Origin of the sequence: Lysinibacillus sp. IITD104 (assembly GCF_036698265.2) — a bacterium.
Classification (GTDB): Bacteria; Bacillota; Bacilli; order Bacillales_A; family Planococcaceae; genus Lysinibacillus; species Lysinibacillus boronitolerans.
Map to the genome: position 1 here is coordinate 2594969 of NZ_JBAHYH020000001.1, position 115343 is coordinate 2710311.

Genomic DNA, 115343 nt, shown 5'->3' on the forward strand with positions numbered 1-115343 from the left:
CACAATTAATTAGCTTTTTGCATTTACCCGAAGCTAAAACAGAGCTTCCTATTGTGTTTATTCTTTTAATTGCCCTTTCCAGCTTCATCATTCTTCAAGTGATGACAAAATGGCAAGTAGCGAAAAGCTCTCGACTACTGCCATTACAAATCGCGACAGATAATGAAAATTTAGAGCTGCGTTGGACAAAATGGAAAACAATTATTGTCAGTATTGTAGGTGTGTCAGCTACCTTCTTCTTTTTACAAGCCTATTTAGCTGGGACAGGAAGCGATCAAGGTGCCTTATTTATTTTACTCGGAACACTATTTGTATGTGGAATTTTACTGTTACTAATCCCCTATCTATTTACAGCCATCCTTCATCTGGCTTTAAAGCCGATTCGAAGGGTACTTGGCAAGGAAGCCTATTTAGCATGCCAGCAGCTCATGCCACAAGTACGCAAAAATATGCCCGTGGTGCTCAGCATGATAGGATTAATGGTTATTTTAACCTTTGGAAGTTCATTAATGAAAACCTTACAACACAATGACCTTGCCTACACAGAATCACAATACGAAACAGCCATAAAAATCAATAATGAATTAAATGATCCAACTATCACGCCTGCAATTATAGAGGAAATAGAAGCATTGCCAAGCGTACAGTACGCGTATACACAAAGTAATAATGCGTATATTGCTCTACAACTCGGCGATGAATGGCTACCAGAGAACTATACAACCATTGATATTAAGAAATTTATGCAATTAAAGAAGTTGCCTCAAATTGAGGAAGGAAATTTGCAAAATGGCCTTGTCGTGACAAAGGGCTTTGCCGAGCGTTATCATTTGGCAGTGGGTGATCGTGTAACGATGAGTACCTATGATTTTACTGCCCGGCAGGATATGCCTACTGGTGAGTTACAAATTATAGGAATTACTGATACACCTATTCACCGTGCTGATTTAATCGTTGATTGGTCATCATTCCTCACGGCACAGGATCACCCAATTATCGAAGACATTATGGTAGAAACATCCCACCCAGAGCAGACATTGGCGGAGCTGTCATTCTTGGAAGAGCGCTGGCCAGCCCTGAAGTTGACAGATAAAGCGACCATATTAGCACAATCCAATGAAATGTTCTTCCAACGGTGGAGCTTATTTGTTGGCGTCTTTGTTATTTTAATAGCTGCCACGGGGCTTGGTGTCCTCCAAACATTACTGCATACCATTTATACAAAACGCAGTGACTATGCCATCCAACGATTAATTGGTCTGTCACCAAATGGGCTGATGAAACTCATACTGACACAAGTCCTATCGTTTGTCCTTTATGGTCTCACGGTCGGTACATTTCTGGGGTTCGTTTTAACGAGGATGCTAGGCTTCATTGATGATGGCTCGCCGATGTCCTATGACTTTCTAACATTGGGCCTCACAAGTCTCGCGTTCCTAGGGTCAACCCTCATTGTCTTTACCCTCCAAGGCTACTGGATGAGCAGACAAAAATTAGCGAATGAGATCTTGGAAATATAAGTAAAACAGCCCCTCTATGGATAGAGGTGGCTGTTTTTTTAGAAGCGGGGCTCTCTCTTGAATGAGCGCTTTTACCCCTCTTTGGAGTGGAGCACCCCCACTCCTTTTATAAATGAAATTCTCTCTAAATTTGAAGAAATTCTATCATTTCCTTTATGATAGCCTCTTGATCTCGTCCTAATGTCATGAGATGCTTAGAATTTCCAAAGCCTTTCTTCTGCTTTCTAGATGAATGAACGTGCTGATAGATCGTTTCAGCACTTTGCGTGTATAAGGCATCGTCTTTTTCACCATAGTAGATAGCGATAGGAATGATAATTCTATCAAGCTGCTCCATCGTTGCTTGGATAAATGTTTGGAATACGTTCATTGCATGTAATGGCATGTTCTGAAATGGCTCCATTTCCTGAGCGATTTGAAGTGGTGGCTTGCCCTCTATTGTTTTGTAATTATGGGCATAGTCCATAATCCTTTGTTTTAATTGCTCTGGCTCCTTATCAAACGGCACAGATAAGACAATGATTTGCTCGAGCCTTTCTAATTGAGCAAGCTTCAACGCGAAAATTCCCCCGATGGATAGACCGATGACCGAAATCTTTTGATAGCCTTCATCCAATAAAAATTGATGAGCATTCACTACATCCTGCCACCAGTCGTCTACCTGATAGTGTAATAACTGTTCTGGATGAGTGCCGTGTCCACGATACAGCGGCGCATAGCAAGTATAGCCTTGGTTATGTAGTGCAGTGGCTACTGTCTTCATATCTCTTGTATGACTTGTAAAGGAATGTAAAAGCAATAGGGCTTGCTCATTTCCCTGTAAATAAATCTCTTTTGCTGGTAATATGTTTAGCATTTCATCAAGCCCTTTCTTTCATCTTCCTTTATTTAAGCCCCAACAAACAGCACTGCCTGTCCGATGGCAATAAAAAAGGCTTCCTGCTGAATGGGGCTGCTGTCTTCAATTTGTAGTGTAATGTCAAAATGCGTCTCACAGAAAGTCGCTTGCCAGCGTGCGATAGGCTGCTCATTCACAGTAAAAACAGACCAGTCCTCCATTTCTTTGTTGAGCTTGATCTGCTGTTCGCCATCGGTAATAACTAAATCAGGAATCATAATTTGCCAGCCATCATAGGCAATCATATAGTCTTTACCTGTTACCAAATCCTTGCCACGGAAATGCACGCGCCCGCGACGGGATACTTTTTTACACGTAAAAAGCGGCTGACCATTGCGATCGTGGACATCAAAACGAACGAAATAACGATAGTCCATCGTTTTATCGAATGCTTTTTTTAGTGCATTGGAATACACGCGTTGAACGGTGGACGATACCTCCCCCGCTTCATTTAAAATTTTAACTGCCTCTGTTGACTCGATGGCCGCTGGTTGCTTGTATGTATAGGTCTTCAATCTATTCGCTCCTTTGAAACATTGCTTTCTTAAAACTACCATAAAATAAGCGTCAAATACAAAGGATGTATTTGACGCTCCTATTATGGTTATTGAGGTGCAGGTATTCTTTCAATCAAGTAGCCTACTCCATTTTCTATCGATCTAACTTAAAGGTAATTTCCCCGATGCCCAATTCCGAATTGACCTCTAGCAAGACATCCGCCTTGTCGTAAGCTTCGTTGACATAGACACCATTCCCTTTTGATATAAGGCCCTCCACATTAGACGAGCCAATGCCTTTTTCTGTCGTTAATTTCACGCCAACCTTTGAAGGTAAAATAACTGTTGTTTGACCGACACCTGTTTCAATAGTCGTTGTAAAGCTCTTTTTCCAGTCGCCACCTAGATTAACCGTTAGATCACCGACACCCGCTTCAATATCGAGCTTTTCCAGCTGAAGACCCTGTAAATCAAGATTGGCAAGAGAGGCACCCGTTTCCACATTTAGATTCATGGGGATGCTGTCGTTCAGTTGAATCGCCCATGTGTTTTTAATATTCGAGAGCCCCAGCCTTGTTGAGCCCTTATGCTTGATTTCCACTTCTCCTGTATCGCCATGTAGATCATAGTCTACCTGAGGGGCTAGCTTTTTTACATTATATTCTGCGTTGCCCTCAACCCATTCCTTTGCACCACTCGATACATTCATTTCGCCAACACCTAAATCAATGTCTACCTCTAATGCTTTCGCTTTATCCTTTTCCACCAAAATGGCTTCCTCTCGCATTTTATTTGGAATAAAGGAAAAGCACCCTGATAATACCAATGCTGACGTGCCTATCACGACACCTAAACCCACTAATTTTTTCACTATTATTTCCTCCCACCGTATAATCTACCAATAATTTCATTATATAGAAGGGAGGAAATTAAAATACGACCCTCCGCTCGAAATTCATCTAAGACCTAAGACGTAGAGAGGCTTACTGATAAGGAATGTCATGCCTCCAGCAATGCCTTTAAATTCGCAAGAGAGGCATCATAGCCTGACGAATTAAAGCTCACCGTAGTGCCATTACCCTGTTGGACTAGCGTAATAGCAATCAATGTTTCAGGAACTTCTAGATAGAAGGAAAATTCCTCATTTTTCTTCACTTGCTGAATCGTTAGCTCCATCGGCAGTTTTTCAGAAAGCTGGTTATGCGCATTTGGCATTAAGGTAAATGTCATCTTTTCCCCAGCTGTTAGTATAGGGATGTCCCACGTGGAGCCTGGTGCGTACCATCGGGAGAGGGATTGCTCCTCTGTAATTGCATGCCATACTTTATCTATCTTTGCCTCAATCCAAATCGAACTGGTCATTCGTCGCAACCTCCATTTCCTCTTTTCCATTATTTTACCGAACTTTCAGAAGTTAGACTACCTTGGGATGTTCTGTATAAGTGAAATGCCCCCAGTATAACCATCACAGCGATAACATCCAAAGCGAGCTGATAGCTGGAAAAAACAGTAACCAATAAACCATAAACCGTTGGTGCCAAGACAATAAAGAACTGATTAATCGTTAACGCTGCACTAACAGTTAGTCCTACTGCTTGCGAATCGGATTGCTCCGTGACACAAGTGATATATATGGAATACCAGCCAAGCGCTAAAAACCCAAATAAACTGCAAAATAAAATCATGAGGCCCTTGCTATGTATGACAAAGGGCAAAAAGCCAACCATCAGGAATGTAGCGACCATGACGAGCACTAATAATGGCTCTCGTTTTTGAGCGAAATAATGGTCACTCATCCAAGCAAGTACAATTCTCCCAAACATCCCACCAAATAAAATCAGACTTAAATAGCGCCCCGCCTCGGTTAATGTATACCCACCTTCATGATGTAAATAGCTCATAAAGTGAGCAATGATAATCATTTGGAGGGACATCATGACCATGCCCACAAAAAATAAAGGATAGAGCGCTCGATTGTGCCGAATAGCACGCATCTTCTCTTTAAAAGGAATGAGAGGTGCCGTAGCGGTGTCATGCTGTTTTGGTTCTTTGTACAGCAATAAAAATAATAGTCCCCCACCAATCGCCATCAAGCCCTGTGCTAAATGGACAGAGGATAGATGATGATGTTGATACAAATAGGTCAGCAAAGTGGAAGCCAATGCACCACCAATCGGAATACCTGTTTGGCGTATCCCAATAGCAAGTCCTCGATGCTTGTTAGGAAACCATTTCACAATAGCAGTACTGCCACCTGTTTGCGCACTGCCATACCAGATCCCCACAACTATTAATACGAGAAGCAATGTCGTATAATGATTCACGGGTATTAGCAATAAGGCTGACAGGCCCAGTAGTATCGAGCCCCATCCAATAATCTGCTTTTCTCCCTTTTTATCCATGAGATAACCAAATAGCAGCATGGAGAAAATTGGCCCTATATTGACGGCTGAAACAATTAGCCCTGTCTGGAAGGACGTTAAGTGCCATTCCATTTGATAAAAAGAGGCAACTGGCCCCATTCCGTAGGTCACAAAGGTTGCGGCTGTTTGCGAAAGTGTAGCCACAAGCAAGATGACCCATCGATAATATGTATGCATAAAAACCCTCCATCAGGTTACTGCTTTTGCAGTCTACCTTTTCATTATCTAGAGTGTACGTGGACAGCTAGCGTACGTAAAATGGAGGAAAATGATAGCGGCTATTAAAAAATTCTATAGGTATGTGAGGAACAACATGAACATTGAAGAAATTGCCTTAAAAATGGAGCTTTTAGAGAGGCAAAACTTGAGTAAATCGGCTGAAATCACCAATTATACACAATCTGCCTTAACAGCAAAGGTGAAAAAAATGGAGCGTGAAATTGGGCAGGACATCTTTAAACGAACACCCCAAGGCTTAAAGCTGACAGAGGTAGGTCAACATTATTTACAGTTTTTAAAGAAAGTTGCCGAGCAGTATGAAGACTTTTTACATACCATCGGCCCTACACAAACGAGCATTTTGGTTGGTACATCTCATACAACCATTAAAATATATGGACCATCCATCATGAACGCACTGCAAACTAGTCGAAGTCCGATAGATGTTGATTTCACTGTGGAATCAAGTACAGCCTTAAATCACAAAGTTCATCTGGCGGAAATAGATTGTGCATTGACAAGTAATCCAATCAAGCATTATAGCGATCTACACTATGATGTACTAGCCACAGAGACGTTTGAAGTTATCTCAAGCTCCGCTCATATCATTGACTTTGATCAACGAACACCTGTCACATTGCTTGTTTTAAGTAAGGGCTGCATGTATACCCATGCATTAGCACAATGGCTCACTGACAAGCAGGTACCTTTTACGATGAAGGAAATTAAATCAGTTAGTAGTATTTTAGATTTTCTTGAAATCGAGCATACATTGGCTGTATTAAATACCAAATTACTAGCACTTTATCCTTGTCCCGACCTGCATTTTTATGATTTAGATGGGCTTCACAGTGTGATTGAAACAGTTTATATCTATAAAAAAGATGACAGTAAGCAGCCCTTCATCCTGCAATTAAAACAGGTCATTGAATCCTTGCTTGAGCAGAATTAGCTCCATAAACTTATTTTGTGCTAATATTCTAAAAAACCTATATTATTCATGCGGACTACACTATAATAGGTTTGTCATTATTAATCTTGTAAATGCTTAGGAGTACATCATGTTTTATTACATCTCGTTATTTTTTGCAGTATTTGCATTATCTACCTCAGCAATCTTTGTTAAGCTAGCTGATGCACCACCAGCGATTACAGCCTTTTATCGACTATTTTTTGCGATGCTAGTACTTCTTCCATTTTTATTGGCACAGAAGAGCTTGCGGCAGGAGCTTACAAGTCTCTCGAAAAAACAATGGGGACTCGGCATTTTATCAGGCTTATTTTTGTCCTGCCATTATGTGTTATGGTTTGAATCATTAAACTACACATCTGTGGCTAGTTCAACCGTCATTGTGACACTCCAGCCACTATTCTCTTTAGTAGGCAGCTATTTTTTATTTAAAGAGCGATTTTCAAAAGGAGCGATTGTTGGCTGCTTCGTAGCGATCATCGGCTGCTTCATTATTGGCTGGCAAGATTTCCAGATTAGTGGACAAGCCCTGTATGGCGATATTCTTGCCTTTATTGCGGCAGGTATTATTACAGCCTACTTTTTTATTGGGCAATCAGTGCGCAAGGATTTATCGCTCATTCCCTATTCTATTATCGGCTATGGCAGTAGCTCGATCTTTTTAGCCGTTTATGCCCTCTTTATGAAAGAATCGTTTTTCGAATATTCAGCCTCCACCTGGTGGTCCCTTGTAGGGCTGGCTGTCATTGCAACGATTTTCGGGCAAACCATTTTTAATTGGCTATTGAAATGGTTAAGTACAACGGTGATTTCCATGAGTATTTTAGGCGAAACAATCGGCACATGTATATTAGCTTATTTTATTTTAGATGAGATGATTTCCGTTCAACAGGGGATCGGTATTGTGGTCATTTTACTAGGACTTGCCCTGTTCTTACTACAGCAACGAAAATCAGTGTAAAAGAAAAAACAACGGCAAAGGCTGCCGTTGTTTTTTATTAGTGTGTAAAGTAGAAGGTCGTGCCATTTTTGTTTGATTGTAAGGAAGCTTCGATATTCAATGTTTTAGCAATATCCTGAATGATTTTAAGCCCAAGTCCGCCATGCTCATCTTCAGTCGTAAAGCCAATACCATCATCACACATGACAACTTGCCCGTCCTTAATCGTCACCTCTAGCTTGGATGCTTGGGCATGCTTTAATGTATTTTGAAAGACATTATCGAATAAACGCTGTAGCCACAATTCATTGCTAAGCCAAGTTGCTTGTAAATCATCGTGCTGAAAATGCAGCGTAATATTCTGCATGCGATATAGATACTGCCACTTCTTTATCATCATTTGTAACAATGGGACAAGTTGAACCTCCTCCTGCATGACATAGGACTGTTCACTCGTATCAAAGGACTGTAACTGAAATGCATTAGTTAAATTCGTGATATATTGAATTTGTGCATGTAAGGATTCCACCAATTTGGGCTGCCCCTGTAGCTGATCCTCTAGATAAAACAGCTGCAAACGGATAGCCGTTAACGGCGTATGAATGTCATGTCGCAACTTTTGTAGCAGCTCTTTTTGAAGCTCCTGCTGCTGGGCAAGCTCTAATTCTCGGTATGTTGTACGCTCAATTAAAAGATTGACAGATTGGCTAAGCTGTCCAATTTCATCCTCACTTTTTATCGTTAACGTGTCAGGTATTCGCTCATTACTTGCTAGTTCTCGTATTGTTTTATTAAGTAGTGTAATTTTGGATAGTAACGAATGAATCGATGTGGAAAATAGCCATGCGAGCATTCCTAACGCTAGCACAAACGCAATCAGCATCATAGGATAGGCATAGGACTCATGAAACGGAATGCCGTCATTTTTCATTTTAAAGGCCTTGTCATACAAAATTGACATGGCCACACTAATGCCTAATAGTACAACAGGCACACTCCCAATGGCTACAAATAACAAAGTACGGTATTTTGTTTTTAAGGTCATTTTTTATTATAGGTATTTAAACGATACCCTTCTCCATAAATATTTTGCACAATAGTGCCTGCTGGGTCTTGTAGCTTTGTTCGAATTTTTTTAATATGGACATTCAAAATATTATGATTGCGTTCATCGAGCGGCCAAAGATAATCAAAAAAATGTTCCTTTGTTAATACTCTGTCTCGATTGTCAAATAAATAAAAGAAAATTTTTCGCTCAATCGCTGTTAGGGCGATTTCATCATGGATGCTATGATGAAATACTTGACGGCGCTCTCCATCGATCAATAAATGCTGAATTTGCGTAAGTGTACCATACTGTTGTGCTAGCATTTTTTGCATTCTTAGCAACAGCTCTCGCGGATCAAATGGCTTTGTCAGGTAATCCTCTCCAACCATCAACCCCTCTAGCTTACTTTCAATATCATTACGTGCCGATAGAAAAATGATTGGAATATTTAAGCCTAATCGTTTAATATTTTTGCTCAATTGATAGCCATCCTCTCCTGGCAGCATAATATCCATTATGACTAAATCCACCTGCTGAATTAACGCCATCATATCCTTGCCATCTGTTTTCCAGATTGCCTCATAGCCCTCACGCTGTACTATTTTTTGCAGTAGATCACCAATCATGTGATCGTCTTCTATAATTAAGATTCTAAATCCTTTCATACTTATCGACCTTTCTCATCACCCGTTGTTTTCATAAATTCCATTGCCAGTTGATAGATTTCATCTGGCTGATAGAGATAAATACTATGTGTCCCACTGACCTCTTTCACCTGTGCATTAGTGAATTGCTTTGCAAAGTCAGCATAATCCTGCCGATTTTGCTTCGTATATTTCGAATGTTTATTTTCTTCCGCAATCGCATCAATCAGTAAGATAGGCGTGTCTTGCGGCTTTTTGAGCTGTTCTGATTGTAAACTATTTTCGTAGACCTGCAACAGCTCATTTTGCATATCTTCATTAAAAAATTGCTTAAAGGACAACGCCTGATAGATTTCCTTTTCCTGTGCTGTTAAAAACGACATTTGAAGTACTTGCGGATTATAGACCTGTGTTGGCAAAAGTCGATGTAAGCCGAGTTTAGTAGCGAGGTGCATGCCTCTCACCATCCAACGATCGACCGTCCCCATTTTATGCTTTACATATTGACTAGGTAGGCCAATGTCTAGCGCGATGATGCCCTTTACTTCCTCTGGGTATTTTTGCGCCCAGTAAATGGCCTCTAGCCCTGAAATGGAATGTGGCACAAGGACATAGGGCGGTTCAAGCCCACTTTGCAGAAGTGCCTGTCGTGTTTGCGCTAAAATCGTATCGATTCCTCTATCATCATGGGCTACGTCGCTATAGCCATAGCCAGCTCGATCCACTACTGCAATTTGATGATGCTGTGAAAACTTACGATACAGCCCTTTTAGCTCATAAACGGGTGCTGCGATACCAGAGCCAGCCATAAAAATATATGTATCCTCGCCAGCCCCCTCCTGATAAACATGGAGATTGTGACCATCTACATTGTTTAATGTGCCGTTAGGTTGTAAAATAGCTGACTCCTTCTGTATTAAGCTATAGTGATAAATACAAATTATCACCATTCCAAGCACAATCAATGCCCCCATATAGACAATCATTTTCTTTGCTTTCTTTTTCATACGTATCTCCTCTTTTCGTTGATACTTGCAAGGATACACAGTAAAAATAAATTTCTACTAAACTTTTGGAGAAAATAGATAAATTTCATACAAAAAAGCTACCTAACTAATAGGCAGCTCTCTTGATTAAGCATCTGGATAGGTTTTTCGTAAAAAATCGATCGTTTGTTGTATAAGGGCTTTTAAGATGTCTTCATTCTCATCAGCTAGCTTATTAATATAAACGCAGGCTTTTCCTGTTGTGTGTTTACCAAATTGTTGTAATAGTTGCTCTCGTTCATCCCCTGGAGCAAAATATAAGCTAATTTTCGCTTTGCGAGGGGAATAGGCAGCTAGTGGGGCATCCCCTTCATGACCTGTTTGATATTTGTAATGATATTTACCAAAGCCTATAATACTCGGTCCCCACATTTTGGCTTCATAGCCTGTGACCTCTGTGAAAATGTCCAATAATCGATAGGCGTCTTCTCGCTTTTTTGGATGGTCTACACTTTCAATAAATTCAATGACACTTACATCGGTTTCTTTGGTCTTTAATTCATACATGTCAATCCCTCGCCTTCTGGAAGATGTACCTTCATTATTCCCTATTCTACCTGCTCTAACAATAGTTTTTGTTGAAGATGACGATAGATTCCCTGCTGCTGCATCAGCTCTTGGTGATTGCCCTGCTCGACAATTTCTCCCTGCTGAATTACGAGGATTTGATCGGCATTTTCGATTGTTTTCAGACGATGGGCAATGACAAAGCTTGTGCGTCCCTGCATTAAATGCTGTAAGCCTTTTTGAATATCGACCTCTGTTTGGGTATCCACGCTAGATGTCGCTTCATCCAAAATTAAAATATCTGCATTCTCTAAAATTGCACGGGCGATCGCAATAAGCTGACGCTGCCCCTGACTTAAATTGGCTCCTCCTGCCTGCACGGGTGTTTCGTATTGGGCAGGTAAATATTTTATAAAATGATGGGCATTCGCAATTTTTGCCGCTTCCACAACCTCTTCATCTGTCGCATCTAGCTTACCAAAGCGAATATTTTCACGAATCGTTCCCGAGAACAAATAGGTGTCCTGTAAAACTACACCAACTCTTTGGCGAATCGTCGCCATCTGATAGTGTTCAATATTATGCCCATCAATTAAAATCTCACCTTGATCGACGTCATAAAAACGTGTTAATAAATTGATAATCGTTGTTTTGCCTGAGCCTGTTGGGCCAACAAGAGCAAATGTCTCTCCTGCCTTGGCATGGAAGTCAATGTTTTTTAACACAGGCTTATTTGGCTCATAGCTAAATGATACTTGTTTGAAAACAACATCCCCCTTGAGCGATGCCGTCTTGATAGCATTAGGCTTGTCGGCTACCTCTGAGGGTTCATCTAGTATCTCAAAAACACGCTCTGCCCCAGCAATAGCAGACTGGAAGGTGTTTAATAGATTAGATAGCTGATTAAGCGGACGGAAAAATTGCCGTGTATAGGTCACAAAGGCGGCAATGATCCCCACTGTAACAATACTCTTTACTGCTAAAAAGGCACCTGTTCCGATGACGACAGCAAGGCCTAAATTATTCATAAAGTTATTAATCGGACCTAGTAAGCCAGAGGTAATTTCTGCTCGTTGGGCAGAGTTTCGTAGACTTTCGTTTTGCTGATGGAACGTATCAATCGTTTGCTGCTCCTTGCCAAAAAGCGTTAGTACCTCCGCACCTGTAATCATTTCCTCAATGTAGCCGTTCAGCTTCCCAAGATCTCGTTGTCGTGCTGCATAATTTCTACTGCTGCGTTTAATGATTTGCTTGGTTGTGTAAACGATCAGCGGAATAATAATCAATGTCACGATTGCTAATTGCCAGCTTAATGTAAACATAGCGATACTGACACCAATTACAGTTAAAATGGACGACACGATTTGCGTAACACTTTGCGCAAGTGCGGTATTTAAATTATCAATATCGTTGGTCACACGACTCATTAAATCCCCAAGTGCACGCTGATCAAAGAAGCGTAATGTCAGCGTCTGAAGCTTGTGAAATAGTTCCAGACGCAATGTCCGAATGGTTTTCATTGCGACATGAATCATGACATAGGTTTGCAGCCATGTCAGAATAGAGGCTACTGAAAAAATAACGGCCAACAGGATGCCTAAACGAATCGTTCCGTCGATATCCTTTTTCATAATGTAATCATCAATAATATGCCCAATCATATAGGGCCCTGCAAGGCTTAAAAAGGTCGAGGCAATGACAAAAAAGATAGAGAAAAACAGCCCTATTTTTTGTTGCTTGACATAATGCCACACACGTGACAATGTCTCCCTTTGATTTTTCGCCTTTTCAGCTGGTCCCCCCATACGCGGTCCACGTCCAAAATTCATTTGCTTTGGTTGACCTTGACTCATCCTTGTTCACCAGCCTTTTGCTGTGACGCATAAATTGCTTGATAATGCGCATTTGATTGTAGAAGCTGCTGATGGGTTCCTTGCCCAACAATGTCGCCATCCTCTAGTACCAAAATAACATCTGCCTGCTGAATGGAGGCAATTTTCGACGCTACGATGAAGGTCGTTGTGTCTTGATAATAGGTGGCAATAGCTCGCTGCACTTGTTGTTCTGAAGCACTATCTAACGCTGACGTTGTATCATCCAACACCAAAATAGCAGGCTTTCGAATAAACGCACGACTTAATGCAAGGCGCTGCTTCTGCCCACCCGAAAGATTCGTAGCACCCTGTGATAATTCATGTGCTAAGCCCTTATCAAGTCGCTCTACAAATTCACTGGCGCAGGCCGCCTCTAATGCCTGCTGTATGTCCTCAGCTGTAGCATCATCCTTACCGAGACGAATATTTTTTTCAATCGGTCCAGAGAACAATAATGCTTTCTGTGAGGTAAATCCGATATGCTCACGTAGGGTTGCGAGTGAGTAGGATGTTAGCGGTTTTCCGTCTATGCGGATTTCGCCACCAGAGGGATCAAATAAGCGAGGTAATAGCTTCACCAGCGTCGATTTACCACTACCTGTTTTCCCAATAATGCCGACCGTTTGCCCTGGTTTCACCGAAAATGAAATCTTTTTGAGGACATCCTCAGCTGTTTCATAGTAACGATAGCTCACCTGATCAAAGTCAATGGCCCCTTTTATTGGATCGGTCAGCACATGTTCCGCTTCCTTAACAGCAATCTCTTTGTTTAACACGTCCACAATGCGTTCTCCTGAAGGCAAGGCTCGCGCTATCTGCATCAGCACCATACTAGAGGACATCAGTCCATTTAAAATAATCGTTAAATAATTGATGAATGCAAGAATAACGCCCACTTGCAGCGTACCCGCGTCTACCTTAATGGCTCCAAGCCAAAGCGCAGCTACAATCCCTAGATTGACAACAAACATCGTAAAGGGTACAAGCACGCCGACAATTTGCTCAGCTGTAATAAAACGTTTCGTCAGCGCCTCATTTAATTCTCCAAACTGTGCTACCTGCTGTGTTTCACGGCGAAAGGCTTTAACTACACGAATACCCGCCAAATTTTCCTGTAGCTTCGTATTGACGGCATCAATGGCCTCCTGAACACGACGATACAATACACCCGAATACTTCGTAAAAAAATACATCGCTATAACCAACAATGGTACGATAATGAGCAATATGGAAAAAAGCTCACGTGCTGTGACAAACACAATAATGACTGCGCCGATAAAGAGCAAGGGCCCACGCACAAAAATACGCAGCGTCATCATAAAGGCACGCTGAATACTTTCCACATCACTCGTTAAAATCGTAATCAGCTTCCCCGTTGTAAAAGCATCTCGCTCCTTGGCTGAGTAAGTCATCATCTTCTCGTAAAGAGCCTGTCGAATATCCGAGGCAAAATGAATCGCCGCCTTCGAGCTATAATACGAGCAACCAACCCCACCAATAAGTCCGAGCACTGCACTGCCAAGCATCCACACAAACATATTCAATACGTAACGATTATCCCCATTGGCAATCCCCGTATCAATCATATGCTGCATGATGGTCGGCTGAATTAAATCCATCGTCACCTCCAGCACCATCAATAGCGGTGCAATCAAGGTGAAAAATTTATAAGGCCCCAAATACTGCCCTAATTGTCTAACTGCCTGCATACATTCGTCTCCGTTCTATTTAAATCCCATTCGTTCCTCATTATAACTGAAAATCATTCCCATTTGGCAACTAATTTTTCGGGTCTCGTAATATTATTGGAGTGGTTTGATTGTGGTGTAGTGTCTTCATAAGGAGTAAAAATCTAATTTCTAAGCAGATTTTGGAGGATGGTGACTTTTTAGAGCGAAGTTCCACTTCTTATGAGCGGCTTTCATTCGCTTTGGAGCGAGGTTGCCCTCCTTAAGAGCGAATTCCTTCCACTTTGGAGCGGGTTTGCCCTTCTTGGGAGCCGCTTTCTTCCACTTTGGAGCGGGTTTGCCCTTCTTTGGAGCGAGGTTGCCCTCCTTAAGAGCGAATTCCTTCCACTTTGGAGCGGGTTTGCCCTTCTTTGGAGCGAGGTTGCCCTCCTTAAGAGCGAATTCCTTCCACTTTGGAGCGGCTTTGCCCTCCTTAAGAGCGAATTCCTTCCACTTTGGAGCGGCTTTGCCCTTCTTTGGAGCGGCTTTCTTCCACTTTGGAGCAGGTTTGCCCTTCTTTGGAGCGACTTCCTCACACTACAGAGCGGGCCTTTTCCTTTACAAGCAACAGCCAGCTAATTTAGATTAAGCGTCATCCTGTTAATAAGTAAGAAACTACCCAGAGCAAGAATCATATCGAAGGAAAATAACACTCGCTCTGGATTATCTAGCCCTGTCCCAAGATGCGATCATTTGCTCAAAACAGGCTCTATCAGTTAACAGAAATTCTCAGCTTCTCAAAATTTCGCAGGAAAATTTTCTGTGCCTGCTGCTCATGAACTGGATCAATGCCTAGCAAAATGACCGTACAGGGCCCTGCTGATTTTGCACAATCGAGGGAGCTTTCAATACTTCGCTCTCCAAACAAACGGGCAAATTCTCCTTGTAGCCCTTTTGATCCGACTGGCCATACTTGCTGAATAATTTCTGCCTGCCACGCCTGAAAAATTGGCCGCAACTGCGCCACATCTTCAGGCTGTGCCAACACCTCTTCGCCCACAAGCGGCAGGCCATAGGTGTACCAGCTAAGCTGATCGTGGTCAAATGCCCGACGCTGCTGCTGGATTTCACCAAGCATGGTAATGGCTAAGCCTGACTGTAATGTGGGCATATTGGATTCCGTACTCCCTGAAATGGCTGGGCATGTAAGACCTGCCTCTGTAAACACTTGCTGAATACCTTTTTCATAGCGAGACCATGCAGCATCTCCAGAAAAATTCGCAAGTAGAACTTGGACAGGTAGTGCCTGTGCCGCAAGCTGTTCTAAAAAGGTCACACGTGCTGTCATATAGGCTGTCAGTTGATCGGGTGCTGACACAACATCTTGCGGTTTTTGTCCAATGGCAGCGGCATTATCCATTGTTGCAATGAACGTGCCTACTTTCATCGCATTTCTCACTGTACACGACCTTCCTTACGCACAAAAACCTTTGACAGAATGGGCATAACTACCGCGACAATGATTAAATTGATCACCGTTGCCATCAGAATACTGCCTAAAGCACCCCAGAAGAATGCTGGACTAATAATAAAGTAAAATGGTAGTGGCGCTATAATACCGTTTAATACTAAGGCAACCGGCCATTTCCAAAAGTGCATGCCTTTTTTATGCATCACCCCGAAGACCCATACAACAATTAACATTTCCACCGCGATTATGATATGTAATGGCCCTAATGGGAAGCCAGACGTTAATGCCGTTATAAAATGACCGATCAATCCAGCAGCCCCCGCTAAGATGGGGGATAGAAAGACAACCGCTAAAAAGGCAGGAGCCGAATCCAGTGCAGCCGTTGAAATAAACGTTGGTACCTTAATCATTGCTCCTACTGCACAGATGGCCGCTACCATTGCCGTCAAAATCCATTTCCTTAATTTTTGTCGTTCCATATCATTCCCTCTTTTCTGTTGAATGTCTTCTTTACTTCAATTGCTCAGCTATTCCATACCAAATCCGTACAACCTGCTCCGCTTCCTTGAACAAAGCTTGGTATAAACGGCCACAGGTATCGCGTAGCTGTCGGGCTTGCTTATCCATTGGTACAACACCACGCCCCATATCCGTTACAATAAGTGCAAGTGTACAATGCTGCTCAAGCTCTTGTAATGTTGCTAGCACCGTTTGTACGATTTGTTCATCTTCCTCCAAATCTTGTGTCACAAGCCAGTTTTCTAAGTTCTTCAGGACAAGGACATCACAGGCTGGCGCTACCTCAGGAAGTTCGTCCGCAATCATGACCACCTGTTGCTGTTTATACAAGCGCATCACATAGTCGGTTTTGCCGTTATAGGCACCTCCGATAAAGACATGCATCGTGCTCCCTCCTCCCAAGCCTTTCTTGTAAATGTTAAAACAAATTGTTTATCATGTGGCACCTGATAGGACCAAAAGGGCTGTTCTGTTGGCGCAAACGCAACAAGTAAGGCACGAATGACCCCACCATGAACCACTAAATAATAGCTATCCTCATTTTTTGGTAAATAATGAAATCCATCTACAACACGTTTCATAAAAACATCGAATGCCTCACCCTGTGGAGGAGGTGTACGAATTGGATCATCTATCCATGCCCGATAGTGCGCATCCATTTTTAACTCCTCATAGGTTTTTCCTTCGAATGCACCAAAGTTCGTCTCTCGAAGGGAGGCCTCTGCCTGGTAGCTAGCATTGGGAAAATAATGAGCAGCCGTTTGTCGACAGCGCTGTAGATCACTGCCATATACCTTTTTAACCAATGCATCCACAACAGCAAGCTTGGCTGTATCTGCTAATGGTGCGTCCGTCCACCCAAGATAACGCTTTTCAAGATTCTCTTTTGTAGGCGCATGCCGCATTAAGCACACAGTAACAATGTCACCCATAGCACAACCTCCATCCCTTCAATGGAGGCACCCAGTAAATCGCCAGATACCCCACCAAAATTACGCAACGTAAATTGTCGAAAAATAAAAAGTGCAATGGCTAAAACGACGACTAAGACAACTGGAAGAAGAAAGAGCTGCGTGCTGATAAAAACGACCGTCATCGCCAATACGAGCGACAACAGCATGATCGCTTTCAATCGATTAGCATTCATATGAGACTTAAAAAAATAAGCAAGACCTTTTTCCTTTGAGCAATGGAGTGACATAAAATAAAAGCTCATGCCCACCCTTGTTAGAAATGGAACGAATAGTACCATCCACAAGTCGAACTTCTGCTGCACTAAAAGCTCATGTAGAATAACAAATTTCCCCATTAATAAAAACACCACAGCCAATACTCCGAACGCTCCCACACGGGGGTCATCTAAAATCTCCAATCGTTTTTCTCGATCTCGATAGGAAAAATAGGCATCGCCCATATCAATAAAGCCGTCTAAGTGCAAACCACCTGTCCATAAAGCAAATAGCCCTATCACAGTGAAAGCTAGCATCACTTCACTGCTGGCTGTCCACTGCATAAGACTATAAAGCACAGCTGCCACCGTTGTTCCCATTAAAGCACCTATCCACGGTAAGCAAGCAAACATGCCTGTGATGGTGGACCTTGTTAGCGGAAGCTCTTTATGTACTGGCAATACCGTAAAAAATTGAAATGCCAGTAGGAGGCTATGCCAAAAATTTTTCATCCTCTTGCCTTCCTTCTTGATTATTTCCATCTCTTTACAATGCCATAGTTCATTTCATAGGCCTCCTGTGCCATAGAAACCAACCATTGATGGAACTGTCCGAGCGTTCGTCGGTATAATTCTACTTCATCACTAGCATAAGGAGGTTCATCAAACAGTTCATTGGATACCACAAAAAAAGTCAAATCCTTCTTCAGTAGTGATTGGATCGCCTGCTTGACGGCCTGAAGCTTCTTAGCTAAACAACCAGGCTGATGTAAACAGGGTGTCCCCTTGTCATAGCCTTCGTAAAAAGCATTGGTCAGCCAAGTTGTCACGCAATCCCACAGCACCACATCTCCATCCTGAAGTGTCTCAAATACTTCAGAAATTGCATAGGGAGCCTCCACCGTCAGCCATTGTACAGGCTGTGCCTGGCGATCTGCCTGATGCCGTAAGATTCTTTTTTCCATTTCATGATCTAAGGCAATACCCGAGGCCAAATAGAGCAAGCGTTTCGCTGTACATGCCTGTGCCTCATACTGCTGAAGCGCTGCTTGCTCGGCAAAATGGGATTTACCACTACGTACACCACCTGTAATAAAAATAAGCGCCATGTAGGACACCTCCTATTGTAAATGATGTAAATTACCAATATCCTTCACAAGCCATTGTTGACCTTGCCGTTCAATCACTGTCACACTTGTCCCATGAATGTATGGGGCCGCCCACAGCTCACTAATGCTGCGCTGTAAAATAGCATTGATAATGCATTTAATCGTTACAGCGTGGGAGACGATGAGGATCGTTTCATTGTGATGTTGAGCTGCTATTTTCTTTAATGTAAACATCGCTCTTTCTGTCACGGCTCCAAAGCTTTCTGTATGACTCGCCACAAACTGCGCAGGGTAGTTCGTATATAGCTCATAATCAAGCTTATGTGTCGCCAGTATATCGTCGATTGTCTGCCCCTGCCATTTCCCTAAAAAGATCTCCCGTAAATCATCTTCATAGGCAATAGGCAGCTTGCGATTGGCCATCAAAATAGCCATCGTCTCTCTTGCACGACCACTTGAACTACAATAAGCAGCGGTAAAAGGAATCTGTTGCAGTTGCTTGTGAAGTTTTTCAGCCGCTGCTCTACCGTTTTCCGTTAATGGAGAATCCAGCCACCCCTGTAGTCGATGCTCCTGATTCCATTGTGTTTCCCCATGTCTTACTAGATAAAAAGTTGTCACTTTTCTCTCCCCTTATTTAGGTTAAACCACGTTTGTAGACAATTATGTAAAGATGTCATGGCTGCAATGTCTTTTATGCCAATACGGAACCACTCACCCTGCATACCTTGAAAGTTTTTTGTGTGACGCAGCACAACACCCTGTGCAAGACAATAGGTGAAAAAGGCGTCCGCTTGCTGTGTTTTCGGTAAGGAGAAGCACACATAATTCGTCACACTATTCGTTACTTGGCAGCCATTGTCCTGTAAGTAACGATGCAGCCATTCCCTTTGCGCTGAGGCATAGGTAATTGCCTGCTGACAATAGTGCTGCTCGTCTAAACAGCTTGCCCCAATTACAAGCGCAAAGGCATTTAAATTCCAATGCGGTAGCATTTCTTTTAAGGCGCTCACAATTGTAGCATGCCCAACCAAATACCCAAGTCGTAAACCTGGAATCGCATACATTTTAGTCATCGAACGAACGACAATAACATGTGGGTTTTGTGCACTAAACTGAATCAGCGAATGCGCCTCATCTACCCAATCCATAAATGCCTCATCGATAACAAGCTCACAGTTAACGATTGCTCCGTGAGCGATTAAGGCGAGTAAATCTTCCTTATTTGGCAATACGCCAGTCGGATTATTAGGTGTACAAAGATATACAGCATCTGCCGTCATCATTTCCTGCTGTAGCTGCTCTAATGGCAATGTGTAATTGATAAAATCTGTCACGACAATAGGAACGATCGTAGCACCTGCAGCACGCAATGTTCGCTCATACTCTGAAAAAGTTGGATGCACAATGATGACACGCTTATTGGCATAGCGTCTTGCTAGTACACTAAAAAGCTCTGAAGCCCCATTGCCTAGTAAAATCGTATTCTTTGCTACTTGATGAAAAGCAGCAACCTTCGTTAAAAAAGGCTCCCCATCTGGATCTGGATAGCGCTGAATTAGTGGATAAAAAGTACGCCAACGTGCCTCCACAAAGGCTGGTGGTCCTGCCGCATTGACATTTTCGCTGAAATCATACACCACCTCAGGCATCGTTAAGCCTAATTGCTGATAAACATTTTGCGGATTTGCTCCGTGATTAGGTAACCGCATAAATTAACACCTCCACTGCTAACATAACAAGCGCAAACAGCACTGTGGCAATACGCATATGAATAATGGACGTTGCAATATGCTCTTTCGTTAATGGCACTAATTTTTCCCCCATAATTGCTCGATGAGAGACAACGCCCTGATACGTATTTTTTCCTCCTAGCTGTACACCAAGCTGCACTGCAGTCGCTGCCTCTAAATAGCCACTATTTGGACTAGGATGCTTCTTAGCGTCCTGTACCCAACGCTTTAAGCGCTTACCAAGCGAACGATCTGTTTCATTTTTCGTACCAAGCACGATCAGTAAGCCTGTAATGCGACTTGGAATAAAATTCAGGACATCATCAAGCTTGGCTGAAAACATACCAAAGTCTTTATATTTTTCATTTTTATAGCCCACCATCGAATCCAAGGTATTGACAGCCTTATAGCCCCATAAACCAATTGCCCCAAATAGAAAGGCATAAAAGAGTGGAGCTGTCACACCATCACTTGTATTCTCAGAAACCGTTTCTACCACACCACGCACAATTTCATCCTCACCTAGTTTATCGGTATCACGTCCGACAATCCAAGACAGCTTAACACGTGCTTCGGCAAAATCCCCTTTGACAAGCGGCTCATAGACAGCCATCGCCGCCTCCTTCAAGCTCCGCTGTGCCAGTCCGATACCAATCAGCAGACCCTCTACAAGGATGCCAAAAATGATACTCACCTGATAGCTTAGTAATAGAATTAGCGTCACCACAAACATGGTCGTGCCAACAACAGCAAGTGCCATCACTGTCCCACGTAGCTTGCGCCATTTGCCCTTATTCCATAAAGCTGTTTGCGATTGAATCAAGTGTCCAATCCAGCGTACAGGATGAGGAAGCTTCGGAGGGTCCCCTACTACTAAATCAAAAATAAGCCCTATGATGCAGGCAATCACGATAGCAATCATTTAGACCTCTCCTCTTTATCTTTTTTGTATTTCCTAACCGCCTCACACATCGTTTCATAAACACCATAGCCAATGACCTTACCAAGCATAGTGATGGGACCTGCATATTGATGGAAGTCCCCTTCTTCTGTCGAGGCAATAAGCAAGCTATCAGTAGATGTACCTGTAGCTAGCGTGCCTGTCGTAGGATCTGTAACACCCTCATCTACTAAAGCCTTGACCTTGGCTTCCGTAGTTGAAATCATTGCCTGAAAAAGTGCCTCATCAGACAGCTTGCCATTGATCAGCACCCAAGTATTAATGGTGCCTGCATGGTACTGCTCCTCTCGTTGAAAAGCACGGGTAATATCCACCGCATTGCCAAGCCCTGCGGTAATCATAATGACAAGGTGGATTCCCTCATATGTAAAGTCACGAATAGTCGCAAACTTGGCTTGGACAGCCGTCATCATAGCCACTGTATTGTCAGGCGGGAAATGCTGTGCCTGCAAAAACTGCAGCAATTCCTGATGTGGCTGTCGTTCATCATAGGTAATAGGCACCGTTCGATTCATCAGATGCGTATAATGACCAAAACCTGGGTTATGCATGGCTGAGGATACAACCTTCATGGCTGAAGCTGTTTGAAGGGCAACATAATCGTCAAAAATATGAATGCAATCCTTAGTAAGTATAGGCAATCAATCGCCTCCTCGCGATAAAGTTATGACGGAACATAAAAAAACAAATTCTTACAAAGAAGAATTTGTACGGTCGATTCTTTATTAAAATTTGAACCTTCTGAACATTTGTACAGAATAACAACTTCATAATACTCAAATTATTTATTTTCTTTGAAATTGTATCATAACTTTGGCTATTGTCACAATTCCATTTTCAAAGTGTTATTGCTGCTTTTGTTTGAGATTCTTAAAGCGGATGACAGAGCCGACGATAATAAAGACCCACCCAATGCCTATATAAACAATTTTCATTGTTTTTGTCGATGACGGTAAAATATCCATAATCGTTAAACAGACAAAAAGTATCCCGATGATTGAAAAAAGCATACCGATTGTTAAATTCTTCACGAATAACCCTCCCAACTATGTACGCCCTCGATTTTACCGTATTCTCGGCAAAAAGAAAACACTAATCCAAGCAAGAAACACTTGGATTAGTGACGTTTGTGTCATTATGCTTTTGCATGGGCAAAAAACTCTTCATATAACGCTTGTAAAATGCGGTTTTCATATTCCTGAAGGACACCAAACACGAGGCTCACTTCAGAAGAACCTTGATTGATCATTTCAATATTTGCACCAGTTTTTGAAATCGCTGTGGCAGCACGGGCAGCTAATCCTGTGTTATGACGCATCCCTTCGCCCACAATCACGATCATGGAAAAACCGTGACGCATTTCTACATACTCTGCATGTAGCTCTTCTTTCACACGATTAAGAATACGTGCTTCATTTTCTGGTGTTAGTTGATTCGAACGCATGATGACAGAAATATCGTCTAAACCAGATGGTGTGTGTTCATAAGAAATATTTTCATCTTCTAAAATTTGGAGTAGCTTACGTCCAAAGCCTACCTCACGATTCATCAAATATTTAGAGACATATAAAGTTGAAAAGCCACTGTCTGCCGAAATACCTGTAACTGGACGACCTGTTGCAGGACGGCTTGGTACAATACGTGTACCTGGGGCTGATGGATTATTTGTATTTTTTATGTTAACGGGCACCCCAATCTTGTAGACAGGCATTAACGCTTCATCATGGAACACTGAAAAGCCTGCATATGATAATTCGCGCATTTCGCGATACGTAATTTCTTTAATTTCCACTGGATCGTTGACGACTTTCGGATTCGCGGAGAACACACAATCCACATCCGTAAAGTTTTCATACAGCTCCGCTTCAACGGCTGCTGCTAAAATAGAGCCTGTAATATCAGAGCCACCGCGGTCAAATGTTCGCAATACGCCCGCTTTAGTGTAACCGAAGAACCCTGGGAACACAATAATTTCTTTTGTGTCTTTTAAAGGGGCTAAATTAGCATACGCTTCAGGTAATGCAAAGGTTCTTTCTGGTAAATCATTGACCACTAAACCTTCTTTAGGACTGACATAGCGTGCGGGCATACCAATGGCATTAAAGTAAGCTGCAATAAGCTTGGCGTTATTATCTTCACCTGCTGCTTTAATACTATCGATGAATAATTCCACATTTGTTTTGTCACCTTGTACACGTTCACGTAAATCTTCTGCGATTACGTCACAAATGGCATTATCTAGCCCCAAACCATCAGCAATCGCTCTAAAACGATCCACAACAGTTTGCAATTTTTCCTCTGTATTCTCTTGTAGTAACGCTGCATTTGCTAATTGTATTAATAGGTCAGTTACTTTTATATCGTCACCAGAACGTTTCCCTGGTGCTGAAACGGCAACAATCTTACGCGCCGGATTAGATTTTACAATGTTGGCTACTTTTTGTATTTGTTCTGCACTTGCTACAGATGTTCCACCAAATTTACACACGATCATATCTATCAAATCCTAACTTTTTCAAATTAATTGTATTCCTCCACAAAACAATTGACTGTACACAGTGTACAAATTATCGTTTCCTACGTCAATACAATTTAAAAAATTCACGCAATTTTTCGAGAAATATGGACAATTTTCGTACTGTTTGATTTATTATACGGATTTCACATGAAATAGTTAAGGTTTTTGTGAATTTTTTTTCGTGACGTTGACATAATCGTGAAATTTTCGATTTTGACTTTCTTCTATATAAATGAAGAAAACGCTTACTCCATTTATGATATGCACAAATATCCACTATGTCTGTGCTATTTTTGTATGTATCAAGGATTCCTTCAGCAAGGCTTTTTCTTTTATTTATGAGGTTTTTCGCTCGTTCCTGAGGCCTTTATGGAGTGACTGTGGATATAAAAAACTAGGCTCACGTCGAGTGATGCCTAGTTTTGATTTTGCTATTGGATTAAATGGCTGTCCAGCCGCCATCGATTACGAGCTCTGCGCCTGTCATAAAGCGGGATTCGTCTGATGCTAAGAACACTACGCCATAAGCTACATCTTCAGGTTCACCAAAGTATGGTAATTGCGTGTAAGCTTGATAGTATGGCAATGCACCGCCCTCTTCCATCGTAGGCGCTGTCATTGGTGTTACAATAATGCCTGGATGAACAGAATTCACACGAATTTTATCTTTACCATATTCAATCGCAGCCGATTTAGAAAGCACACGAAGCGCTCCTTTTGCTGCTGTATAAGGGCTTGTACCAGCCATTCCCACGATTCCACCGATCGAAGAAATATTGATAATTGAACCACCGCCAGCTTTTTGCATTTCAGGAATCACATATTTCATGCCAATGATACAACCATTCAGGTTAATATCCATAATTTTATTCCATTCAGCCATTTCCATGTTGGCAATTGTTTTAGGTGATGAAACGCCCGCATTGTTGACGAGGATATCCACTTTGCCATATGCCTTTACAGCCTCGGCAATCACTGCTTTCCACTCATCTTCAGAAGTAACATTATGTTGAAGACCAATAATGTCCCCACCATTTTCTTTAATTTCTTTTACTAAATTATTCAAGGGCTCGATTTGTACATCTGTTGCAATGACCTTTGCGCCTTCTTGTGCAAATAGTTTTGCCTCAGAAGCGCCCATTCCCATTGCTGCTCCTGTAATAATTGCTACTTTCCCATTTAAACGACCCATCATAAAACTCCCTTTCTTCTATATAAATGAACAATTCGTGAACACGTTAACAACTAGTTGTATTATCGACACGGTGTCGTTAATATAATTATAACGCGCAATTGAAAAAGGGCAAACAACACCAAAGCCCATAATGATGCTTTCACAACACTTGCAATCGGACTGTTGTTTAAATAGAAAATTTAATACAAGGAGCTTCAAAATGTCGAAAAAAATGGACCCTCGCGTCATCAGAACGCGCCAATTATTAAGAGATGCACTAGTGGCATTAATTGATGAACAAGGCTATGAAAAGATTACGGTACAAGATATTACACAACGGGCTACATTAAACCGTGCCACTTTTTATTTACATTACCGTGATAAATTAGACCTTCTCTATCAAAGCTCAGAAGAAGCCTTGCATGAGCTTGTAAGTAGTATCCATCCACCCTTCGAAGAGAAGAAGGATTTTGATTTATTACCAAATTATGACCAGCCACATGAGACATTTATGCATTTATTTGAACAAATAGCGCTGAATAGTAAGCTATACAAGGTCTATCTCACAGAAAAAAATATCCCTTATTTCTCCGATGGTCTTAAAGACATTATTATCAATTTTGTCTCGAGCGGCATTCAAATGATGGAGCCTGACGACCAAAAGCTGACCGTGCCGCGCAAAATGGCCGTCCGTTTTTATGCAGCCGCCTTTCTTGAAGTAATCGTCTGGTGGTTAGAAAATGATATGCCCTATACCCCCAAATTTATGGCGACCCAGTTAATGCGTATTACCATTAAAGGCCCTTATATTGACAACCCTTTTGAAAGATAAAGCAGAACACCAAATTTCAATTAACAACAAAAACAAAAGGTAATCACAACGCCGCAAATGTGATTACCTTTCTCTATTTGTCTCGAAAGTTATACGATTTTCATGTTTAATTCTCTAGTAGGGTTATAGAATTGTAACCATTTATCCGCTTCACTGACCATCCACGTTCCAAATTCATTTAAAAACAATAACAAAACGTTCGTATCAATTATGGGTGTTATTGCATATTCAAGTGCCCTTCTCATGTCGCTTTCCCTATCACGGAAATATTCCGAGAACCGTTTATAAGCGGGGTATAAATCTCTTGTATAGGTGTTTTCCTTCGTTATGACAAGTGCAAGCCCTGCTCTTACTATAATTTTCATAATCCACTTACAACAATCTTTAATATCCTCTCTATCCGAATTATCTTGAAGATCATCACAGGCATTTTTTATTTGCCCCTGCAAATGAATAAGGTGGTCATTCGCTAAAGCCTCGTTCGCTTTATATCTTGGTAATCGAGGTATTAAATCCTCTCCAAAGACACATATACTATGGGTTTGGAGGATGAAACTAATGATTGAAAAAGATGTCGTATTTAAAATATCTTCTTTACCGAATACACTTAGCTCAATCCCATCTACACAATGATGGTTTTGAGTTAACGCTTGCTCTACTTCTTTTATCCGCTTTACCTGCTGTTTTTTAGGCTTATGCTTCGTAACCGCTATGGTGTCTAAGTCAGCTACTCCTTCAATACCTATACCCTTTGGAATCGATCCCCTTATATAAATGCTATGTAAGTCATCTTGGAGAAGGGTGCGATAGGTATGAACCACATCGTTGATGACAGCAAGAAAAATAGGGTTGATTTTATTCCAATCTGCTTGATTAATAATGTATCCATCACTATCTGTCAGACATAAGCTGCCAATTTCTTTTATAGTCGTCATTACATCTCTCCTTTTAGGTGACTGATTTACTTAAAAATAGGATAGCATGTCCAATACAAACACACTATCCTACTTTCATGTTGGAAGTCCTTTGAAACTATCAGCATTTACTTTTCTTTAAATTCAAATTCAATTTTTCCTTCTACCAAACGTAGGGCTGCATTAAATTGTTTGCCATTCTTTGATTTAAAGCCCTTCATCATAGCAGTTTTCCCACTCTTACATAAATCATGGATGTTTTTTTCCGTTAGTTTTTTTCCTAATAGCCTTTGTGGGAACGTTTGCTTACAACCATTTTTATAATTCGAACATCCGTAAAAGCTTTTACGCAAGCCTATTTTCCCTTCCTTGCATGCTGGGCACATGGCAATATCTTTGACCACAGCTGGTTTAAACTGCTCTGCTTCAATTGTCAGTGACTCTAACTGTTTAGGCACCTCTGCTATTAGTTGATGAATAAACTTGCCTATGCTCTCAATAAAATGTTTGGCAGAGCCTTCCCCCTTACCAATTTTATGTAAGTAAATTTCCCATTTGGCCGTCATGGAAGGACTTGACAGTAATGTTCCTTCAATTGCCTGACATAAAAGCTGTCCTTTCGGTGTAATGCTCACGATATTTTTTCGTACTTCAATAAATCCATGCTTCTTAATCGTCTCGATAATGCCACTTCGAGTTGCTTCCGTCCCAATCCCTTCAATCGATTTCAGCACCTCGATTTCCTCTTCATCCTCAACCGATTTACCACAGGTTTTCATCATCGTAATGAGTTGACCTTCTGTATAGGGCTTCGGAGGTGTTGTCGTGCCTTCTAAAATAGCAATCTTACTTTGTACCAGCTCATCTTGGAAGACAACAGGTAAAGACTCCTCACGCGCCTGCACCTCTGTCTCATTTGAAAATAATTCTTTCCAGCCTTTGACAAGCTCTGTTTTCCCTACTGTTTTAAACTCTACATTTTTGACATTCGTGATAATCGTTTTTTCATCGTATTCATAATCCTGATGAAACATAGCGAGTGTCGTATTGAGGATTTCAAAATAAATATTTCGTTCATCCGCATTCATGGATTGCAACGCTTTGGCGGTCGGTATTTTTTTCGTTGGAATTATCGCATAGTGCTCCCCAACATTGGCACTGTCGACATAGCGCTTGTTCTTCCCTCTATTGATTGGCTGAAATGCTTTTCCCACGAGCTGCTGATAGTTTCCTAATGATTCATTTAAATAAGCAAACTCATTATGTGTAATGAGCTGTGAATCGGTACGTGGGTAAGAAACGAGCTTTTTCTCATAAAGTGATTGCGTAAGTTTCAACACATGTGATGGACTGTATTTCCAACGTTTATTGGCAGCCGCTTGTAAAGTTGATAGCGCATGTAGTTTAGGTGGTGCCATCCGCTTCGTTTTGTTCGTGACACTTGTAATGAGACCTGTATCATTCGGTTCAATCCCATGCTGTTGCAATAACTGCACTGCCTCAGCCCGCTCTTTTGTCTTTAGCTTCGCCTTCCCTTTATATACACCATGTTGAGCTTTAAATACCCCTTCGATTTCATAAAATTTTTCAGGCTTGAACTGTTCAATTTCCTGCTGTCTTTTATAAATTAAATAGACGGTTGGCGATTGTACTCGTCCGATGGAGATACTGCCCTTGAAGCCCTTTTTCTGCAACAGTAGCGTATAGAGGCGACTACAGTTCATACCCACTAGCCAATCGCTAATTTGACGCGTTTTGGCTTCTTGGTACATAAGCAAATCACGCTCATTACCTTGCATATGATTAAAACCTTTTCGGATTTCCTCCACTTCTAATGAATTGATCCATAATCGTTTAACTGGCTTATTTACTTTTGTCATTTTCAAAAGGGAGTAGAAGATATTTGAACCCTCACGTTCACTATCACAGCAGTTATAAATCATTGTTACTTGGGGATCACTAAAGATTTTTTTGACTGCATTGAATTGTGGATACATTTTAGAGACCACTTTATCTTCAAATTTTTGCGGAATGATCGGTAATGAAGCAAGCGACCACTTCTCCCATTCCTTTTGATATTCTTTCGGCTCCTTTAATTCAACAAGATGACCAACCGCCCAGGTAATAACTGCACCATGAGGAAAAGTAGCACAAGGTTCCAGTTCAATAAAGGTTTTCTCTTTTTGCTTCACTTTAAAGGCGTCTGCATATGCTCTTGCTTGAGATGGTTTCTCTGCTAATATAGCAATTTTCCCCATTTATCATCACATCTTCTTTACAATATTTTAGTAGCTTTTCTATTAAAAACATAAAACTCAACTAATCAGATTAGTTGAGTTGATGGTGAAATACCTTACTACTATTTTACTTTAAACCATATAAAATAGCACTTACTAAAATCTTTGACCTCTTAAGCAAATTATAAAGAAGCAAAAATTTTCTTTACCCATTCAAGATACGCTCGCATATAGTATTCCTGCTTAAAGCCATGATTCTGGTCCTCTGCTACTATCACAGTCACATCCGCGTCTGCGTTTCGTGCAGATTGAATATATTCCTGTGGACCTTTTACCCCGATTGCTAAATCCTTTGTCCCATAAGCTATAAACTGAGGTATATGAGCTGTTCTGAAATGCGTAGATAAATCTGTCTGCTGCAAGAGCTCTTCACGTTTTTCTGGATTTCTGACATCTTCATCATTAAAAGAAGCAAAGAGCATGGGCACATTATAGCGATACGTCAATGCAGGGTAAATCATAGCAGCAGATGCTACTTGATCATCAACAGCATCAATGGCATCAGGCTGATAACTAGCAGGAAACAGATTTTCTCCCTGAATAAGGTTAATAAAGCTACCCGTTTGATAGCCTCCAGCACTAAAACCTATTAAACCAATTCGATCTGGATGGAGACCATAATCATTGGCATGATAACGTAGAAATCGGACGGCACGCTGAACATCTAGCTGTGGAATAGGCCACTCATAGGGATTGGAACGATAGTGGAGAACGAATGCATTAATACCTGCTTTATTTAATGATGCAGCTACTTCCTTTCCTTCCGCTGTTCCTCCATCCATTTCCTTAAAGCCATAACCACCACCTGGCATAATAATGACGGCACTGTCACTGTTCGCTACCGTATAAGGAATCAGATAGGGCTCATCTTCATAGGTTGATTTTTCATAGCCCCCTTCAATTTCATAGACATAGGTAAAGGTATCAATGGCCGCTTCATTGTCTTTATAGTCTTCTCCCACAATGCCAGTGGAAAATTTGAATGTCGCCAAAAGTCTGTTAGGATTGCCCTTAATATTCATATCGTCAAGTTTACTTCCCGAATGATTACCTGCCACTTCTTCTCCCCAAATCTCCACCTTGTCTTCAATATCCGCAACTGGCTTGCCTGGTTTATTTCCTAACGGATTAATCACAAGAATAGCGTATCCAACCCCCATAAACAAAGTCAGTATAACTAGAAGGATTCCTGCTATCTTGGCTATTTTCTTCGCTACCCTCATCATCATAACCCCCATTAAATTTACTTATGTATCGTTTACTATTTATTATCTCGGGTAAAGGATTATTAACCTTTAGCTCATTCTTTAGCAAATAACGATTGAAGATCTTGTATAGCATCAATATAAGGTTGTATTCTTCCATTTTCTAAAGGATTAAAGTGACCCTTTAGAGGAAGCATGACGTATTCCTTACTAAAGAAATGTCTGAAGACCACAAATTTTTTAAAAACTGCATACGTACCTTGTAATGACGTAAACTATAAAAACACAACAATAATTCTTTCGGAATATGAGGTAGGTATTGTAAAAAAGAAGGAGGGATACGATGTTTGATGAAGCTGCATATTTTATTTTTAGAGCACTGTTAATTTTAACTGTTTTGGTTGTTGTGGTTGGAATCCCACTTGGTGAAACACTGATTAGAAAAAAATAAAACTGCATCTAAATGGATGCAGTTTTTGATTTTTATCCTACTTTGTGTCGATAATATTGGAATTGGTGAATTAGTGACCATATAGAACCCCGTTTATACTATCATCCACCTTATGGAACTGTATTACTCATAACCGTCACAAAGCCGTTCAACGAGGCTGTATCAATTAATTGAAGTATTCCCAGTCTTGCGGTATCACTGTAGACATACCAATGATTTGCAGTAGTATCATGCACCAAAACTCCGCCCAAGTCCCCCGTGGAAAAATAAATATCAAACCGTTTGATACTGTTCGAGTCTTGGTCTAAAAAATCAAATTGCGCATTTTTATCATAGTCTCCTACTGGAATGGGATGAGAATCCCAAGGATTATAAGTAGGTGCTTCGATTTTACTTCCATTATTTTTTATAAAAGTATTATAAATAGCTTCGTTATAACCATTCCCATTGATTTGCTGTACGACTCCGCCTAATGTCATATGATATTCGTATTGCAATGCTTTTACTTTTATACCATCAATAAAGAGAGGATGTGTCTCAACCGTTACTGTACCGTTTTTGTAAGTGATATTGCTGCCAAATGTTTCGGCAAGAAAACGCATCGGAACAAAAGTACGATTATTCTTCATATATGGCTCTACATCAAGCAGTTCTGTTTTACCGTTTTTCACCACTTGATTACGATTAAGTTTTAGTGTTACCTGTATATCGTTTTTAGTAAGGGTGATTTGAGCATCCGTCCATATAACTTTTACCCCTAAATTTTCACTAATTACACGTAAAGGAACCATTGTCCGATTACTTTTAACTTCTGGATTTACATCAGATGCAATTGTAACACCGTCAACTTTTATTTGAAAATCTGCTGCATATGCCGGTGACGAAGTCATGATTAGAATCAACCCAAGAAAAATTCCTGAGAACACTTTTTTCAACTTTGAACACTCCTTTTCTTAAAACTCACTATTCTCCCCAAAAATACATTCCACTAAATATTTTACCATAAAAATCCACCTATATCGTTAAACTATCATGCTCTTTATTCAATCTACATGACCCATAAAAGAAGACGCGTTTCGAAATAAACGCGTCCGATTGTTAGATAAAGATACTGGTGAAAATTATCAACTAGAATTGATGTCCTTTCTAAAAAGCTAATAAATTCCCCTGCTAAAGGCTGGCTGCCAAATTCCTTGGGCATTTTTCTCCATATCTAGCTCTGTTGGTCCTTCAAGTGAAATAAATTTTACAGCCCCTGTTGTATCTGTTTGTTGCTCAAACTCCGCATGTTCTAACCCAGCAAAGAGGTTTGCAATAATAAGGCGATTTATTTCCTTTGTAAACAACTCCTGACGTACGATTTTCGTTTTCTCATAATATCTTCGAACACTTTCTGTTTCATCGTTCCTATTTGTTGTAAACAATGCTTCATATGTTTCATAATCTTTTTCAATATCACTCAATAAAAACATTTTAGTAATCGCTTGGGGTGTCATATTTTTTAACTTTTCAATATTATAATCCGCTTTAAAGGCATCAAAAACTTGCTGCTCCTGTTCAGTCAATTCAAATGTTAGCTCAAAATTTTGAAAGCCTACGACCTTACCGACTAATTGCCCCTCACTAATTTTCATAATCGTATGGCCTTCGTCACTGTCATAGACAACCATTTCTTTTTCTTTCGCAGAAATCGATTTGTCATTGAATGGTGCTGGTCTTGTTCCAAAATTATGAAAAAAGTAAGGATTCTTAAATGGGTCATTAATATCCTCTTTTTTTATTTGCTCATTTAATCCATGAACTTTTAATGGGGTATCCTCTACTAAAATTTGCCCTTGCTTCATTGCTACATGATCATTACCTAATCCTACTACAGTTGAAACGACAAGCCCATCCGTTCCATAAAAGGCAATATAATCGCCATACGTAATGGGGGCTTCCTTATCGATAATCATTGGCAAAAAATGCAGCATCCATTGTTCCCCAAGTAGATGGGCATATTTCGGTCTAATGATGTCTAAAGAGGAAACATCATCGACAATCGGTAGTAGCTCATTTTGCTGACTTGCGGTTTGTAGGTTATTCTTTTGAGAAAACTCAACGAATAGCATTAACCCAATAATGAAACAAGCTGCAATAGATACGGTGACAACCTGCCAGTTGAACTTTCTTTTTATGGGTTTCTTTTGCAATATACGTTGCTTGATGTCGTTTGTAAATGGGGCATCTTGTCGCAATTCTTCTTTTAGCTTGTCTTTAAATTCCTTCATAAAATATTGCCTCCAGTTCCGGATTTGTTTTCAACAATTCTCTCGCTCGACGAATCCTTGTACGAACGGTGTTTTGTGAGACGTTTAATAAACTAGCAATTTCAGAAACATCAAATTCTTCATAATAAAACAGTACAATGACTTCCCTATAATGAAGTGGTAATGCAAAGACAATTTGCTTTAAAGTTGCAAAATCTTCAGTTGCTATATACGTTTGCTCCACAGATGGTTCAGTTCTGCCTAGTGGTAAAAATTTTGATATAAATGATTTTCTCTTTTGTTTTCGTAGTTCATCGTGACAGCAATTAATAGCGATACGGGTTAAATACGTTTTCAATGAAGCATCTTTTCTAAAATCGTCTTTATGTAATAAATACTTCATGAGCACGTCTTGTGTAATCTCTTCTGCAAGCTGAAAATCCTTCATATATAAATAGCTAAGATGATATAAATATTCACCATATTGTTCTACGATTTGTTCCAACAACATCTCACCTCGTTTCAATCCTACTACTTAGACGCTCGTTTTCTAAAAAATTGTTCAATCTCCTGGAAATATTTTAGAGTAGCCTATTTATCAAGATTGCAGTAGAATGCAATGCACTTCTAGATGATGCAACAATACCTATGTAGTAGATGGGCTTACTCATCAGGGCTCTTTTCATGAAGAAAGACGCTTTCCTATTATTTCAGAAAAGCGTCCGAGAAGATGTTATTCAACTATAACTATAGTTCGTTCAAGAAGGACTGTTCTTTGTTCGATTTGTTAAATAAATCTATTCTTTCTTTTATACTTTCGTTCCTGCTAATATCCCACCATTCAACGACCACATAAATCTCATTTACATCTTCAAGTGTAACAAAGTCACCGTTTTTATTGATGTATGGCCCTGCAATTGCACCAGTTGTATATTCTGCTATATTCGTCTCACCAGTAACTGAATCAGTATGAACGACTGAATCATCACTCTCTATCACCACATGCGTTTCAAAGTGGAAGAAATCTGTCATATACGCATTGACGTTTTTCATTTTTAAGGTCCCAAATCCTGCTTTAAAGTCTTCTGGTGTTATAGCAATTTCATAACCAGTTAGATTCCAGCTTTTACTTTCACCCATCAATAATAAATAATAAGTATTACCACCTTTTTGAGCATTGCAGCCAGATAGTACAAAGAACGACACTATCATATAAATGCAAGGTACTAAACCTTTTATATATTTCTTCATTCAATCCCCCTTTGAAAAATGAATGCAATTCAATTCTTTAAAAGAAAAAGACACGTTCCTAAATAAACGCGCCCTTTTTTGGAATAAAAAATGAGTTACTCACTATTCATAAACTTTTGTAGGCAACTTGAACGATTTGTTGTTCACCATTCTTCTCAAAAAACTTATAATTTTTCATTCCAATTTTTTCTGCAACTTTTTGGGAAGGAATATTTTTTAAGGTCGTATATGAAAATATTTCGGAATAGCCCAAAACATTAAACGCATATTCCTTACAAGCAGACGCCGCTTCTGTGGCATACCCCTTATTCCAATACGCTTTAATAATGTGAAACCCGATTTCAGGTAACCATACACCGTCAATGTTCTGCATGGTTATCCCACAATCACCGATAAATCGGTCCCCTTCTTTTAAAACAACTGCCCATAGTCCGTGATTATACTGCTTATAATTTTTCTCATTCCAGCTGATCCAATTTTTAACCTCTTCTTGATTAAAAGGATGCGGGTAATATTGCATAGACTCTGGATCGGAAAGCACTTTTGATAATTCATGATGATCGTCCATTTTTAACGCTCTCAGGTATAATCGTTCCGTCTCGATAATCTTCAAACTACCCACCCTTTGCTTTTAATCTATTTTGCTACTATATTTCATTTAGAAATGTGCAGTACCTGTTTTTACCCATTTGAAGCCAAAAAGTTACCCAAAGTAATGATGGACACACCAAACAACAAGAAACAGACTTACTATCCCCCATGCAGTGGTACTCCATATCCACCAAACTACAGATCTTGCTTTTGATGAATTTTCCTCTTCTTCCACATTCAATTTTATAAAAGCGACCTTACTTTCCATACCTTTTTTCATAGAAGAGAGCACAACAAATCCAATGATTATGAAACCAATAGTTACCCAAAGTAGTAGATCCACCTTTACACTCCCTTTATATAATTGAATTTCACCGCAATTTATTATAATAATTAGATTCTACAAAGATAACAATATACCTTGTGTTAATTCAAGTGCGTTTAAGTATATCATGTATTAAAATGCTGAAACTTAAAGTGCCAGAAGCTTTGTTTGGAAACTTTACTTAAATGATAAACACGCAAATGTAAGATGTATTGCTTTACTCAACAATATGACCCTTAGATGAAAAGGAGCAAAATAGATGGCCCTATCCCTCACTTTGTCTGCTCTATCCCTCACTTTTCACGTTGTATCCGCTACTTTTCATGGTTTAACCGCTACTTCAGAGCCTATCTCTCACTTTCCCTGCTCTATCCCTCACTTTTCACGTTGTATCCGCTACTTTTCATGTTTTAACCGCTACTTCAGAGCCTATCCCTCACTTTGTCTGCTCTATCCCTCACTTTTCACGTTTTAACCGCTACTTCAGAACCTATCTCTCACTTTGACTGCTCTATCCATCAGTTTTCACGTTCTATCCGCTACTTTTCATGTTTTAACAGCTACTTCAGAATCTATCCCTCACTTTGGCTGCTCTATCCATCACTTTTCACGTTGTATCCGCTACTTTTTACGTTTTAACCGCTACTTCAGAGCCTATCCCTCACTTTGGCTGCTCTATCCATCAGTTTTCATGTTGTATCCGCCACTTTTCACGTTGTATCCGCTACTTCAGAATCTATCCCTCACTTCGCCTGCTCTATCCATCAGTTTTCACCTTCTATCCGCTACTTTTCATGTTTTATCCGCTACTTCAGAACCCCAATGGATCCGCCAAGTGCAATTAATTGCATGTGACGCGCACTTAATTCCACGCTTTAGTTGTGAATCTTGATGATTATCTTTTCTAATGCTTACTCCTCATACGTTTAGATTTTCAAATACTTGCTCAAAAAAGGAATAAAAAAACGCCTTTTGGATTAATCAAAAGGACGATTCAACTCGTGTTACCACCTTTAATTTATATGCAATTCACATTACTTACCTTAGGAAGTACGGTCATTTGACGATACTCTCGCACATGATTACGGATGCTTACGGGTGTAGCCTACTTAGAATGATCTTTTCGGTACACAGCTCCAAGATGAATTCTCACTCGTTTTACATGCACCTCTCATCAACCGGTAACTTTCTGTTCGTAAAAATAATTGATACTACTTCTTTTCATAGCCTTTGTTCTATACAAATATTTCCTATGATATTATAATATAGCGTAGTCGGTTCTTTTAGCCATCTCACGAGAAAGAGTAGATTTTCGCTAAATAAAAACGCCCGATTGTAAAAGACCCAAAATTACACTCTCTGAAAACCAAAAATATATTTCAATCATACGAACAGGCAACGAATTTCTTACTTTTTGTTCTTTTGATATACAATAAAAGTAAGGCCATTTAATAGCAATGTAAAAATGAGAAGAACTGCTGTGGCGATCACGACTGCACGTGTGGTGTCCAGGAGTGCCGTCCAATCCTCAATTTTTACTAAATGATATTGATAGAACATCTGGAAGCTAATTGAAATAGCGCAGGCACTGATGCTGAGAACGGAAAGGATGCCCCAATTAGCATGTTCATGCTTATTATTTCCCATTAGATAAATAACTGGAAGTATCCAAGCGATTAGTCCTAGTAAGAGACTGCCAATATTAAGCCAACCCATCATAACGAATCCCTCTTTCTATTTGTATTGCTGTTTAACAATACTTAACGGTAAATTGTGGGAAAGGTTTCAAATAACTACATAAATAAACGCGCCCGATTGCCGAAGACATTATTCAATTAAAACTACCCTTATAAACTTTATCTTTTCGCTTCACTTGTATATGTATAAATATTTTCACTATTACTATACCAACTATTCCACCAAGTATATTACATAACAAGTAAATAGCATCTACAGAACCAATGTTCCTAGGAACTAAATTAAACGACCCTAATAGGAGACGTAAAAGCTCTATACCTAAACAACACAATATCACTATTAAAATGGCTTTATAATTAAAATGGAAAAGAACGAATAAAAATATCCCTAAGGGGAGTAATAATAAAAAATTATAAACTATAGATGAATAGCTCCACAAATACATATTGAAGTGGATACTATCAAAAATTCCAAACCAATCATTAGCTGTAATAAAACGTCTACTCTTGTCTTCTGGATTTAGAGGTAAAAGTGTTATTCCCCCTACTTTAATTTGAAGTAAACATAGTAAATAGAAAAGAAAGCTGTATAAAGTAACACGTCTTTGATTACTCTTGATTTCTTTTCTAAAGTAATCAAGAAATACATCTATAAAAATATAGACCAACAACACTAAAAATCCGAAAGGAACAATATTATATAGAACATAGTTTGTATGCAAGTAAACACCTCCCAAATTTTGTAACAACTATCATTTTACTTATTTTAACAATGTTAGTCAAATAGTGTTCTTCCACTACCATTTTTTCATTTAGCTGTTTTTATTGTCATTATAAAAAACACCCCCATAGACCACCATATCTATAGGGGAAAAAACGGTACGATATTAGTATGAAGTTTAGTAGGTTACCTCGGAATCTTTTCGCTTCGGAATAAGTGCAGTAAAAAGTGCAATTAAATTAGGTGGAATACTAAATAATAAAAATAGCCAGTTTGTCGTCAGGATCGAGATGATCGTGAATACAATAATGGACGTAATGAAGACGAATAGGCCCACCTTCACACGCGAGGGCTGTAACGGGGCTGCGCTGGACATATTGATGGTCAAAATAATCCCAATGATTCCCCAACTCGCTACGTGTGTTAATAAAAGGATACCTAAAACCATAGCAGTGCTTAATTCAATTCCAAAATTGAGTAACGTAAAGAAAACATACAGCGCTCCTAATGTCACATACCATGAATAGGATCTCGCCTTTTGCCAAATATGATAGTACAGCTCGTCTAAACCTCTATTTTTTCTAGCTTTCTGTCGCCCGAACCACCATCCAAGAAGTCCACCAATCACTCCCCCATACAATCCAATCATACCCCAGATATTAATCTCCATTATTCATTCTCCCCTCTTCAAATATAAACACTTCTTCAATTGTGCTATTGAACGCTTTGGATATGTTGTAGGCAAGCTCTAAGGATGGATTGAATTTGCCTGATTCAATAGCAATGATCGATTGCCGTGAAACGCCAACTTGTTTCGACAATTCTTCCTGCGTAATCTTGTTCAATTTTCGTAATTCTCGAATTCTGTTTTTCATAATGCCTCCTTTATAAATGTAAAGCAAACTATACATTTAATGTTAAGTAAAGTTTACTTTACATCACTTCGTATGTCAAGCAAACTTTACAATTTGATTTTTAGTTAGATGATATGGCAATGTCGAGTAAAGAACAACAAAATTCTATTACTATGTACTATTTTCGGAAAATTTGATAAATTAATAGTAAGGAATGTTTTGAGCGTTACAAAAAGGAGGTTATTCAAATGAGTAAAAAAGAGCTCTTGCAAAATGGAGTCAATCAGGTTTTTTACGAAGAGGAATGGTACCCACCGTTATCAGAAGCATTAAAGAATCTCACTGCTGCGCAAGCTAGTTGGCAACCAGAAGGAAATGCTGCTAATACGATTTGGGAAAATGTAAACCATTTATTAATCTTTAAAGAGCGCTTACTTTCTCGCTTACATAAAGATGAGACATTTGTTGCTCCACAAAATAATGATGAAACGTTTGTCCAAGGCGGTGCTCATGATGAAGATGCTTGGCAAGAAACAGTGAATCGAACCCTTCACGTACATGATGCCCTACAATCTTCATTAGCATCCTTGCAAGAAGAGGCATTAGATCAACCTAGTCCCGCTCTTCCAGTTTGGCAACAATATCTAAATATCCTTTTGCACGACGCTTACCATACAGGACAAATTGTTCAACTTCGTAAACTACAAGGTTCATGGCCTGCTAAGCGCTCCTACTTATAAACGATGATTCCAATTGGTGACGGAAAAGCAGATGCCCCCTTAAGTTAGAGACAAACTACTAACTATAGGGGGCATATCATTTAATTCGTTTTCATTATCCATCTTAAGCTGTTTATCTACCATAATCAGTAGAACATCACTAATGTCGAGAGTGGTTTTAGTAAGTTTATAAGTCTATCGGCTTACCACCTGTCACTCCATAAATCTGACCCGTGATATAACTTCCTTCATCCGAGGCCAGAAGAACATAAACGGGTGCAAGCTCTACTGGCTGTCCCGCACGGCCGAGGGGCGTATTTTGGCCAAACTCAGGAATCTCTCCTTCTAATTTCCCGTTATCCAGCTGAAGCGGCGTCCAAATCGGGCCAGGTGCAACACCATTGACACGAACACCTTTAGAAGCAAAGTACGAGGATAGGGATACCATAAAGTTGCTTATTGCACCTTTTGTCGCGGCATAATCCATTAAAGATGAGGATGGATCGAAAGATTGAACCGATGTGGTGGTGATAATTGCACTTCCTGGCTCCAAATGTTCCTCAGCAGCTTTTACGGTCTCGAACATGCTGATGATGTTTACTTTGAAAGTGTCTTGCACTTGTTTAATTGTTAAATCACTTAGGGATGGCTGTGCGATCTGTTGCGCAGCATTTAATACAAGAATGTCCAATCCGCCAAAGGCCTCCACTGTTTTTGTAACAATCTCTGTCGCTGTGCCATCTTCTCGTAAGTCATATGGTAGCAGTAATGCTTTTCTGCCTGCTTTTTCAATTAACTCTTTAACGACGTTGGCATCTTCCTCTTCACCAGGGAAGAATTGGATGGCTACATTAGCGCCTTCACGTGCATAGGCAATGGCGGCAGCACGACCAATCCCAGAATCACCTCCAGTAATCAAGGCATTACGCCCTTTCAGACGATTGTAACCTTTATATGATTCTTCTCCACAGTCAGGCTTGGGGATCATTTCACTCTGTAGCGCTGGCGTGTTTTGTTCCTGATTTAGAAATTTTTCGGTATGAAATTTCTTGCGTGGATCGGTTAGATGTGGGTTTCCCATCAACTATCATCTCCTATCTTGATTAATTAGTGACAAACACTTTGCGTGCTTGCACTATTTAAATCCTGTTACATTTTGTTGAATACCCTCTGATCATTTACTTTAAACAGCATCAGATTCTTCCGCCCTTCCACCAATGATGGAGTCATTTACATTTTCCTTACAAAAGAAAAAAACACCCAATATAAGCGAGCAGACTAGTCCAATGTTGAAATGGATAGTTTGAACACTTACATTGAGTGTTTTAAGAACCTCTATAAAGTAGGTTATGAAAGATATTTAATAACGCTTTGTATGTTTAAATTAACGCCTCAATTGCTTGAGCTACTTGCTCTTCTGTTAAATTGTGACGCACGATGTAGCGATTGCGCGCATGCTTTGTACATTCGATTGTACAGCCACCTAAATGCTTTGCTTCATTTTCTTCAGATGCGATGATTTGCTTGTTACATTCAGGGTTTGCACAGTTAATGTAACGCTCACAAGGTTCCCCATCATAGTGATCACGGCCGACAATCACATGCTCTACTTGATTGATTGGCACTGTTAAACGCTCATCAAATACGTACATTTGACCGTCCCATAGTTGACCTTTCGCAACAGGATCTTTTCCGTATGTGGCAACACCACCATGTAATTGACCAACATTGCCAAAGCCCTCACGTTTCATCCAACCCGAAAACTTCTCACAACGAATCCCGCCCGTGCAATAGGTTAAAACATTTTTCCCTTCGAATAGCTCACGGTTTGCACGGACCCATTCTGGTGTATCACGGAAGTTCTTTACCTCTGGTCGAATCGCACCACGAAAATGGCCGACATCATATTCATACGTGTTACGTACATCTAATACTACTGTATTTTCATCTTGCATTTCAGCAAGAAATTGTTCTGGTGACAGGTAGCGACCTGTTAACTCATGTGGGTTTACATCTTCTTCTAAGCCTAAGTTGACTAACTCAGGTCGTGGGCGTACGTGCATTTTTTTGAATGCATGTCCTTCTGCCTCATCAATTTTGAAGACAATGCCTTCAAATAATGGGTCTGCTTGCATGTTTGCCATGTATTGCTCTGTTTGCTCAATCGTACCAGAAACAGTACCGTTAATGCCCTCATTGGCTACTAAAATACGACCTTTTAGACCGATTTCTTTACACATTTCTAAGTGCATTGCTGAAAACGCCGCTGGGTCTTCAATCTTCGTGTAATGGTAATATAATAAAACTTGATAATTCATTGTTTTCCACCTATCATTTCAATATTTGCAGGATATTCCTGATAGTGTCTTTTACGACTTATTAACCATAAAGGAAAATCCGTTAATATGCTATCGGTAATTAGACTGAAATGAGTAGAAATAATTTTTCCATATTCCGCTAGATGAAAAAAGACATATTCATTAGTTAAACAAATTTTATATTTTTCTTCACCGCATTTTCTACTAAAGCATAGAGAAAACCCGCAATTCCAAAAAAGAGCATTGAATTGACAATGCTTACATTATATTCTTCTATAAATCGCGAATCATAGATGATTATGAAGGAAAAAGCCCCTATTGCCCCACCACATAAAGTAAAGGAAGCCACTTTATACAGCCAATTTTTCATAAAACGACTCACAAGCAATGTTAGTGGTAAAAATGAAATCGGATAGAGAATAAAAGCAAAAGAGCCCATTAAGAACATATAACCAACGCCTAAATCACGAAATCCCGTCATATATTCCGATGTCCTGATTTTTCTTCCTTCTAAAACCTCTAAGCCAAATCCAGCTAAGGCAAACAGCACTATAAAAGGTATCCACATGATTAAACAATGATAGAAAGTTTTCATTCTAATCCATCCTCTTATGAATTTTTACTATTGGTACAATTATTCCTCTTAATATATCAAACGATAATTGTGGAAGAAAGTTACAATATTTCTTTGAGTGATCATCAAAAACTCAAAAAAAGCATATTTTAGGAATTGATACGCCTAAAATATGCACCTCTCATTTCTTCTCTTTAAAACACAATGCCAATAATGATGGCTGATAGAACACTTACAAGTGAGGCACCATAGAGCAATTTTAATCCAAAGCGTGCCACCACATTGCCTTGCTTTTCATTTAACCCTTTTACGGCACCTACGATAGTACCAATCGAGCCAAAGTTAGCAAAGGATATGAGGAAAACAGAGACAATGGCTGCTGTACGCTCACTAAAGCTGTCTTGGATTTTAACGAAGTCCAGCATGGCAACGAATTCATTTGCCACAAGCTTTGTCGCCATGATACTACCAGCATTCACAGCTTCATGCCACGGTACACCCATGACGAAGGCAATTGGGGCAAAGACATAGCCTAGGAAGCCTTGGAATGTGATGCCGAAAATGCCATTAAACACACCATTAATGAGGGCAATTAACCCAACAAAGCCTACTAACATAACCCCGACGATGATGGCTACCTTAAAACCGTCCATAATGTATTCGCCTAGCATCTCAAAAAATGTTTGCTTTTCACCTTCTTGCACTTCGATTATATCTTCCTCCGCTTGCACTTCATACGGATTAATGATCGAGGCCACGATAAAACCACCAAACAAGTTTAATATGAGAGCTGCCACTACATACTTTGGCTCTAGCATCGTCATATAGGAGCCCACAATGGACATCGATACCGTTGACATCGCAGAAGCACACAAGGTATAGAGTCGATGCTTTGGTAAAAAGCCAATTTGATTTTTTACTGAAATGAATACTTCATTTTGCCCTACAATTGCCGCAGCAACCGCATTATAGGATTCTAGTTTACCCATCCCATTGATTTTACTTAATACGAAACCTATATATTTAATAATAAACGGTAGAATTTTATAATGTTGCAATATGCCGATGATGGCTGACATAAATACGATTGGCATTAAAACATAGAGGAAAAATGTATGTGCGCCTTCATTCGCCATCCCACCGAATACAAAATTTGTGCCTTCGTTGGCATATTCAAGTAGTTTTGCAAAGCTATCAGCAAATCCTTTAATTAAAAATTCCCCAATACCTGTTTTCAGTAATAGAAACCCTAAAACAAGCTGGATAACAATCATCACAATGATTGGGCGGTATTTAATCTTTTTCTTATTATTACTTGCAAGCCATGCTAAAAATAGCACGAGTAGTAGTCCTACTAGCGAAATGATATAATGCATGTTGTCCCCTCCGTTACGAACAATGTTTTCAAATGCTTTTTCTTCCCATCCAGCATAATCCCCTACTCATCGATGATTGTATGAAGTGCAATGTCCACCATATCAAAAAAGGATTTTTCACTTTCCTCATGCGTTAAGCTTTCATTTGTTAATAATTGACTACCGACCGTCAAAATAGACAATGCCTTTACCCCATATTTTGCGGCTAACGTATAGAGAGCGGTGCTTTCCATTTCTACTCCTAAAACACCGAATTCCATAAACTTATGAAGCCTGTCTAATGTTTCACGATAAAATTCATCTGAATTATAAATGTTGCCAACAAAGACATTCCCCTTTTTTCCCTGTGCTTGTTGAAACGCTTTCATTAATAAGGGAAAATCCGCTATTGGGGCATAATTATTGCCGTAGAAAATTTTCTCCGTCAAATTACTGTCTGAAGAGACTGCTTGGGCTAATATGATATCTCGGATTTGAATATCCTTTTGCATCGCACCACATGTGCCGATACGAATCAATTTCTTCACGCCATAATCGTTAACCAGTTCAGTACCGTATATACTCATCGATGGATTCCCCATGCCCGTCCCCTGCACGGAAATTGGCACGCCTTTGAATGTACCTGTGTAACCATACATTCCTCTTACCTCGTTATAGCAATAAGCATTCTCTAAAAAATGCTCTGCTACAAATCTTGCACGTAATGGGTCTCCAGGTAGCAAGACACGCTCAGCTATTTCTCCCTTTTTTGCTCCTAAATGTCTACTCATTTTCATACCTCCAAAAACATGTCATTTATCTTAAATCCAATTAGGTAACCGTTTTCATTTACCAATAAAAAATACCCATAGCCATTTCCAACACGATCTCTTTTACAAGAAATCTGTTCAGAAACTACTATGAGTATAAGATTTAATGATGATGACAAACTAGACCAGATTGTTACGTAGTGTACGGGAAATAATTGACCAAATTACCGAAGCAATTCCTGACGAATATTATCTAAATCCCTTTTGGAAGGAATCGTGGATATAATAACAACTGGCACTGTCGTTAAGGCAACAGGGAAATTACTTATGACAAAATCAATGTGATGCTGCTGTACCATTTCATCCGTTAACCCCTTCATAATAGAGGTATTAATAATCAGCTGGTCCCCAATTTCATTCTTGATTAAATTGGCGATATAGTGGCGGATTGAAAATTCCTCTCCAATGACCAAGAAGGCTCGTTTACTTTTATAACGTAGCCCTGAACGAACAAGTAAGGTAAGCTTGGTTAAATGAAAGTCATTATATAGGACAGCAGGGTACGCTTTTTGCCACGTCTGCATACAGGTCTGCATATCTTGGTAAATTTGCTGACATTCAATTTGAACATAGTTTGTTAAATTACTTTTTGAAATCATCAGCCATTCAGGGATGGCATTATCGATTAAAAGCTTGTCCAAGAACTCATATACCTCCAAGCTAAACCGCTCATTCATATCCAGATTTGGGTAAGCCTTTGCCAATAGGGAGAACAGCTGCTGCGCCATTTGATCGATTTCTTTATTCTTATATAATTCGATTTCCTTCATTGGCGTCATGTCTGAGCCTTCATAATAATGATATTGGCTTAGACTAAATAGAGATTGCATAAAAAACAATTCACTCCTTGGTAATTCAATCGAGAATTTTTCTTCCAGTGCCTGTGTAAAGTCTTTTACTGGCAAATAGAACATTCCACTTTCCCAAGCGTAATCATCCTCCGTAATTTTGACATAGTTTCCCTTTCTCGCTCTTTCCAATACAATCGCCACTAAAAAGGATAATTTCCTTTTGGAATTAATAAAATAAACAATGCTTTGCTCATGCTCTATATGTGTGATGCATTGATTGATAAAATCAGCGTCACTATTGGTAAATGGCCATCCTGTATACTCATAGGCATCACCATATAACTTCCAGTAAAAGTAGCGAATATTCAATTCGTTTCCCTTTACGGCTGGCGTCGAGTATGTGATGCGTAGCTTATATGGCTTCAAATCATGATTATTTAGTTGCATAATCAGCTTCTTCAACGAGGAGGTGCTCATATACATCGCCTCTGCTAGCTCCTCCATCGAAAAATGTTGCCCATTGATAAACAATAAGTGCATGAAGCGATAGAAGATGGTTTGCCTGAACATGCTCGAAAGCACTTCACTAACGGTTGTACTTCGCCCATCGCGTTGTAGAAAAATTCCCTTTCCTCTAGATACGTCAATCGTCATTGCTACTGGTAATTGCCGATTGATTTCTTCTACGAGCTTACGTATGGTCTTATCCGAAATATGTAAGCTTTTTTCCACCTCCGCTAAAGTAAACCACCTTTGTTCAGAATCTAGCAGCAGTAATAATTGACTAGCTAATTTGAATTCCTTATCCACGTTCTCACCCTATCCATCATTCACAAAAAGGAACATACATCGGTTGCTGTATGTCCCTTTTCGCCTTTATTTCATAAACGTATTCAATACTTTTTCGATGTCTGTATTAAGCTTGTTCACATCGACCGCAGTCACGGGCTGATTGACAAGCTGATATTTTTCTTTTAGCTTTACGATCCTTTGGACACTCTCATTGATGCGTTCCTCTGTTATTTCCCCATTGCTGACGGCTATCTTTACCGCTTCTATCGCTGCTGTAATATTGGCATATTCATGAGCGATTAAAATAATATCACTACCAGCCTTGATCGAATCGACAGCTGCTTGCCCGATCGCATAATGATTCGTGATAGCTTTCATCGTCATATCATCAGTCATAACAACACCATCAAAGCCCAGTTGCTTTCTTAGCATACCCGTGATAATCTCCTTCGACATGGAGGAAGGGTACTGTGGATCGATCTTTGGCAATAAAATATGTGCGACCATGACGACATCTGCACCATTGTTAATGGCCTCTTTAAATGGGACAAGCTCTAGCTGATTCAAATCGTTCAAGCTTTTTGTCACCTTTGGCAATTCTAAATGGGAGTCCACAGATGTATCACCATGCCCTGGGAAATGCTTCACGACAGGAATAACCTGCTCCGACTCCAGACCCTTCATTGTTTGAATGCCCAATTTGCTGACGATAGCTGGATCATTGGAAAATGAACGATCCCCGATAATCGGATTATTCGGATTGCTATTGACATCTAATACGGGTGCAAAGTCCAAATTGAAGCCAAATGCCTTTAATTGCTCCCCTAATAATTGGCCTATTTCAAATGAAAACTTGGATTGGTTAATGTCCCCAATTTTTTTGTTCGTTGGGAAATTTTTTAAAGCGCCTGGTAATCTGACTACTTTGCCACCCTCTTGGTCGGTGCCAAGGAAAAGTGGTAGCCGATTATTCGAATTGGCAGCCATTAAGTCATTCATCAATGTGACCGTTTGCTGGGGTGTTTCAAGATTATTGCCATAAAGAATCAAGCCACCTACTTTTGCCTTTTGAATGAGGCTTGTTGTCTCCTGCTGAAGCGCCGTACCTGACACACCCGCAAACATCATTTGACCGATTTTCTCGTCCAATGTCATTTGTACCACTGTATCTGGTGCTTGTGGCTTCAGTTCTGTATAGACCGAAATATGATGAACCGCAGGATTGGCATCACTGTCAGTCGGTTTCGGTAAGATCCACTTTAATTGATAGCTGGCATTTACTTGGTAGACAAGAATAATTTGATTGGTTGATGGATCCTGGTAGTAACGAACTTCATCAGGTTCACCCAACTTATTTTTAATTGCTGCTAAACGAATGCTTTTGATATTCTCTTTCGATGAACGGATATCGAAGGCCTGTGAACCTCGATAACCAATCGTCACATCCTCGTAATCTTCATATTGTCCATTGGCGGATTCCGTGACCTGCTGTGGTTCTCCCCATTGCTCACGAACCGCTTGTTGTTCTGTATCTCCTGCTGCAAATGGCACTTCAGGTACTTTTCCTTCTCGCGCTAATTGAGCAATAGTCTGTATGAGGGCCTCTACATTCTCTGAACCACCTTCCTGTTCTGACGCATCCTCTTGAATGGGCGTTGTCTCAGGATTTCTAGTCGGCTGTGTGACTGGCCTCATTTTCATGCCGATAAAAAAGGCTAGACCCATTAACATCAGCACAAGAACCAGCAGCAAACCACGTCTTCTTTTATGCATGTAAAAACCTCCTTCACCAAGCAATATGGCGACATCGATAGAAATCTATCAACTAACGTTATCATAACTGCCACCTGAATTCAAAGCTCACGTAATGAACAGAATCGCGGCCTTCTATAGAAAATATTATCGTGAGCTAGCAAAAATACAAAAGAAGATGTTAAAATATTCACATAAAGGGGGATATAACATATGGGGAAATTAAGTAAAAGAAATATATTGTGGATTGTGCCAATCGGTATCTTAGCGGTATTTTGGTACTTCTATGGTCCACAAAAGGATATTACAGACAATGAATACATTACATACGTAAAAAACTATTCCTATGAAAATAGTACAAAAACTTTGGAGAGTGCCTTTGCCTCTGCCTGTGAAAATCCATATTGGGTTTATTTTGAAACACAAAAGGGACAGGATGTTGTAGAGTTTGAGGGTGATTGCACGGTTAACAATGAAGTAGCCAAGGTGAATGTACAGTTTCTTGTAGACAACGACATCACAAGTGTCCAATCAGGTGCAATGCTTGTCGACAGTAAAATGCAGGAAGAAGCAGACCGCGATCAATTTTTGCTGGCACTTACTAAATAATCCCTTATAGTTATGCTATGAGGGTTTTCTCTAGGAAAGCGGATAAAATGTGCAAAGTAGTGGATAGCAATCCTAAAGTGACGGATAGAAAGTTAAAAGTGGCGGATAGATCCTGTAAATTGAAGGATAGCTCTGGGGATGCTGAATCGAATAAAAATGGAGAGGGTTGAGCCTCTCCATAGGATGATCCTTATTTTTTCTTGGCGATCCAAATCGTCCATCGATCCTTTTCAATGATGGAAGCTTCAGTGGTAATTGCATTCCTTATATGCTCAAGAAGGGACGATAATTGGGTGTCATTTAACTCATGTAATAGACTACGCCCCACTCTGCCTTGTAAATCGGCCAATAATTGCTCCTTATTAGCATAGACCTGTCTCGTCTCCCATAGTTTGAGTTCACTAATTTCTTGAAAGCCTACTTCTTGTAAGCTTTCTGTCACCAACTGACTATTGTGTCTGCGCTCTACCTCCTTTTGAATAAGCGAAGGAAAACTTTCAAAGAAATAGCCCCTTATATGATGAGCATCCCCTGGAAGTAAGCAATCCTCTGGGGTGCGATCCTGTACGATAAAATAACCGCCTTGCTGTAAAAGCCGAAATGCCTCTTGAAAGCATGCTTTGACATCTTGTATATGATGAATTAAGGCTCGTTCAAGCACGATATCAAAAGTATCCCCTGCAAGCCCTGTATTGAAAGCATTTCCTTGAACAAATGTGATTTGCGGATATGCTCGACAATTTTCTTTCGCTCCGTCTAGCATGGCTAGTGAAAAGTCTACACCTGTTACAGATGCCACCCCCATATCGACAAGTGCCTTGGCATAAATCCCTCCGCCACAGCCGATATCTACTGCCTTTCCCATACTATGAAAAGGAATATGTTTCGCTAATGCTGCCTTCCATGAGCTATCTGCCTGTCTAGTTGTATAAGACGTACGATGTTGCTGATTATGGAAATCAATCCCCATTCTCTTCACCCTCCCCTTTTATTTTAGTGTACTAGTAGATCACCCATAAGAAAAATCTATAATTATTATAAAAATACATAAGCTTACCTTATCAAACGAAAAACCCATGCTGGGATATGCATGGGTTGAGCTACCATTAACTATTTCTAGTAGGATGGGAGGACTTTAATATGGTCCGTTCAATTATTCTAATTTCGTTATTTAGTTTTGTAATCGCCGCTTCAATTTGTTGATAGCGCTCCATCCGCTTGACCTTCTCTGTTGGAAGGGAATCCTTTAAAGCAGCCTGTCCCGCGTATAAGCTTGACAGTAAATCTAGCTTTTGAAAATAAGCTGTGCTATATTGCTCCATAACACCCAGCCCCTCATCTGTTACTTTTTTACACGAACTTATGAATTGTTGTTCATATAAGAACTATAACCGAAAAAAGCAGCCTCAAAACTCCATCTAAATTATTATTTATTATCCATTTCCAAGTAAATGATTATTCTATAAAAGCGCTAAAGCTACGTTATTCATATTTTTTTAACAAAGAATAGATAAATGTATCATGTGCTTGTCCCTTTTGATACATATAGTCCCTCAATATGCCTTCCTGTTGGAATCCAAGCTGAATTAAAAGCTTGGAAGATGCCTCTTCTCTAAAAAAACAACGGCTCCAATCCGGTTTAAGTTCATATCCCCAAAACCATATGCAATTACTTTCTGCACAGCTTCTTTTGTATAACCCTGCCGCCAGTAATCAGGATGAATTTCATAGCCAATTTCTGCTCGTTGATGTGCCGCCGACCATAGATGGAAGCCAACTGTACCAATCACTTCATTCGAATCTTTTCGTTCAATTCCCCAACGAATCCCACGCTTTTCCTCAAAATTTTTAGCAAATTGCTTAATTAACTGCTCAGCCTGCTGTGTGTCAGTAAAAGGCTCCTGCCCATAATAGCGTGTTAAAGCCTCATTGGAAAAGCAACGAAAAATCGCAGGAACATCCTCCTCTGTGAGTTCTCTTAACCTAAGTCTTGCTGTTTCTAATTCTGGAAACATGCTGTTCCCCTCCTCTACCATCCATATCATTCTCTACTCTTCCTTCAAAATCCTTTTTTGACAATACAAACGTGCAAACCCCAAAGTAGGCTTGCACGTTTGATTATCCGAAAGCTTGTGCTGCTAGAGCATATAATGTTTGATTTCGTTTAGGCATTTTTTTGGCATTACGGATCATGACAGGTGGCGTTGCAGCCAACATAAAACCACTTTGTTGTAAAAATGGACTAAGCTCCTTTTGGATAGCTGGACAGTCAATACGTAATTTCCCCTGATGGCCCTTAGCCAATTCATTTATAATGTGATGTGCTATTTCCATACTTGGCGCAACGATTGGCCCTAAAAGAAGATAAATTGGTCCAGCGATCGTTAAGCCATAGCCAATCATTTGGTTGTCTTGATTTTTTACAACAACACAGCGCTGTGATTGCTGAATTCTTTTACGCAAAAAGATTCTTCTACTATCCCCAAAGGCTGCTGCGTCAAGTTTAACAAGCTGTTCAAAATCCTGTTCTTGAAATTCTTTGATGGTGCCTAAAAAATCGGCTTCGCTGGTCGTCTCAACAAATTTGTCTGCCAAATATTTATGTACATGCTCAACAGTCGTGAAGCCCATTTTTTGATATAAAGGTTCTCCCTCTTTCGTAGCTACGAGCAAAATCGCTGTTTCCTCTGAAACACTATTGATACACGCTTGAGTAACGACTCTACCTAAGCCAAAACCTCTGCATTGCTCATGTACAATCACCATGCCAATGGAGGCTACATTTGTGTCATAGGGAATAATAGCTGCACTGGAAACAATTTTCCCTTCCATATTTTTATGTCCAACTATTCTACCTGCTGCCATAATCGTTTCAATTTCGTAGGCATCGTAATCCCATCCAACGGAAGCTGATAGCTCGATTAATCCCTGAATATCAGTAGAAGTAAATAAAGTTAGCTCAAAATTCAATTAGATACACCCTCTGTCATTTAAATTCAAAAGAACATATGTTCCATTTTATAAAATCCTCCTTCCCTATACAAGCAATATCTCTTAGCTTTAGCAATTATTACTATATAATTATTGTAAAATAGCCTATAATAGTTGCTAGACTATGCACTCCTACTTCAAGCATATAAAGGTGATTTCAACATGACATCCTATGAACGTATTCTTATAATGGTCCCGCCGTTTCCCTAGCTACGCAATCTACTTGTAACGAACAAAGTAGAATTTTGCTTGTAGGAGGGCAATATGTTGAAAAAACAGGCAGTACCATCTTTATTATTAATGATTGTTCTTGTGGCTTTTCCACAAATTAGCGAAACGATATATACCCCATCTCTACCGGATATTGCAACTGCACTTGGTGTAGACTTTAGCTCTGTCCAATTAACCTTAAGCATCTATTTTATTGGCTTTGCACTCGGTGTTTTTTGCTGGGGATGGATTTCTGATTTTATTGGCCGTCGACCTGCCATGCTAGGCGGTTTAATTTTTTATGGCATAGGTAGCCTACTTTGTTTTTATGCAGAGTCAATCCCTTTTCTATTGGCAAGTCGATTGCTCCAAGCGTTCGGCGCTGCCACTGGCTCCATTATTACGCAGACCATATTGCGTGAAAGTATGTCAGGTAGTCAACGCCATGCCATGTTTGCTCAAATTTCAGCCGTCATTGCCTTTACCCCTGCGGTAGGGCCATTAATCGGTGGTTGGGTGGATCAAGCACTAGGCTTTCGGGCCGTGTTTTTTGTCCTTGTCATCATGAGTATCCTGTTGTTTATCTATGCTTATTGCAGACTTCCAGAAACAACTGACCCTGCAACAAGACAAAGAACGGCGATTTGGCCTGTCGTCAAACGCATTTTTGCTTCACCCATTGTGCTTGTCTATGGTTTGCTAATTGGAGGCATCAATGGTGTCCTATTTAGCTACTATGCCGAAGCACCCTTTATTTTCATCGAGTATTTCCAGCTGTCACCTGGCCTGTACGGCTTTCTTGGTATCATTGTTGCCCTTGCTTCCATAATAGGGGCTATGATTTCAAAGCGACTCGTCATCGGCCATCCGCCACAAAAAATCATCCATGTTGGCTGCTTGGTAATGCTCGGTGGCACTTTGCTTTTGACTATCGTTTGTACCCTGCCATTGCACGCGAGCATGATGGCCATTGGTATACTGATTACTATTTTTATCACACTGCTAGGCTCAGGCATTGCACTTCCTAATTGCTTAAGTTTAGCGTTAGTAGATTTTCAGGATGTCATTGGCACAGCAGGCGCTATCTTTAGTCTTGGCTATTATTTACTTGTCAGTGCCATCACTTCTGGTATGAGCTTACTGCATAACGGTTCTTTACTGACAATGCCACTTTATTTCTTAGGTCTATCCTTAATGATGTGGCTTTTTGGGAGAAAGTTTATTCGATAATGGAAGAAAGCGGGCTTCTAATCCTATCGCTTTTAGATAGATGAAAGACTAGAACAAAACCTCTTCTCCGAATAGAAAAAGTGGGTGAAATTTTACTCTTCGTAAAATTTCACCCACTTTGATTATAGGGAGCTTAGCTCTAAATTTTTCCCACTGGCACCTATTGAATTTTCTCACTCAGTAGGCATCGTGCAGTGATCTAACTATCTCCTGATGCATAAAACTGATATAATAGATATACCATTAAAGTGAGGGGTGTTATTTATGAAAGAAAATTCATCCTTAGAACGTAAAAAGCAAGTGCAATTCGCAGTTGGTATGGCTGCCATTGACGGTGGAAAACCGAGCGCATTTACACAGAACCTCTTAAACCAATATGAAAATGGTCAAGTATCATCCAGCGAATTGAAACAAGCGATTGTTGAAAAATATACAAGGGCTTCACAGTAGTTTATGGACCCATATATTTATCCTAATACAAATGTCTTAATCAACAAATTAAATATTCGAGATGAACAACTATTGATTGACGTTGAAGCACAACTGTTAATCGCTGGGATTATAGATATTTCTTCTATCACGGAGGATATTGACTTCCACAAATATAAAAGTCTCCAAACGATTCATCACTTCCTTTTTCATGAGCTATATTCATGGGCAGGAGAATTTCGCACAGTCAATATTTATAAAAGTGAACATGTTTTAAATGGATTATCTGTTGCTTATAGTGATAAAGATCACATTGTATCTGATTTAAAAACTATTTTCAGTTGGTCTAAATCTAAGCAATGGAAGTATTCTAATCCTCGCCTTGTTGAGGACTTTTCTTCATTTATGACAAAACTTTGGCGTGTTCATCCTTTCCGAGAAGGAAATACACGAACGGTATCGATTTTCATGAAGCTTTTTGCTGAAGCAAATAGGCTAGACTTCAATGCTCAATTGCTCTCACAGTATGCAGGATATTTACGAAATGCACTAGTTCTTTCAGCAGTAGAAGAAGCTCCGGAACCACAATATTTATTGAAGATGATGACAGATGCTCTGGATGTAGCTGATTTCAATAAATTTAAGGCTGACGATGAAACGTCTAGTAATTATCAAGTAATTGGGCGTTATGATGTTTCCAAGTATAAAGAAAAGCCCTTTGAAACGGATTAAGGAATGATTTATTTACAGATTAAGTATGTTTTAGTTTTTTAATACGCTAAAAAGGATGGTGATTTGTAATTGAATCATCATCCTTTATATATATATTTGGCAAAAGGGATCAAATTAATTCATTTAAAACCTTTTACTCTTAGAAAAATCACCTCCTAATTGAAATTTAGTTTTTAACCCCATATTCAATCGAAGGTGTATTTTTTTATTTGTCTATACTGCTGAGGTCAGTCCTCAACATCAAGTTTCCACTTTTTATACACCTACTAGTTTTTTCTAGCTGCTTCTCCTATCCTTGAAAATAATAATCCAATACTTCCTGAGGGGTATGGAATACTTTATTGCTTTGTGTTTTATAAAGAAATTTGGGATTTGTACAGGCTTTCTCCAAACTTTTTGCTTGCTTTAGCTTATCTGTCATTTGCTCAATAATATCTGTGTAGCCATCGAGCTGGTTTGAAATTTTCGGTAGCATTGTCGGTGAAATATCTAGTACAATAGAGACTTGATCCTCAGCATAACTATTTAAATTGATAAAAAAGCATTCTTCCAAATGCTTTGAATGCTTATCTACATTAATGACAGCCTCTTGATAATTGGCGATTAACCCTGTTGATGTATTCGTAATGGTAAAGCCTTGCTGTGTCAAATGCTGTTCAACCAGCTTTAAAAACTGCTCGACCTCTTCATCTAGCTTCGGTGTAACAGTTGATTGAATTAAATCATTACACTTCTGATAAATGGTATCAATTTCAGACTGTTTTTCTACAAGTAATTTAAAATTGGACATTGAATACACGCTTCATCTCCCCTTTTTACTAAGGTAGACATTCATGAAGCGTTTTAGTCATGATCACGAAAAATAACAATTAAGGAGAAGTCGATGATTAGAAATTCTATCAAAGCCATCATCATCATGGACGGGAAACTATTACTAACAAAAAATCAAGATGTCGAGGGCTACTTTTATCTTTGCCCTGGTGGTGGACAGGAGCATGGAGAGACCTTTCACAAAACGTTGCAAAGGGAATGCCTTGAGGAAATTGGCTCCTCTGTTCAGATTGGAGAGCTATTATTTATCCGAGAATACATCGGACAAAATCATGAGCATGCCGCCTTTGACGCAGACGTACATCAGGTAGAATATTATTTCCTCTGTCAGGTAAATAAGCAAGCTTGTCAACCAACAAATCCAGATACTCTTCAAATTGGGACACAATGGATACCAATTGAAAAGCTTCATACTTATCGACTTTACCCAAAAGCACTTATCCAACCGCTACAGCAGTTTATACGAGGACAACAAACAACAATCTATTTGGGTGATGTCAATTAAAACAGGCTGTCTATAGAATAGACAGCCAATTCTTAAGCAAGCACTTTCACCATCGTATAGTAGCTACTGCCTGGTGGATAATCTTTAATTTCGCCCACTACTTGATAGCCATGTGCCTCGTAAAAGGTACGCGCCTGAAACTCGTAGGTTGTTAGTAGGGCCTTTGTTGCCCCCATATCCTTCGCTACCCATTCTGCTTGTGCTAAGAGCTTTTTGCCCATACCCTTTCCACGATATTCTTCACTAAACCAAAATTTATGTATTTCCACCCATCCCCAATATATCTCAGCCGTTATGCCACCTATCCATTGCTGTTGTTGATCTGTGACGATCAACTGTAAAGGAAGAACCGCACCTTGCTGTCTACTTTCACGATGATGAAGAGATTGCTCATTATTAAAGGCACGAATTTTTTCGCTTAAAAAATTCGTAAAATCCTCATGCTGTTCCCGTAAAACCTCTACTTGATATTCCATCTTGCTCCTCCTATTCGTAACGTTTTATCAGCTTGTCTTGATGCGCAGCAAAGATCTCTTCTAATGGAATATCGTACTGATTGGCAATCACTATAAGATTTCCTAGGACATCCCCTAGCTCTTCAATAAGCTCCTGTTTATTTTCTTCAAAGGATTGTGTTTTTTCATCTGGTCGATCTCTACCAATCTCGATTGCTCGAATCGCCCTTGCTACCTCACCTGTTTCTTCTGCCAAGAAGCCAATACGTGTAAAAATATTAAGCTCTGACCAGCCACGTGCTTCATAATAATCCTTTACCCAGCGTTGAAATTCATTTAGTTCCAATTTCGTTTCCTCCATTTCCTTCCTCTTCAAAATAAATTATACTATAAAAGAATTTGATCAGATATGGAGGAAATCAGCTATGAAAAGTATTGCCGTATTTTGTGGATCCAGTCTAGGCGCATCTGACGCTTATCGTCAAGGCGCGATTTTACTAGGTAAAGAATTAGCCAAAAGACAAATTACGCTTATTTATGGTGGTGCTTCTGTAGGCATCATGGCAACAGTAGCGAATACAGTGCTAGAAGAAGGCGGCAAGGTCATTGGGGTGATTCCGACATTATTAGAAGAACGTGAAATTGCGCATCAACAGCTGACGGAGCTGATTGTTGTAAAGACGATGCATGAGCGTAAAAGTAAAATGATGGAATTAGCAGATGGCTTTATCGCCCTACCTGGTGGACCTGGAACATTAGAGGAATTTTTCGAAGTATTTACGTGGAATCAAATCGGTCTGCTTCAAAAACCTTGTGCTATTTTCAATATGGAACGCTATTTTGATTTATTAATATCATTCTTTGACCATATGCAAAATGAACAATTTTTAAAAGCACAATACCGTGAGGCACTTATTGTTGATGAGGACGCAGCAGCACTATTAGATAAATGCGAAAGCTTTGTTCCTCCAGCAGTGAAAACTTATGAATTAAGCAAATAATAAAATGGTGAGGCTGGACCTAATTGGACTAACCTCACCTTTTTCATTCCCTACTATTCAAAATGATCCTATAATTGGTTTAAGAACTAGGAGGCGATGACTATGCAAAACAAAAGATTAATCTGGTCGTTCGGATTACTAGTAATCATTTTGCTACTTGTGTTTTATCGTAAACCGCACATTTCCTTTCATGATGCTGTACCTGAATTAAATACAGCTAGTATTCACACCGTTCTGATTTCAGATACGAGAGAAAAATCGTATTATATGGATGCAAAGGAAACAGAGCAACTGATCTTAATACTAGATAATCTAGTGATGAAAAAGAAATTTATACCGAATATACCCGCATTTAATACGGATGCTTATTTGATTTTCACTTCACCCAGTACAAATGAGTCTTTTACAATCAAATTGGATTATGCTAGAAATATCATTGGTATTAACGTGCATCCTAAAAATATGAAGCAATACATTGTCGTGGACAATACTGATTTATTTTTATTTGTTCAAAGCTTCTTAAACTAATCAGGTGGCTATATTATTTATCTATTGATTTCATCATCCCGCCTCTTCACTGCTACCACAGCAATCAATACCATTCCAAGCTTCACCAGGCCAATAATGGCATACAGACTAAATGAAAGAATCATTGGTAATAAGACGAACCACCACGACCATGTTATGACTTCTGTTAGCTTTAATACGATAAAGACAATCGTCAGCACCTCAGCAATGCCCATCTTTTCACCATCTTACACCCTATTCTTGACTATATAGTAACTATATACCTTACGATAAGGAACATCGAAGGAAAAAATTTCATTATTTTTTCTAAATCATACAACAGGAGGAAGTACGATGACGAATATTTTTGTAAAAAGTGAGTTTGCTCCTTTAAAACGAGTCGTCATGGCTCAATCGGAATTTGCTTTTCCAGCTAAAGAGGCTCCGACAGATGATGATTTTTTAACAGAAGAAACATTAGCGCTTTATGAAAGCGTAAATACACTAGGAAAAAATTTTAAGGACGTCTTTCCAGAAAGACAGCAGCAATGGGAATTGGAACGTGCAAATTTAAAAAAAGTATTAGAAAAATACGGTGTAGAAGTACAGGTACCAAGACGTTTAACAGACTATGAAAAAGAGGTAGGAAAAGAAGATGGCTATAGCAATTTCTTCGTTCGCGATCCCTTTTTCACCATCGGCCATCTCTTAATCGAGGGCTCCCTTCGATTCCCACATAGACGCAACGAAATTTTGCCAGTGCGCAATCTTTTAGTACAGGAAGCAAACGAAAATCAATGTTTCTATGTCTCCATTCCAAAGCCTGATACGGCAGATGGTTTAGATTCTGAAGCTGGCCCGTTTTTAGAGGGCGGTGATGTGTTAGTGTTAGATAAAACGATTTTCGTCGGGAATTCAGGACTAGCCTCCAATAAAAATGGTGTACAATGGCTGCGTAATTTAGCACGTAACTTTGATTATACGGTGGTCGAAGTGCCGCTTCATCCAACCATTCTTCATCTCGACTGTGCGCTTAGCCTCGTTAGAGAGGGGCTAATGATTGTCTGCGAGGAAGCACTCCTTGATGGTATTCCCGAACAGCTAAAAGATTGGGATAAAATTCACGTTTCCCTAGAGGATGCCGCCAAACTTGCTACTAACGGGTTACCTATTAATGAAGAAGTCTACATTACAGACAAAGAATTTACATGGATTGGTGAGCAATTAGCGAAGAGAGGTATCACCGTAGAATATGTTGATTTTACAATCTCTCGAAGCTTTGGCGGTTCTTTTAGATGTAGTACACAACCCCTATTACGCACGGATCTCTAGAAATTATCTCTCCCAGCTAAAAATAGGATGAATAATGCGCAACCTGAAATGGCACATTATTTGTAGGAGGTGGACAAGAAATGTCTAGAATTATTGGTGTGGAACAATCATTATCAAATATCGAGGATGCTTTAAAAGCACAGGGCTATGAAGTCATCCAGCTTCGCAATGAAGAGGATGCGAAAAAATGTGATGCTTGTATTATTACAGGTCAAGATCGCGATGTCATGGGAATTAGTGATCCAGTCATTGAAGGCCCTGTGATCGATGCGAATGGACTTTCGGCAAACGAGGTCGTTCAACGCGTCCAAAAATATTTCCACTAAAACCTCAAGTGCTGTCTTCATGTCATTTTTGACAAGAGCAGCACTTTCCTACATACAAATGGTCTCTACTTATAATACCTTGCGTTCTTGTACAAACTAATATACACGAACTTCAAAAAGTAGGGAGACATATGAGCCAAAAACAGATTGCAATTGTTATTTTAATGCTTACGACTACACTACTGCTATCAGGCTGTTGGGATGTAACAGAGCCACAACGCATGTATTACGTACAAGGTGTCGGGGTTGACTATAAGGATAATGAATATACAGCATACCTACAAATTATCAACTTTGCTAACGTAGCGAAAACGGAATCAGCTAATCCAAATGCTGCCCCTACCGAAATTGGCCAAGCGAAGGGAAAGACAATAGAAGAAGCCATTTACAAATTGTATCGTTCAATGGACCAAGAAGTATTTTGGGGACATATGACCTTTCTTCTCTTCTCAGAGAGTGCTATGAAAGATGAACATGCTATTGCGGTTATTGATACTTTTTTACGCTTTCGCGAGACCAGATATCATATTTGGGTTTACTGTACCCAAGATCCTATTGAAGATGTTTTATTAGTTTCTCCATTGTTAGAGAAATCACCAACTGCTGCCAAATTAAGTAATCCCAAAAATACAGCGAAACAGGAGTCATTTGTAGAGCCTGTCAATTTAAGACAACTAGTCATTGGCTTAAATGAGCCCAACCACGAAATGAAAATTCCTTACGTAACCGTCAACGAAAACTGGGAAACAATGGATGGCTCCAAAACTGCAACCGTTTTTGCTGGTGTCGGTATTCTTTCAAAGGATAGTTTTAAAGGCTATATTAAAGGCAAATCGGCACGTGGAATCGAGTGGATGAATGATGAAACAAAGCAAGGAGAAATTACCGTCGAATTAGAAAATAATGAAAAAAGTGATTACTTAACTGTCGATATTAAAAAGCTTGATGTAAAAGTCAAGCCAATTGTCAAAGGTAATGACGTAACATTTGAAATAAATTTAAAATTCGATACGATTTTAAATGGTTTTAAAGGGAAGCTGACACCCAATCAGGTAAGAAAAAAAGTAGAAAAAGCCGTCAAGGAAGAAATCCTAACTACCTTTGAAGAAGGACTAAAAATGGATGCGGATATCTTTCGCCTATCCGAATATCTCTATCGTAGTAATGTAAAGGCTTGGAAGAGATTAGAGAAGGATGGCAAAATTCCTTTAAGCAAAGATTCCATTAGCAAAATCGATATTCATATTAATAAAGTAAGCCCTGGCCGTAAAACATTTGCAGAAACGATTACCGAATAACAGGTAGAGACCATCCAAAATGGCATGGTCTCTTTCTTATGGCCACCTTGTCATGCTATATTAATGGAAAAGATCAGGAAACTTTCTACAGATAGGAGTTTGAGACGATGATAAAAGGTTTTGGCGGAATATTTTGGCGAACTAAAAATCTAGAGGTTGTGAAGAAATGGTACAATGAAGTCTTGATGATTGAAATAAACGATTGGAATGGGACAATCATTAAACCCCATGAAGGCAATGAAACGATCTTTTCTTTTTTCAATGAACAGGACAGTTATTTTCCCACAGAACAACAAGTAATGTTGAATTTCCAAGTACATGATTTAAACGATATGTTAATGCATCTTGAACATCTCGATATTCCCCTTGCAAAACCTCTAGAGAGTAGCGAATTTGGGAAGTTTATTTGGATTAAAGATCCAGAAGGTCGACTGATTGAGCTTTGGGAGAAGTAGTTTGTAGTCTTTCCTAAATACGGTCACAATAAATAAGAGCATGTTTTGACATATAATCAAAACATGCTCTTTAAGTTTTTTATTTAATCCTACACGGCTATACACTTTGCTTTTTCTCTTCAAGCGAGGGGAACCCAGCTCGAGACCACAGCCATAATGGCGTATGAATATCGATTGGGGCGATCCCTGTTCCTTTGAGTGCTTGCTCCCATGCATTCGCTACAACTCTCCGATCATTCGCTCCCCCATCTAACACCTCATCCATACATAATCCCAATTTAACAGTTGCTTTCATTATATGTGTATCTGGAGCTATTGTTATAAGCTCACGAGAACGCCACCTAATAGATGCATAATTTTCCAAAACATATAGCCAGTAATTGAAAATTTTAGGTCCAGATAAATAGGGGAATTCCGCTTTGCGAGTATGTTGCATCAGCTCTTTTAAAATAGCAATATCAAAGTGAGCAGATTCGATCAGCCCCTGTACATCTCCGTTTGCTGAGGAATTTACAATACCTTTCGCTACTCGCTGCCATATCTCAGGGTGTCGATTAGGTTGTAAACCAACACGATGAAGTAATAATGCTTCGCGTAAATCATGAATATCACAATTTGCGGCTATTTTAGGATGAAAAATCCATGCTGTTTTTTCATCCTGATAAGCCTTTACAACAGATTCCCACAACGTATAAGAATTTCGTTGATAATTCAAAGCCATTGCTAGCGTTAACACATGAAGTAAATCTGCATCTTCTACAACACCCTTTAAAACATCTTCAGGCATTACTTCCCCACCAAGTTCTCCTTCTTCATACATCTCCAATAAGGTTCTAACCTTCTTTAATAATTGTACATTTACCATTTAAAGTCCTCCAAAGCTTGCCTTCCCCTATCATACCTTAAATCTAACAATTCGGATTGAATTTTCCAACTATTTGTTAACACGCAAGCGGCTTACAATCCTATCCAAGTGGTGTTGTTCATATAAAAACCCCCTTTAAAGAAGACATGTAATTGACTAAAATTTACATTGTCTATTTAAAGGGGCAATTAATGGAGACTGGTCCTACCTACTGTATTAATGGCTCGTTTTTTTATTAACAATATAATCCCGATAAACTAACAGGGCGACAAGGAGAAAGCTTAGGCTAACAAGTCGGAAAATCATTTCTATACTCATCCACTCAGCTAAAATCCCTAAGATAAATGCGCTCATACCGACCCCAACATCAAAACTGGAAAGAAAAGTGGCATTGGCTGCACCACTTTTGGCTTCACTTACTTTTTGAACAGCCCAAGTTTGTAAGCACGGCATAACGGTGCCATAGCCTGCACCAAATAAAATCGCTGCGAAAATCAAAGTGAAATTATTTGTAGTATAGGATAACACGATTAATGATAGAAAACCGAAAATCGCTGACATAATAATGATCGACCATGGTCCATGCTTATCAAACCATTTCCCTGTAAAAGGACGTATTAACGTGGAAACAATTGCGTTAATAAGAAAGAATAGAAAAATCTGTTGTAATCCCTTTTGTTCACCAAAAAGAACTAAGAATGTAATAATGGCGCCGAAACCAAGCGTCGTCACAACAGTCAATAATGCCTGAAACCTTACTTCTTTTTCAAATATCGCTTCTATAAATCGAAATGGCTGCTTGTCATTTTGAATAGGTGCCGTGGAATGCACAAATGAAAGCATTATGATCGCAAAAAGGCTTAGTAAGGCTGACGACCAAATCAGCGTGTGAAAAGAAAAGGTACTGTAAATAAGAATCCCGAGACTGGGTGCAACAATTGCTCCCACGGTTGTGGATACCGAGAAATAGCCCATTCCCTCTCCTAATCGAGCTTTAGGGATACTATCTACAGCCATTGTACTATTGGCTGTCGTGGATACACCCCACGCTGTTCCATGGAAAAGTCGGAGTAATAGGAAAATCCAAATCGTATTAAGCAATGGATACAGCATTGTAATTAGTAGTAATGCTGTACTTGCCACAATCGCTAGTTTTTTCCGCTTATGATCCATTAAATAGTACCCTATAAAAGGTCTTATCGTAATGGCACCTAGTGTAAATACCGTCGTCACCAAGCCTACTTGCATCGGATTGGCGTTTATGCTTAATAAATAGGCTGGTAAAATAGGCAATAGCATTTCAAATCCTATAAAAATAAAAAAATTACTTAGAAATAGAAAAAGAAATGATGAAGTAAAAATTAGTTGTTTTTTCATAGTAAATTCCTCGCTTCTAATTATTTTTCTAAATTAGAAGCGCTTGGAACACTGCAACATTCCTTAATTGTCTTAGTTTTTTTAGCAATTAGCTCACCCTCTCTCCGTTTTATCACAACAAAAAAGACGCCATAAAACCGGCGTCTACCAATTACTTTGTATGGTTAAAAAGTCATTTTTCACACATGACTAACAAAGGCAAAAAGCTTCCGGTTACTACTTTCACTATGCTGTTTTCTTAAAAAACTACAGACTGATCCCTTTGAGCCTAAATCATCTAATTGTAAAAATGTCTTTACCTCAATCGCCGTTCTTCTGAAAATCGTTTCCATGACTTTTTGCCTCCTCTCTCAAGTTCAATTCATAGCTTACTATAATCTAATACAAGTTTACCACAAAAGCAAATGCAACGTTGAAACTATGTATAAGACGCAAAATATTTTCCCCGCATCGACTATTTATAAAGTTCTTTCCTTGTCACCGTCTATTAATTGCACATGCACATTGGAGGAAACACCTCCCTCTATATGATTAGGAACATTTGTTAAATCGAGTAATTCCTTTAGATGAATAGCTTTTTCACGATTGGCCTCGATGGTCACATGATATGGCCCTGTTATATTCATAAGTGAATTCATCCGTTTATCGCCTTTAAAAAAATTCGTATCGATAAATTGTAAATCAAAGGACACAGCTTCATTGCTTCGATTATGTAAGACAATGGTACATTCCCCATTCATTAAATCTTTTCCTACCATATCAAAACGACATGCTCCATCCCCTTTGTATGAAATGGCCATAATGCCACTAGCAAAGGTTTCTTGATATGCCACAATGAGCAAATGGGGTAATAATGAATAAAGTAATACTACAATGACAAATGTTCGAAAATGATATTTGTTGATGCTCCTAAGTAGTAATATCATAGCAATTATAAATAAAATCGAGCAAAAGATGCCAAGTAACACGTATCCATCTTGTGTTTCGATAGGAATTGACATGAAGGTAGTATGTGCCATCATCGCTTCATTGTAGGGATACGGAAAAAACAGACACATACAAATACCCAACATAACGATTGACCCTATGAACGTCTTTTTATTGTTTATCATATGCTGCCTCCTTTCTAAAATTTGACTAGGTGATATACAAATATGCATACACCAATTTACCATATATATCCTTAAAAAGAAATGAAGCCTATAAAAACAACTATTTTAAAAAGAGTCAATCCGTCTGCAGGCTGAGATGTAGCACCGTCTATAGTGCATTTCCAAATTTAAGGTAAATTGATATGATTAAGCAATAAGAGGAAATTACAAGAAGAAAGAAGGTGTTCATTTTAGGTATGAAAATATTTTGGTGGGCTGTAAATATTGTGTGGTTATTGATTTTTTCTGGCATCGCCGTATTTATTGGGGCAAGGGATGTGGATGGTGCAGGGATTGTGCAAACACCTGAAGTGAAAATGGTTTCATTCGTTATTTTGGGCATCATGTTTCTAATAGTTGTGCTTATACAATTAATTTTTCTTTACTTTATTAAAAAAAGCACAAAAGCTCATTATACGAAAATCTCTTAAAAAGAAGCGAGAGGCTATTTTAGCACTCGCTTCATTTTTCATCTTGATTCACATAGCTCCCTAAAATTACAGCCACGACAATGCCAGTTTTCTTGTGTTTGTTCAAAGTCCTCGATGTCTACGGGCTCGTTGGAAAAAATATCTGCCTGATACTTTTTCATTTCTAAAACACTGCGCTGAAACGTATACAAAATATTTTCCATATCGATGTCTGTAAAACTATATTTCTTGCGCTTGCCTGTTAATAAATATTCATTATAGACCTCGATTTGTGCTAGAGACACTCGGTATTTTTGCTGAACATAGTAAGCGTAGAGGGCTAATTGCTGACGGTCATCATCAGACTCTCCACCAGTCTTCCAGTCAACAATAATCCATTTATCCCTCAGTTCATCATAATAATGAAAGTCCATAACAACGAATATCTGGACATCTTCCACTTTCATCGAGCGGAATTGCTCTGGTTCTCCGATACGGAGCGAGCCTTTTTGTGAGGTGATCTGCTGAAATGTTTCACTCATCAAAAAATGATTAAAGACAAGTCGTAAACGTTCTTTGTAGTCTTGCACAAGCTCAGGAGAAAGTGTGCCATGATAATAGATTTCCTGCATCATATAATACTTATTCGGCTTTTGCCTCCAAAAGTCAAGACGACGAGTGGAGTCAATAAAGGCTGCATTCAGCTGCCCGCGACCTAATTGAATTAGCTCCTCTACAGTCGGAGCTTTTCCTGTTTGTAAATAATCATTAATGGCCTGCTCAATGTATCGATGGACAATTTGCCCAAATAAAATAGGCATCGATTGCAGCTTTTTTAAGCGATACACCTGTTGATGATATGGTTCCACATTGTAACTGAGCCACCCGTTATGTGAAAAGTAATATTCATAGCCATATTTGCGGGCGCAGCTTGTCAATGTTTTATGACGCGATAGCGACCACGAAAAGGTTGGATAGGGTGAAATTTCAAACAGGACAATCACCTCCTAAAGCTGATGGATGAAATCATAAACAAGCTGTATAATCAGCACAATCGTTACAATACGCAGTAAAAGCTTTACCTGATGTGCCTTCACTTTTCTGGCTAGCACAAGCCCAATTTGTGCACCAATCGTCGAGCCAATCATTAAAATAAGCGTTAAGGGCCATTCAATTTTCCCTGTAGCAATATAGGTAATCGCTGCGCCTGAGCACATTGCAAATACCCCTACCCGTGATAGCCCCACGGCTTTAATATAGGAAATCTTCTCATGTGCATATGTATAAAGCGCCAATGTACTACTGCCAGGACCAAACATACCGTCATAAAAGCCAACTCCAAGAAGGATAGGACCGTTTTTTCGATTCATCGTAAAGCGTTCCTTGTCGCCAAAATCAGCTCCCCCCATAAAGGACATGACAAGCGCAAAGCCAAGTAAAATAATAGCAATGAACGTCAATGATTGACTACTCATGAAGGAAGCGAAAAGTCCACCCAATGTGCCTCCGATTAAAGAGACAAGTAACACCGAACGCATTTCGTTCCAGGCTAATTCCTTACGTTGATAAATCGTATAAAAGCTCGAAAAAGCACTCACCATATTGGACACTTTATTTGCGCCAATTGCCGAATGGACGGGTACCCCCATTAGCATCATCGTTGGCAAGGTAATTAAGCCACCACCCCCAACTAACGTACCAATGACATTCCCAATGATGCCAATTAGTAAAAACAACAAGTATTCCATAATATCCTTCTTTCTCTAGCACAAAAAGCAATCATTCTATGATACAGTATAACAGATTGTTATTATCAATGATGATGGAAATGAGGAGCAAGGATGCATATACAACAAAAAACACCTACACCACGCTTTTGTCACCAGCTAACTGTTATTGTGGCGACTATTTTTTTAGCTGGTATTACAGCGACACTTATTCAATATGGCAAGCTCCCAGCCACGATTCCTGTCTTGCAAAGCTTTACGAGTGACCATGCCCAATTCGGACCAAAAATCGCTATTTTTTATTTACCCTTTGTCGCTCTTATGCTCTTTCTACTTTTACACTATTTGGAGATAAAGGCCGCTTATCCAGTGATGCGTAAAAATAAAGCACCACTATCCCATAGACAGCGACAAAATGGCATCCTAACGTTTTGTCTCATCAAAAATAGTATTCTATTGTATTTTACCTACTCCCTTTTCAATGATCTTACGGTGGCTTTAGGACGCGAACGTATTTTACAGCAATGGCATGCTTACTTATTTTTACTGCTGTTATTTGGCATCTTCATGATGGGTATTGTGCGAGGCATTTTGTTGGATAAAAAATCTAATGCAAAAAATTAGAGAGCATGTTTTAACAATGAACATGCTCTTCTTAGACTAATTATTATTCAATGGATGTCATTAATTCATAAAAATATTTTTTCTCCTGCGTCTCATAAAGCTTATACCAAGCATGTAATGTTTCTGGTGTAAAAACATCGAGCAGCCTCAAAACATGGTAGGCAAAATCCAACGGTGCAATGCCAGATGCCGTTACTAAATTCCTTTCAGTTACGGCTGGCTTCTGTTTAAAATGTTCATCCCCAATATAATGTGGACAAAGCATCTTCAAGTATTCGAGATCGTTGCTCGTATGGTGTCTTGTATCAAGCAAATCAAGCTTTGCGAGACCGAACGTTGCACCACAAATTGCAGCTACGAAAACTTCTTCGTTCAACGCTTTTGAGACTTTATTCAATACAGGGTCATGAATAGATTCTAGCCATGTATTGCCTCCTGGAAGAATCAAGACATCCATGCTGTTCAAGTGACATTCAGCAACGGTCATCGTCGGAAGTATGGTGATGCCACCCATCGTCGTAACAGGACTTCTATCAATCCCTACTGTCATCACCTCTAAAGGCTCTAACCCCTTTTTAAAATACCTACCTGTATTTAATTCGGCCATTAAATATCCTATCTCCCAATCTGCCATCGTATCAAATACATAAAGATATACTTTTCTTGTCTGCATAATAAACACTCCTTTTTATGAATGAAACTATGCTTAGTATAAAAAAGCTTTACTGACATTCTCCGTCAGTAAAGTTTTCATTTTCATAAAAATGTATAAGCTCATAGAGAACGTCAATTATCGTTTGCTTTAGACTTATAGGTTCTACTACTTGGATTGATTTTCCATAGGGAAAAAGTAAATAGGGTACATATGTATGTAATGCTTCCTCATCTACTAAAAATATTGCGTTCTTATTGGTGCGTTCTTTGAGGTGATACTTTAAAAACCAATGCTGACTGATCGCATCCACAGCACTTGTCTTTCCACAAATGATGAAGGGCACAAGGTTCTGATTATCTTCGGCTTGGGGAAATAGGCTTTTCATAAAAAAATCACTGGCAGAGAAAGATTGTGGTCGTTGGAAGGGAAGGACTGTTTGATGCAGACTGCTAATTCGGCCTACTTTAAAAGTACGGATTTCATTTCTTACATGACAAAATGCAACGACATACCAGTTTTGATTCCAATAAACCAAACCATATGGATTGACCACCCTCGACTTAGATTGCACTTCGCTATTAGTACGGTATTCCATTTCTATAGATGTTTCCTTTACTATACTCTCTTCTAATTTTTTTAATAGAGGCTCCAATGAGGATTCTACAGGACCGATTATCTCAAAACCTTGTAAATGCTGTTGAATCATTCTTTCTTGCTCTTGATTTGAATACATTGTAAGCTTTGCTGTTGCACTGTTTAATGCCTCATCTAAAAAATAGCCAGCTTCTTTTGCAAAAATAGAAGCATGAAGTAATGCCGCTTTCTCATCAACATCAAAAATAAGAGGACTTTTAATAAAATTATTTAACAGGGTATATCCTCCATGATGACCTGTTTCAGCTATAATCGGCACACCGCTGGCAGAAAGTGAGTTAATATAGCGGTAAACGGATCTGATATTAATCTCTAATTTTTCAGCGATTTCTTTCGCGGTAATTTTCCTACCTGAATTCAACATCCATAAAATCTGCATCATTTGATCCATTTTAGACAAACATTTTCACCTCATTGAATTAATTTATGATTTTTGACACAAAATCAGGCTACCTGATACTGTTATCAAGTAGCCCTTCCATTATGCCTTTACCAATTCATCTTCCATTTGCTTAAAATTATGTATTAAACCGTATTTCTGTATGCCACGTGCTTGTTGGATGCTGGCATCCGCGAATTGGCGGAAATTAGCCTGATCCTTTATTGTACAGGCATAGACCGCTTCAATTGCAGGTTGCATCCACGGCTGTGTTAGTTTATCACTTCTCATATCGGCCGCTCGACCTTCTAGCGCAGCAATATAGCATAGTGCATAGCTAGTTAAAGGCTCCTTATCAATTTGTCTTGCGGCTACTTTAGCAGCACCAAGATTCTCCTCCATAATGGCCTTAATAAAGAGGTAATTGTACTTAATGGCTGGCTGCTTATAATGATGGATGATGACATCGATTGCCTGAATCTGTTCCTCTTTTGTCCCGTAAGCTGATGCATAGAGAGCAGCAAATATAGGCTCTTTTCGGTGATTTTTAACCCATTTATCCACCTGCTCCATATTGTTTGTGCGATATAAAATATGTATATGGCGATAAATCATCCCTACCGCAATTAATGCAAATATCCCAAGAGAGATGGATAGACGAACACCCGCTAAGGACAGCGTCAATGCCAATAAAATAATAGCTAAATAAAAGAATGTTAATTTAACAATTTTCATATTACCTCCTACTGTAATTTCCTACGCATTTTACGAGAAAAGATATAGCCTGCCCCTATAAAAAAGATAAGAGCCATCACTTTCATAATAGGAATAATAAACAGCTTGCTTATAACGACTACAACGAGGATATAATAGACAACCATCGCCAGTAAAAACAATGTCAGCTTATTCACGAAGTTCCCTACTTTCCTTTAGTGCCGCCTCAATCGCTGCTAAAGCTTTTGGACCCATTCCATGAAGATGAGCTAATGTAGAAAGCTCAACTCTTTCTAGCTGCTTCAATTCTGTATAGCCCGCTGCATGTAATGCGCGAATTGCTGGTTTTGCTACTCCCTTAGGCCACTCTGTCATGCTTGCACGTCCCTTCACGAAAAAATCTTCTCTGCCCTATTATGCAAGTGACAGCAAAGAAATGCAAATAAGTCAAAATTTAAACATATACAAGCACGCCGCTATGAAATTAACGATACTATGGATACTCCAGCTAGTGACAATGGAACCTCCAGCAATTCGTTCGTTCACCCAGCCCATCACATAGCCAGCAAGCGCTGTAGTAAGCACAACTAATAAGATTACATGAAGCGGAAGCACCGACCATAGCATGGCCCCATGAACACAGCCAAAAATAATACTTTGCAAGAGATTTGCTACTTGAAAATCAAAAATCTTCATCAATCTCTTTAATAAAAAGCCGCGAAATAATAGCTCCTCTGATAAACCTGTTTGAATAATAGCGTAGAAAAGTGCTGGAATGACGGCAGCAGCTCCAAGTCCCGCGAATTGATTCGCCGCTAGCAAGGAGTGATCAATATAGAAAAAGACTAGCGCAAAGCTTGGTATTAACATCGTGAAAATAGAAAGTACAATGTACATAGCATACCTTCCCTTGTGCACAATAATAGGCTTTTGCAATCCTATCCACGTTAAAAAGGGCTGTTTTTTTCTCGCTGTACAAAGCCACCAAATAAACGGAATCATTGAAAATAACATCACTTGCAAAATGGCACTGATTAAACTATTCATCATCTTATTTCCCCTCCTGTTTACTACAAGCATAGAAGAAAGTGCCATTTTTTTCAATAGTTATTTAATGATAAACATTAAATTATTTATTTTTATTATTAATTATTAAATGTTTTACAATAAAAAACGATGTCAAAGGGCTTCTCCTTTGTCTTTTCTGTTATTTTCATTTATACTCTATTACAGATATTAAGGGTCTGTAATAGAGGTAATAAAACACTGGAGGCTATCACAATGCGTACATTATCTATACATTTATTAGAAAAGGCACGAACATATGAGCAAAGCACGCGGATTTCAGTGCCTGCCTATGACACATTATTTGCCGTGACACAAGCCTATTTCCGCATGCACTTAGGGGAACCAGAAGCATCCCTGCTTGTTGTAGGAGCAGGTGGGGGCAACGAGCTTTCTGCATGGGGACCAACAAACCCTAAATGGATGTTCACTGGGGTTGACCCATCTGAGGAAATGCTCCAAATCGCGCAACATAAAGCCGTGCAACTGGATATTGAAAGTCGCGTTCAGCTACTACAAGGAACAATTGAGCGCTTACCACAATCAACACCGAAATTCGATGCGGCAAGCTGTATCCTCGTTCTTCATTTTATTGAAGATCGACAGGAGAAACTCCATTTACTGCAAAATATTCACAAGCAATTAAAACCTGGAATGCCCTTTGTCCTCGCTTGTGCCTACGGAGAACGAGAAAGTGACGAGCTACAAGATCGCATCAAAATATGGCAAAGCTACTTTTTAGATGCCGGCTATACAAAAGAAAAGGTAGATAGCATGGGCAAGGGCATCATGAATATTTCCTTCCTCTCCGATCAAGAAATCCAACAGCTATTATGTGAAGCAGGCTTTCAAAATATTACCCGCTTTTTCTCATCAGGTCTCTTCGCAGGATGGATGAGCCACGCATAACCACAAAGCCCCCACCATAGTCACAATCAATGGTGGGGATGAAACTTAGATTTATAGTGGTATTGAGCGGGCTCTCCACCAACTCCCATCACATCGAAAAAAATCACCAATAAATACTGTAATAATAAACAGTTTCATCAACCGTCATGCCCATTTTTTCATAGAGCTTCTGTGCTTGGACATTATCTCTGGCGGTTTCAAGCATCATGTAACGAGCACCTTCCTGCTGACAATAGGCATAGCATTGATCCATCAACGACTGTGCTATACCTTGTTTTCTGGCTTGTTCCGCCACAAATAAATCATTTAAGAGAAACGCTCGTTTCATAGCTACAGATGAAAAGACTGGAAACAATTGTGCAAATCCAACTGGCTTCTCCTCCAAATATGCCAGAAAAATAATAGACTCTCCTCCCATCACTCGCTCCTGTATAAACTGCTCAGCTTGCTGTAAATCAGATGATTGTCCATAAAATTCACGATAGGCATTAAATAATGGGACTACGTCTCCCATCGTTTGCTGTGTCACCATACAAATTTTCATATTTTAATCTCCATTTCCTTTTGATTGTCCTTCTAGTATGATGGTAGTAAATAATCTGACATTTCAAAAGAAACAGTTCCAAATATTTTAACATGTCAAGGTGGTGCCTTATGGACGATTTAATCTTTCTATTAACAGAAAAAGAGGCAAAATATAAGCAAGTGTACCAGCAAATTAAAGCACTTATTATGCAAGGTACACTTCAAACAGATGATTCCTTGCCCTCTATACGAAAACTTGCAGAAACTTTACAGGTCAGTCGTAATACTACATTAACCGCTTATGAACAGCTTGTGGCAGAAGGATACATACGTGGGGAGGGACGAAAAGGCTATTTCGTCAATGCGCTAGAGCAGGTTTTTCTACAGGAGCAGGAACCGCCTCTTATGTTACAGCCAAAAAGACAGACTGCATCATACCTCGTAGATTTTCGTGCAGGGGCGGTCGATCAGCAACATTTTCCCATGAAAACATGGCGCCAAATTGCCAATCAAGTATTACAGGAATCAACCTGTTACGAATACGGAGAACTGTTTGGAGAATCAGTGCTAAAGGAGCAGCTTGTGCCGTATTTACTGCAAGCAAGAGGGGTTTATACAACGAGCGACAATATCATCATTGGTAGTAGCACACAGCAAATGCTCTTGTATCTTGGCTTTTTACTAAAGGATTCTTTCCCAAGCATTCTTTTGGAAGACCCTGGCTATAATGGTGCACGTGAGGCCTTCCAGTTACATCACTTCGAATTAGAGCCACTACCTGTAATGGAAACAGGAGCTCAACTTGACATACTCCAAAACTGTCAATCACGCTTAATGTATGTCACCCCGTCACATCATTTCCCATACGGTGTGTCCATGTCTATTCAGCAGCGACAGTTCTTAATACAATGGGCTCAACAAGTCGATGGTTATATTCTAGAGGATGATTATGATGGAGAGTTTCGCTATACACAACAGCCATTTCCTGCCCTTGCTTCCATCGACTCATCAAGGGTAATCTATCTCGGCACCTTCTCCAAATCGTTTTTACCAGGTGTGCGTTTAAGCTATTTGGTGCTACCAAATGCACTTGTTCAGCCCTATAAAGAGCGTTTTGCTCATTTTGAACAAAATGCTTCGTCCCTCCATCAACGCACAATGGCCCAATTTATGGCGCAGGGAGAATGGTCACGCCATATTAAACGAATGCGTTTGACCTATAAACAAAAAATGCAGCACCTTGTACAGGAGCTACAACGACATTTCGGTCAGCAAATAGCCGTGTTAGGCGAGCAATCAGGACTATATGTATTAGTGAAGATAAAGTCTCCGCTTTCCGAGCAGCAGCTGATCCAACGAGCGGCGACTTACGGTGTGAAGGTTTATCCGACAAGCCCCTTTTTTATCCATCAAAAAAATGAGGAACCAATGCTTCAATTAGGCTTTAGTAAATTAGCGTTGGAAGAAATCAAGCTGGGCATCGAGCTGTTAAAAGAGGCGTGGCAGCCATAACCGTCAACGTTATGGCTCTTACCATACCACTTAAAAATAATCAATAAATGTTGGGATACCTACTGGTAAAACCGCCTCGAGCAATGCAATTTCCTCTGTACGTCCCTGTAATCGTTCAATTCTTTCTAAATAGGTTGGACGTTTGTAGCCTAACAGCATAGTAGCCAGTGTTTGCACTGTTAAATGCACAGCATTCATGTCCAACGTCTCACTTACCTTCTGCACAGAAAGGTTTCCATCTTTCATTTTGATGATGTAGGTGCCATTATTCCACGCCACAGTGCGATCACTGACAGCTAGCTGAAGCTCGAAATTCTGACCGACAAATGGATAGCGCAGTAAAAATTCTTTGACATCGACGATTCTTGCCATGAAATATGGCGATACCTTTTGAATGATCTCACTATCCTCTAATAGAAAGGCTACCGCTTCATTACCAGTTGTTTTCCCGTAGACATTGTAGACCATTGAGCTGTGAGCCGAGACGAAATTCCATAAACCTTTACGAGCCTCTTCCTGCAAATAGACGATTTCATCAATGTAATAATTTTCCTCCATAATACGATAGAACATGTAGCCCTGTGCCACATCTTCTTCATCATAGTAGACCGCTGCCTGAAGGTTCACATCACTATCTATAAATTTCTCCTCCCAGAAATCCTCCTGAAATTTCTCGTTCCAGGCAATACTATTGCGCACCATTACCCCATGCGTCTTCTGCGCATAGCGTGCGTAGATATCCACCACATCCTCATGCTTCGGATCAACTCTGCGAATTTTCCCATTTAGCCCAGCATAATGAGGAAGCTGTGTATCCTTCACTTGAAACTCCACAATATCACTCATAATTTCCCATCCCTTTTTGCGGTAATAAGGAATAGAATATGGAAATAAATAGGATATATACTGTCCTTCATTTCGCATACTTTGCAGACTTTCAATGATCAAGCTCTCCATTAAGCCATGTCCTGAATATTCAGGGTATGTCCCAACTGCTGTGATGCCACCCATTTCATAAATCTTGCCATGCACATTCACCTCAAAAGGCAAACTTAAAATTTGCGATACAAGCTGTGAACCATCAAACCACCCGATAGCATGCCCTTCATTAAATTGCCTACTCTTCGCATTCACAAAGCGACGATCCTTGTGAATGGACATTGACATTTGAAAGACATAATTCAGTAAATCAATGGACTGTGCCATTTCATCCAATCGAATTTCTCGCATGATTAAGCCTTTTCGTTGATTCATGATTCCCTCTCCTCATCAAATAACTCTCTTAATATCGACTGTGGTGCATCCAAAAAACGTTTGGTCACGATGTAATGAATGGTATCCTCATAGCGAATGGATTCAATTTCTCCTTGATCAAAACTATAAATCGTTGCATTCGGATAGCCAAGCAAAATGGGTGAGTGTGTAGCAATAATAAATTGTGCCTCATGCTCAAGGTCCTTCATTATTTTCAGCAAGCTCAGCTGCCTCGTTGGTGACAATGCCGCCTCAGGCTCATCCAATAAATAAATGGCTTTACCCTTAAAACGATTCATAAATAACGCAAGAAAGGATTCACCATGAGATTGATGATGTAGTGATTTCCCACCAAAAGCGTTATATCTCCTTGGATCTTCTATCAAATCAATATGACTGGCAAATTGATAAAATGTTTCTGATCGAAGGAAAAACCCATTCGAAATTTTCGGCAGCCACGACAAACGGATATATTCCCCCAATGAAGATTCCGCCTTATGTACTTCATATAAATTTTGACGACCGCCACCAGCCGTATTGAAATCGCAGCGATCAGCAATCGCCTCCAGTAATGTTGATTTCCCCGAACCATTTTCCCCAACAAAGAACGTCACATTCGTCGGGAACTCCAGCTCATGTAAATCCTGCAAGCTTGGAATATTAAAAGGATACGCCTGTTTATTGGGAATCGTATCCTGTAACACCTTACATGACTTTAAATACATTTCATTTCCTCCTTACTCTTATTATAGCGAACATCCCCCTAGCTGAAACGTATTCCACCCACCTGTTTGATTAAAATATCACCTTTTTATGTATCCATTCGAGCCAGCCACCACATAAATAGCCTAAAACAGCTGACGAAGTCCCTACCATTTTCACAATTCGCTATGAGATATTTCCCGAGAAATAAATAAAAAACATGTCGAAAGTTGCAATTTCCAAAGGTAAAATCATGTCATATTTTTGATTTTCTTATAAAATAAGCTGACATTGACCTCCTCTCTAACTGATTAAGTGAATGATTTCCCTGCAACATGCAGTAGTGTTTTCCCTTGCAATTTTATTTCGCAGTGGCTTGCTGATCAATTCTCTTAAATAAGCAAGTTGCCCCTCATTCCATGATTACCTTGGATTTTTTTCTGGAAAGGGTTGCCTCTCTATTATGATCACCTAGGGTTCCTTTCTGAGCGGGTTTTCTCTCTTTATGATCACCTAGACTTCCTTTCTGAGCGGGTTGTCTACCTTTTTGATCACTTAGACTTCCTTTCTGAGCGGATTGTCTACCTTTTTGATCACTTAGACTTCCTTTCTGAGCGGGTTGTCTACCTTTTTGATCACTTAGAAATCCTTCTTGAGCGCGGATTCCCTCACTTGATGTTCACCTTTAACATTTTTCATCACTCTTCAGCGTCTTCCACCATCTCCAAAGTTCTAACTATTATCCTCCGCTCATAAATTGAGTAACAATCAAAAGTCAGAAGGAGAATCGCGATGTTTGTGACTCATTATTATGAAAACAAGACGTCCGTTTTAAGTCAATTGCTCGTCAAGTTACCTACTGTGGAAGAGGATATTCGCATTAAAGGGCGCAAGGCAAAGGTGTTGGAGGTACTTCAAATTGATGACAACAATTTTCATGTGAAGATATTGTTCGAAAAAATCCCTAAAAAGCAGCCACTTAAAGAGCTTGGAAAGAAAAAGAGATAGTCGACTAAAACATGGTTTATTCCATTAAATTTCGGGAATAAAATAGGCAAGGATTGCGAATCATTCTCACCTTAAATTTCTTCAAGCATATCCGTTGACTTTTTAATTGATAACAATTATCATTATCAATAGATTATTTCTTTCTCCAAATTGCTTCATTCAGAATCCCCCTCTTTTTTGAATAAGCATGTATCAAACGGATATTCTTACATCAGACTAAGAGTATCCGTTTTTATCTGTACATGAGGAAAATTTTACATACTAAAGGAGCTGTTTTGACATGGATTATCGTATTGAAAAAGACACTATGGGTGAAATTAAAGTACCTGCTAATAAAATTTGGGGCGCGCAAACACAGCGCAGTAAAGAAAATTTCCAAATTGGTACAGAACAAATGCCAATCGAGCTTGTGCAAGCTATGACAATCCTAAAGAAAAGTGCGGCGATTGCGAATAATAAACTAGGCAAACTTTCTGATATTAAAGCAAATGCCATCGTGCAGGCTGCAGATGAAATTTTAAATGGTCAATGGGACGATCAATTTCCTCTTGTGGTTTGGCAAACTGGTAGTGGTACACAATCCAATATGAATGTGAATGAGGTCATTGCTCACCGTGCGAATCAACTATTAGAGGATGCTGGTGAAGCGGACCGTATTCATCCAAATGATGATGTCAATAAATCACAAAGCTCAAATGATACATTCCCAACAGCATTGCATATTGCGGCTGTTTTAAAAGTGGAAGATTATTTATTACCAAGACTACGTTTACTAAAGGCAACTTTGGAAGATAAAGCAGCTCAATTTAAGGACATTATTAAAATTGGTCGTACGCATTTACAGGACGCGACACCTCTCACATTAGGTCAAGAAATTAGCGGCTGGGGAGCCATGCTCTCAAAATCAGAGCATATGATTATCCAAAATATTGACTATATGAAGGAGCTTGCAATTGGTGGAACAGCGGTCGGTACAGGAATCAATGCTCACCCTGAATTTGGTGATCGTGTGGCTGAGGAAATTAGTGAGCTAACAGGCAAACAATTTACATCAGCTACAAATAAATTCCATGCCCTAACAAGTCATGATGAAGCAGTTGTAGCACACGGTGCATTAAAGGCTTTAGCGGCTGATTTAATGAAAATTGCCAATGACGTTCGCTGGCTAGCAAGTGGCCCTCGTTCAGGTATTGGTGAAATTACGATCCCAGAAAACGAACCAGGCTCTTCCATTATGCCAGGTAAAGTAAACCCTACTCAAAGTGAAGCAATGACAATGGTTGTCACACAAGTAGTTGGAAATGACGCAACGATTGCCTTCGCCGCTTCTCAAGGTAACTTTGAATTAAACGTCTTTAAACCAGTCATCATTTACAACTTCTTGCAATCAACTCGCCTATTAGCGGATACAATGAAATCATTTAACGACCATTGTGCAGTAGGCATTGAGCCAAACAAAGAAGTACTCGATCATAATTTACAAAATTCATTAATGCTTGTAACAGCGTTAAACCCATATATTGGCTATGAAAACGCAGCAAAAATCGCAAAACAGGCCCACAAAGAAGGCACGACCTTAAAGGCAGCAGCCATCGCAAGTGGCTTACTTACAGAAGAACAGTTCGATGAATATGTAGACCCAGCAACAATGATTTATCCCAACGTAAAATAATGAAAGCGACCATAAAAAGATTGAGGCTAATGTGCTTCAATCTTTTTTGTTTATGGGAAATATCTTTAAGAAAGCAAAAAATCGCATTCATGCCAAATAGCTTCCTAATAATCCATCCTCCATTACAGATGCTTATAACAAGTTAAAATTCTCTCAGCTTATCTCATTCAGCTTTAAATTAAACGACAATTCATCGTCAATCAAATTATATGTATTACTTTTTTCTTGTTTAGATAATTTAGAGATATAATGATAGTAGTTTGGTAATATTTCAAAATCATAATTTAAATAATCTCGTATTAATTGGTCATCTTGAAATTTTGAAACATCCCCGTCTAACAAATCATGTTTTATTAACTCTTTAGTATTGTTAATAAAATCAGATACTACGTATGACAGAACATTGTTCTCATATCGTAAGTTTTCAGAAGCACCTGAATAATTTAGTAAAGATAGTAATGTCGCATTATTAAAATTTTGTTGGTTAATTAAAGATGAAATCTCCATTAAGTAAATCGATTCTAGGTGGTCATGATAAGGATTTTCAATATCTACTCCATTATACATTGCTTGTTTCTCAAAGGGTCTTATTCTCCCGGTTTTTAATAGTAATAAGTGATTATGATTGCTTAGATAGATGTTTTTGGAAGTATCTAATCTAAGTAAATTATCTCCGTTTGGAAGTAATGGATTTAATCGTTTTATCTCTCCTGTTGAAGTGTTTACTAAAAAAATACATTGATAAAAGGGATGTCCATAGTTAATTTCTCTTTTCGTAATAAAATACAATAAATATTGAGGATTAAGATAAATTAACTTGGAATAATAGCTTTCATCCTTAATTTCTTCAGAAGAAAAATAATTATTTAAATTTAATGTGATAGCATGTATTTGATTAAATGTTTCAAGATTAATTCTATAAAAGTTTATGTTATTTTTTTCTTTTAGACTAAAACAAAATTCATTATTCATAATATCCAAAGCAAACTCGTCATAGCGGGTGTCTAATCGTTGTATATTTTTGATCGTGCCGTTTTTTAAATTAATCTCACAATGCGCAATACTAGCATGTTCTAATAAAATAGCTTCAAACTCTTCTTTAACTTGATTTGTAGGAATTAGTTGTTTATTACTCAAAAATATCCCCCCTGATAAATCTATTTTACTTTTACTCCTTACCGGCCTCTGTATAAAGAAGTTTTTCGAGTTCGTCCACCTTGCTCCCGTCTAATTGGTGTGTGAGCCCATATGTTTCACCCTTGCCATCGTTATTGATGATTACGTTGAGATCGTGAAGTAATTCAGTAAAATACTTGAAACATTTAGTTAATTCTCCATAGAACTCAGCTGTATCAAGACCTTGTTGTTTTTCTACCGATATCACATAATCCAGATGTCCCATCAAAATCTGCAGTACATTTAAATTTTCAAAATCCTTTTGAAGGTCTTCCCCTTGAACCCTAAAATATAGCATTTCCTTCGTGAGACGATCTGCCCTTAGATAATATTCGTCAACATCTGTTGTTTTGTTAATATCTTGGGCATGATAGGCAATCCATGCTTCCAACGTTGGTTCAATCTCATAGTTATTGAAGTCTTCAGGGGTTGATACATCATTCCAAATTTTCGAAGGGTTTACTGCTGCTACTTGTTTGATTGTTGTTTCTTCTGTTTTTACCTGTTCCCCTTTCGTTTCTTCTTCCTCGGTACAACCTATTAACAATCCACTTATCAATAGTCCTGTCAATACAACATTTACGAGCTTCATCTCTCTCACTCCTCTTTAGAAGGTTAGCCATTTATTATAATAATACCTTACACTAGTTAATTTTTATAATATTTTCCATTAAATAGTTACGTTTAACATGGCTGATTCTCTATGTATCTCGCAGTAATAGCAAAATAAAAAGCCACCCTCATGATGAGTGCGACTTTCCTAACCTCCTAAAATTCACTTTTCAATAGGGAAAAGATAGCGAGATCTACATACTTCCCTTTTTCAAATTCATGTTGCCTCAAAAGACCCTCTTGAGAAAAATTTAATTTCTCTACTAGTTTGATAGATGCTGTGTTTTCTGGTTCTATTTTTGCTTCGATTTTATTGATTCCCATGGATGTAAAGGCAAAATGGATAATCGCGTTTAAAGCCTCTTGCATCACACCCTTCCCCCAATAATCAGGGTTTAAATCATAACCAATTTCTATACGATTATGCTCTTTTTCATAATTCAAATAGCCACATGTGCCAATCACTTTGTTGGTCTGAATTTCTTCGATTACCCATCTTAAGCCTTTTTGTTCTTTGAAAATTTTCTCATACCAATTGATTTCATCAATAGCATCTTCAACTGAAGCAAACAATGGTAATGGCAGGTACTTCACTACATTTTCATTAGAATAAAGTCTCAAAATATCTTGGCGGTCATCCATTTTTCCTTTTCGTAAAATAAAGCGATCTGTTTCCAATTGAGGAAAAACAGTAAATTCGAATTGTGTATGCATACTACTCCCCTTTTTCACCATTTATTAGCATTTTACTATTGAATCATAACACAAGAATCTCTCATACTCTCTTTTACTGCTATTACAAATCCATTGTTATTATAGTAAATTGATTACAACCAAATAGCACCAACTCCGTCTAATAATTGAAAGGGTGTGGAGGATGCTTGAACATGCGAGATCATCAATAGAAGTTAGCAGTGAATGTAGTAAGGAGGAGAGGCTTGAATGGTTGATGAAGGCATATGGAGATGACATAGCACGTCTTGCCTTTACGTATATGAAGCACAAGCAGCTTTCGGAAGATATTGCGCAAGAAGTATTTATAAAGTGCTATGAGCATTTAGATAATTTCAGGAATGAATCTTCCTATAAAACATGGTTATATCGAATTACTGTCAATCTATGTAAAGATAGATTAAAAAGCTGGTCTTATCGAAATATTGTGCTGACAGAATTTTTCTCAAAAATTAAGAGTACAATTGAATCCCCTGAGTTGGAATTAGTCGGACAGGAGGAAAAACGATTGCTTTCTGAAAAGATTCTTGCTCTACCAATACGTTACCGAGAACTCATTATTTTATATTATTATGAAGAGCTGCCCTATAACCAAATAGCTGATTTGTTAGATTTGCGTTTACAAACCATTAAGTCTCGACTTCATAGGGCTCGCCTTTTGCTCAAAAAATCAATGGAGGGGTGCAAGATGAATGAATGATATGTTTAAAAATATAGGCAAGGCATTGGATGACACGGCATTCAAGGACATTCATTTTAATGAGAAACAGAAAGAAAAAGTAAGGCAGAGGCTTCGAAAAGGTCACAAGAAGCAGCCCCAATTTCAATCCATTTTCAATCATTTGTTACCTATAGCTGTCATTGTTTTTTTTCTTATAGGGGCTAGCTATTTTATGGTCACGGAGCTGACAGAACAACCAGTTGCTAAGGGAGACCGTTCACAAGAACCTACAATGGAAACTACTCTTTATCATCCCCCGATCCAAGAAGAATTTTATGAGGATATGACGAAAGAGGATGTCGTGAGTAAATTATTAAATTCGATCGATTATTTTCACTCAGCAGCTGGAAAATTTGAAGAACATAGAATTTCTCAAGACGGTTCCACTAGAACATTGGGTGTTACTTATAAAGTAAGTACAAAAAAAGAAGTTGGAGGCTATGAAAAGATAATCGCTTTAGATGATAACACGACGGGAATCAAGAACGATACACAGGAGTACTTTTATAACAACAGAAAGAGCTGGTTAAAATATACAGCACTTAATGGACAAAAAGTTTATACAGTTAGTGAAACGAAACAGAAATCAAAACGAGACATAGTTACTCCTGAGCAAGCTTTTAGTATTGACTTGAAATATCCGCCTATTTCATATAATAAATTGAGAGAAAGACCTTCATTTGGAAGTTCAAGTATGTCGTTGTTCGCTTATGAGAAAGCTGCTAGTTATTTAAGAAATATGGGGCATTGGGAGATTGAAAAACAAAATGAAGCGTTGTTAGGTCATAATACAATCGTATTAGCTGGGAAAATGGATGAAGCGGTGACAAATAATGAAAAGTTAAAAGGGACGACAGAAGCGTTTCGTTTTTGGGTGGATAAAGATACTGGCATTCTCATTAAAAGTGAAACATATGACCAACATGGTGAGCTGACAAGTTATGTTCATCCAGAAAAGCTTGAAGTGAATATATCGATTGACCCTCAAGAATTCATTCCAGACTTAGAGGGTTATCAGCTTCCTAGCAAACAGAAAAAAGATTGAGGCTTATTGCTTCAATCTTTTACTTTAATGAAGGTATTAGTTTCTTAACATCAGCAAACATTTCTCAACTATATCTACCTCTTCTACTGAAAGTTGATCTAACAAAAGTGCCAGTTTTTTCTCATGTTCCTCTCCTTCTCCTCCTATCCAGCAAATGTAGATTTCGCAATAATCTCCTTTGGGAAGGAATTTTTTTAGAAAGTCACATACATGGTGAAAAGTTCTTTTGGCTTTTTCATAGTTATGGGGGGAATACATTTTATTTTCGTTATGCATTTGCCAAATGGGCTCTCCCTTTGTTTCGATTTCATATACATAGGGTGTTGTAAAATGCTTTGCCTGTACAATTTGGCGATTCTCTTTTACTGAGAAAAAATAATTTATGTCAACTTCATTTTCTGTATAGTCATCCTGTATTTTAACTGGAAAATTGAAGCCTATATAGGTTGCCATACTCATGTTTTTACTCCTCCTATTAAAAAAACCCTGTAAATGTACAGGGTGTCAGCAACGTAGCTGTTGATAGTGTAAATAGACACGCTTTTGCGTTCGTGCTTCTACGAAATTTTCTTGCATCACCATTTCCTGGGCCATGCTTTGAAGAAATTGCTTGAAGGAAAAAGGCTTCAAACGACGGGTTGTCCGCTTCCTTTTGTGAGGCTTGCTACCGTAGTTGGTCTACCGTGATGGCTGTTGCTTTGATGGTTTGGTGTTGCGGCGGTGTTTTTGGTTCAATATAGAGCGTTGTATAATACGCATCCGCAATGACAATCACGTAAATAATGAATAGTAATCGTTTTGTTCAATGGTTCAAAAAAATCATTTCTCCCTTTTTTTATAGCTAACAATGAAAACTTATCTACTTATCATACGAGCATTCGATCAAAAGGTTTCAAAAATATTTAAAGGGAGACAAATTTCTGTCTCCCTTACGCCTCTAAGCTTCTGCCACCATCATTTTCCCAGCGATCAATGTCCCAGTGATCCTCATCTTTTTCTCTCCTGATACCCATTGCATTCAATGGAACGAATGACATTTTGTCCCTCACCCTTTTCAAGCGTTCTTCTCTAGTTTATGAAGGGAAAGGGGTTTTCGTTCATCGTAAAATAGGCTTAATTTTAAAGCCTAAGGCAATCGCAGCTCCAATACAGCTAAAAAGACAGCCTAGAATTAAATAAATACTGAGTGTTGATTCGCCAATGACAACTGAAGTGATACCGCCAATCACGGGGAATAACGCAACCATATAGCCACTTTTTGCCCCACCAATTCGTTCGACTAGTTTTAAGTAAAATAACCATGCGAGAAAGGAGGCGATAAGCGTTAAATACAAGAGAGCCGATAGGAAGGTAATGGATTTGGGTATCACGACTGTTTGCCCCTGTAGCCAAACAATGACACACATGACTGCACTACCCACTGTAAAGCCAATGGCATTCGCATAAACGGGGTTTATCTGCTGCTTGGCATTTCTGGCAGAGCTTGCATCCCCGATGGCTGTCAGGACAGTCCCTACGAAGGCAATTAACACTCCTTTTAACTCGATATTATGTAAAGATGGATAAATCAGCACCCCCACGCCGATGACACCTAAAATACCGCCAATTAAAACACGACGAGGCAATGGCTCCTTGAGAAATATCCGTAGAGCGATAGGTGTTAATATGACTTTTAATGAAAAAATTAATGTGACAATAGCAGCCGAGCTCCATATCGTCGCATAATACAGCGCTAAATAGCTGAATGCAAAATTACAAACGCCAAAAACGATGATAAAAGGCACGTCGCCCTGTTGTGGTTTACCCTGTGGTTTCAAGAACCAAGCAAGGATGAAAAATAAAAGGGCTGTCATGACTAAACGATAGGTTAAAGATAATTCTAAACTGACTGGCGTTCCTTGAATTTTGACTGCAATAAAATTAAGACCCCAGACAATCAAACAAAAGATATACATAAAATTTGTCATGCTGTTTTAAATTCCTTCTCCGATGCTATTCCTGCCATCTTCCCATAATGATCGTGTGATAGAACAAGCCATCTGCAAGGCATTTATCATTTTTCAGAATGCCTTCCACTAAAAAGCCCATTTTTTTATAGAGCTGTATCGCTTTCTCATTGGTTTCTAACACTTCTAGTGCTATTTTGCGAACACCATTGGTATCTGCCCAATCAATGGATTCTTGCAGCAAGGCTTTTCCTATGCCATAGCCCCAAAACTCTTTACTGACTCCAACACCAAAGGTTACTTTATGAGCAAGCCTTTTGAGTGGAGAGCCCTCACATCTTGAGAACCCAACGATCCGATCACCGACAACCGCCACTAAACATAAATTTTTTGAGCTTTCGCTATCCTGTTGAATAAGCTGCTCAAAGCCTGCTCGATCAATCAATGCCTCGCCCTGTTCACGATCGAAGTTTTCCGTTTCACCGTCTAATTGCAAGCGTAAATCTGATAAGGCTTGGGCATCTTCGCGTCGGGCACAGCGAATTGTATAGGATAGCTCTTTTATCTGGAGCTCTTTCTGATCAATCAGCATGTTGGAATCCTCCAATTGACTGAATCCGCACAAAACGATTATGCCAAATGGATTCGTGATGTTGAATAATTTGTGGTGCTGCCAGTACATTACTATCTAAGGTGCTATGTGCATCTTCTATTAAAATATTATGATGGTAGCCATGACTAAAAGCACTACGGATTGTTGTATCAAGACAAAACTCTGTTTGAGCACCCGCGAAAATCAATTGCTCGATGTGATGCGCTTGTAAATAAGCTGCAAGCTCCGTTTGATAGAAAGCGTCCCACGTTGTTTTTTGAATCACTTGATCCTCCGCCTGTCTAAGTAATCCATGATACAGTTCCCAGCCTGGTTGACCTAATGCAAAATCAACATCATCTGCGTCTGTATGCTGAATAAAAATAACGGGTACTTCGTTGCGCCGTGCCCATGTAATGGAGACATTAATATTTTTGATAATAGCTTCACTGTTCCAAAGTTTTTGCTGGCTATCTAGAAAGAAAGCCTCCTGTATATCGATAATGATGAGTGCTTGTTTCATCGAATCCTCCTTTGTGCATCAGTAGTAACTTTTTTAATTGTACAGAAAACGATCTTCCATTAAAAGAAAATTTTGCACAACAAAAAGCACCTTTACAACATCGTAAGGTGCCTCAACTATGTACAGTACCATCTAATACATGCCACTATTAGATGGTGTCATGCGCTTGCATCATTTGATATAGGCTAATGTTTGATAAACTTGGTGAACCGAATGATTAAATGCTTGCTGTTCCTCTTCGTTTAAATGCAATTCAATTACACTTTCAATACCATCTCCCCCTAAAACAACGGGGACACCGATACATGCGTTGTTTACTTGATATTCGCCCTGTAAATACGTAATGATGGGCATTACTTTCCGTTGATCCTTCACAATCGCTTCAATCATTTGGACAATGGCGGCAGCTGGGGCATAGTAAGCACTGCCATTGCCAAGTAGGGCGACAATTTCGCCTCCGCCTTTTCGCGTTCGCTCCACTAATTGTTCAATCTGTGCTTGTGGCATTAATTTTTCTAGTGGTATTCCTCCGACATACGTATAGCGAACGAGTGGCACCATTTCATCGCCATGTCCACCCAAGACGAAGCTTGATATATCCTCGACAGCGAGCTGAAGTGCCTGTGCGATAAAGGTATTAAAGCGCGCTGTATCTAACACACCTGATTGTCCCATGACGCGATTTTTTGGAAAACCCGTTGCTTCCGACAAACATAGGTCATGGCATCGACAGGGTTACTTAAGACGATAACATAGCTAGTTGGCGCATAACGTTTGATCTGTTCGCTTACCGTGCGGACGATTGCCGCATTTGTATGAATTAAATCCTGTCGTGTCATGCCAGGCTTTCTTGCAATACCTGCCGTGATAACCACAATATCAGCATGAGCGATTTCTTGATAGTTTGAAGTAGCCGTCACCTGTACGTTAAATCTTTCTATTGGTCCCGCTTGGAGAATATCTAATGCCTTCCCTTTCGCAGCACTTTCGAAGTCTGGTAAATCGATTAGCACAATATCCCCGATCTGTTTCTGTGCGACCATTAACGCTACGGTTGCACCTGTATGTCCAGCGCCAATGATGGCGATTTTGGGTCGCCTAAAGCTCATCTGCCTCCCCCTCCTAACAACATAGATTCATCGACTACTTATCTGCCTGCTCATCCTCTACAAGTTTTGTTTGTTGAGGCTTCTGGCGAGTGCTTGTTTTTTTGGCTGCTGCCTCCGTCGCTTTTATCGGCTGTGTTTCATCAATAATCGCTGTGAATACTTCATTGGCTGCTCGTGGAATTACATGTGCGCTTAGTAGCTTGCTCGTTCGCGTTGCTGCCGCTTTACCAGCATCAACCGCAGCCTGTACTGCACCAACATCTCCCTCGACAATAATGGTTACGATACCACCGTCTACTAGCTCCTGTTTCACTAATTGGACATTGGCTGCCTTTAGCATGGCGTCCGCAGCTTCAATGGAGCCAATCAAGCCATACGTTTCGATCATTCCTATCGCTTCTGTCACTGTGCTCACCTCACGATTCATCTGTGCCATCTATAATGCCAACAACAATGGCATCAATTGGACAAATACTGGACGTAGAAAAACTTCGTACAGCAGCACTGCCCATTGTTAAAATGACGTTATCTCCCACACCTGCACCTATACGATCTGCCGCAACAATTTGTTCATCACTCAGTTGACCATCCAGCTTTATTGGCTGGATAATGAGTAATTTCAATCCCTGTAGCCCTTCCTCTTTACGTGTTGCCCAAATATTTCCGACCACTGTTCCTATCCGCATGCATCCTCATCCTTTTTCGTGAAACTGAAGTTCAATTTCTAATTTTTCCACGGCCTCCTTCGCCAGTGCCGTCAACCTTGCCTCTTTGGGGACTATCACTGTCTCACCTTGATAACGGCTTACATCATTTGCCGTTATAATCTTGTGGTTAATTTCAATTGGAGGACTGACGAAGTTATTGTAAGGCTCTCCTGCCATCTTGCCTGTTATAATTGTACCCGTTTCACCCTGTTGGATGAAGCCTGCGTTTGCTTCATCTGTATCAATATGCATTTCTAAATGATAGTGATCAGCTACACGAATTTTCACTTGCTCAAAGGTAATGGGACGTCGCCCTTGCACCTTAACGGAGACGTATTGACCGTTCTGAACCCCTAACTGCTGTGCATCAGCAGGTGCCATATGAATATGTGCTTGTGCGATAATGACCCCTTCTTGTAAAATCAAACTTCCTCTAGGTCCTACCAGTATACAGCTAGCTGAGCCAGCAATTTCTCCCGATTCACGCAAAGGTGGTTGAATTCCTAGGGAAATGGCATCTGTATGACTAATTTCAATTTGTGTGAAGGTGCGAGCTGGACCTAATACACGTACATTTTGGATGCTTCCTTTTGGTCCCACCACCTGTAGCGTTTCATGTGCTGCAAACTGACCGGGTTGAGCTAACATTTTTTTTACACTCAGCGTAGCACCTTTGCCAAATAGCTGCTCGACATGCTCTTGTTGTAAATGAATATGCCTTGCTGAGATACCTATAGGAATTTCATTGGGTGTAGGAGCTGCTTCTTTTTTAGGTAGTAATTCGGCTATGACATCATTAACAATTTTTATTATTGCTTGTTCATTCATATAGCCACCTCACTCATTATTGCATTTTTAAAATCGCTTCCAATTCTGCATGTGGTCGCGGAATCACATGTACAGATAATAGCTCTCCAACACGTTGTGCAGCTGCTGCCCCTGCATCTGTTGCGGCTTTCACAGCCCCTACATCCCCACGAACAAGCACCGTGACAATACCGCCACCCACATGGACTTTACCAACAATATTCACGTTGGCAGCCTTGACCATTGCATCAGCTGCTTCAATAGAGCCCACTAAGCCCTTTGTTTCAATCATTCCTAATGAGCCTAAATTCATTTCGTATCCCTCCTTCTATTAAAATGCCTCTGCATCTTCAGGTAATGTTTGGCCACCATCAATAATGATCGATTGACCCGTAATAAAGCCTGCCTCCTTACTACTAAGGAACAATGCAGCATACGCTATATCCTCCACACGACCAAGGCTGCCAAATGGAATCGCCTTCGCCATCTTCTGTAGATAGGTGTCACCAAGACCATCTAAGCCTTCTGTAGCGATATTTCCTGGCAACACGGCATTGACCGTAATATGATAGGGTGCTAATTCAAGAGCCGCAGTTCGCATAAATCCTAATTGAGCTGCCTTACTTGCGGCATAATGCGTCCATCCAGCATAGCCAGTCACTGGACCCGTGATCGACGAGGTAATAATGACCCTGCCAGCATTCGCTTTCTTTAAATGGGGCACGCAAGCTTTGACAGCAAACATTGTTCCTCTGGCATTGACATTTAATACCTGATCCCAATGGTCAGTCGTCATGTCCTCTAGTTTCATAGAGGGAAAAATACCAGCATTGGCACATAAAATATCGATGGAACCAAAAGAGCTAGCAACCTCCGTAGCCATGTGCTCAACAGATTCATAGTTTTCAACATCAACAGTGGCAGCAGAAGCTGAGAAGCCTTGCGCTTGTAATTGATTTGCTAAATCTGTGGCAGCTTCCATACCTCTTGCCGCAATCACCACATGTGCGCCCTGTTCCGCAAATACGGTAGCAATCCCCTTCCCAATTCCTTTACTACCACCAGTAACTATGACAACCTTCCCCGTTAAATCGACCTTCAACTCGTTCCTCCACCTTTCCTTTTATTCATTTTAAGTACTTGGCTTTTTCGCAATTTCTGTTACTAATTCATTCACCGCAATATCTGGCCGTAAAATAGTCGAAGAGGCAATCCATTGGTTGGCTGCTTTAGCTAGTTGTGTGCCAATAGCTATCGCTTCCTGAATGGCCGCTGTGTCCCCTTCAATGGCAATGGTTACGAGAGCCAAATCGATGGTTTCTTGTCGAAGTATTCGAATATCCGCTGCTTTGAGCATAGCATCTGCGATCTGTATTGAAATCGCAAGCCCTCTTGTCTCCACAATACCAATCGATTTCATCATGTAACAACACTCCTGCTAATATCTTTGTATCGTCATCCCTTTTTCCTGAACCATTTCTTGTGCTAGTGGTGTAAGTTTTGTATGGGCAGGCAGTGTCAGCTGTTGTCCCTTGTACGATTGAAGCATCTCTGCTGTTACATAGTTTGCCACTATACCCGAATGAGTAGGTTCCTGTTGCTGCTTTATAAATCGAATAAGCTGTGCAAATAACTGAATGTCACAGCCAAACTCCTTTAAGCGCTCTATATGATGCAGCAACATTTTCATGTAAGGATTTGGTTCCTTTGCTGTGACAACAGCAGATAATTTTTCATTAGGAATTAAAATTGCTGTTTGATTGCTAACCAGCAACTCAGACAGGTACAAGGCTGCCGGTGTAGTAGGCAAGCCTTGGGCACTGCTGACGATAAATGTTTGATCCACTTCGAGAAAAACAATAGCATCGTAGAATAGCTGAGTGTGACTGGTGGTATCATTTGCCTGCCACTCCTCGACATGGCAATAGCTTTGTAATACGTCCACCTGTTTCTTAGAAATGGCCGTATGCGAATGGACAAGCAAAAGTCTTTTATGCTTCGTATCCATCATCGATGTGACTACTTCTTCGATGATTCTCTGTAATTCTTTTATATCCATACGTGTCACTCCATTTTGATAAGCTTGCCAATTGAATGCTGTTGAAGAGCGGCGGCATTCGCTTCATCTGTATCTACATGCATTTCAAGAACGAATGCTGGGGAGACGCGTATGGCCACATTCATTAATCGTAGCTGACGTCCATCCCCACAGATTTCAACCGTCACGATTTCCTTATCTTGGACATTGAACACAGCAGCATCGGTTACAGCCATGTGGATATGTGCTTGTGGAATAATCAATCCTTGCTTTTTATGGCGAGTTCCATGTGGCCCAATCAATGTGATCGATTCAGATTTTTCTAAGTCGCCTGACATACGAATCGGTGGTGTTACGCCAAGCTTGATGGCATCCGTTTGACTGATTTCAATTTGAGTTGCAGTGCGAAATGGGCCTAAAACCCGAACCTTATCAATTTGGCCTTTGGGTCCCCTTATCGTTAGAACATGCTGTGAGGCAAATTGACCTGGCTGGGAAAGCTCCTTCCATTTCTGTAACGCTGCGTCTCTACCAAATAAATAATAGAAATCCTCCTCATTAACATGACAATGACGGGCTGAAATCGCAATCGGGATACTTTGAGTGGTGACTTCAGTGGCATGTATTTGATTGTTTGTCATCACAATCCCTCACTTTTCACTTAGGTAAAATTGCGTATAATTCCGAATGAGGGCGTGGAATAACATGTACTGATAAAAGCTCACCTACTCGACGTGCGGCCTCAGAGCCTGCATCCGTCGCTGCCTTGACTGCCCCGACATCACCTGTTACTAGCACCGTCACAATGCCGCCACCAACATGTACTTTCCCTACAATATTGACGTTTGCTGCCTTCACCATGGCATCTGCCGCCTCAATTGATCCGATTAAGCCTCTTGTTTCAATCATGCCTAAAGCTCCATTTATCTCTACGCTCATTTCCTTTTCCTCCTCTAATTACTTAGCTTTGTGAGTACTTTCTCTACAATCTTTTCAATGGACAACCTGTCAATAGACACCCCTTCAATTGCTTGCATCGCTGGAGCCTGTATATTTTGTGGATGCTGTGGGGGAGGAATCGTTAGTGCCTTCACACCATAGGCCACTCTTTTTTTATTTAATAAATGATGTGCAGAAATATTATCACTCGTAATATTTCCCCCATAGGCCCCACAGCCCAATGTAAAGGAAGGCGTTAAACTTGTCGTACCGCCTGCGGCACCAACAGATGCTAAAGTATTGACTAATATTCTGGACACGGGCATTTGAGCTGCAAACTGCTTAACAAAATGTTCATCCTGTGCATGAATAGCCAGGCTATGTCCTCTCCCTCCAACGTCAAGCAAGCGACGGCAAATCTTTACGGCTTCTTCCTGAGAACGAGCCGTATAAAGACCTAGGATGGGAGAAAGCTTTTCCATGGAAAATGGATACTCCTTCCCAATCTCCTGTTCCTCCGCGACTAATACGCGTGTATGTCGAGGGACATCAATATTAGCCATTTGGGCTATTACGGTTGCTGGCTTCCCGACAATTTGGCTATTTAATGTACGAGCTACTGGTGAAATCACCTTTGCTAATTTTTCCTTGTCCTGCCCACTTAGAAGGATGGCCCCATTTTCTGCTAAAGCAGCCACCACCTGTGCTTTGACCTCCTGATGTACGACAATAGCTTGTTCTGTGGCACAGATCGTACTATTATCAAATGATTTACTATCGATAATTTGCTTCATTGCCTCGTTCACATTTGCTGTGCGATCAATATAGACAGGAACATTCCCAGGGCCAACACCATAGGCTGGTTTCCCTGAGCTATAGGCAGCTTTGACAAGCCCTGCTCCACCAGTTGCTAAAATTAGCTGTACATCACGATGATGCATAAGTTCCTCTGTTCCTTTTATTGTTGGATGGCTAATCCATTGAATAAGTCCCTCTGGTGCTCCTGCATGAACGGCTGCCTGCTGACAAATTTTCAATGCCTCGATGGTGCAGTTGACTGCTGTTGGATGAGGACTAAAGACAATGGCATTTTGCGCCTTTAAGGCAATTAGCGTTTTAAAAATGGCTGTAGCAGTCGGGTTCGTGACAGGTGTAATTGCCGCAATAACACCGAATGGATAAGCAATTTCCACCTGCCTTGCTATCCTATCCTCATGTATAATGCCGATTGTCTTTTCATGCCGAATGGCTTCATAGACACCTTGAGAAGCCAACTCATTTTTTATTTTTTTATGTTCAATAATGCCCATCTTTGTTTCCGTAACAGCTAATACAGCAAGATTATCTGCCTGTTTATAAGCAGCTTGGGCAATGGTCTCTACAATTCGATCGACCTGCTCTTGCGTAAAGCTGGCATACATTTTTTGCGCAATCGAAGCGGCAGCTATTCCGTCTCTTGCCTCTTGTATCGAAACCAAATCTTGGTCTCTCACCATATGACGAACCTCCCGTCATGTAAATTTTTTTAGGGCAATTAAGTCGCTCGAATTAGCTACAGAGACAGTGCCTGATGATTGCTGGTGCAGACTTTGCCAATGCTGTAATTCATGCGTAGATAATGCTACATATGCTGGGGCAGTTGTTTGCTGCGTCTGATGTTGGTTTTCTTTTATTAATCGAAATGATTGCCATTCCTGTAATTCCTCATTTGATAACGTTTTAGAAGCTTGTTCAGGCTGAGAGCCTTGCGTTAGTTTTTCCAATACCAATTCAGTAATCTTGGCAATTAGCTGATTGTCCATATGCTCACTCCTTTTCGATTAGCATGGTGAGAACAGATTCGTCATACGCTTCAATAATTGTGGTTGCATCAGGTAAATAATCCTTTGGGTATGTGGCTTTAGGAATGATGCCAATTGAAAAGCACATGCCAGCATTTTTAGCAAAGAGCATATCTGCATTCGAGTCGCCAATCATCACGGCTTTCTCAAGTGATACGTGAAATTGTTCCTTTGCCACATACGCTAAGTCTGGGAAGGGCTTACTGGACGTAGCTTGGTCACTTCCTAGAACGAATTCAAACAAAGCTATTAACTCTAGCTGTTGTAAATGTGATTTGGCTCGTGCCGTTTGATCAGCTGTAATCACCCCTAATTTCATCCCTTTATTTTTTAAGGTGATTAAGAGATTACGAATACCTGGTAATGCCTGTACCTTGCTATTTTCCTGCTGTGATGTGGCCAAGTTGGAAGCTGCTCTCGCAAGTGTTACCCCTTTGCTCCAGGGGATTCCCTGCTGATAGAGTAAAAATGCCACGATCGTCTCAGCTTCTTGTATACTTCCAATGGCTAGAGGACTCGTTGGGTCAATCGTTGTTCCATTGTCATTAACCCCTATGTTTTTTAAAAAAGTTTGTAAGGAAAAACAGATTTCTAAGTCTGAATTTTCAGTTAAATTAGCATATAAATTTTTGGCCCAAGCAATCCATAAAGAATCCATTTCAATGATTGTTCCATCCTTATCAAAAATGACCCATTCCACTTTTGTCATAGGAAAACCCATCCCTTTATTTATTCTCGTATAGCCTCTATTGGCGATACTGGTGCTTGCACCTCTACCTGCACCGTAGCAGCATCCTTCGCAAAGCGTTCCTCTGGTGCATCCTCGTTAATATGGTGTCTTGCCCACACCCAATAATAGATCGTTGCCACAGCAAAAACAGCCAAACAAACGATGAAAAAAGTCAAATTCGCAAAGAAGCTCGCAAAGATAGCAATGACGGCTAGCACAAGTGAGACAATAGGCGTAAATGGATACAGTGGTGTCTTAAAGGTACGCACTAAATGAGGTTCTTTTTTACGCAAAATCAACACCGATAAATTCATCGTAATATACGATACTAATGCCCCAAATGTAGAAATTAAAATTAAATCATCTGGATTAAATAAAATGACTAACACTAACCCGATAAAGCCTGGCAAAATAATGGCCATATAGGGTGTCTGACGCTTTTTATGCATCTTCGATAACATGCTTGGCAAATAGCCTGCACGTGATAAAGCATAGACCTGACGAGAGTAAGCCAAAATCACACCCGAAAAGCTTGCAATTAGTCCTACTAAGCCAACAGATGCTAAGATCTGCGCCAACCAATACGTATTTCCAAAAACAGCGGCAATCGCTGCAGGCAACGGATCTTCAGCAACCGTCATGACATCGATGCCCGCTAGCCCGATGGCAACAGTTGTTGTCAAAATGGATAAAATCAGCAAGGTCACCATACCTGAAATTAACCCCTTTGGCATGTCCTTCTGCACATCTCTCGTCTCCTCTGATAACATAGGCAACATCTCGATTGCTAGGAATAGCCACATCGCATATGGCAATGCTGACCAAATCCCTTTAAATCCACCTGGTATAAGATCGCCATTCTCAGGGAATAAATGGCCCACATTAATTTGCGGTAAACCAACGAAATACATTAAGACTAGTAAGCCTAAAGCGATAAAAACAAGCACCATTTCGATCGTGGCATATTCTTTAATGCCAATAATATGAACCCCCATGAACAGCGCATACATAAAGGCAGCTGCCACCACTGTCGGTACGGCTGGAAACAAAAAGCTGATATAGCCCCCAATACCGATTGCAATAATTGGTGCGGCAATGACATATTGCAGCACGACACCAACCCCTGTAATAAAACCGATATAACGACCCATCGCCCGACGAGCAAAGGAATAAGGGCCTCCTGCATAAGGTAACATCGTCGATAATTCAGAAATACCTAAGGTCATCGTTAAATACATAATCGCCATAAATAATGTGGCAATGAGCATTCCTAAAAAACCAGATTGACTTAAACCAAAATTCCAGCCAAAGTAGTTCCCAGAAATCACAATGCCGACGCCAATTGTCCATAAATGGATGGGTGTAAGGGCTTTCTTTAATACGATGATTTCATCCTTTTTCGAAGACATGTTATTCGCCACCTTTTATCGTTATTTAGTTGTTACGGTCTTGATACTTTTCTACATAGGCTTTCACTAATGCATCACTTTGAATGGTGTAATTTTCACCAAGTAAGCGCGTGGTATCATTATCACGACTACCAATCCATGAAATAAGCTGTAGTCTTCTCATTAATATAAAAGTTGGGATCATCTCTTTTTCTTCGTCTGTTAATAACCGAATTTTGCTATAGCCCTTAACCCATGAAGCGATCAATTCCTCAAGATACGGCATATGCTCAATAAAGCTCACTGATGTGGCTAAATCATATAAAAACCACCCAAAACCACAATCATCAAAATCAATCACTTTAATTTCATCACCATCGATGAGTAAATTAGCTAGGCGTAGATCCGCATGGATAAGGCCAAATCGTGTTTTATCTTTTCCAAATGCCTCAAGCTTCTTTTGAATGATATGTGATGCTTCCTCATATAAGGCGATTCGTGCAGGGGTCATTCCTAGTCCATCCTGCCATCTCGCCCATTTAGGAGATTGACCTAGAATCGTGTCATAGTCCCATGTCATGCGCTGAAAGGCTTGGTAATAATCATGCTGCTCGATTGTATGTTGATGGAACATGGCTGTAATTTCGCCTAATGTTTCAAATTGCTGAATTAAGTCATCTTCATTATTCTCATCAGGAGCAGTGCCCTCCAAAAATGTAAATAATGTGCTATAATAGATCGTGTCATTATACGAATGAGCATGTACGTAGTCACCGTCATCTGCTCGCATCGGTAATGATACATCAATAGGAGATTGCTCATGGAGCGAGTTTAACCAGGCAATCTCCGCTTCGATTTCCTCTTTTTTATGGTAATTTGGACGGCTAATCCTCAGAATATATTTTTCGCCCTGCCCATCTTCTACGAGATACGTCGCATTTTCGGAATAATCAATCATTTTACAAGATGCTTCTAGTAAACAACTAAACTCCTTTAACGCATCATTTGCTGCTTGATGAAAGTTGGAAAGGACCAATTCTAAATCTATGAAATCCATTTGACCCATCTAGAAAACCCCCTGTTTACTAAATTGATAAGCTTTCTTCCCTTTAATAGCGTGCAAATTTTACAAGCTGTGCTGCCTCTTTAATGCCAGCCTCACATTTTTCAAGCAATTCATCACAGTACGCTTTATCACATAATAGCCCTGGCTTAAATTGCAACACACGTGTATCCAGCATTGAATAAATGGCCCATACACCATGTTTGTACAAGGAGCTCATCACATATTTAGCCCCTTCAGGATGATTAAACTCTAGGCCCATGACAACGCCAAGCTGACGAATGCCCACAAAGAAATCAGGATATTGTTGTTGAATACGCTCTAAGCCACTTCGTAGATAACGAGCAACATATTCTACATTCTTTACTACTTCAGGACGTTGGGAGATTTCTAATACTTTCATCGCCACTACACAACCAAGCTCTGCTCCACCAAATGTAGAAATATGGGCTAGTCCATCCTCTTCCATCCAGCCGCCTGCTCGTTCATTGACCACTGTAGCGGCAATTGGATAGATACCGCCACTTAGACCCTTTGCTGTCACCAGAATATCTGGTTTCACGCCATAATGCTCAATTCCCCACAGCTTACCTGTTCTCATCAAGCCCGTTTGCACCTCATCTGCAATATATAGTGCCCCGTATCGTTCACAAAGTGATTTGACATCAGCCAAGTAATTAGCAGTTGGCAAGGGGAAACCATATGTCGCAGGAATAGTCTCGATAATTACGCTAGCTACATCCCCTCTAGCAAGCTCTCGTTCCATTGCTGCAAGATCATTGAATGGTACGTGCACAAATTCGTGTGGACTGCCCTCACTTAAAAATGGTTTTGAATAGCGTTCATTGCCAAGCGAAACCGCAAGACCTGTGTGTCCATGATATCCATTTTTAATGGAAATCGTTTTCTTGCGTTTTGTAGCGTAACGAGCACACTTTAAGGCAACATCAATTGCTTCACTTCCACCACTAGAGAAAATAGAATATGTTAAGCCTTCTGGTGTGCAGGCAGCTAATTTTTCAGCTAATTGTGCACGTGCAGTAGATGGAAAATGATGATTGCCAATGTCAAAATAATTGGTTCCTTCCACTAATGCAGCAATGACTTCTGGATTACGATGGCCAAGGTTATACGTTCCACCATTGAGATGCGCATTCATTAATTTTTTGCCATCCACATCGTAGAAATAATAGCCCTCTCGTTTCCCGATAACGACATCGACACCATCGATTTGCCACTGTTTCGTTTTTCCTGGATTCCACCAGTCAATTGATTTTTGTAAGGTTGCCTGTTTATTTGCAAAATAGTCCATAGTTTCCACCTTCCTATACATTGACGTCATCCAACATTTCACCTGCAATGAATAACTCCACTTTTTTCTGCTGTAATCGTTCCTGCCATTGTGTGGAGCTCTTTTGATCTGTAATCACCATCGAAACGTCCTCTAAATGACAAATATGTGCAAATGTAGAGACACCAAATTTCGTATGGTCTGCTAAAATAATCGTATTTTCTGCCCGTTCGATTAATTTCTTTGACATCGCTGCGCCCGTAATATCATAGTCAGTAATACCATCCGCTAAAGAAATCCCGCCTGCAGCAACAAAGGCTTTATTTGCCTTTAGTTGATTAAAAAATAATTCAGCTAATGGACCACCCATAAATTTTTGACGATGTTCATATTCTCCTCCCGCAAAGAGTACCTTCCCTTGAAAGCATTCTGCGGCTAATGATAAAACGGGGAGCGAATTTGTGACGACAATGACGTTGGGCTTATCACCTAAATAACGAACGATTTCATAGGCTGTTGTACCATGACCGATAAAAATAACATCTCCGTCTTCCACAATATTTGCAGCAGCCTTGCAAATCCTTCTCTTCTCTATATTGTTAAGTGACGTTTTCTGTTCAAAGGTCCTCTCATACTTTTCCTTTGCCTTCACAGCCCCCCCATAGACTTTGTGTAGAAGCCCTTCCTTCTCCAATCGATCCATATCTCTACGTATAGTCTCGCCTGATACATTTAATAGCTGCTCTGCATCACTTACCTTCACTTTTCCTTCTAAATCTAAAATATCTAAAATTACTTTTTTACGTTCCTCAAACGAAAGAGACATACATCATCACTCCAAACACAAAGTTAAATCCAACAAAATCCACAAATCCAACACTTTATTTCTGTATTCATGTGGATTTGTTTTGAATTTTAAATAATAGTTCAACAATTGTCAATACTCTGAATTTTATTTCCTGTATTATTTTTTCTCTTTAAAGCAACATATTTCTCCAAAGTGCAGAATTAAGACTCCACAAAAAACCAATTTCCATTTGCTTCAACTGCTCTTAAAAATCTTTTTCAAAATACTTTTCTACAACACTATTTTTCTCCATGAAAAAACCCCTTTATGGCAGAAACCATAAAGGGGGATGACGGGATTATTTTGTTAATTCCTCTACAAATTCAACAGGTACATATGTTTTGCCAGATTCTAATAAAGCTGGGGCTACTTTAAATTGGCGAAGCGCTTTATTATAACCATATTCTTTTTGACCTCGCGTAATTGTATACGAAAGGGCTCCTTTTGAAACAATGGCACCTTTTGGCGTTACTTCTACTTTAAAGCCTAGCTTTTCAGCAATTAAGCGTAACGGCACCATTTTTGTCCCATCTACTTCGTAAAAGTCTTTATTGATAATTTCTTGAACCGCTGAATCCACTGGTGCTGGTTCTGGGGTCGGAGCTGGATCCACTTCAACAGGCTCTTCCTTCTCAATCGTATCTAATACAATTACTTTTGAAGGCGGTGTTTGAGCAGGGATGCTCATCGTTGCGATTGTGTAGAACACCACTAAATGCTGCTCTTTTAAATCGTCCACTTTGACAGCTTTGCCAGTAGCACTTGCTAGCTTCGTGTCTTCCCCAACATTTAACTTGAGGTTATTTTCAGTATCCACTAAATCTTTATTGAAGAAATCCACTTCCACGCTACCCATTTCTTCTGTTTCTACAATGATTACTTCTGGGTTGTATTGTGGTGGATAAATCGCAAGCATCGGCTTCTTGCCATATGAGTAAGCTGACACCTTATCTCCTTTTTGAAGCTTGGCTTCTTTTCCCATATTGTCAAAAACTAATGAGTCTTTATTGGCAATCACAATATTTGTATTGTCACCATCAACCACTGTATAGTATGTGGCATTTTCACGTACTTCTACGTTTTCAACTGTACCTGTCACTTTAATAAAAATAGGCTGCACTTGTTGCTCCGAAGTTTCTGCGTTAATCACAGTAGCCTCTCCTTCGTTCGCTGATGCAGTTGGAGCTCCAATCGCGCCCCCTAATAATAATGCTGACATAGCAAATGGTACGACTTTCGTCATTTTCATACAAAAAGCATCTCCTTCATTTTCCCGAATTCAATAAAGTAGTCGTGTTCACACGAAAAAGGTTACAAACTGTCTCCATTTTTATGGCTAGAGCTTTGCTTCCTCATTTTGAGCGATAGCGATTTGCGAGCGACTTCTCTTGAATATTCGATTTACTAGATGGCGGTGCTTTGCTTTCGCAAATATTCGCTTCTTCGCAATTTTATTCTCCCCCGATCAAAAGATAAATCTCAGACGATTCAGGATGCGCTGTAAGAAATATTGGTTTTCGCTTTGCTGGGTTCTTAGCTCACGGGCGACGTCGGGGTGGTCAGTGATGACGCCGCTGACATTTTTTTCGATAAAAGTTTGCAGGGAGCGGTCTTCATTGAGTGTCCAAACAAATAAATCGGTCGGATGTTGCTTCAATTCTTCGATAAGCTGCTCCGTTACCCAGGATTCCTCCAGTGCGATAAAATCAACATTTTCCTCCATCGGTCCAATATTGAGTGCATAGACAATACCGACTCGCAAATTCGGCACCAATTTTTTTAATTGCGTCATTTTCTGTCCATCAGCGGATTGCACATAATAGGAATCTAGCACCTTGTATTTTCGTAGCTTCTCTACTAATTTAGGTAAAACATCTTCTGTTTCTTGACCATGCACCTTTAATTCGATTAGAAGCGCCACATCTAACGCTTTGGCAATTTCAATACAATCATCTAATGAAGCAATTTTATCGCTAAAGCCATTTTGATGAATGGTTAACGTTTTTAGTTCGCTCAGGGTCATATTCGCAATAACACCATTTTTACCTGCTAACCTTCGTAATGTTCGATCATGGAAGACGACGAATTCCCCATCCACCGTTTGTTGAATGTCGATTTCAATTAAATCTGCCCCCGCATTGGCTGCACTCACCAATCCACTAATTGTATTTTCTACATTACCTGCTACATAGCCACGGTGGGCAATAATTTTGGTGTCTGGCGCATAGACACTTTTCTCTAATGAATTGATATTCATCATACTTAATACGAGAAACACGATGCCACTGATCAGCAGTAATGGCTTATAGCGCCGCTTCCGATGTGTAGTCCCGCTCAATTTGCCTATAACTGGCGTATTATACGTGATGGCGACCATAACTTGTGAAAACATCGCCTGTAATAAACTAAATAGCACCACAAAGACCATTTCTAAAAAGGCTAGTGTCAGCCCAGCCGTAACCAAGGCTGCACTTGGCATTAAACGTTCAATTAAATAGAGCGGAAACGTAGCGACCACTGTGATACCAAGCATCATCAACAGATGACCTGTTAAAAGCATAGCTAGTAGCACGACTAGTTCAAATAAACCACGCTTGGAAAATCGCCAGCTTTGCTTAAAAGAACGCAAAATAGAGATGTTCGGCTGGATTGTAAAGATAGGTAACGTTAAGATACTTCGAATACCTATCATCACGATGATGCTTGCCACCGCAGCATATGCTAGCCTACCCGCTCGACTACTCATGATTTCTTCAGTTAGAAAATGTGGTAGGGAGATGGATTGAGTCAATGTAAGGGGTAGCATAAAGGAAGCTAGTGGCATTAATAGTGCTAAATAGACGATGAGAAATAGAACTTGCACACTAAAAAAATAGACAACCTTGCGATTTAATTGTTGCCATAAAGGAAGAAATCGGTAGCGAAGTCCTCGTTGCTGATGAAAGGCCATGAGAAATAGAAAGCCCATCTCATAATATACAAATAATAAAAACAGCAAAATTAATAGACAAATCATTATCATCACAAAGGGATGCGTCACAAAGCTTTGCCAATTTTGCTCAGTAATATGTGTAAACCCTGTTACTCGTAGCATGAGCTTCAAAACGATAGAGGTTACAGGGATCATTAATAAAAACTGAAAGATTCTAATTAATGCGAAAACCTGTACATAATCGAATCGATAAACATAAATATTATGGACAGCCTGTCGCATTACTTGTCCTGCCTTGTGCACATACTCACCCCTATCATGCTGTTAAAATCGCTCACTACTAACGTATGTTTTGACTGCTATGGCCCATTCCTCAAAGCCAATAAAATAGCACTCCTCTACACCAAAGTAGGCGTCAATTTTTGTATTAATCGTGACAATCTCCATTTTTTTGAAACTTTTTAGCATGCCACCCTGTATATAACTAGATACCCACTACAGAAAGGAGCGCAAACATGAAATTCAACCTTGGCGATATCATTAGTACAATCGTTCTTTTATGTATGTTTCTAGCGATCTTTTTCGTAATGATCCATATGATCAAAAAAATGAAATCCACTGCCCCTGTGTCTCCTCCACCAACCATGCAACAGCAAGTAGAGGACTTATCAAAACGTGTGTCGACCTTAGAACAACAAGTAAAACAACTAGCTGACAAACAATAGTCCCATAAAAAAATCGCTGGGAAGGATAACCTTCTCAGCGATTTTCATATACTATCTGACCATTCACAACCGTGCATGCGACTTGAATGTGTGGAAGCTGCTCCATCTCTACCGTAAAAACGTCCTCTTGTAAAATCGTAAAGTCTGCTGCAAAGCCTTCTGCAATTTTGCCACGCATCAATTGCTGTCCAATGATTTCAGCAGCCCCTACTGTGTACAAACGGACTGCCTCAAATCTAGAAATTTTCTCATGCGGGTTATAGCCATCATGTGACTCCCCAAAATTTCTTCTAGTGACAGCCGCATAAATACCATGCAACGGGTTTGGCACTTCAATCGGCGCATCACTGCCGCCTGCGACAATCAGCCCTCTGTCAAGAAGCGACTTTAAAGGATGTAAGCCCTGTGCGCGCTCCTCTCCAAGTCTCGATAGCTCTGCTTGGTATTCCCCCTGCACAAACTGTGGCTGCATATCCACTGCCACTGGTAATGCAGCTAGCTTAGCTAAAAGTTCCTCATCAACTAAGCTACAGTGTATCACCCGATCAAGCTGACCTTCCTGAGGAGGATATGCCGCAAAAACGTCTAAAATCGTGTCGATTGCTAAATCACCAATGGCATGCACGGCAACGGTTTGTCCATATTGACGTGCCAGCTGAACATAGCTTGCTAATTGCTCGGTTGTATGAATAAGCATCCCTGCATTGTCTGGATCATCACAGTAAGGCTGACGTAGTGCAGCCGTACGACCTCCAAAGGCTCCATCAATAAAAATTTTCATCGCACCAAACGCCAAAAATGGTGAGGAAGCTAAATCCATCTTCGCAACCTCTTCAAAGACTGTATGATGCTGTAATAAATGCACCTTAAAGGATTGCTGTGCCTCTACTATTTTGCGATAAGCCTGAATCGGCTGGCTTGGCGGTCCATAATAGCTTAAATCCTCTGAATGTCCCCCTACTAAACCATAGGATTGCAATGAGGTCACCGCCTTTGTCAGTGCATCCTCAATATACGCAGGTGTAATATGTGGCATATGGTTAACAATTAAATACAATGCGGCATCCTTTAGGATCCCTGTGAGCTGACCATCTACTTTGTCAATGACACCCCCCTCTGGCGAAGGAGTCCTATTTGTAATTCCTGCAAAAGCGAGTGCCTTGGAATTGGCTAGGATCAAATGATGACAGCTCCGTTTAATGATTAAATGAGCATCTCCAAGGGCATCTAGCTCCACTAAGGTCGGGAAAATGGGCTCCTCAAATTGGTTTTCATTTAGTCCAATCGCAATGACCCATTCATGTGCTGACGCCTCAGCCATTCGCTCCTGAAGTTTCACAAGTAACGCCTCTTTACTTGTAACCGCCGATACATCAAGATGCTTGAGCTTTTCTCCGTAGCCAATAATATGTAAATGACTGTCGACAAAGCCTGGATACATGATATTGCCCTCTAAATATTGGATAGAAGCAGCTAGTGGCGACAAGCTCTCCACTGAGCCTGTCGCCACAATTTTTCCATCTTCAACAAGGACTGCATCCACTGTTTCACCAACCTGAGCCATCGTGTAAATCTTACCACCTGTCCATAATGTTGCCAAAACAATTCCTCCCATGTCCTATGCTATTGCTTCAATTAAGTGCGCTCTTTCTAAGCGACGTCGAACAATCACACCAATCCATGCTGCAAGTACCGCTTTGACGATACCAACCACGATAAATGGTGCAACACCACCCATAAAGGCAGCTGTCCATGTATAATCTGCTACAATTTTTAACCACACTGTTCCAAACACTAACGTAACGAACATCCCAATGATATTCGCAATAATAGCTTGAGCAAATGTAATACCAAATTTATCTAAGTATAAGCCCATAATAATGGCTGTGGCAAGGAAGCCTACAATATATCCACCTGTTGGACCAACTAAAATTCCAAGTCCACCTGACATACCGCTAAATACAGGTAAACCTACTGCCCCTAGTAAAATATATAATAGAACAGATAACGTGCCTAATCTTGTCCCTAAAATCGTCACGATGATGCCAACCGCTAACGTTTGACCTGTAATCGGGATAAGTGGTAGTGGAATTGTTACCTGTGCTAAAACCGCGATTATCGCTGCCCCAAATGCTGCTAACACATATTGATATGTACTTCCTTTTTTCAATGTAAAAAGCCTCCCTTTGTGCGTTAACCAATAATAAAAATAAGTTAACACAAAGATAAAGCAAATGAAAACCATTGTCAATCTATTTTAGAATAAAAAAAGAAATTGCTAGATTAGCCTAGCAATTTCCTGCCGAAATCATTACCATAAAGGTTCATTCATGGGATCTTTCTCTTGTAGCTTAAATACATATGGCGCAATTTGATAATGGTAAAAGAACATGCCCACTAAAAAGAAAATGAGACCGATAACAAAATGATGGAAAACATGCTGCAACATAATCAGTAGCGGCACTGGCATCGTCATTACGCCACTGATTTGCATGGATTTTTTTGTGCGGTATTGTTTTTGTCCACAATGAGGGCACACAATTCCACTATTTTTGCGATATAATTTACGAGCATCCTTCTCAGACCAGCTCTCCCCACATTCAATACAAACAGGTAAACCATACCCCTTTTTCAATAGATAGCGTTTGACAATAAATGTAGCGCCTATAAAAATGCTCAGTAAAATCATTCCTCTTATATAATCCGAAGCAAATAGTGACCACCAATGCCAAGTATCTGACTGCAGGCTAGCCGCCTGATGGCCTGGACTCTGTTGCCCCTCCTGTTGTGTCAAGATATAGCTAAAACCAATAACAAAAATAGTAAAGGCTGTGAACACGATACGATACGTCCATTGACCACCCGCTTTGCGTTGAACTTTTCGTCGTGCTTTTTCCGCAATTACTTGTTTGCGCTGCTGTGAGAGCTTGACATCTTGTAGCTCCTTTAATACATCCTCTTTAAATTGATTCATGGCGTAGCACCTCCCAATCAAAGTCACCCATTGCTGTTGCTAATTGTTTACGAGCTCGCTGTAATCTTGTGCGAATCGTTGCTTCTGGACAGTGAACAAGCTGTGCAATTTCCACTGTCGACATCTCCTCGAAATAATACAGTATCAAGACCTCTCGATAGGCAACTGATAATGTAAACAATGCCTCCACCAGCTCTTTTTTTACAGTTTTCTCTAGCATCTCCTTTTCAGGTGTCATAGCTGTTGTGCGTCCCATGATTTTTTCAAACAATGTCAGTCGTTTACTTTTCCAACTTCGTAAATAATCGTGACTTCGATTAACCGTCATTTTCACTAAATATGTACGTAAGGATGCTTCCCTGCGAAATTGTTCCTGCTTTTGATAAAAGGCGATGAACACATCCTGCACGATGTCCTCCGCCGTCGCCATATTTTTTACGTATAGATAGGCGACCTTTAGTAAGTAATCACCGTGCTCCTCGATTATCTGTTCAATATCCATCATTGCCCTCACCTACTTTCTACACTACTGACGGACGCCATAACGATTGCGATTCATTTTATCAAAAAAAAATCCGTAATTTTTAAATCATTACGGATTTCTTCAAGCTAAATACCTATTTTTTGCATCGTAGAGACAACTTTGACCATGCGATCGTCTAAATCAGCGCCTGTGAATCGAGGCAATCTCAGCTCATTCACGATAGCGCCATCAGACATAAAAAGGATACGCTCTGTTCTTGCGGCAATTTTTGGGTCATGGGTCACAAGCATTACCGTTGTGCCTTCACGATTGATGGAGGCTAATAAGTCCATGATTTCCTGAGCAGACGTTGAATTTAATGCGCCTGTGGGTTCATCTCCAAAGATCACTTGTGGGTTGCTGATCAAGGCACGGCAGATGCCTGCTCGTTGAAGCTGCCCACCAGACACCTGTGTAATATCTCGCCTTGCTAAGTCTGCAATCCCCATTTTGTTCATGATCTGTAGTGCCCTTTCTGTCAATGTCCTGACATTTTTTCGCTCATCACGCATCGCAGGTAACAGAATATTATCAAGGATATTTAAGCTCTTTAGAAAGGTTGGCTGCTGAAAGACAAAGCCCATTTTCGTTCTACGCAAATCAGCCAACTCTTTGTCACTTAATGTAGTTAAATCCATTCCATCAAAGATGACCTGACCTTGATCAATACTGTCCATCCCGCTAAGGGCATACAACAGTGTTGATTTACCACAGCCTGATGGGCCCATAATGGAAATAAACTCACCTTGACTGACTGTAACTGATACATCTAGTAAAACGGGATGCTTTTCATTGCCTACCTGAAACGCCTTTGCTATTTGCTCACCACTCACTATATTCATAGGTTCTACTCCTTTATATGCTCAATAATTTTTACCTGCCCTGCCCTTGACGTACCAAATAGCGTGGCTAGCAGTACGACACTTGTAAGCGCTAGTGGGCAAAAAACATAAGCTGCTAGTGGATTAATCATAAAATCAAATGAAGCGGCCCCGAATGAGGCAATGACCGTACTAGTTAAATATTCACCTAGCGTGTTTGCGAGCAACGTCCCCATCGAGATTGCTAGCAGTAATACAAAAATCGAACGTGCCGCATATTGTGTAGCTATATCGACATTTGTGAATCCTAATGCCTTCATGATCGCGATGGGCGCTTGATCCTTTGCAATCAACATATTCATAAATAAGAATGTCACGAGCACACCTAGCAATAAGGCAATGACGAGTGCTGCACGGGCTGCCTTTTCAATGGCATGAATCGTTGTACCAAAAGTTTGATGAATATAATCATCAATACCTGACACTTTGGCAAATGAGAAGGTTTTTGCATATTCCGCCCTTTTATCTGCGACAAGAGAAGAGTCTGCCATCGTACTATAGATGACACTCCACATGCTATCCGTAGACTGGTCAGAGAAAGCTGCCTTCGCAGTCTTGCCGCCATTGGTAATATCTGAATAAATCCCGCTGACCCTCAAATTTTTCTTCTCTCCATTAATGACCACTGCTAAACTATCGCCAACCTTTTTTTGAAGCTCCCTCGCATTGAGTACCGAAAGCGCTACTTCATTAGGGGCAATTGGAGCCTCTCCATGTGCATATTCTAAGGGGAAGATCGTATGGTCACCGAGCTCTATCTTTAGGTTTTCCGCTGTTCCGTCCTCAGCAATTGTTGTGAACTTTTTTGTTGTCAAAACAGTGTAATTCTTAATGGCTGTGTCATGCTCAAGCGCCTCCATCACCGCTGCCACCTGTTGTTCATTTTGCTTGCCTTGTGGGATATCAATTCGGATGTCACTATTCCCAATCCCCATATACGTAATAAAGCTTTTAGCTGCAATTGTGTTGTGTAAGTTTTGAGGGACGATGATAATGAATGTTGCCAATACTAATACTGCGAGCATTGTCGCATAAAGTGTTTTTCGTGATAGCACATCCTTTATGCCAAGGAAAAGATTAATCGGTAGCCTTTTATTGGCGCTAAGGTTCAATAATTTTGCATGTTGCCCTTTTCCTTGCATTGTGCCAAAGCGAATAGCCTGCGTGGCTGATAGCTTGCGAAACTGTTTCAGTACCGATTGTACATAGCCCATTATCATCATAAATACGAGCAACAACCCCAGAGCCGTGAACAACCAAATGAGTGAAACATTGTCCGTTTCTCCCATGAACAGACGGATATTTTCTAATAGTATGTCTCGGAGGAAGAAGGAACAGGCAAAACCGAGCATACAGCCGATCACAGCTATAACACCATATTTGGCTAGATACATTTTCTGAATATCTGCCACTCGTAGGCCAATTGCTTTCATCACACCGATTTCTCGATAATCCTCTTCAATTTTAGTGAGCAATGTAAAGCGAATACACATAAAAGCAATAGCGACTACAAGAAGACTAATGAGTAAGATCACAGCAATCATAAGCCCATCTGATATGGCATTCAGCATTTGAAAAAGTTGGTAGGTAATGGTTGGTCCGTTTGCTTCCAGCCCTGCACTTATATAGGCTTCTTCAAAATTCTTTAAATCCTTCAAATCTTTCAAACGAAACTCAATTAAATATTCAATCGTGCCTGCTTCCTGGATTGCTGCAAAATCTTGTTCACTGACAAGAAAGCGTTTGGAGGAAGCCAGCATAGAGTTCATCTGTGAATCCCTTAGAAATCCAGCTATTGTAAAGGTTTGATCATGAACGATTACGGTATCACCCAAGTCGGCAATGCCATCTTTCCAATAGCTTACAGGAACATAAATATCACCATTGGACACTTCAATCACATGACCATCAAGGTCAAGTAAATAATCAAAATTCTCACTTTGTGTGCTGAAACCATTGTCCTGCACACTGTGTGCCAATGTGGTACCCGCAATATTGATCTTCGTCCCTTCCACATTTAGAAATTCATTCATTTGAAATTCATCTACATATTTATTTTGCTCTGCAAATTCAGTAAGCCGCACTTGATCAATTTCCCCTGCATGCATCTGAAGAAAATGAGACGTTTCTGCTTGTTTCATCAGTGTGTCAATTGCACTTGTCAAATGGACAATAAGTACTGCCGAAAGTGTGACAAGTAAAGCCGCTACCGCCACAAATAAGGTGGTCATACCTGTAATTAGCTTGCTATTTGCCATATCATTTCGCACAATTTTCCAATACATAGGTCACCTCTTTGTAAGTTGTTAACCGCCATAAAATCTAACAAGACCTAAAAAACTTAGTTTGTAGTGCCTTCTCCTTTATTTCCAAACATTTGCATCATATACAATAGGCTACCATTTTCCACCCCTAGCATTCGTTCAATATTAAAAATCAATGCTGGAATACGGGCAGCACGTTCCTCATCTGTCATTAAGACGAGATCATCATCGAATACCGTATTGGTATAAGCGATAATCATTTCCATACACTCATAGGGATAAGGCGTTTGGTAAACACCCTGCTCAATGCCCTCACGAATAATGGCGGTAAGGATTGGTGGTACCTGATTAATGATCACTTGCTGTATTTTGCGGTGCATCAAAGCATTTTGCGGCCTATGAACATGCTCCATCATCTCCTGTCCACCCTGTTCATTTTGCATATTCAATGCCATGACAACGCGCAATATCCGCTCATTTACAGCTAAAGTCTTGTCTGATGCAACGGTTTTCGCCTTTGCTAGCATTGTGCTTGTATAACGTTCAATGAGTGCATCCATAATATCTTCCTTCGATTTAAAATGATAATAGAGTGTGCCTCGAGCAATGCCTACTTTCTCCAAAATATTACTCGTACTCGTACCATCAAACCCCTTCTGTGTAAATAATTCATCCGCTGCATCTAATATTTCATTTCTGCGTTCTTCCGCTTTTTTTATTTCTCTCATAAGACAACTCCTCATAATTGACCGACTGCCTGTCGATATATCTTTTCTTTATCCTAGCATAGGACGACTTCTGTTGGCAATAATTTCTACAAAAAAAGAATCTGCTTTACGCAGATCCTTATTTTTGTAGTTCCTCGTTCTTTCGATATTCCAAAATATCGCCAGGCTGGCAATCCAATGCCTCACAAATTGCCTCTAATGTTGAAAAGCGGATGGCTTTGGCCTTGCCGTTTTTTAAAATCGAAAGGTTTGCCATCGTGATGCCAACTTTTTCTGAAAGCTCTGTTACACTCATTTTTCGTTTTGCCAGCATTACATCAATATTAATGATCATTGCCATAGTATTCACCTCAAACCGTTAGATCATTTTCTGATTTGATATCGATGGCATTTTTAAGAAGCTTTTGCAGCACTGCAGCAAAGACTGCCACGACAAAGGAAGCAAAAATAATGACCATTCCGATAAGTATTAGTCCAGGGGCATCGTCTACTTCTGCAGCATAGTATATCAGTGGCATGCCAACCACGTAAACACTACTAATTATAATTGCACAATATTTGATCTTAATTAAAGCCTTCACTGACAGCTCTGAAAATGCAATGTTTTGGTCAATATAGCTCAATAGTTTGATCGTCGTAAATAGCGCAACAAAATATGCAATAGCCGTTGCATAGACGCCAATTAAAGCAACAATGGTTAGAATGGGAGAATGCTCCACTGTATCCAATGCAACACGAGGCACCACCCATACACATAAGGCAAGAACGGGTATACCTATTAGAAAAACAGCTATCTTTAAAAAGAGCGTTTCTCGTTTCATCTTACGCACCTCTTTTATTTATTCTCCTGTTTAATTTATCACATAATTTATCGTTTTTCAATAAATTTTTATTCCAATTCAAGATGCACTATAACACTCATTATTTGGTTTACTTTACTTTTTATTGTGCTATAATCAATCCAACCATTAAAAAGGGGGTATTCGATGATTTATTCGCCAGCCGAAAAGACGATAGAAACACCTCGTTTAATACTTCGACTTTTTACAGAAGCAGATGCACAAGAAGTAAGTGTTTTATGTAACAATTATGCGATCTATAAAAGCACATTGAGTTTACCTTATCCTTATACATTAGAATGTGCATTATCATGGATTTCCACGCATCAACAAAACTTTGAGGAAAATCGAAGTTACGAATTCGCGATAACAGACAAACAAAGTGGACAATTATATGGAGCGATAGGACTGTCAAATCAATCCCAACATCAAAGAGGAGAAATCGCTTATTGGATTGGAGAGCCTTATTGGAGTAATGGCTACGGTACAGAAGCTGCTCAAGCGATGATTGAATTCGCCTTTCAGGAGAAACAGTATCATCGTATCTATGCCCGGTATTTCCAATCTAATCCCGCCTCTGGGAAAATTATGGAGAAATGTGGCATGCATTATGAGGGAACCTTAAAGGATCATATTTATAAAAACGGGACTTTTGAAGATATTGTGTTGTATGGCTTGCTTAATCCATCACACTAGCAACACGTTTACGAAAGAGGCACTTTCCGCGTAGATATGCCTCTCTCTCTTTTAAATACCATTTCCCACATCGCAATAATGATTATAGTGCGTAATTTGGTTGCGGCCATTACGCTTTGACTTATAGAGCGCTTCATCCGCATGCTGGATAAGCTCCTCTACTTTCTGAATTTTGCCATGATCATTCGTACTGACACCAATACTAAATTCCAACTGAACCGTTTGATTATTCACTGTCAGTGATAGTGCCGTTAAGGTTTGATACAGGTTGTCAGCCAATGTTTGCACTGATTCACCTTCCTTTACTTGACTCAACACAATGAATTCATCCCCCCCAAAACGGGCAACAATGGACTCAAAGGGCTGAAAATAGTCCTGTAAGGTTTTGGCTGTATTCGTCAAAGCATCATCGCCAAATAAATGACCATTCATGTCATTGATTTCTTTAAAATGGTCTAAATCCACCATCATCAAGGCCAATTGCTGATGTTTTTCAGCCGCCTTCTCGACCATCTTTTTGGCCTGTTCATCAAAATAGCGACGATTGTAAATATTCGTCAGAGGATCAATATAGGCATTTTTTTCAAACTGCTTCTTATGATCGTTATATTCCATTTCAAACAATACATGTGAATAGTTTTCACGCTGGATTTCTAATAAAATATTTATATATTCCTTTTGTATCGCACATAATACAATTTTATTGCCTTGCTCCTCAATTAGCTTCACTAAAGAATTATAAATTAGTTGAAGTAGAGAAAGGTCATTGTTTTGTAAAGCATAATGCTTTGTCTTTTGATATAAATCAATGGCCTCACTTATACGTCCCTGTCTTTCACACAGGAAGGCATAGGCATTGAGGACCTCAAGTTGTACTTTCGAATAGGGTGGATGATGAATGGTTGCCATTAATTCTTGTAATATCGTATTGGCTTCTTCAAATTCTTCAAGCCAAATAAGTGCAACAGCTAGGTTTGTCTTCGGATGGATAATCCCTGTATAAGGCTCTTTATGCTTCATTTCAAACGCATTCGCATAATATAAACTCTTTAAGGCAAATTCCTTAGCTGTCCGATAGCTTCCCATGGATATTTCTAAGTCGCTCAGGTTATTATAGATTTTCCCCATGCTCTCCACGTGCTGGATTGCTTCAGCAATTTTTAAGCCTTTCAACATCAACTCTTCTGATTTCTTTAAATGACCAAATGTTCCCCAATAAATGGCTGCTAAATTGTAATATTGAATTAAATCAATATCGTTGCCATATTGAAATGTTAACTCACGATATTGTTCAAGGACACTTATAGAAAGCTGTAAATCACCCGTTTGAAAATAACTGGCACAGCTATAACGTAATAGAAGGATCGCCTTATCATACATTTCAAGCTTAATGGCACTTTCAATTGCGGCACTACTTATTTCTATATATTCTAAAAAACGATCCGCATTATATAACTCATTAAGCGTAATCCATAGTTCTTCAAATTCTTGTGCGTTCATACCGCCCCTCCTTTTCTTCATCCTTACTTCTTTAATACTACCTTTGACCTTAAAATATTACAATTCTTTGGACTCATTTATTTTTTCGACATTAAGTAATTCAGCCTAATAACGAAAATCAGTGTGTATTTTTTCCTACATTCAATTAAAAGTTATTTTAACATGGTACTTTTACTATAATTTTCCCCTAAACAAAAAACAAGCCTCTTTCAAGAGACTTGTTAAGATTCTTCTATGCTTAGGATGGCTATTAATTCCTTCGCTCTGTTGGCACTAAGGTGAATTTCTCCGCTACCAGCCTTTTGGAGATAAATTGAACCGCCATAGCCCTTCCACATTTCAATACGGACGCCTTCTACTTCAAATGAATATTCGGGTGGTCTTTTCATATAAGCTGCAGGCTGCCAAGGGATATCCTGTAAAAACTGAGCAACCTCTTTGTCATTTTCTAGCTCAAGCTTTTTTGTAATGATTGGCTCTAGCTTTTCCAGTTTCGATAATAAACCATATTTTCTTACGATTCCATTTTCCTCAATGCTCCCTGTTCCCATAGAAGTTAAAGTAATATAATCCCCCTGCTCGACAGGAAAATCATCCAGCACAGGATACCAATTGGCTTGTTCATATTTTGCAGCAAGCTGTTCCTCTGCCATATGATCAAGGTCCTCAGGAATCACCCCTTCAATAAATAAGAAAACATTTGATTCAACCTTTGCAACTGTTCCGACCATTGAAGAGCCATATGAACTGGTACTTATTACAATGTTTTGCTCCTTTTGAAAGGCTGTTGCCTGTTCAGTATAATGCGCTTGGAAATATCGTTTGGCATCAATATTGGCTACTTCTTGGTAAGCATAAAAAGTTGGATATTTTTCTTTATAGAGAGCATATAGCTTTGTTCGCGTTGTATACATCGGCAGAAGGGGCTCGAGATATGTTTCAACATACTGTTTCGGTGCTAATCCCTGAAATAGTGCTTCGTATTCAGATGCTTGATAAAGCATTTCCAACTGTTCTACTTGCTTCTTTCTCTCCGCCTCTAGCTCTGCCTTAGAATAATCAATCCCTACTGATTTCGCAAAATAGTAGGCGGCAACGAGCTTCTCATACGATAGATAGGCTTCCTCTTTATAAAATTCCTGCTCTTTCCCTGGCCACATTAGCTGATTAAGACGTTCGAAATGCTCAAGCTGTCTTTCATGAAATAGTGAGGTTGTTTGCTCTGTTTCGTTCGTAAGAAGCTGCACCATCATAAATCCCACCACACAAAGTGTCAGCACGACCGTTAATAGGGTGAAACGAAAAGGCTTCCTTCTATTGATAGACTGTTGTAGTACATGTTTTTTGACGCGTTCTTTGCTTGCTGTCATATCACCAGCGACTTTGAGTAATTCCTTCTGTATCTCATTCATGTCTAAGCACCTCCCATTCCTCCTGCTTCAGATGAGGCTTTAATGCTTCTCTTGCCCGCTTCAGTCTTGTTTTCACCGTATTCTCTGCAATGCCAAGTAGATGGGCTATATCACGAATCTTCATTTCTTCAAAATAATAAAGGATAATGGGCTCCCGATAGGTAAGTGAAAGCTTTAAAATAGCTGCCCCAATTTGAGACCGTTCCTCTGCTGCCACCAGCTCATCTCGCTGTCTATTCCCCTGAACAGGAAATATTTTTTCTTGTAATAGTAATTTCTTATAATGCCAGCTTTTTAAATAATCCTTGCTTTGATTAATCGTTAGCGTGGATAAATACGCACGCAACTGCCCACGTTCTTCATAGCCACGCTGAGAAAATTTAATAAAGACCTCTTGCACAATATCCTCTGCGGTTTGTCGGTTCTTCACATACAAATAGGCGAGACGTAATAAATGCGCTGCATGTTCTTCGATCATTTCCTCAAGTATGCCGTCCACCTCCCCTTCTTACACTATAAACGACTGCCACTGAATGACCGTTTCATTTTTTTACTTTTTTTCTCAAGCACCTTGACCTTGGAGCATACTCCAATGTTAGGATGAATTTAGGAGGTACTTACATGAAAATTAAACAATTCGCCGAGAAATTTCAATTAACAACCGATACCGTTCGCTACTATGAAAAAGAGGGACTCTTACAGCCGCAAAAACAAGACAATGGCTACCGTGTGTATGATGCCATGTGTGAACATACAATGAAATTTATTATCGTTTTACGTCAGCTAGGCTTTACGCTTCAAGAAATTAAACATTTACTGACACTCGAACGAAAGCCTATTTCAACAGCATGTAATGAAGAAACGGTACAGCTATTTTCCACAAAGATTGCCCAGATTGAGCAGCAACTTCGATTCTATCAGCATGCGCTTCATTCGTTACAACTGACTAAAACGTTAATGGCTGACGGACAGTATGAAGAAAATCAAGAAAAAATTGCCTCACTCATTGAGGATATGTATCAAAATTTACTGGAAGGTCGTGGTTAAATGTCACTACGTAAAATCATCTCAATCGAATATATCCTTGCTTTCGTCATCACTGTTTTTTTCTATGGTCATCTAAATTTTTCATGGCTGTATTTTATTGTATTTTTATTGCTCCCAGACATCACCATGGTTGGCTATCTCATCAATACAAAAGTAGGCGCTCTTTTCTATAATATGGGGCATAGCTTTGTGCTACCTGCCATGATAATGGCGATTGGTTTACTAACGACTACATCAATACCTCTGATGGCTGCCCTGATTTGGCTCGCGCATATTTTCTTAGATCGCGCACTTGGCTATGGTTTAAAATATGATGACGCTTTTAAGAAGACACATTTACAGCAAATTGCGTAATGTAAGTATGGCTAGCCATTTAACACTGCGATTTTTAGTAGAAATGGGTTAGAAAAATTTCCTAATTAAATGCTCTCTTGGGGTGGGATTACCATTATTTATCATCGGAATATGGAGTTGCTCTCTTTAAGCTAGCTGTTCTTGCTTTCTATGAAACAGGCAGGACACTAATTGCTAGTATGTTTGCAAAAACCTCCTATTAGTATCCTCTTTATTATATTTCTACCATAAAAAAAGCAGGCTCCTCCACTCGGATCCTGCTCCTCATTATTTAGATGAATCTTTTTAACATTGATTCATATAGACCCACCATTAATAGTCCAATCAATATTGGAATAAGGGATGTAAAACTGAAATAAAAGCCTGCGTCCTGATATTGTCCCGTAAAGTGAAATTGTAGCCAAGACACCTCATATGTTTCCCCTACCCCATATAAAAAAATAGTGGTAAATAAAAATAATGCCAGACATTTTAGTCCTTGCGCTTTTTTCATAGTATCACCTCATTGTACAACGGTCATTTGTTGCGCATAGCTTAAAAGATCCTCAACTGTTAATTCTGGATTTTGCCCAACCATACTATATTGGTAGCCGTTTTCTTGCCAAGCAAGGGAACGGAAATTTTCACCATCCATAACAGTGCCTTTTTGTCCTCGAATATCTATTTCTTTTTCATTTAGAATGGGGCCAATATCTGCAACACTCGCATCTGCTTTAAAAATTGTGACAAAAAAAGCTAACTCTCCATCTAAAACATAATCGAAAGAGTATTCTGGTCGTTCCTCTATCCCTTTGACCATGGATATGTTATCTAACGTAAGACC

Annotated in this window: 134 protein-coding genes, 2 pseudogenes and 1 other annotated feature (1 of these 137 cut by a window edge); of the genes and pseudogenes, 28 read left to right on the forward strand and 108 right to left on the reverse strand. The window is 39.8% G+C overall.

The genetic code is table 11. The features are described 5' to 3' along the window. Window positions 1-1520, forward strand: a 1520-nt coding sequence (locus V1L66_RS13285; RefSeq protein WP_409072227.1) for an ABC transporter permease, incomplete at its 5' end; no start/stop codon positions are given. A 124-nt stretch (window positions 1521-1644) separates the two neighbouring features. Here the strand turns inward: V1L66_RS13285 and V1L66_RS13290 are convergent. The 5 genes from V1L66_RS13290 to V1L66_RS13310 form a co-directional block, all read right to left on the reverse strand. Next, window positions 1645-2376, reverse strand: coding sequence for an alpha/beta fold hydrolase (locus V1L66_RS13290; RefSeq protein ID WP_326141656.1), 732 nt, complete (start codon window positions 2374-2376; stop codon window positions 1645-1647). 32 nt (window positions 2377-2408) lie between these two features. Further along, complete coding sequence (locus tag V1L66_RS13295) at window positions 2409-2933, reverse strand: hypothetical protein (RefSeq protein ID WP_112117924.1); 525 nt, start codon at window positions 2931-2933, stop codon at window positions 2409-2411. A gap of 136 nt (window positions 2934-3069) precedes the next feature. Beyond that, entirely contained in the window at window positions 3070-3786 is a 717-nt protein-coding gene (locus V1L66_RS13300) for a toast rack family protein (RefSeq protein ID WP_333006708.1), read from the reverse strand. Between the two features lie 128 nt (window positions 3787-3914). Then, complete coding sequence (locus tag V1L66_RS13305; protein WP_333006710.1) at window positions 3915-4277, reverse strand: SRPBCC domain-containing protein; 363 nt, start codon at window positions 4275-4277, stop codon at window positions 3915-3917. A gap of 29 nt (window positions 4278-4306) precedes the next feature. Then, window positions 4307-5515 (reverse strand): MFS transporter, encoded by a 1209-nt coding sequence (locus V1L66_RS13310; protein WP_333006712.1) that lies wholly within the window; start codon window positions 5513-5515, stop codon window positions 4307-4309. Between the two features lie 136 nt (window positions 5516-5651). Here V1L66_RS13310 and V1L66_RS13315 point away from each other — a divergent pair, with 136 nt between their 5' ends. Together V1L66_RS13315 and V1L66_RS13320 are read left to right on the forward strand one after the other, a co-directional pair. After that, window positions 5652-6509 (forward strand): LysR family transcriptional regulator, encoded by an 858-nt coding sequence (locus tag V1L66_RS13315; RefSeq protein ID WP_066038508.1) that lies wholly within the window; start codon window positions 5652-5654, stop codon window positions 6507-6509. A 109-nt stretch (window positions 6510-6618) separates the two neighbouring features. Continuing rightward, window positions 6619-7488: a DMT family transporter gene (locus tag V1L66_RS13320; RefSeq protein WP_333006713.1), complete on the forward strand. Its 870-nt coding sequence runs from the start codon at window positions 6619-6621 to the stop codon at window positions 7486-7488. A gap of 37 nt (window positions 7489-7525) precedes the next feature. Here V1L66_RS13320 and V1L66_RS13325 read toward each other — a convergent pair whose 3' ends face one another. From V1L66_RS13325 to V1L66_RS13415, 19 genes are all read right to left on the reverse strand, one after another. Beyond that, window positions 7526-8512: a HAMP domain-containing sensor histidine kinase gene (locus V1L66_RS13325; protein WP_333006714.1), complete on the reverse strand. Its 987-nt coding sequence runs from the start codon at window positions 8510-8512 to the stop codon at window positions 7526-7528. Continuing rightward, the gene (locus V1L66_RS13330) at window positions 8509-9180 is read right to left on the reverse strand and encodes a response regulator transcription factor (protein ID WP_066038510.1); all 672 of its coding nucleotides are present in this window, start codon (window positions 9178-9180) and stop codon (window positions 8509-8511) included. Before V1L66_RS13330 ends, V1L66_RS13325 begins: the two co-directional genes overlap by 4 nt. Window positions 9181-9182: 2 nt before the next feature. Next, window positions 9183-10166: an alpha/beta hydrolase gene (locus V1L66_RS13335; RefSeq protein ID WP_048390646.1), complete on the reverse strand. Its 984-nt coding sequence runs from the start codon at window positions 10164-10166 to the stop codon at window positions 9183-9185. Between the two features lie 126 nt (window positions 10167-10292). Continuing rightward, window positions 10293-10712, reverse strand: a complete 420-nt coding sequence (locus V1L66_RS13340) for a DUF1801 domain-containing protein (RefSeq protein WP_333006716.1) — start codon at window positions 10710-10712, stop codon at window positions 10293-10295. 41 nt (window positions 10713-10753) lie between these two features. Further along, a complete protein-coding gene (locus V1L66_RS13345) occupies window positions 10754-12565 on the reverse strand; it encodes an ABC transporter ATP-binding protein (protein ID WP_333006717.1) in 1812 nt (603 codons plus the stop codon). Beyond that, window positions 12562-14295 (reverse strand): ABC transporter ATP-binding protein, encoded by a 1734-nt coding sequence (locus tag V1L66_RS13350; protein WP_333006718.1) that lies wholly within the window; start codon window positions 14293-14295, stop codon window positions 12562-12564. The genes V1L66_RS13345 and V1L66_RS13350 overlap by 4 nt, the downstream gene beginning before the upstream one ends. 730 nt (window positions 14296-15025) lie before the next feature. Beyond that, complete coding sequence (locus tag V1L66_RS13355; protein WP_333006719.1) at window positions 15026-15712, reverse strand: hypothetical protein; 687 nt, start codon at window positions 15710-15712, stop codon at window positions 15026-15028. Beyond that, window positions 15709-16203, reverse strand: a complete 495-nt coding sequence (locus V1L66_RS13360; RefSeq protein ID WP_333006720.1) for an ECF transporter S component — start codon at window positions 16201-16203, stop codon at window positions 15709-15711. The genes V1L66_RS13355 and V1L66_RS13360 overlap by 4 nt, the downstream gene beginning before the upstream one ends. A gap of 31 nt (window positions 16204-16234) precedes the next feature. After that, entirely contained in the window at window positions 16235-16627 is a 393-nt protein-coding gene (locus V1L66_RS13365) for a bifunctional adenosylcobinamide kinase/adenosylcobinamide-phosphate guanylyltransferase (protein WP_036081116.1), read from the reverse strand. Then, window positions 16579-17175 (reverse strand): histidine phosphatase family protein, encoded by a 597-nt coding sequence (locus V1L66_RS13370; protein ID WP_036081119.1) that lies wholly within the window; start codon window positions 17173-17175, stop codon window positions 16579-16581. Before V1L66_RS13370 ends, V1L66_RS13365 begins: the two co-directional genes overlap by 49 nt. Continuing rightward, window positions 17148-17924 carry an adenosylcobinamide-GDP ribazoletransferase gene (cobS, locus tag V1L66_RS13375; RefSeq protein WP_333006721.1) on the reverse strand — a complete coding sequence of 259 codons (777 nt, stop codon included), beginning with the start codon at window positions 17922-17924 and terminating at the stop codon, window positions 17148-17150. Before cobS ends, V1L66_RS13370 begins: the two co-directional genes overlap by 28 nt. 20 nt (window positions 17925-17944) lie before the next feature. Beyond that, window positions 17945-18520 carry a bifunctional adenosylcobinamide kinase/adenosylcobinamide-phosphate guanylyltransferase gene (locus tag V1L66_RS13380; protein ID WP_333006722.1) on the reverse strand — a complete coding sequence of 192 codons (576 nt, stop codon included), beginning with the start codon at window positions 18518-18520 and terminating at the stop codon, window positions 17945-17947. A 12-nt stretch (window positions 18521-18532) separates the two neighbouring features. Further along, window positions 18533-19141, reverse strand: coding sequence for a histidine phosphatase family protein (locus V1L66_RS13385; protein WP_054548766.1), 609 nt, complete (start codon window positions 19139-19141; stop codon window positions 18533-18535). Next, window positions 19138-20232 carry a threonine-phosphate decarboxylase gene (locus V1L66_RS13390; protein WP_333006723.1) on the reverse strand — a complete coding sequence of 365 codons (1095 nt, stop codon included), beginning with the start codon at window positions 20230-20232 and terminating at the stop codon, window positions 19138-19140. The genes V1L66_RS13385 and V1L66_RS13390 overlap by 4 nt, the downstream gene beginning before the upstream one ends. Next, window positions 20219-21175: an adenosylcobinamide-phosphate synthase CbiB gene (gene cbiB, locus V1L66_RS13395; protein ID WP_103117929.1), complete on the reverse strand. Its 957-nt coding sequence runs from the start codon at window positions 21173-21175 to the stop codon at window positions 20219-20221. The genes V1L66_RS13390 and cbiB overlap by 14 nt, the downstream gene beginning before the upstream one ends. Next, window positions 21172-21855 (reverse strand): adenosylcobinamide amidohydrolase, encoded by a 684-nt coding sequence (locus V1L66_RS13400; protein WP_333006724.1) that lies wholly within the window; start codon window positions 21853-21855, stop codon window positions 21172-21174. The genes cbiB and V1L66_RS13400 overlap by 4 nt, the downstream gene beginning before the upstream one ends. A gap of 204 nt (window positions 21856-22059) precedes the next feature. After that, window positions 22060-22245 carry a hypothetical protein gene (locus V1L66_RS13405; RefSeq protein WP_048390624.1) on the reverse strand — a complete coding sequence of 62 codons (186 nt, stop codon included), beginning with the start codon at window positions 22243-22245 and terminating at the stop codon, window positions 22060-22062. Between the two features lie 104 nt (window positions 22246-22349). Next, complete coding sequence (locus tag V1L66_RS13410; protein WP_312126649.1) at window positions 22350-23708, reverse strand: aspartate kinase; 1359 nt, start codon at window positions 23706-23708, stop codon at window positions 22350-22352. A gap of 463 nt (window positions 23709-24171) precedes the next feature. Beyond that, a complete protein-coding gene (locus V1L66_RS13415; RefSeq protein WP_004228793.1) occupies window positions 24172-24924 on the reverse strand; it encodes a glucose 1-dehydrogenase in 753 nt (250 codons plus the stop codon). Window positions 24925-25126: 202 nt separating this feature from the next. On the opposite strand from V1L66_RS13415, the gene V1L66_RS13420 reads away from it, so the two are divergent. Then, complete coding sequence (locus V1L66_RS13420) at window positions 25127-25738, forward strand: TetR/AcrR family transcriptional regulator (protein WP_333006729.1); 612 nt, start codon at window positions 25127-25129, stop codon at window positions 25736-25738. Window positions 25739-25827: 89 nt separating this feature from the next. On the opposite strand, the gene V1L66_RS13425 is transcribed toward V1L66_RS13420, so the two are convergent. From V1L66_RS13425 to V1L66_RS13485, 13 genes are all read right to left on the reverse strand, one after another. Further along, window positions 25828-26673 carry a nucleotidyltransferase gene (locus tag V1L66_RS13425; RefSeq protein WP_333004604.1) on the reverse strand — a complete coding sequence of 282 codons (846 nt, stop codon included), beginning with the start codon at window positions 26671-26673 and terminating at the stop codon, window positions 25828-25830. 107 nt (window positions 26674-26780) lie between these two features. Continuing rightward, window positions 26781-28910 (reverse strand): DNA topoisomerase III, encoded by a 2130-nt coding sequence (topB, locus tag V1L66_RS13430; protein ID WP_313872029.1) that lies wholly within the window; start codon window positions 28908-28910, stop codon window positions 26781-26783. Window positions 28911-29071: 161 nt separating this feature from the next. Beyond that, the gene (locus V1L66_RS13435) at window positions 29072-30172 is read right to left on the reverse strand and encodes an alpha/beta hydrolase (protein WP_333004603.1); all 1101 of its coding nucleotides are present in this window, start codon (window positions 30170-30172) and stop codon (window positions 29072-29074) included. Window positions 30173-30715: 543 nt separating this feature from the next. Further along, window positions 30716-31540: a copper amine oxidase N-terminal domain-containing protein gene (locus tag V1L66_RS13440; protein ID WP_333004602.1), complete on the reverse strand. Its 825-nt coding sequence runs from the start codon at window positions 31538-31540 to the stop codon at window positions 30716-30718. Between the two features lie 219 nt (window positions 31541-31759). Continuing rightward, entirely contained in the window at window positions 31760-32875 is a 1116-nt protein-coding gene (locus V1L66_RS13445; protein ID WP_333004601.1) for a hypothetical protein, read from the reverse strand. Then, entirely contained in the window at window positions 32862-33365 is a 504-nt protein-coding gene (locus V1L66_RS13450; protein WP_333004611.1) for a sigma-70 family RNA polymerase sigma factor, read from the reverse strand. Before V1L66_RS13450 ends, V1L66_RS13445 begins: the two co-directional genes overlap by 14 nt. A gap of 236 nt (window positions 33366-33601) precedes the next feature. Further along, the gene (locus tag V1L66_RS13455) at window positions 33602-34105 is read right to left on the reverse strand and encodes a hypothetical protein (protein WP_333004599.1); all 504 of its coding nucleotides are present in this window, start codon (window positions 34103-34105) and stop codon (window positions 33602-33604) included. Between the two features lie 106 nt (window positions 34106-34211). After that, window positions 34212-34718 (reverse strand): GNAT family N-acetyltransferase, encoded by a 507-nt coding sequence (locus V1L66_RS13460; protein ID WP_333004598.1) that lies wholly within the window; start codon window positions 34716-34718, stop codon window positions 34212-34214. Between the two features lie 90 nt (window positions 34719-34808). Beyond that, window positions 34809-35039 (reverse strand): hypothetical protein, encoded by a 231-nt coding sequence (locus tag V1L66_RS13465; RefSeq protein ID WP_333004597.1) that lies wholly within the window; start codon window positions 35037-35039, stop codon window positions 34809-34811. 964 nt (window positions 35040-36003) lie between these two features. Then, window positions 36004-36255, reverse strand: a binding site (T-box leader). A 173-nt stretch (window positions 36256-36428) separates the two neighbouring features. Continuing rightward, window positions 36429-36740 carry a hypothetical protein gene (locus V1L66_RS13470; protein ID WP_016993679.1) on the reverse strand — a complete coding sequence of 104 codons (312 nt, stop codon included), beginning with the start codon at window positions 36738-36740 and terminating at the stop codon, window positions 36429-36431. A gap of 112 nt (window positions 36741-36852) precedes the next feature. Further along, window positions 36853-37440 (reverse strand): VanZ family protein, encoded by a 588-nt coding sequence (locus tag V1L66_RS13475; RefSeq protein ID WP_333004596.1) that lies wholly within the window; start codon window positions 37438-37440, stop codon window positions 36853-36855. 177 nt (window positions 37441-37617) lie between these two features. Next, window positions 37618-38109 carry a hypothetical protein gene (locus V1L66_RS13480; protein WP_115674029.1) on the reverse strand — a complete coding sequence of 164 codons (492 nt, stop codon included), beginning with the start codon at window positions 38107-38109 and terminating at the stop codon, window positions 37618-37620. Next, on the reverse strand, window positions 38099-38314 hold the full coding sequence (locus V1L66_RS13485; protein ID WP_279494689.1) for a helix-turn-helix transcriptional regulator: 216 nt from the start codon (window positions 38312-38314) through the stop codon (window positions 38099-38101). The genes V1L66_RS13480 and V1L66_RS13485 overlap by 11 nt, the downstream gene beginning before the upstream one ends. Before the next feature lie 227 nt (window positions 38315-38541). Between V1L66_RS13485 and V1L66_RS13490 the strand changes: the two genes are divergently transcribed. Next, window positions 38542-39033: a DinB family protein gene (locus V1L66_RS13490; protein ID WP_048390596.1), complete on the forward strand. Its 492-nt coding sequence runs from the start codon at window positions 38542-38544 to the stop codon at window positions 39031-39033. 166 nt (window positions 39034-39199) lie between these two features. Here V1L66_RS13490 and V1L66_RS13495 read toward each other — a convergent pair whose 3' ends face one another. From V1L66_RS13495 to nagZ, 7 genes are all read right to left on the reverse strand, one after another. Next, window positions 39200-40093 carry an SDR family oxidoreductase gene (locus V1L66_RS13495; protein ID WP_333004592.1) on the reverse strand — a complete coding sequence of 298 codons (894 nt, stop codon included), beginning with the start codon at window positions 40091-40093 and terminating at the stop codon, window positions 39200-39202. A gap of 298 nt (window positions 40094-40391) precedes the next feature. Next, on the reverse strand, window positions 40392-41330 hold the full coding sequence (locus tag V1L66_RS13500; RefSeq protein ID WP_333004590.1) for a rhodanese-related sulfurtransferase: 939 nt from the start codon (window positions 41328-41330) through the stop codon (window positions 40392-40394). 166 nt (window positions 41331-41496) lie between these two features. After that, a complete protein-coding gene (locus V1L66_RS13505) occupies window positions 41497-41925 on the reverse strand; it encodes a hypothetical protein (protein ID WP_333004589.1) in 429 nt (142 codons plus the stop codon). 173 nt (window positions 41926-42098) lie between these two features. Then, window positions 42099-43280 carry a NupC/NupG family nucleoside CNT transporter gene (locus tag V1L66_RS13510; RefSeq protein WP_258859253.1) on the reverse strand — a complete coding sequence of 394 codons (1182 nt, stop codon included), beginning with the start codon at window positions 43278-43280 and terminating at the stop codon, window positions 42099-42101. A gap of 62 nt (window positions 43281-43342) precedes the next feature. Beyond that, a complete protein-coding gene (deoD, locus tag V1L66_RS13515; RefSeq protein WP_258859254.1) occupies window positions 43343-44050 on the reverse strand; it encodes a purine-nucleoside phosphorylase in 708 nt (235 codons plus the stop codon). A 203-nt stretch (window positions 44051-44253) separates the two neighbouring features. After that, a complete protein-coding gene (locus V1L66_RS13520) occupies window positions 44254-45690 on the reverse strand; it encodes a helix-turn-helix domain-containing protein (RefSeq protein WP_258859255.1) in 1437 nt (478 codons plus the stop codon). Between the two features lie 66 nt (window positions 45691-45756). Continuing rightward, window positions 45757-47445 (reverse strand): beta-N-acetylhexosaminidase, encoded by a 1689-nt coding sequence (gene nagZ / locus V1L66_RS13525; protein ID WP_258859256.1) that lies wholly within the window; start codon window positions 47443-47445, stop codon window positions 45757-45759. Between the two features lie 192 nt (window positions 47446-47637). Here nagZ and V1L66_RS13530 point away from each other — a divergent pair, with 192 nt between their 5' ends. After that, complete coding sequence (locus V1L66_RS13530; RefSeq protein ID WP_333004584.1) at window positions 47638-48033, forward strand: glucosamine 6-phosphate synthetase; 396 nt, start codon at window positions 47638-47640, stop codon at window positions 48031-48033. A 190-nt stretch (window positions 48034-48223) separates the two neighbouring features. Here the strand turns inward: V1L66_RS13530 and V1L66_RS13535 are convergent, their stop codons facing one another. From V1L66_RS13535 to V1L66_RS13550, 4 genes and pseudogenes are all read right to left on the reverse strand, one after another. Next, a complete protein-coding gene (locus tag V1L66_RS13535) occupies window positions 48224-49003 on the reverse strand; it encodes a class I SAM-dependent methyltransferase (RefSeq protein ID WP_333004579.1) in 780 nt (259 codons plus the stop codon). A 136-nt stretch (window positions 49004-49139) separates the two neighbouring features. Next, window positions 49140-49355 (reverse strand): hypothetical protein, encoded by a 216-nt coding sequence (locus tag V1L66_RS13540; RefSeq protein WP_054548789.1) that lies wholly within the window; start codon window positions 49353-49355, stop codon window positions 49140-49142. Between the two features lie 160 nt (window positions 49356-49515). Next, a pseudogene (locus V1L66_RS13545) lies at window positions 49516-50048 on the reverse strand (GNAT family N-acetyltransferase). Between the two features lie 103 nt (window positions 50049-50151). Continuing rightward, window positions 50152-51003, reverse strand: a complete 852-nt coding sequence (locus V1L66_RS13550) for a GNAT family N-acetyltransferase (protein WP_333004575.1) — start codon at window positions 51001-51003, stop codon at window positions 50152-50154. Between the two features lie 288 nt (window positions 51004-51291). Here V1L66_RS13550 and V1L66_RS13555 point away from each other — a divergent pair, with 288 nt between their 5' ends. The 3 genes from V1L66_RS13555 (at window position 51292) to V1L66_RS13565 (ending at window position 53625) form a co-directional block, all read left to right on the forward strand. Next, a complete protein-coding gene (locus V1L66_RS13555) occupies window positions 51292-52464 on the forward strand; it encodes a multidrug effflux MFS transporter (protein ID WP_258859341.1) in 1173 nt (390 codons plus the stop codon). A gap of 264 nt (window positions 52465-52728) precedes the next feature. Then, window positions 52729-52914: an antitoxin VbhA family protein gene (locus V1L66_RS13560; RefSeq protein ID WP_016995489.1), complete on the forward strand. Its 186-nt coding sequence runs from the start codon at window positions 52729-52731 to the stop codon at window positions 52912-52914. 3 nt (window positions 52915-52917) lie between these two features. Next, entirely contained in the window at window positions 52918-53625 is a 708-nt protein-coding gene (locus V1L66_RS13565; protein WP_312127061.1) for a Fic family protein, read from the forward strand. Between the two features lie 289 nt (window positions 53626-53914). Here the strand turns inward: V1L66_RS13565 and V1L66_RS13570 are convergent, their stop codons facing one another. Next, complete coding sequence (locus tag V1L66_RS13570; RefSeq protein ID WP_244905005.1) at window positions 53915-54415, reverse strand: hypothetical protein; 501 nt, start codon at window positions 54413-54415, stop codon at window positions 53915-53917. A 93-nt stretch (window positions 54416-54508) separates the two neighbouring features. On the opposite strand from V1L66_RS13570, the gene V1L66_RS13575 reads away from it, so the two are divergent. Continuing rightward, window positions 54509-54961: an NUDIX domain-containing protein gene (locus V1L66_RS13575; protein WP_258859260.1), complete on the forward strand. Its 453-nt coding sequence runs from the start codon at window positions 54509-54511 to the stop codon at window positions 54959-54961. Window positions 54962-54993: 32 nt separating this feature from the next. On the opposite strand, the gene V1L66_RS13580 is transcribed toward V1L66_RS13575, so the two are convergent. Further along, window positions 54994-55437, reverse strand: a complete 444-nt coding sequence (locus tag V1L66_RS13580; protein ID WP_312127059.1) for a GNAT family N-acetyltransferase — start codon at window positions 55435-55437, stop codon at window positions 54994-54996. Between the two features lie 10 nt (window positions 55438-55447). Further along, window positions 55448-55762 carry a MazG nucleotide pyrophosphohydrolase domain-containing protein gene (locus V1L66_RS13585; RefSeq protein ID WP_026023570.1) on the reverse strand — a complete coding sequence of 105 codons (315 nt, stop codon included), beginning with the start codon at window positions 55760-55762 and terminating at the stop codon, window positions 55448-55450. 79 nt (window positions 55763-55841) lie between these two features. Between V1L66_RS13585 and V1L66_RS13590 the strand changes: the two genes are divergently transcribed. Both V1L66_RS13590 and V1L66_RS13595 read left to right on the forward strand, forming a co-directional pair. After that, window positions 55842-56417: a TIGR00730 family Rossman fold protein gene (locus V1L66_RS13590; RefSeq protein WP_009371001.1), complete on the forward strand. Its 576-nt coding sequence runs from the start codon at window positions 55842-55844 to the stop codon at window positions 56415-56417. Between the two features lie 102 nt (window positions 56418-56519). Further along, the gene (locus tag V1L66_RS13595) at window positions 56520-56945 is read left to right on the forward strand and encodes a hypothetical protein (RefSeq protein WP_333004567.1); all 426 of its coding nucleotides are present in this window, start codon (window positions 56520-56522) and stop codon (window positions 56943-56945) included. Between the two features lie 17 nt (window positions 56946-56962). Here V1L66_RS13595 and V1L66_RS13600 read toward each other — a convergent pair whose 3' ends face one another. After that, complete coding sequence (locus V1L66_RS13600) at window positions 56963-57160, reverse strand: hypothetical protein (RefSeq protein ID WP_016993373.1); 198 nt, start codon at window positions 57158-57160, stop codon at window positions 56963-56965. A gap of 118 nt (window positions 57161-57278) precedes the next feature. Between V1L66_RS13600 and V1L66_RS13605 the strand changes: the two genes are divergently transcribed. From V1L66_RS13605 to V1L66_RS13620, 4 genes are all read left to right on the forward strand, one after another. Then, entirely contained in the window at window positions 57279-58256 is a 978-nt protein-coding gene (locus V1L66_RS13605; protein ID WP_333004565.1) for an arginine deiminase family protein, read from the forward strand. 80 nt (window positions 58257-58336) lie between these two features. Further along, window positions 58337-58582, forward strand: coding sequence for a YkuS family protein (locus V1L66_RS13610; protein WP_036081217.1), 246 nt, complete (start codon window positions 58337-58339; stop codon window positions 58580-58582). A 131-nt stretch (window positions 58583-58713) separates the two neighbouring features. Then, window positions 58714-59880: a Ger(x)C family spore germination protein gene (locus V1L66_RS13615; RefSeq protein WP_333004563.1), complete on the forward strand. Its 1167-nt coding sequence runs from the start codon at window positions 58714-58716 to the stop codon at window positions 59878-59880. A gap of 107 nt (window positions 59881-59987) precedes the next feature. Then, window positions 59988-60335, forward strand: a complete 348-nt coding sequence (locus V1L66_RS13620) for a glyoxalase (protein ID WP_333004561.1) — start codon at window positions 59988-59990, stop codon at window positions 60333-60335. A gap of 97 nt (window positions 60336-60432) precedes the next feature. On the opposite strand, the gene V1L66_RS13625 is transcribed toward V1L66_RS13620, so the two are convergent. From V1L66_RS13625 to V1L66_RS13640, 4 genes are all read right to left on the reverse strand, one after another. Further along, entirely contained in the window at window positions 60433-61200 is a 768-nt protein-coding gene (locus V1L66_RS13625) for a hypothetical protein (protein WP_333004559.1), read from the reverse strand. Window positions 61201-61416: 216 nt separating this feature from the next. Then, window positions 61417-62577, reverse strand: a complete 1161-nt coding sequence (locus V1L66_RS13630) for an MFS transporter (RefSeq protein WP_333004557.1) — start codon at window positions 62575-62577, stop codon at window positions 61417-61419. A 179-nt stretch (window positions 62578-62756) separates the two neighbouring features. Beyond that, the gene (locus V1L66_RS13635) at window positions 62757-62909 is read right to left on the reverse strand and encodes a hypothetical protein (protein ID WP_333004556.1); all 153 of its coding nucleotides are present in this window, start codon (window positions 62907-62909) and stop codon (window positions 62757-62759) included. Between the two features lie 126 nt (window positions 62910-63035). Next, on the reverse strand, window positions 63036-63689 hold the full coding sequence (locus tag V1L66_RS13640) for a hypothetical protein (protein WP_333004555.1): 654 nt from the start codon (window positions 63687-63689) through the stop codon (window positions 63036-63038). A 236-nt stretch (window positions 63690-63925) separates the two neighbouring features. On the opposite strand from V1L66_RS13640, the gene V1L66_RS13645 reads away from it, so the two are divergent. Further along, complete coding sequence (locus tag V1L66_RS13645) at window positions 63926-64159, forward strand: DUF3923 family protein (RefSeq protein WP_333004553.1); 234 nt, start codon at window positions 63926-63928, stop codon at window positions 64157-64159. A gap of 38 nt (window positions 64160-64197) precedes the next feature. Here the strand turns inward: V1L66_RS13645 and V1L66_RS13650 are convergent, their stop codons facing one another. Together V1L66_RS13650 and V1L66_RS13655 are read right to left on the reverse strand one after the other, a co-directional pair. After that, window positions 64198-65142 (reverse strand): PD-(D/E)XK nuclease family protein, encoded by a 945-nt coding sequence (locus V1L66_RS13650; protein WP_333004552.1) that lies wholly within the window; start codon window positions 65140-65142, stop codon window positions 64198-64200. 3 nt (window positions 65143-65145) lie between these two features. Continuing rightward, window positions 65146-65886: a sulfite exporter TauE/SafE family protein gene (locus V1L66_RS13655; RefSeq protein ID WP_004228897.1), complete on the reverse strand. Its 741-nt coding sequence runs from the start codon at window positions 65884-65886 to the stop codon at window positions 65146-65148. A 93-nt stretch (window positions 65887-65979) separates the two neighbouring features. On the opposite strand from V1L66_RS13655, the gene V1L66_RS13660 reads away from it, so the two are divergent. Continuing rightward, window positions 65980-66489, forward strand: a complete 510-nt coding sequence (locus V1L66_RS13660) for a hypothetical protein (RefSeq protein ID WP_036081232.1) — start codon at window positions 65980-65982, stop codon at window positions 66487-66489. A 43-nt stretch (window positions 66490-66532) separates the two neighbouring features. On the opposite strand, the gene V1L66_RS13665 is transcribed toward V1L66_RS13660, so the two are convergent. The 6 genes from V1L66_RS13665 to V1L66_RS13690 form a co-directional block, all read right to left on the reverse strand. After that, window positions 66533-67162 (reverse strand): type 1 glutamine amidotransferase family protein, encoded by a 630-nt coding sequence (locus V1L66_RS13665; protein WP_333004551.1) that lies wholly within the window; start codon window positions 67160-67162, stop codon window positions 66533-66535. Between the two features lie 49 nt (window positions 67163-67211). Then, complete coding sequence (locus V1L66_RS13670) at window positions 67212-68198, reverse strand: YafY family protein (protein ID WP_258859271.1); 987 nt, start codon at window positions 68196-68198, stop codon at window positions 67212-67214. Window positions 68199-68279: 81 nt separating this feature from the next. Further along, window positions 68280-68912, reverse strand: a complete 633-nt coding sequence (locus V1L66_RS13675; protein WP_131519892.1) for a hypothetical protein — start codon at window positions 68910-68912, stop codon at window positions 68280-68282. Between the two features lie 8 nt (window positions 68913-68920). After that, window positions 68921-69088, reverse strand: a complete 168-nt coding sequence (locus V1L66_RS13680; RefSeq protein WP_016993359.1) for a hypothetical protein — start codon at window positions 69086-69088, stop codon at window positions 68921-68923. Beyond that, window positions 69081-69266: a hypothetical protein gene (locus V1L66_RS13685; RefSeq protein WP_048390683.1), complete on the reverse strand. Its 186-nt coding sequence runs from the start codon at window positions 69264-69266 to the stop codon at window positions 69081-69083. Before V1L66_RS13685 ends, V1L66_RS13680 begins: the two co-directional genes overlap by 8 nt. Window positions 69267-69338: 72 nt before the next feature. Continuing rightward, window positions 69339-69941 (reverse strand): CPBP family intramembrane glutamic endopeptidase, encoded by a 603-nt coding sequence (locus tag V1L66_RS13690; RefSeq protein ID WP_333004546.1) that lies wholly within the window; start codon window positions 69939-69941, stop codon window positions 69339-69341. Between the two features lie 231 nt (window positions 69942-70172). Here V1L66_RS13690 and V1L66_RS13695 point away from each other — a divergent pair, with 231 nt between their 5' ends. Continuing rightward, a complete protein-coding gene (locus tag V1L66_RS13695) occupies window positions 70173-70865 on the forward strand; it encodes a class I SAM-dependent methyltransferase (RefSeq protein WP_333004544.1) in 693 nt (230 codons plus the stop codon). Between the two features lie 103 nt (window positions 70866-70968). Here the strand turns inward: V1L66_RS13695 and V1L66_RS13700 are convergent, their stop codons facing one another. After that, window positions 70969-71409, reverse strand: coding sequence for a GNAT family N-acetyltransferase (locus tag V1L66_RS13700; RefSeq protein WP_333004542.1), 441 nt, complete (start codon window positions 71407-71409; stop codon window positions 70969-70971). 110 nt (window positions 71410-71519) lie between these two features. Here V1L66_RS13700 and V1L66_RS13705 point away from each other — a divergent pair, with 110 nt between their 5' ends. Then, complete coding sequence (locus V1L66_RS13705; RefSeq protein WP_333004541.1) at window positions 71520-72902, forward strand: PLP-dependent aminotransferase family protein; 1383 nt, start codon at window positions 71520-71522, stop codon at window positions 72900-72902. A 30-nt stretch (window positions 72903-72932) separates the two neighbouring features. Here V1L66_RS13705 and eis read toward each other — a convergent pair whose 3' ends face one another. Further along, window positions 72933-74156 (reverse strand): GNAT family N-acetyltransferase, encoded by a 1224-nt coding sequence (gene eis, locus V1L66_RS13710; protein ID WP_333004540.1) that lies wholly within the window; start codon window positions 74154-74156, stop codon window positions 72933-72935. Then, entirely contained in the window at window positions 74153-74881 is a 729-nt protein-coding gene (locus V1L66_RS13715) for an AAA family ATPase (protein WP_016993352.1), read from the reverse strand. The genes eis and V1L66_RS13715 overlap by 4 nt, the downstream gene beginning before the upstream one ends. A 769-nt stretch (window positions 74882-75650) precedes the next feature. Between V1L66_RS13715 and V1L66_RS13720 the strand changes: the two genes are divergently transcribed. Both V1L66_RS13720 and fumC read left to right on the forward strand, forming a co-directional pair. Next, on the forward strand, window positions 75651-75866 hold the full coding sequence (locus tag V1L66_RS13720; protein ID WP_312130176.1) for a hypothetical protein: 216 nt from the start codon (window positions 75651-75653) through the stop codon (window positions 75864-75866). Between the two features lie 280 nt (window positions 75867-76146). After that, window positions 76147-77538, forward strand: coding sequence for a class II fumarate hydratase (gene fumC / locus V1L66_RS13725; protein ID WP_333004535.1), 1392 nt, complete (start codon window positions 76147-76149; stop codon window positions 77536-77538). A 153-nt stretch (window positions 77539-77691) separates the two neighbouring features. Here fumC and V1L66_RS13730 read toward each other — a convergent pair whose 3' ends face one another. From V1L66_RS13730 to V1L66_RS13740, 3 genes are all read right to left on the reverse strand, one after another. After that, window positions 77692-78675 (reverse strand): hypothetical protein, encoded by a 984-nt coding sequence (locus tag V1L66_RS13730; RefSeq protein WP_333004533.1) that lies wholly within the window; start codon window positions 78673-78675, stop codon window positions 77692-77694. 31 nt (window positions 78676-78706) lie between these two features. Further along, on the reverse strand, window positions 78707-79306 hold the full coding sequence (locus V1L66_RS13735; protein ID WP_333004530.1) for a hypothetical protein: 600 nt from the start codon (window positions 79304-79306) through the stop codon (window positions 78707-78709). Window positions 79307-79482: 176 nt separating this feature from the next. After that, the gene (locus V1L66_RS13740) at window positions 79483-80040 is read right to left on the reverse strand and encodes a GNAT family N-acetyltransferase (RefSeq protein WP_016995133.1); all 558 of its coding nucleotides are present in this window, start codon (window positions 80038-80040) and stop codon (window positions 79483-79485) included. A gap of 163 nt (window positions 80041-80203) precedes the next feature. Between V1L66_RS13740 and V1L66_RS13745 the strand changes: the two genes are divergently transcribed. Further along, a complete protein-coding gene (locus tag V1L66_RS13745) occupies window positions 80204-80758 on the forward strand; it encodes a sigma-70 family RNA polymerase sigma factor (RefSeq protein ID WP_333004526.1) in 555 nt (184 codons plus the stop codon). After that, window positions 80751-81824 carry a hypothetical protein gene (locus V1L66_RS13750; protein ID WP_333004524.1) on the forward strand — a complete coding sequence of 358 codons (1074 nt, stop codon included), beginning with the start codon at window positions 80751-80753 and terminating at the stop codon, window positions 81822-81824. The genes V1L66_RS13745 and V1L66_RS13750 overlap by 8 nt, the downstream gene beginning before the upstream one ends. Before the next feature lie 36 nt (window positions 81825-81860). On the opposite strand, the gene V1L66_RS13755 is transcribed toward V1L66_RS13750, so the two are convergent. From V1L66_RS13755 to V1L66_RS13870, 24 genes and pseudogenes are all read right to left on the reverse strand, one after another. Next, a complete protein-coding gene (locus V1L66_RS13755) occupies window positions 81861-82283 on the reverse strand; it encodes a hypothetical protein (protein WP_333004522.1) in 423 nt (140 codons plus the stop codon). 638 nt (window positions 82284-82921) lie between these two features. Continuing rightward, window positions 82922-83791 (reverse strand): DMT family transporter, encoded by an 870-nt coding sequence (locus V1L66_RS13760; protein ID WP_333004520.1) that lies wholly within the window; start codon window positions 83789-83791, stop codon window positions 82922-82924. 25 nt (window positions 83792-83816) lie between these two features. Beyond that, a complete protein-coding gene (locus V1L66_RS13765) occupies window positions 83817-84362 on the reverse strand; it encodes a GNAT family N-acetyltransferase (RefSeq protein WP_333004518.1) in 546 nt (181 codons plus the stop codon). Further along, window positions 84352-84885, reverse strand: coding sequence for a cysteine hydrolase family protein (locus tag V1L66_RS13770; protein ID WP_333004517.1), 534 nt, complete (start codon window positions 84883-84885; stop codon window positions 84352-84354). Before V1L66_RS13770 ends, V1L66_RS13765 begins: the two co-directional genes overlap by 11 nt. Window positions 84886-85056: 171 nt before the next feature. Beyond that, a pseudogene (gene mdh / locus V1L66_RS13775) lies at window positions 85057-85994 on the reverse strand (malate dehydrogenase). A gap of 34 nt (window positions 85995-86028) precedes the next feature. Continuing rightward, the gene (locus tag V1L66_RS13780) at window positions 86029-86421 is read right to left on the reverse strand and encodes a BMC domain-containing protein (RefSeq protein WP_112117870.1); all 393 of its coding nucleotides are present in this window, start codon (window positions 86419-86421) and stop codon (window positions 86029-86031) included. Then, the gene (locus tag V1L66_RS13785) at window positions 86411-86680 is read right to left on the reverse strand and encodes a EutN/CcmL family microcompartment protein (protein WP_016995124.1); all 270 of its coding nucleotides are present in this window, start codon (window positions 86678-86680) and stop codon (window positions 86411-86413) included. Before V1L66_RS13785 ends, V1L66_RS13780 begins: the two co-directional genes overlap by 11 nt. Window positions 86681-86686: 6 nt before the next feature. Further along, complete coding sequence (gene pduL, locus V1L66_RS13790; RefSeq protein ID WP_131519878.1) at window positions 86687-87529, reverse strand: phosphate propanoyltransferase; 843 nt, start codon at window positions 87527-87529, stop codon at window positions 86687-86689. A 16-nt stretch (window positions 87530-87545) separates the two neighbouring features. Continuing rightward, on the reverse strand, window positions 87546-87821 hold the full coding sequence (locus V1L66_RS13795; protein WP_333004513.1) for a BMC domain-containing protein: 276 nt from the start codon (window positions 87819-87821) through the stop codon (window positions 87546-87548). Window positions 87822-87839: 18 nt separating this feature from the next. Beyond that, window positions 87840-88610, reverse strand: a complete 771-nt coding sequence (gene fabG / locus V1L66_RS13800; protein WP_333004511.1) for a 3-oxoacyl-ACP reductase FabG — start codon at window positions 88608-88610, stop codon at window positions 87840-87842. 30 nt (window positions 88611-88640) lie between these two features. After that, the gene (locus V1L66_RS13805; protein ID WP_333004509.1) at window positions 88641-88931 is read right to left on the reverse strand and encodes a BMC domain-containing protein; all 291 of its coding nucleotides are present in this window, start codon (window positions 88929-88931) and stop codon (window positions 88641-88643) included. Between the two features lie 15 nt (window positions 88932-88946). Continuing rightward, complete coding sequence (locus V1L66_RS13810; protein ID WP_333004508.1) at window positions 88947-89567, reverse strand: hypothetical protein; 621 nt, start codon at window positions 89565-89567, stop codon at window positions 88947-88949. A 5-nt stretch (window positions 89568-89572) separates the two neighbouring features. Next, window positions 89573-90187: a phosphate propanoyltransferase gene (pduL, locus tag V1L66_RS13815; protein ID WP_333004507.1), complete on the reverse strand. Its 615-nt coding sequence runs from the start codon at window positions 90185-90187 to the stop codon at window positions 89573-89575. Between the two features lie 16 nt (window positions 90188-90203). After that, window positions 90204-90485, reverse strand: coding sequence for a BMC domain-containing protein (locus V1L66_RS13820; protein ID WP_004229005.1), 282 nt, complete (start codon window positions 90483-90485; stop codon window positions 90204-90206). Window positions 90486-90499: 14 nt separating this feature from the next. Continuing rightward, the gene (locus tag V1L66_RS13825) at window positions 90500-91981 is read right to left on the reverse strand and encodes an aldehyde dehydrogenase family protein (RefSeq protein ID WP_333004506.1); all 1482 of its coding nucleotides are present in this window, start codon (window positions 91979-91981) and stop codon (window positions 90500-90502) included. A 15-nt stretch (window positions 91982-91996) separates the two neighbouring features. Continuing rightward, complete coding sequence (locus V1L66_RS13830) at window positions 91997-92287, reverse strand: hypothetical protein (RefSeq protein WP_004229009.1); 291 nt, start codon at window positions 92285-92287, stop codon at window positions 91997-91999. A gap of 4 nt (window positions 92288-92291) precedes the next feature. Next, window positions 92292-93035, reverse strand: a complete 744-nt coding sequence (locus V1L66_RS13835) for an HAD-IA family hydrolase (protein WP_333004505.1) — start codon at window positions 93033-93035, stop codon at window positions 92292-92294. Window positions 93036-93055: 20 nt separating this feature from the next. Continuing rightward, window positions 93056-94465, reverse strand: a complete 1410-nt coding sequence (gene eat / locus V1L66_RS13840; protein ID WP_333004504.1) for an ethanolamine permease — start codon at window positions 94463-94465, stop codon at window positions 93056-93058. Window positions 94466-94490: 25 nt separating this feature from the next. Next, on the reverse strand, window positions 94491-95510 hold the full coding sequence (locus V1L66_RS13845) for a phosphotransferase (RefSeq protein ID WP_333004503.1): 1020 nt from the start codon (window positions 95508-95510) through the stop codon (window positions 94491-94493). A 43-nt stretch (window positions 95511-95553) separates the two neighbouring features. Then, window positions 95554-96819 carry an aspartate aminotransferase family protein gene (locus V1L66_RS13850; RefSeq protein WP_004229019.1) on the reverse strand — a complete coding sequence of 422 codons (1266 nt, stop codon included), beginning with the start codon at window positions 96817-96819 and terminating at the stop codon, window positions 95554-95556. 13 nt (window positions 96820-96832) lie between these two features. Then, window positions 96833-97624, reverse strand: a complete 792-nt coding sequence (locus V1L66_RS13855; protein ID WP_036081304.1) for a DeoR/GlpR family DNA-binding transcription regulator — start codon at window positions 97622-97624, stop codon at window positions 96833-96835. Window positions 97625-97943: 319 nt separating this feature from the next. Then, window positions 97944-98894 (reverse strand): stalk domain-containing protein, encoded by a 951-nt coding sequence (locus V1L66_RS13860; protein ID WP_333004499.1) that lies wholly within the window; start codon window positions 98892-98894, stop codon window positions 97944-97946. A 216-nt stretch (window positions 98895-99110) separates the two neighbouring features. After that, complete coding sequence (locus tag V1L66_RS13865) at window positions 99111-100880, reverse strand: glycerophosphodiester phosphodiesterase (RefSeq protein WP_333004496.1); 1770 nt, start codon at window positions 100878-100880, stop codon at window positions 99111-99113. A gap of 21 nt (window positions 100881-100901) precedes the next feature. Then, window positions 100902-101045: a hypothetical protein gene (locus V1L66_RS13870; protein WP_016994600.1), complete on the reverse strand. Its 144-nt coding sequence runs from the start codon at window positions 101043-101045 to the stop codon at window positions 100902-100904. A 47-nt stretch (window positions 101046-101092) separates the two neighbouring features. Between V1L66_RS13870 and V1L66_RS13875 the strand changes: the two genes are divergently transcribed. Next, window positions 101093-101302, forward strand: a complete 210-nt coding sequence (locus V1L66_RS13875) for a hypothetical protein (protein WP_016994601.1) — start codon at window positions 101093-101095, stop codon at window positions 101300-101302. Between the two features lie 34 nt (window positions 101303-101336). Here the strand turns inward: V1L66_RS13875 and V1L66_RS13880 are convergent, their stop codons facing one another. The 9 genes from V1L66_RS13880 to V1L66_RS13920 all read right to left on the reverse strand — a co-directional run bounded on the left by V1L66_RS13880 (window position 101337) and on the right by V1L66_RS13920 (window position 109493). Continuing rightward, window positions 101337-102902 carry an amidohydrolase gene (locus V1L66_RS13880; protein WP_333004493.1) on the reverse strand — a complete coding sequence of 522 codons (1566 nt, stop codon included), beginning with the start codon at window positions 102900-102902 and terminating at the stop codon, window positions 101337-101339. 18 nt (window positions 102903-102920) lie between these two features. Beyond that, the gene (locus V1L66_RS13885) at window positions 102921-103472 is read right to left on the reverse strand and encodes a biotin transporter BioY (protein WP_016994603.1); all 552 of its coding nucleotides are present in this window, start codon (window positions 103470-103472) and stop codon (window positions 102921-102923) included. A 141-nt stretch (window positions 103473-103613) separates the two neighbouring features. Beyond that, on the reverse strand, window positions 103614-104276 hold the full coding sequence (locus tag V1L66_RS13890; RefSeq protein WP_016994604.1) for a TIGR04104 family putative zinc finger protein: 663 nt from the start codon (window positions 104274-104276) through the stop codon (window positions 103614-103616). Beyond that, on the reverse strand, window positions 104263-104781 hold the full coding sequence (locus V1L66_RS13895; RefSeq protein ID WP_333004488.1) for a sigma-70 family RNA polymerase sigma factor: 519 nt from the start codon (window positions 104779-104781) through the stop codon (window positions 104263-104265). The genes V1L66_RS13890 and V1L66_RS13895 overlap by 14 nt, the downstream gene beginning before the upstream one ends. Before the next feature lie 104 nt (window positions 104782-104885). Continuing rightward, on the reverse strand, window positions 104886-105641 hold the full coding sequence (locus V1L66_RS13900) for an ABC transporter ATP-binding protein (RefSeq protein WP_333004485.1): 756 nt from the start codon (window positions 105639-105641) through the stop codon (window positions 104886-104888). 5 nt (window positions 105642-105646) lie between these two features. After that, on the reverse strand, window positions 105647-107965 hold the full coding sequence (locus V1L66_RS13905; RefSeq protein ID WP_333004482.1) for an ABC transporter permease: 2319 nt from the start codon (window positions 107963-107965) through the stop codon (window positions 105647-105649). Window positions 107966-108021: 56 nt separating this feature from the next. Next, window positions 108022-108672 carry a TetR/AcrR family transcriptional regulator gene (locus V1L66_RS13910; protein WP_333004480.1) on the reverse strand — a complete coding sequence of 217 codons (651 nt, stop codon included), beginning with the start codon at window positions 108670-108672 and terminating at the stop codon, window positions 108022-108024. Window positions 108673-108790: 118 nt separating this feature from the next. Next, the gene (locus V1L66_RS13915) at window positions 108791-109012 is read right to left on the reverse strand and encodes a helix-turn-helix transcriptional regulator (protein WP_004229042.1); all 222 of its coding nucleotides are present in this window, start codon (window positions 109010-109012) and stop codon (window positions 108791-108793) included. A 10-nt stretch (window positions 109013-109022) separates the two neighbouring features. Continuing rightward, complete coding sequence (locus V1L66_RS13920) at window positions 109023-109493, reverse strand: DUF2975 domain-containing protein (protein ID WP_016994608.1); 471 nt, start codon at window positions 109491-109493, stop codon at window positions 109023-109025. Window positions 109494-109658: 165 nt separating this feature from the next. On the opposite strand from V1L66_RS13920, the gene V1L66_RS13925 reads away from it, so the two are divergent. Then, window positions 109659-110207 (forward strand): GNAT family N-acetyltransferase, encoded by a 549-nt coding sequence (locus tag V1L66_RS13925; RefSeq protein WP_333004478.1) that lies wholly within the window; start codon window positions 109659-109661, stop codon window positions 110205-110207. Between the two features lie 51 nt (window positions 110208-110258). Here V1L66_RS13925 and V1L66_RS13930 read toward each other — a convergent pair whose 3' ends face one another. From V1L66_RS13930 to V1L66_RS13940, 3 genes are all read right to left on the reverse strand, one after another. Continuing rightward, window positions 110259-111707, reverse strand: a complete 1449-nt coding sequence (locus tag V1L66_RS13930) for a tetratricopeptide repeat-containing diguanylate cyclase (protein WP_333004477.1) — start codon at window positions 111705-111707, stop codon at window positions 110259-110261. Window positions 111708-111928: 221 nt separating this feature from the next. After that, window positions 111929-113119: a hypothetical protein gene (locus V1L66_RS13935; RefSeq protein WP_333004476.1), complete on the reverse strand. Its 1191-nt coding sequence runs from the start codon at window positions 113117-113119 to the stop codon at window positions 111929-111931. Continuing rightward, window positions 113112-113618 carry a sigma-70 family RNA polymerase sigma factor gene (locus V1L66_RS13940; RefSeq protein WP_333004474.1) on the reverse strand — a complete coding sequence of 169 codons (507 nt, stop codon included), beginning with the start codon at window positions 113616-113618 and terminating at the stop codon, window positions 113112-113114. Before V1L66_RS13940 ends, V1L66_RS13935 begins: the two co-directional genes overlap by 8 nt. Window positions 113619-113740: 122 nt before the next feature. Between V1L66_RS13940 and V1L66_RS13945 the strand changes: the two genes are divergently transcribed. Together V1L66_RS13945 and V1L66_RS13950 are read left to right on the forward strand one after the other, a co-directional pair. Further along, window positions 113741-114166, forward strand: coding sequence for a MerR family transcriptional regulator (locus tag V1L66_RS13945; RefSeq protein WP_036081342.1), 426 nt, complete (start codon window positions 113741-113743; stop codon window positions 114164-114166). Next, window positions 114167-114520 carry a DUF4260 domain-containing protein gene (locus tag V1L66_RS13950; protein WP_036081345.1) on the forward strand — a complete coding sequence of 118 codons (354 nt, stop codon included), beginning with the start codon at window positions 114167-114169 and terminating at the stop codon, window positions 114518-114520. It begins immediately after the preceding gene. Window positions 114521-114791: 271 nt separating this feature from the next. Here the strand turns inward: V1L66_RS13950 and V1L66_RS13955 are convergent, their stop codons facing one another. Together V1L66_RS13955 and V1L66_RS13960 are read right to left on the reverse strand one after the other, a co-directional pair. Then, window positions 114792-115013, reverse strand: a complete 222-nt coding sequence (locus V1L66_RS13955; protein WP_016994620.1) for a hypothetical protein — start codon at window positions 115011-115013, stop codon at window positions 114792-114794. A 9-nt stretch (window positions 115014-115022) separates the two neighbouring features. Next, window positions 115023-115343, reverse strand: the 3' end of a protein-coding gene (locus tag V1L66_RS13960; RefSeq protein WP_333004472.1) for a sigma-E factor regulatory protein RseB domain-containing protein. The gene runs 750 nt beyond the window's last position; 321 of the gene's 1071 nt are visible here — the last part of the coding sequence; its start codon lies off the right edge, out of view — the gene reads right to left on this strand; its stop codon occupies window positions 115023-115025.

Coding starts and splice junctions, on each gene's coding strand:
- V1L66_RS13290 (WP_326141656.1), bottom strand. CDS start 2,376: ATGCTAAACATATTACCAGCAAAAGAGATTTATTTACAGGGAAATGAG.
- V1L66_RS13305 (WP_333006710.1), bottom strand. CDS start 4,277: ATGACCAGTTCGATTTGGATTGAGGCAAAGATAGATAAAGTATGGCAT.
- V1L66_RS13310 (WP_333006712.1), bottom strand. CDS start 5,515: ATGCATACATATTATCGATGGGTCATCTTGCTTGTGGCTACACTTTCG.
- V1L66_RS13315 (WP_066038508.1), top strand. CDS start 5,652: ATGAACATTGAAGAAATTGCCTTAAAAATGGAGCTTTTAGAGAGGCAA.
- V1L66_RS13320 (WP_333006713.1), top strand. CDS start 6,619: ATGTTTTATTACATCTCGTTATTTTTTGCAGTATTTGCATTATCTACC.
- V1L66_RS13325 (WP_333006714.1), bottom strand. CDS start 8,512: ATGACCTTAAAAACAAAATACCGTACTTTGTTATTTGTAGCCATTGGG.
- V1L66_RS13330 (WP_066038510.1), bottom strand. CDS start 9,180: ATGAAAGGATTTAGAATCTTAATTATAGAAGACGATCACATGATTGGT.
- V1L66_RS13335 (WP_048390646.1), bottom strand. CDS start 10,166: ATGAAAAAGAAAGCAAAGAAAATGATTGTCTATATGGGGGCATTGATT.
- V1L66_RS13340 (WP_333006716.1), bottom strand. CDS start 10,712: ATGTATGAATTAAAGACCAAAGAAACCGATGTAAGTGTCATTGAATTT.
- V1L66_RS13345 (WP_333006717.1), bottom strand. CDS start 12,565: ATGAGTCAAGGTCAACCAAAGCAAATGAATTTTGGACGTGGACCGCGT.
- V1L66_RS13350 (WP_333006718.1), bottom strand. CDS start 14,295: ATGCAGGCAGTTAGACAATTAGGGCAGTATTTGGGGCCTTATAAATTT.
- V1L66_RS13360 (WP_333006720.1), bottom strand. CDS start 16,203: ATGGAACGACAAAAATTAAGGAAATGGATTTTGACGGCAATGGTAGCG.
- V1L66_RS13365 (WP_036081116.1), bottom strand. CDS start 16,627: ATGCATGTCTTTATCGGAGGTGCCTATAACGGCAAAACCGACTATGTG.
- V1L66_RS13370 (WP_036081119.1), bottom strand. CDS start 17,175: ATGGGTGACATTGTTACTGTGTGCTTAATGCGGCATGCGCCTACAAAA.
- cobS (WP_333006721.1), bottom strand. CDS start 17,924: ATGAAAAATTTTTGGCATAGCCTCCTACTGGCATTTCAATTTTTTACG.
- V1L66_RS13380 (WP_333006722.1), bottom strand. CDS start 18,520: ATGGCGCTTATTTTTATTACAGGTGGTGTACGTAGTGGTAAATCCCAT.
- V1L66_RS13390 (WP_333006723.1), bottom strand. CDS start 20,232: ATGCGGTTACCTAATCACGGAGCAAATCCGCAAAATGTTTATCAGCAA.
- cbiB (WP_103117929.1), bottom strand. CDS start 21,175: ATGATTGCTATCGTGATTGCCTGCATCATAGGGCTTATTTTTGATTTA.
- V1L66_RS13410 (WP_312126649.1), bottom strand. CDS start 23,708: ATGATCGTGTGTAAATTTGGTGGAACATCTGTAGCAAGTGCAGAACAA.
- V1L66_RS13415 (WP_004228793.1), bottom strand. CDS start 24,924: ATGGGTCGTTTAAATGGGAAAGTAGCAATTATTACAGGAGCAGCAATG.
- V1L66_RS13420 (WP_333006729.1), top strand. CDS start 25,127: ATGTCGAAAAAAATGGACCCTCGCGTCATCAGAACGCGCCAATTATTA.
- V1L66_RS13425 (WP_333004604.1), bottom strand. CDS start 26,673: ATGACGACTATAAAAGAAATTGGCAGCTTATGTCTGACAGATAGTGAT.
- topB (WP_313872029.1), bottom strand. CDS start 28,910: ATGGGGAAAATTGCTATATTAGCAGAGAAACCATCTCAAGCAAGAGCA.
- V1L66_RS13435 (WP_333004603.1), bottom strand. CDS start 30,172: ATGAGGGTAGCGAAGAAAATAGCCAAGATAGCAGGAATCCTTCTAGTT.
- V1L66_RS13445 (WP_333004601.1), bottom strand. CDS start 32,875: ATGAAGGAATTTAAAGACAAGCTAAAAGAAGAATTGCGACAAGATGCC.
- V1L66_RS13450 (WP_333004611.1), bottom strand. CDS start 33,365: ATGTTGTTGGAACAAATCGTAGAACAATATGGTGAATATTTATATCAT.
- V1L66_RS13455 (WP_333004599.1), bottom strand. CDS start 34,105: ATGAAGAAATATATAAAAGGTTTAGTACCTTGCATTTATATGATAGTG.
- V1L66_RS13470 (WP_016993679.1), bottom strand. CDS start 36,740: ATGATGGGTTGGCTTAATATTGGCAGTCTCTTACTAGGACTAATCGCT.
- V1L66_RS13480 (WP_115674029.1), bottom strand. CDS start 38,109: ATGGAGATTAATATCTGGGGTATGATTGGATTGTATGGGGGAGTGATT.
- V1L66_RS13485 (WP_279494689.1), bottom strand. CDS start 38,314: ATGAAAAACAGAATTCGAGAATTACGAAAATTGAACAAGATTACGCAG.
- V1L66_RS13490 (WP_048390596.1), top strand. CDS start 38,542: ATGAGTAAAAAAGAGCTCTTGCAAAATGGAGTCAATCAGGTTTTTTAC.
- V1L66_RS13495 (WP_333004592.1), bottom strand. CDS start 40,093: ATGGGAAACCCACATCTAACCGATCCACGCAAGAAATTTCATACCGAA.
- V1L66_RS13500 (WP_333004590.1), bottom strand. CDS start 41,330: ATGAATTATCAAGTTTTATTATATTACCATTACACGAAGATTGAAGAC.
- V1L66_RS13505 (WP_333004589.1), bottom strand. CDS start 41,925: ATGAAAACTTTCTATCATTGTTTAATCATGTGGATACCTTTTATAGTG.
- V1L66_RS13510 (WP_258859253.1), bottom strand. CDS start 43,280: ATGCATTATATCATTTCGCTAGTAGGACTACTACTCGTGCTATTTTTA.
- deoD (WP_258859254.1), bottom strand. CDS start 44,050: ATGAGTAGACATTTAGGAGCAAAAAAGGGAGAAATAGCTGAGCGTGTC.
- nagZ (WP_258859256.1), bottom strand. CDS start 47,445: ATGCATAAAAGAAGACGTGGTTTGCTGCTGGTTCTTGTGCTGATGTTA.
- V1L66_RS13530 (WP_333004584.1), top strand. CDS start 47,638: ATGGGGAAATTAAGTAAAAGAAATATATTGTGGATTGTGCCAATCGGT.
- V1L66_RS13535 (WP_333004579.1), bottom strand. CDS start 49,003: ATGGGGATTGATTTCCATAATCAGCAACATCGTACGTCTTATACAACT.
- V1L66_RS13540 (WP_054548789.1), bottom strand. CDS start 49,355: ATGGAGCAATATAGCACAGCTTATTTTCAAAAGCTAGATTTACTGTCA.
- V1L66_RS13560 (WP_016995489.1), top strand. CDS start 52,729: ATGAAAGAAAATTCATCCTTAGAACGTAAAAAGCAAGTGCAATTCGCA.
- V1L66_RS13565 (WP_312127061.1), top strand. CDS start 52,918: ATGGACCCATATATTTATCCTAATACAAATGTCTTAATCAACAAATTA.
- V1L66_RS13570 (WP_244905005.1), bottom strand. CDS start 54,415: ATGTCCAATTTTAAATTACTTGTAGAAAAACAGTCTGAAATTGATACC.
- V1L66_RS13575 (WP_258859260.1), top strand. CDS start 54,509: ATGATTAGAAATTCTATCAAAGCCATCATCATCATGGACGGGAAACTA.
- V1L66_RS13580 (WP_312127059.1), bottom strand. CDS start 55,437: ATGGAATATCAAGTAGAGGTTTTACGGGAACAGCATGAGGATTTTACG.
- V1L66_RS13590 (WP_009371001.1), top strand. CDS start 55,842: ATGAAAAGTATTGCCGTATTTTGTGGATCCAGTCTAGGCGCATCTGAC.
- V1L66_RS13595 (WP_333004567.1), top strand. CDS start 56,520: ATGCAAAACAAAAGATTAATCTGGTCGTTCGGATTACTAGTAATCATT.
- V1L66_RS13600 (WP_016993373.1), bottom strand. CDS start 57,160: ATGGGCATTGCTGAGGTGCTGACGATTGTCTTTATCGTATTAAAGCTA.
- V1L66_RS13605 (WP_333004565.1), top strand. CDS start 57,279: ATGACGAATATTTTTGTAAAAAGTGAGTTTGCTCCTTTAAAACGAGTC.
- V1L66_RS13610 (WP_036081217.1), top strand. CDS start 58,337: ATGTCTAGAATTATTGGTGTGGAACAATCATTATCAAATATCGAGGAT.
- V1L66_RS13615 (WP_333004563.1), top strand. CDS start 58,714: ATGAGCCAAAAACAGATTGCAATTGTTATTTTAATGCTTACGACTACA.
- V1L66_RS13620 (WP_333004561.1), top strand. CDS start 59,988: ATGATAAAAGGTTTTGGCGGAATATTTTGGCGAACTAAAAATCTAGAG.
- V1L66_RS13625 (WP_333004559.1), bottom strand. CDS start 61,200: ATGGTAAATGTACAATTATTAAAGAAGGTTAGAACCTTATTGGAGATG.
- V1L66_RS13630 (WP_333004557.1), bottom strand. CDS start 62,577: ATGAAAAAACAACTAATTTTTACTTCATCATTTCTTTTTCTATTTCTA.
- V1L66_RS13635 (WP_333004556.1), bottom strand. CDS start 62,909: ATGGAAACGATTTTCAGAAGAACGGCGATTGAGGTAAAGACATTTTTA.
- V1L66_RS13640 (WP_333004555.1), bottom strand. CDS start 63,689: ATGATAAACAATAAAAAGACGTTCATAGGGTCAATCGTTATGTTGGGT.
- V1L66_RS13645 (WP_333004553.1), top strand. CDS start 63,926: ATGAAAATATTTTGGTGGGCTGTAAATATTGTGTGGTTATTGATTTTT.
- V1L66_RS13655 (WP_004228897.1), bottom strand. CDS start 65,886: ATGGAATACTTGTTGTTTTTACTAATTGGCATCATTGGGAATGTCATT.
- V1L66_RS13660 (WP_036081232.1), top strand. CDS start 65,980: ATGCATATACAACAAAAAACACCTACACCACGCTTTTGTCACCAGCTA.
- V1L66_RS13665 (WP_333004551.1), bottom strand. CDS start 67,162: ATGCAGACAAGAAAAGTATATCTTTATGTATTTGATACGATGGCAGAT.
- V1L66_RS13675 (WP_131519892.1), bottom strand. CDS start 68,912: ATGAAAATTGTTAAATTAACATTCTTTTATTTAGCTATTATTTTATTG.
- V1L66_RS13685 (WP_048390683.1), bottom strand. CDS start 69,266: ATGACAGAGTGGCCTAAGGGAGTAGCAAAACCAGCAATTCGCGCATTA.
- V1L66_RS13690 (WP_333004546.1), bottom strand. CDS start 69,941: ATGATGAATAGTTTAATCAGTGCCATTTTGCAAGTGATGTTATTTTCA.
- V1L66_RS13695 (WP_333004544.1), top strand. CDS start 70,173: ATGCGTACATTATCTATACATTTATTAGAAAAGGCACGAACATATGAG.
- V1L66_RS13700 (WP_333004542.1), bottom strand. CDS start 71,409: ATGAAAATTTGTATGGTGACACAGCAAACGATGGGAGACGTAGTCCCA.
- V1L66_RS13705 (WP_333004541.1), top strand. CDS start 71,520: ATGGACGATTTAATCTTTCTATTAACAGAAAAAGAGGCAAAATATAAG.
- eis (WP_333004540.1), bottom strand. CDS start 74,156: ATGAATCAACGAAAAGGCTTAATCATGCGAGAAATTCGATTGGATGAA.
- V1L66_RS13715 (WP_016993352.1), bottom strand. CDS start 74,881: ATGTATTTAAAGTCATGTAAGGTGTTACAGGATACGATTCCCAATAAA.
- V1L66_RS13720 (WP_312130176.1), top strand. CDS start 75,651: ATGTTTGTGACTCATTATTATGAAAACAAGACGTCCGTTTTAAGTCAA.
- fumC (WP_333004535.1), top strand. CDS start 76,147: ATGGATTATCGTATTGAAAAAGACACTATGGGTGAAATTAAAGTACCT.
- V1L66_RS13735 (WP_333004530.1), bottom strand. CDS start 79,306: ATGAAGCTCGTAAATGTTGTATTGACAGGACTATTGATAAGTGGATTG.
- V1L66_RS13740 (WP_016995133.1), bottom strand. CDS start 80,040: ATGCATACACAATTCGAATTTACTGTTTTTCCTCAATTGGAAACAGAT.
- V1L66_RS13745 (WP_333004526.1), top strand. CDS start 80,204: ATGCTTGAACATGCGAGATCATCAATAGAAGTTAGCAGTGAATGTAGT.
- V1L66_RS13750 (WP_333004524.1), top strand. CDS start 80,751: ATGAATGATATGTTTAAAAATATAGGCAAGGCATTGGATGACACGGCA.
- V1L66_RS13755 (WP_333004522.1), bottom strand. CDS start 82,283: ATGAGTATGGCAACCTATATAGGCTTCAATTTTCCAGTTAAAATACAG.
- V1L66_RS13760 (WP_333004520.1), bottom strand. CDS start 83,791: ATGACAAATTTTATGTATATCTTTTGTTTGATTGTCTGGGGTCTTAAT.
- V1L66_RS13765 (WP_333004518.1), bottom strand. CDS start 84,362: ATGCTGATTGATCAGAAAGAGCTCCAGATAAAAGAGCTATCCTATACA.
- V1L66_RS13770 (WP_333004517.1), bottom strand. CDS start 84,885: ATGAAACAAGCACTCATCATTATCGATATACAGGAGGCTTTCTTTCTA.
- V1L66_RS13780 (WP_112117870.1), bottom strand. CDS start 86,421: ATGAATCGTGAGGTGAGCACAGTGACAGAAGCGATAGGAATGATCGAA.
- V1L66_RS13785 (WP_016995124.1), bottom strand. CDS start 86,680: ATGCGGATAGGAACAGTGGTCGGAAATATTTGGGCAACACGTAAAGAG.
- pduL (WP_131519878.1), bottom strand. CDS start 87,529: ATGAATGAACAAGCAATAATAAAAATTGTTAATGATGTCATAGCCGAA.
- V1L66_RS13795 (WP_333004513.1), bottom strand. CDS start 87,821: ATGAATTTAGGCTCATTAGGAATGATTGAAACAAAGGGCTTAGTGGGC.
- V1L66_RS13805 (WP_333004509.1), bottom strand. CDS start 88,931: ATGATGAAATCGATTGGTATTGTGGAGACAAGAGGGCTTGCGATTTCA.
- V1L66_RS13810 (WP_333004508.1), bottom strand. CDS start 89,567: ATGGATATAAAAGAATTACAGAGAATCATCGAAGAAGTAGTCACATCG.
- pduL (WP_333004507.1), bottom strand. CDS start 90,187: ATGACAAACAATCAAATACATGCCACTGAAGTCACCACTCAAAGTATC.
- V1L66_RS13820 (WP_004229005.1), bottom strand. CDS start 90,485: ATGAGCGTAGAGATAAATGGAGCTTTAGGCATGATTGAAACAAGAGGC.
- V1L66_RS13825 (WP_333004506.1), bottom strand. CDS start 91,981: ATGGTGAGAGACCAAGATTTGGTTTCGATACAAGAGGCAAGAGACGGA.
- V1L66_RS13830 (WP_004229009.1), bottom strand. CDS start 92,287: ATGGACAATCAGCTAATTGCCAAGATTACTGAATTGGTATTGGAAAAA.
- V1L66_RS13835 (WP_333004505.1), bottom strand. CDS start 93,035: ATGACAAAAGTGGAATGGGTCATTTTTGATAAGGATGGAACAATCATT.
- eat (WP_333004504.1), bottom strand. CDS start 94,465: ATGTCTTCGAAAAAGGATGAAATCATCGTATTAAAGAAAGCCCTTACA.
- V1L66_RS13845 (WP_333004503.1), bottom strand. CDS start 95,510: ATGGGTCAAATGGATTTCATAGATTTAGAATTGGTCCTTTCCAACTTT.
- V1L66_RS13850 (WP_004229019.1), bottom strand. CDS start 96,819: ATGGACTATTTTGCAAATAAACAGGCAACCTTACAAAAATCAATTGAC.
- V1L66_RS13855 (WP_036081304.1), bottom strand. CDS start 97,624: ATGTCTCTTTCGTTTGAGGAACGTAAAAAAGTAATTTTAGATATTTTA.
- V1L66_RS13860 (WP_333004499.1), bottom strand. CDS start 98,894: ATGAAAATGACGAAAGTCGTACCATTTGCTATGTCAGCATTATTATTA.
- V1L66_RS13870 (WP_016994600.1), bottom strand. CDS start 101,045: ATGCTAAAAAGTTTCAAAAAAATGGAGATTGTCACGATTAATACAAAA.
- V1L66_RS13875 (WP_016994601.1), top strand. CDS start 101,093: ATGAAATTCAACCTTGGCGATATCATTAGTACAATCGTTCTTTTATGT.
- V1L66_RS13890 (WP_016994604.1), bottom strand. CDS start 104,276: ATGAATCAATTTAAAGAGGATGTATTAAAGGAGCTACAAGATGTCAAG.
- V1L66_RS13895 (WP_333004488.1), bottom strand. CDS start 104,781: ATGATGGATATTGAACAGATAATCGAGGAGCACGGTGATTACTTACTA.
- V1L66_RS13900 (WP_333004485.1), bottom strand. CDS start 105,641: ATGAATATAGTGAGTGGTGAGCAAATAGCAAAGGCGTTTCAGGTAGGC.
- V1L66_RS13905 (WP_333004482.1), bottom strand. CDS start 107,965: ATGTATTGGAAAATTGTGCGAAATGATATGGCAAATAGCAAGCTAATT.
- V1L66_RS13910 (WP_333004480.1), bottom strand. CDS start 108,672: ATGAGAGAAATAAAAAAAGCGGAAGAACGCAGAAATGAAATATTAGAT.
- V1L66_RS13915 (WP_004229042.1), bottom strand. CDS start 109,012: ATGGCAATGATCATTAATATTGATGTAATGCTGGCAAAACGAAAAATG.
- V1L66_RS13920 (WP_016994608.1), bottom strand. CDS start 109,493: ATGAAACGAGAAACGCTCTTTTTAAAGATAGCTGTTTTTCTAATAGGT.
- V1L66_RS13925 (WP_333004478.1), top strand. CDS start 109,659: ATGATTTATTCGCCAGCCGAAAAGACGATAGAAACACCTCGTTTAATA.
- V1L66_RS13930 (WP_333004477.1), bottom strand. CDS start 111,707: ATGAACGCACAAGAATTTGAAGAACTATGGATTACGCTTAATGAGTTA.
- V1L66_RS13935 (WP_333004476.1), bottom strand. CDS start 113,119: ATGAATGAGATACAGAAGGAATTACTCAAAGTCGCTGGTGATATGACA.
- V1L66_RS13945 (WP_036081342.1), top strand. CDS start 113,741: ATGAAAATTAAACAATTCGCCGAGAAATTTCAATTAACAACCGATACC.
- V1L66_RS13950 (WP_036081345.1), top strand. CDS start 114,167: ATGTCACTACGTAAAATCATCTCAATCGAATATATCCTTGCTTTCGTC.
- V1L66_RS13955 (WP_016994620.1), bottom strand. CDS start 115,013: ATGAAAAAAGCGCAAGGACTAAAATGTCTGGCATTATTTTTATTTACC.